This is a genomic window from Psychromarinibacter halotolerans, from assembly GCF_029168315.1.
GTDB lineage: Bacteria > Pseudomonadota > Alphaproteobacteria > Rhodobacterales > Rhodobacteraceae > Psychromarinibacter > Psychromarinibacter halotolerans.
Window position 1 is genome coordinate 53,388 of the sequence record NZ_JARGYD010000005.1, and the last position, 110,743, is coordinate 164,130.

Below are 110,743 nucleotides of genomic sequence, written 5' to 3' on the forward strand. Positions count from 1 at the left end.
CGTGTGCGGACTGGAGTGCCGGTGTCGGTGCGGGTCTGGCCGGCGTGACTCAAACGCACCTGAATTTTGCTCATTCCCTCCGCATGAAGGTTAATAATTAGGCATGGCTATTTGGGCGTACATTCCAGGCCGGGATTGCTGGACGCCGCAACGCGGTTCGAAAAATCTGCCTCGGGACGATTCACAGAGAGGAGAGAAGCTCTTGTTTCACCGTACCATCCTGACCGCCGCCGCGACCGTCGTCGCGCTGACCGGCGGAGCCATGGCGCAGACCAGCATGCCCTTCGCGCTTGATTGGAAGTTCGAAGGCCCGGCTGCCCCGTATTTCACCGCCATCGACGAAGGTTACTTCGCCGACGCGGGTCTTGAGGTCGAGATCACGGCGGGTTCCGGCTCGTTGGACGCGATCCCGAAGGTCGCCACGGGCGCCTTCCCGGTGGGCTTCGCCGACATCAACTCGCTGATCCGGTTCCTTGACCAGAACCCCGGCGCACCGGTCACCGCTGTCATGATGATCTACGACGCGCCGCCCTTCGCCATCGTCGGCCGCAAGTCGCTGGGCGTCGAAGAGCCGAAGGACCTTGAAGGCAAGGTGCTGGGTGCCCCGCCGCCCGACGGTGCATGGGCGCAGTTCCCGATCTTCGCCGCCGAGAACGATCTGGACGTCGACGCCATCACCGTCGAGCCGGTCGGCTTCCCGACCCGCGAACCGATGCTGGCCGAGGGCAACGTGGCCGCCGTTACCGGCTACAACTTCTCGTCCTTCCTGAACACCAAGCGTCTTGGCGTCGACGAGGAAGACATCAGCGTCATCATGTACAGCGACTATGGTGTCGACCTGTACGGCAACGCGATCATCGTCAACACGGACTTCGCCGCGGAAAACCCCGAACTGGTCACCGCCTTCCTTGAAGCCGTGGGCAAGGGCTGGGCCGATGCCGTGGCCGATCCGGCTGCCGTCATTCCGAGCCTGATGGAGCGGAACCCCGCAGCCGACGCCGAGCTTGAGACCGAACGCCTTGCGCTGACGATCGACGGCAACGTGCTGACCGACTGGGTGCTGGAGAACGGCCTTGGCGGCATCGACCCGGCGCGTCTGGAAAGCGCGGTCGAGCAGATCGGCACCGTCTACGAGTTCCAGAACGAGCCCGACGTTTCGGCCTATTTCACCGACGCCTACCTGCCGGAAGAGCCGGTGATGCTGAAGTGACGCGGGCGGGGGCGTGCTGACGCCCCCGGCCAAACTTATCTGCGCGCGGCGCCGCCCCCCCCTTTCCTGACCCTCCCCCGCGCCGGGGGAGGGGACACGGGGGGAGAGCGGGCGCGCCGCCGGAGACCCGGGCGCGTGGGGATGCGCGCCCGGGGACCTCGTCGGGACGGACATGACATGACATCGATGATCGAGATTACGGGCGTACGGCACGCCTATAAAACGGCCGACGGCCCGCTGCCGGTGCTGAACGGGCTGGAACTGTCCGTGGACGAGGGCGGCTTCGTCGCCGTGGTCGGGCCGTCGGGCTGTGGCAAGTCCACCCTGACACGGCTGGTCGCCGGCCTGATGAAACCCGACGAGGGCGTCGTAAAGCTGCACGGCCAGCCGGTGAAGGGGCCGCGCGCCACCGTGGGCATGGCGTTCCAGAACCCGGTGCTGCTGGAATGGCGAACGATCCTGCAGAACGTGATGCTGCCCTTGGAAATCGTGCCGACCAAGACCACCCGGAAACAGCAGGAAGACCGCGCGCGCTATCTTCTGGCGCTGGTGGGTCTGGAGGGCTTCGAGGACAAGCGCCCGTCCGAGCTGTCGGGCGGGATGCGGCAGCGGGCCAGCCTGTGCCGCGCGCTGGTGCATCAGCCCGAGGTGCTGATCCTTGACGAGCCCTTCGGCGCTTTGGATGCCTTCACCCGCGAGGACCTGTGGCAGACGATGCATCAGGTGAAGGCGAAAGAGCCGTTCACCGGCGTTCTGATCACCCACGATCTGCGCGAATCCATTTTCCTTGCCGATCAGGTCGTCGTGCTGTCGGGCCGTCCGGCCCGCACGCAGTACGTGCTGGATGTGCCGAACACCGGCCACCGCGACCTTGATCACCTGTATACGCCCGAGGCGGCTGAGATGCTGGCGATCCTGCGTCACCAGATCGAGATCGCGCAGGGCCGCGCCCCCGCCGAGGAGACCCCGGCATGAACCTGATGCGCCAGATCCTTGTGCCTGTCGTCGCCGTTATCGTCTTCCTTGGCCTGTGGGAGTTGCTGGTCTGGGCGAACGGCTGGCCGAACTACAAGATGGCCTCGCCGTCCGACCTGCCGCCGGCGTTTGCGCGGTACTGGGAATTGTTCTTAGTGATGGGCTGGCAGACGTTGTGGCGGACCGTGGTGGGGCTGCTGCTGGCCATCGTGGTTGGCGTCCTGCTGGGCATGGTCATGGGCTTTTCGCGCACCATGCGCGAGGCGTTGTATCCCCTGCTGGTCGGGTTCAACGCGATTCCGAAGGCGACCGTCGTGCCGATCGTGGCGCTGATCTTCGTGGGCAAGCACGACTTCAATACGGTGCTCATCGCCTTCATGATCTCGTTCTTCCCGATTGCCGTGTCGATCTCGATCGGGCTGTCGACGCTGGAACCGGAATACCGCGACATTCTGCGGGCGCTGGGCGCGTCGCAGGCGACGATTTTCTGGAAGATCGCGCTGCCGAAAACGCTGCCGGAGTTCTTCGGCGCGCTGAAGGTGGCGGTGACGCTGGCCTTCATCGGCACGAACCTGATGGAGATCGTGTCGCCGCACGGGCGAGGATTGGGGGCGTTGTTCGACAGCGGCAAGACGAATTCGGACTACCCGCTGATGTTCGCGGTCCTGATCGCGTTGGCCGCGCTGGGGATCCTTTTGTACTATATCGTGGTGGCGCTGGAGCGTGTTTTCGCCGGATGGGCAGAGCGGGCTCCGGGCTAGGACGGCGCGTGGTTCGGGGCGGTGCGGGGGCTCTGCCCCCCGCGCGCCTTGCGCGCGTCCCCCGGGATATTTTCAGACAGAAGAAGAGGCTTGCCGCCAGTCGGCGATGTAGGTCGCCGCGTTCTGAAGTGGCGTGACCGGCTGGCCTTGCGGCGGCGGCACGTCCTGCGGCCGGAACAGGCATGCGGCGCCCGCGCTGGTGCCGGTGGCGGATGGGATGGCCCATACCTCGTGGCCGCAGGCGGCGAGCATGGCGCACCACGCCGTGTTGCGGGCGAATGCGCCCTCAACAAACACGGGACCGGCATGGCCGAGGCTGGCGAGCGTGTCCGCCGTACGGATGGCGAGGGCGAAGCTGGCGGCGGCGGTTCGGTGGGGGCTGTTCGCGGTGGGTTCGGACGGGTGCCAGGTCGCGTCCGGCAGCGGCATGATCCCGTGGTCCAGCGTCTCTGACAAAGCGGTCGCATCCGGGACCTGGCCGGCGGTTTCCGCGTAGATGCGCCCGCCGGGGAACATCGCCGCCGGCAGCGGTCGGCCAAGCGCGTCGGTGTTGAGTTGCGTGCCGGACGGCGCGGTGGCGCCCGGGGCCATGACGACGATCCATGTCCCGGTAGAGACCACGGCGAAGGGCGCTGGGCGGGTCATCAGGTAGGGAAACAGCGACGCGTCGGAATCGTGGATGCCGCACAGCACCGGCGTATTCGGCGCGAGGCCGGTCCGGGATGCGATGTCCGGCAGGACCGGGCCGAGGACCTCATGGCAGGCGCGGACCGGCGGCAGGGTCAGGCCGAGGCGCGCGGCCAGCGGCGATGGCTGGTTCGTGTGGCTGTTCCACAGATCGGTGTGGGCGCCCAGGCTTGTGACTTCGCTGGCGGCCGTGCCGGTCAGGCGGAAGGCCCAGTATTGCGGCCAACACAGGAGGTGGGCCGCCCGCGCGGCAAGCGTCGGATCGCGCGACAGTTGCCAGTGAAGCTGTGCGCCAAGGTTCAGACCAACGTCCAGCCGGGGGCTGCCAGTGTCAGCTTGCGGTGGACGGATCGTGTCGTAGGCGGCAGCGACATCCGGCGGGATCGGATCGTCATAGACCATGACCGGCGCGGCCAGCGAACCGTCACCGTCCACCAGCGCGCCGCAAGCGCCGTGAGCGACGGGGACGATCCCGTGGAGCCCGTGTTCGGCCTGCATCTGGGCAAGGCCATCCAGCAGGAAGTGCCACAGGGCATCGACGTCGAAGTGCGGCCACGGAGGCCCCGAAACCACCGTGTTCGGGCGGCTGAGGACCGCGATCTCGGCCAGCGTGGACAGGTCGACCAGCACGAGTTTCGCGTTGGTCCGGCCGATGTCGAACACGGCGATGTTGCGGGGCTCCTCCATGCGCGGCAGCGTGGCGGGCAGCGGGGGGCGCGTCAACGGCTCTGGTGCGGGGTCGGTGGCTGGCCTAGGACGGACGGGGCAAGGGAGGATCGCATGACGGACATCGGGCTGAACCATATCGCGGGCCAGTGGGTCGAGGGGGGCGGCGGCACCATCGCGGTGACCGACCCGGCGACGGGCGAGGTCGTGGCGCAGCAGGCGCTTGCGGATGCGGCGGATGTCGACCGCGCGGTGGCCGCCGCGCGCGCCTGCCACGGCAGCGGGGTCCTGACCGACATGCGGCCGCTGGACCGGGGGCGGCTGGTGCAGCGGATGGCGGATGTGTTCCGCGCCAACGCCGACGAGATCGCGACCCTGCTGACGCGCGAACAGGGCAAACCGCTGTGGGAAGCGCGCGGCGAGGTTGAGAACGCGGCCAAGTATTTCGAGTACTTCGGCAATCAGGCCAGCACCGTCGAGGGCAAGTCGATCCCGCTGGGTGCGGGATACCTCGATTTCACGCTGATGGAGCCCTACGGCGTGTCGGCGCAGATCATCCCGTGGAATTTCCCGCTTGAGATCGCGGCGCGCTCGATCGCCTGCGGGATCGCGACGGGCAACGCCTGCGTGGTGAAAAGCTCGGAGATGACGCCGCTGTCGTCCTCGTGGTTCGCGAAGGCGGGCGAAGCGGTGGGGCTGCCGGTGGGCGCGCTGAACGTGCTGTCCGGATACGGGCACGAGGCCGGGGCGGCGCTGGCGGGCCACGATGATGTCGACATGATCGTGTTCACCGGGTCCGTGGCCACGGGGCGGACCATCGCCACGGCGGCGGCGCAGTCGATCATCCCGTGCGTTTTGGAACTGGGCGGCAAGTCGGCGGCGGTGGTGCATCCGGATGCCGATCTGGACGCGTTTCTGGCCAGCGTGCGCAAGGGGATCTTCACGAACGCGGGGCAGGTGTGTTCGGCGATGTCGCGGGTGATCGTGCATGAGGATGTGCACGACGACGTGGCGGACCGCATCGTCGCGCTTGCCCGGTCGATCTCTGTCGGGCCCGGGCTGGAGCGAACCGCCTTCGGGCCGAACATGGGGCCGATGGTCAGCGAGGTACAGCGCGACCGGGCGGTGCGCATGGTCGCCGAGGCCGAGGCGGCGGGCGCGACGGTGGCCAGCGGTGGGCGGCCGCTGAACCGGCCCGGCGCGTTCATGGAGCCGACGGTGCTGACCGGTGTGACGCCGGATATGGAAATTGCGCGGGAAGAGGTGTTCGGACCGGTGGTGTCCGTCATGCGGTGGCGCGACGAGGACGAGGCGATCCGGATCGCCAACGGCACGGGATACGGGCTGGTGGCGGGTGTCTTCACCCGCGATCTGGATCGCGCGGCACGGGCGGCGGGACGCCTGCGGGCGGGGCAGGTGTTCGTGAACGAGTGGTTTGCGGGCGGTGTCGAAACGCCGTTCGGCGGCTATGGCAAGTCCGGCTATGGCCGCGAGAAGGGGCGCGAGGCGCTGTGGAACTACGTGCAGACCAAGAACGTCGCGATCCGCGTGTCCTGAAACGCGCGGGCCGCCCCGTCAGATGTCGATAGAGGTCGTCAGAAGTCGACTTCGACCCCCGGCAGGCGCAATTCGGTGATCAGATCGCGCAGCTCTTGCCGGGCCGCGACCATCGAGATGTTGAATTGCTTCACCCCGATGTCTTTCAGGTCCAGCAGGGTCAGGCCGCGCGGGAACAGTTCGCGGAAGGTCACGCGCTCGGTGAAGCCGGGGGCGATGCGGAAGCCCAGCCGCTTCGACAGTTTTTTCAGCGCGGCGACCATCATTTCCTTGTTCACCATCCGCTGCGGTCCGACGCGGTTGCGCACCACGACCCAGTCGATCGGGCTTAGCCCCGCCTGCGCCCGCAGTTGCCGGGCGGACCAGACCATTTCGGAATAGACCGAGGGGCCCTGAATCTCGCGGGTTTCGCCGTCCATCTTCGCCAGCAGGTCGAAGTCGAGGAAGCTGTCGTTCAGCGGGGTGATCAGCGTATCGGCCAGCGAGTGGGCGACTTGGCTGAGACGGGTGTGCGAGCCGGGGCAGTCGATCAGGATGAAGTCGCAGATCGGCTCCAGACCGGCGACGGCCATCGACAGGCGGCGGTCGTAGATGTTCTCGCCTTCCGCCAGTTCGCTTTTCTCGACGTCGGGCAGGTCGCGGAATTCCGGCACAGCAAGATCGATGTCATGCTTCTGCATGTAGGTCAGCCGGTTTTCGAGATAGCGCGTCAGCGTCTTCTGGCGCAGGTCAAGGTCGATGACGCCGATGCTGTGGCCCATGCGGGCGACCGAAGTCGCGACATGCATCGATACGGTGGACTTGCCAGCACCACCCTTTTCGTTCCCGACGACGATGATATGCGCCACGCCCTGTCCCCTTGTCCGGCCCGTTTCGGGGCCCTCCGCACGTTTCCCGACACTATATGTGGTGTGCTGCAGGTTGAAAAGCGCCGGGGGTGCCGATTGAGTGGAAATGCAGTGGATAACCCGGCAAATTGTGCAAGGGGCCGTGGATATCCTTCGGATGGCTATCCGTCGGGGAAGGCGCCGGCCTTTTCGAACGCGGCCAGCATCATCTCTAGATCCTTCTGACGCGCATAGGGATAGGTGGCAAGCACGTAGGCGCGGTCAAAGCCGGGCTGGATTTCGCGCAGGCGCGCCAGCGACCTTTGCGCCAGTTCGGGTTCGTCGAACCAGCCGAAGGTTGCCACGCACCGCTGTATCCCGCGCGCATAGTCGCGGGCCATCGCGAAAAGCTGCCGCGCGGCATCGACCGACGTCTCGCGGTTGCCAAGGAACATCTCACAGGTTGTGATATCTCCAAGCACGGCGGCGCGGCCGGTGTAGCTGGGATTGAGGCGGAAGATCAGGTGCAGGTGGTCCAGCGCCTCTTCCGGAAGCCCAAGCCATTCCGACGCGCACCCGGCCGCGTGGCGCGCGAGTGCAGCAGAGGGGTTCAGCCGCACGGCTTCAAGGCTGTGGTGCCGTCCTGGGGCATAATTCTGGTAGCCAAAAATATGGGTCAGGCCGACATAGCAATGCGCCTCCCACACGTCGGGATCGAGTCGGATCGCCTGTTCACTAAGCGCCAGCGCCTTTTCGAACGCGGTGGCGCGGTCGTCGACCCAGTCGAGCAGGCCAGCGCGGAACCAGTACCGCGCGATGCGGACCAGCGCGGGCACGAAGTCGGGCTCGATTTCAAGCGCCTGCTCCATCAGCCGGGTTTGTTCCAAGTTGGCCTCGGGGCTGCCATAGCCTTCGCCGCCAAGCCGGTTCACCTCATCCGCCTGCGCCAAAAGCTGCCACGGTCCGATTGCTGCGGGCCGGTTGCGCGCGATCCGCATCGCCTCGGCGTGCGAGATCTGGGGTTCCAGCTGGGCGACGATGGCGCGGCTGACGTCCTCTTGGAACGCGAAGATGTCTTGAAGCGTGCCGCTGAATTGCCGGGACCAACGGGATCGCCCTGTCTCGACCTCTGTCAGCGACACGGAAATGCGGACTTGGCCGCCGGCACAACGCAGCGTTCCGGTCACCGCATAGGCCGCGTTGACGGAGCCGGCGGTCGTTCGAAGGTCCACGTCCTTCACCGATTTCCAGCCGATCGCCTCTGGGCCGATGACGGGGAACCAGCGCCAGCAGCATAACGCGTCGCGCAGATCCTCGGTCAGTCCGGCGGCGATCATCGCGTCGTCGGGGCCGGTGGACAGCGCATCGAACGGGAACAGCAGGACGGCGGGGCGAAGGAACGGGTCGGGGGCGGGCGCCGGGTCCGGCGGGTTGGCGACGGGATCGAACGACGCGCGGGCCTCGCGCAGCCAGTCCTCGAACCCCTCGGACGGCAGGTCGAAGCCTTCAAGGAACGCGCCTTGGCCGCTTGCGTCGCAGCCCACGGCAGAGGGCGTCAGCCAGACCTGCTGGCGGTTCGCGTCCAGAACGCCATCGGGCAGGGCGCGCCGTAGCGCCGTCAGTTCCTGTCGCAGCGATCCGCGCGCTTGTTCCTCGTTCCGGTCGCTCCAGAGAAGGTCGGCAAGGAAAGCCCGTTCCGCCCGCATGTCGCGCCGCTGGGACAGGACGGCCAGCAGGGCAAGCCCGCGACGCGACAGCCCGCCAATATCCCGGCCCCCGGCATCGGTCGCGCGCAGGGCGCCGGCGAGATGCAGGACGAGCTTGGGCTGGGTACGGACTTCGTTCATCGCGGACACCGTCTGGATGCGGTGGCCCGATCCTAAGCCCGGCGCGGCGCTTGACGCAAAGGAAAGCGGTGCTGCCGGGGCGATGGCTATGGCCGAAACGAAAAACGCCGCCCCAAGGGGCGGCGTTCTGTACGCGAAAGCCTTCGAAGCTTAGAAGCCGAGGCCGGCGTACTTGTTCTTGAACTTCGACACGCGGCCGCCGGTGTCCATCAGGCGGGTGCCGCCACCGGTCCAAGCCGGGTGAACCGAGGGATCGACGTCAAGCGAGATGGTGTCGCCTTCAGCGCCCCAAGTGCTTTTCATCTGGACCACGGTGCCATCGACCAGTTTGACGTCGATGATGTGGTATTCGGGATGGGTATCTTTTTTCATCGTCCGGTTTCCTTACGCCTCGGCGCCCTTGGGGGCCTTGTAGTTGGTGACTTCGGCGATACGGGCCGATTTGCCGCGACGCGAGCGCAGGTAGTACAGCTTCGCACGACGGACCTTGCCGCGGCGGACCACGGTGATCGAGTCGATGTTGGTCGCGTACAGCGGGAACACACGTTCCACGCCTTCGCCGAAGGAAATCTTGCGGACGGTGAACGAGCCCGCGATGCCCGAGCCGTTCTTGCGGCTGATGCAGACGCCTTCGTAGTTCTGCACCCGGGTGCGGGTGCCTTCGGTCACTTTGTAACCGACGCGGATGGTGTCACCGGCTTTGAAGTCCGGGATATCCTTGCCGAGCTCAGCGATCTGCTCGGCTTCCAGTTGCGCGATCAGGTCCATCTGATCCACTCCTATTTTGCCCCCGGTTTTCCCGGGAAGGTTAATGCCGCCTCAGAGCTCTCGGTCTTCTGTCGGGTCCACCGTGGTGCCCGCCGGAGATACAGGTCGTCGTTCCTTGGTCTGCCGTTCTCCGGGGCCGGGAAGGCGGGGTGAAGAAGCCCCTTGTCCGGTTCCGTTTGGGAACAGCAGCGAACCTGAATCGGGTCTCCCCGTCAGGTCCGGCGTCTTCTAGGCATTGCAGGGTGGCTTGGCAAGGGAAAAGGCGGCCCGCTGACGGGCGTGAAAGCTAACGCTTCTTGGGTTTATCCGACGTGTTCCGCGCCTCGTAGGCGTCCCACAGGTCGGGACGCCGGTCGCGGGTGATCGCCTCGGACTGTTGGCGGCGCCATTTCGCGATTTCACCGTGATGACCCGACAGCAGGACAGGGGGGATCGCGTGGCCCTTCCATTCGGCGGGTTTGGTGTATTGTGGATGTTCAAGAAGGCCGTCGGAAAAGCTTTCCTCTTCCGTGGAGGCTTCGTTGCCCAGCACGTCGGGCAGCAGCCGGACGGTGGCGTCCAGCATGGCTTGTGCCGCGATTTCTCCGCCGGTCAGGACGAAGTCGCCAAGGCTGACTTCTTCCATTCCGTAGTGGTCGATGACGCGCTGGTCGAGGCCCTCGAACCGGCCGCAGACCATCGTGACGCCACGGGCCTTCGACAGGCGCCGCGCCATCGACTGATCGAACCGGCGGCCACGCGGCGACAGGTAGATCAACGGCCAGTTTTCAGCAGATGCTGTCCCCCGCCGCGCGGCAAAGTCCAGCGCGCGGCCCATGATGTCGGCCCGAAGAACCATCCCGGCGCCGCCGCCAGCGGGGGTGTCGTCGACATTGCGGTGCCGGCCCTCGCCGAAGATGCGCAGATCGATGGGATCAAGCTGCCACAGGCCGCGATCCAGCGCGCGTCCGGTCAACGAGTGGCCCAGCACGCCCGGAAACGCCTCGGGGAACAGGGTAATGACCCGCGCCGTCCACGCCCCGGCAAGGTCGGGGCGGTCCGTCATCAGGTCACGGGGCTGGGCGCTTGCGCCGATGGCGAGGCGGCCATGAGATTTCGAGGGTTTGTCGTCCTGGCTCATGGCCGCTCAATAGCGGAATTCGTGGCGAATGCCAGCGGTCACGCGATGGCTATGATCCCGAACAGGACCAGCAGGAACAACACCAGCACCACAAGAATCAGCAGCTTCGCACCCGATAGCGCAAGGCCCGAAAGCTTGCCAAAGCCAAGAAGACCGGCGACGGCGGCGACGGCCAGAAGTATGAGAATCCATTCGAGCATTTCAGAGATGTCCTTCAACCTTGTCCGCGCGGAAATGCGGGACCTTTGAAGCGACAACGCCTGAAACCGGGTGGCTGTTCCGATTGTCCCGACGGGACTGGGCTGCGTCAGATCGAAAGCTTCTTGAAAATCGGCTCTGGGACGGACCGGATGATCAGCATGATATAGCGCCAGAAGAAGGGCGTGTAGATCACGTTCCGCTTCTTGCGCACGGCTTTCAGGATGTCTGCGGCCACCTTATCGGGCGATGCGACAAGGAACATGCCCTCGATGCCCCACGTCATGCCGGTGTCCACGAAGCCCGGCTTCACCGTCACCACGTGACAGCCCGCGCGGGTCAGCCGGTTGCGAAGCCCCGACAGATAGGTCGCGAACCCGGCCTTGGCGGCGCCGTAGACATAGTTGCCAACCCGGCCCCGGTCACCGGCGACCGATCCGACGCCGACGACGGTGCCCTTGCCGCGCGTTTCCATCACGGGGGCCAGCATGGTCAGCAGCCGGGCAGGGCCGGTGAAGCTGTCGGTGACGGTGCCGTCGATCAGCGAGGGGTCGGCGTCGATCTGCGCCTGCTCGGGCATCGACCCGACGAAGACGGCGGCGTTGATCGTGCCTTCCAGTGTCTCGGCCCGCGCGATGATCGGCGCGAAGGTTTCGGGGTCGCGGGCGTCGAAAACCGCCGTCTCTGCCAGCCGTGCTCCGCGCAGGCGGGCATCGTCGGCCATCGCCTGCAATTCGTCGGCATCGCGGCCCGCAAGGATGACACCGTCGCCGCGTTCCGCCAGCGCCCGCGCCATCGCGCGTGCCATCGACGAGGTTGCGCCAAGAAGGATCCACGTCTCGGTCATGCCGCCCCCCGCAATTTCAGCCGACGCACAAGGTCGGTCTTCAGCACGCCGTCGGGATCGGCCTTCGCCACCTCTGCGCGCCACGCTTCAAGTTCAGGATACATCTGCGGAATCCGGTCTGCCGAACACAGGGCGTCCTTCGCGAAATAGATCCGTCCCCCGGCATCGGCGGTCTGCGCCTCTAGCCGGTGGATCAGCTTCTCCGCCTCGGGCCGGGCCCGCAGATCACAGGCGAGGGTGTAACCTTCCATCGGGAAGCTCAGATGCCCCGCGCGGCCCGGCCCGGTGCGCTTGAGCACCGCCAGCGGGGACGCAAGACCGGACACCGCGACGCGGCCCAGCATATCGCGGATCACCTCGGCAGCGGCCAGCGGCACGACGCACTGGAACTGGTGGAACCCGTGCTTGCCGTACAGGCGGTTCCAGTCGTGCAGCTTGTCGAGCGGGAAGAAGAAGTTGTCCAGCGGCTTGACCACCGTGCGCCCGCGCTTGGGGACGCGGCCGTAATACATCCGGTTGAACAGTCGCACCACCGGCGGCGACAACGCGATTCCGGGCGCGTCGAACGGCACCGACTTCGAGGGTTTCTTCGGCGGCACCAGCCCGGCGATCGTTTCACCTTCTTCAAGGATGCCGCGGCCAAGCCGGGCGCCCGTGGCGGTGGTGTCGATCCAGCCCACGGTATAGCTGGCTTGGCTTTCATCCAGCAGGGCGCGGAACGTATCGAAATCGGGCGCGCGGCGTTCCGTGACGGTCATCACGTCGCCCTTGATCCGGCGCAGCCGAAGGGTTGCGGTGGCGATCACGCCGGTCTGCCCCAGCCCGCCCGCGGTGGCGCGGAACAGGTCGGTGTCGGGCAGAACGGTCTGCGCGGTTCCGTCGGGGGCGATCAGGGTCAGTTCGGTCACATGCTGGCAGAAGCTGCCGTCAAGGTGGTGGTTCTTGCCGTGCACATCGTTGGCGATGGCGCCGCCCACCGTGGCAAAACCGGTGCCGGGCAGCACGGCCGGAATCCAGCCCCTAGGCCCAAGCGTGTCGACGATCTCGCCCAGCGTGACGCCAGCCTCTACGGTCAACAGGTCCGTGTCGGTGTCGAAGGCAAGAAACTTGTCCAGACGGGTCATGTCGATGGCGCGGCCGCCATCGTTCAGGCAGGCGTCCCCATAGGATCGGCGCATGCCGATGGCCGGAGAGGGCTCTTGCTGCATCAACAGGTCAAGGGCGGCGCGACGTTCCGGGCGCGCCAGTTGCCCCTCGGCCCGCAGGGCGCGGCCCCAGCCTTCGTATTCAGCGGTTTTCCAGCGCATGTCTTTCCTTCGTGCGGCACCCTTCAGGCGGGGCTCTGCTTCATCGCTCGTGCCCCGGGATCTAGATACAAACTTGGGCGAAACTATGGACCTGTTTCTGCAATGGGAACACTGGTTCGTTCCGGGTGGCCTTACGACCGTCTGCCGCGTGGCCCGCCGACATTCGTTACAAACATTAATGCAGGTTAAGTGTGCATGGCTGCACGGAGGTAACGCGCCGGTGTTCTCAATGTGCGTTGAACTTGGGCGGCCAGCCACCATTTCGGGCTGACCGACGGCAAGGTGCCGCCGCAACAACCGTCTAGGAGACACGAAATGAAGACCTTCCTCGCAGCCGTGGTGGCGCTGACCGCCGCATCGCCGGTTCTTGCCAACGACCAACTGGCGGAAAGCCTTGGCGTCGAGCCCGGCCAGTACACGCTGGAACAGCTCGTCGCGCTTAAGGGCGCCCAGGACGAGTCCGGTAACGAAGCCCGGGTGAACCTGAACAACATCGCCGAGCAGTCGACCCGCTCTGTCCAGAACCCGATCGTCATCAAGTAACCCTGCCCGCGTTTCGGGGCCCTGCAACGTCGGGCCCGGCAATGCACGACACCTGATGGCAACCCGCAAATTTATGGCGACTGTTCATACCGTCCATGTTGAGTGTGCATCAGTAAACAGTGAGTGATTGAAAAACTCAAAACCGTGCATTGAAGAACGAAACGAGCAGGCCTAAATGCAGTCTCACAGCGGGAACGACCCGCACCGAAACAAACTCGAAAGAAGGAACTACGTTATGAAAACCATCATCGCTGCCGCACTCGCCCTGACCGCCGCTTCGCCGGTTCTGGCCAACGACCAACTGGCCCGCAGCCTGGGTGTCGAGCCCGGCGAATACACGCTGGAAGAGCTGGTCGTGCTGAAAGGCGCCGCTTCCGAAACCGGCAACGAAGCTCGTGTCTACCTCGGCAACCTGGAAGATGCGTCGCGTTCGACCCAGAACCCGGTTGCTCTGAACGCGTTCATCGCTGCTGACGAAGCCGAGTGATCGCGATCTTTCAGGCCGGTTGGCGGGCCTCCTCCCTGACCTTCCCGCCGGCCTGAAATTTCCGTCCGTGCAACCTGACACATAGCAATGTGCGAAAATGCACTAATGCATGTATTACGTGAAGTAAGTGTGCATTGATGGTCAGGGTGACATGGATATATGACCCCACGGCGGCTGAGGTCGCCAGACGAAAACGCGGCGGCCGAAGCCGCCAAAAACAAGGAAGAACATCATGAAAACCGCATTTGCAGCCGCTCTGGCACTCGCCGTCGCTGGTCCCGCTCTCGCTGACGACGCTCAGCTGGCCAAAAGCCTTGGCGTTCAGCCCGGCGAATTCACTGCCGCTGAACTGACGATCCTGAAAGGCGCTCAGGGCCAAAGCGGCAACGAAGGCCGTGTCTACCTCGGCAACATGGAAACCAACCATGCCGCCCCGGTGAACCAGCGTGCCGTTCGCGAATTCCTCGCGATCGAAGCTGCCGACTAAGGCAATCGGTTCCGGCCAAGGCCGAACCAACAAAAAAGGGGGCCATCCGGCCCCCTTTAAATGTCTCGACCAAAGGCCGCGTCAGACGATCGCGGCCTTTGTCTTTTCCCGGATCTCGTCTTCGGTGACACCCGGCGCTAGCTCGACGATTTTCAGCCCGCCGTCGACCACGTCCAGCACGCCAAGGTTGGTGATGATCCGATCCACGACACCTGTGCCCGTCAACGGCAGGGTGCATTCTTTCAGAACCTTCGATTCGCCGGCCTTGTTGGTGTGATCCATCACGACCACGACCCGCTTCACGCCGGCGACCAGATCCATCGCCCCGCCCATGCCTTTGACCAGCTTGCCGGGGATCATCCAATTCGCAAGGTCGCCGTTCTCGGCGACTTCCATCGCGCCAAGGATCGCCATCGCGATCTTGCCGCCACGGATCATGCCGAAGCTGGTCGAGCTGTCGAAATAGCTGGTGCGTTCCAGCTCGGTCACCGTTTGCTTACCCGCGTTGATCAGGTCGGCATCCACCGCATCCTCGGTGGGGAAGGGACCGATGCCCAGCATTCCGTTTTCGGATTGCAGCGTCACGTCCACGCCTTCGGGGATGTAGTTCGCCACGAGCGTCGGAATCCCGATCCCAAGGTTCACGTACATGCCGTCTTCAAGCTCTTGCGCGGCGCGCTCGGCCATCTGGTTCCTGTCCCAGGCCATCCCTGCTGTCTCCTCGGTCCTATTGGGTCTCGATCGGAATCTTCAGGCGGATTGTCGTGCCTTTGTCGCCGGATGTCACGTCCCGTTCGGCGCCCAATTCCATCATTAGCCCAAGCACGACCCGGCCACCGACGGACTTGGTCTTCGGCCACTCGACACCCTCGGCGAAACCGATGCCGTTGTCGGCGATGGTCACTTCGATCGCGGTGGCCCCCAGTGGAATCATAGAAACGTTCAGCACGCCCTCGGCCCGGCCCTCGAACGCGTGTTGCAGCGCATTCGTCATGATCTCGGACAGCAGAAGGCCGATCTTCGCGGCGACCTCCGATCCGCAGGTCGCATCCTCGATCTGCGAATTCACGCGAATCCCGGCCCGACCGTCCAGATGCGCGGTCGTGCTGACCAGCCGGGACAGGTACGACCCAAGCGACACGTTGCCCGTGCGATGAGACACCGTGGGTTCGCTGAGTTCTTCGTACAGCAGCAGCAGCGATTCCACCCGGCGCGCCAAGGATTGCGTGGGCGCGGGATCGGGTGACGAGCGGCCCTGCAACCGGATCAGGCTGACGATCATCGCCAGATGGTTCTTCACCCGATGCTTCAGTTCGCGCAGCGCCTTCTGAGTCACGTTGGCCGAATTGCTGGCCTCGGCGTCGGACAGCGCCTTCTGGATGCCCAGGAAATGGGTCAGATTGCCCTCGGTGTCGTACACCGGGCTTAGAAGCAGGCGGTTAAGGAACTGCACGCCGTCGGCGCGATAGTTCACGATGTCGATCGTCGTCTCGGTTTCAGCCTTCAAAGCGTCGCGGATGCGCTGAAGGTCATCCTCGTCGGTTTTCTCACCTTGAAGAAAACGACAGTTGCGCCCGATTGCCGAACTCGGGCCATAGCCCGTCACCCGCTCGAACGCGCGGTTGACGTAGACAATGGGATTGTCCGGCAGGGTCGGGTCCGTGAGGACCATCGAAATCGGGGAGTCGGCGAGTATGCGAAACGCCTCGCTATCCGGAAGCGTGTTTAAATTGGTTTCCTTGTCCATCGGCACTGCGGTGTCATGTTCCTGTCCAAAGTGAAATCGCCCGTCAGCCATTTCCGCTTTCACAGCCCTGTTTTCAAGGCTGTCTCAGGGGGGACATCGTCAGTGTTTCAAAAATGTGAATGGACGTAACATTTGCCGTGCCTCTCGTGAGACGCAGGCTTCGCCTTCGGCAAAAGATTGCCGCCCAAGGGGCGGCAATCCGCCGGTATCAGGCTGCGCGGGTGGTCCGCTGTTCGATACGTTTTTCGAACTCGCCCTGCACGATGCGGTGCACGTAGACGCCGGGCAGGTGGATCGAATCCGGGTCCAGCGATCCACGCGGCACGATTTCCTCGACCTCGGCGATGCAGACCTTGCCGCACATCGCCGCCGGCGGGTTGAAGTTGCGCGCCGTCTTGCGGAACACAAGGTTGCCGGTGTCGTCGGCTTTCCACGCCTTCACGATGGACAGGTCAGCGACAATGGCCTTCTCAAGGATGTAGGTCTCGCCGTCGAAGTCCTTGTGCTCTTTGCCCTCGGCGATCTGGGTGCCGACGCCGGTCTTGGTGTAGAAACCGGGAATGCCGACGCCGCCAGCGCGCATCCGTTCGGCCAGCGTGCCCTGCGGATTGAACTCCAGCTCAAGCTCGCCCGACAGGTACTGGCGCATGAACTCGGCGTTCTCGCCAACGTAGGACGACATCATCTTCTTGATCTGCTTGGTCTGAAGCATCAGCCCCAGCCCGAAATCGTCAACACCGCAGTTGTTCGACGCGACGGTCAGGTCCTTGACCCCGCTGTCACGGATCGCCGCGATCAGGTTCTCGGGGATGCCGCACAGGCCGAAGCCGCCCGCGGCGATCACCATGCCATCCGTCAGAAGCCCCTCAAGCGCCTCTGCAGCCGACCCATACACCTTCTTCATGAATTCTCCCCTCCGCACGGTGGTCGCCTTGGTTGTGGCGTGACCGACGGCCGGAGTCAACGAAGGCGGCCCGTTGCCGGGGCCGCCTTCGGAATTCTGCCTTCAAGACAGCCGGTTGCGATCAGATAAGGCGCACCTGCGTGCCGACTTCGGCCTTGCCGAACAGGTCCACGATCATCTCGTTGTAAAGGCCGATGCACCCGTCAGACGACGGCCGCCCGATCTTGCGCGTGTCGTGCGTGCCGTGGATCAGGTAGGCGGGCCAGCTGAGGTACAGCGCGTGCGACCCCAGCGGGTTGTCCGGCGCACCGCCCGCGACGGGCTTCCAGTCGGGAAAGCGTTCCATCTGGCTTGCCGTGGGCGTCCAGCTGGGACCGACCTTCTTGCGCACGATCTCGGTATAGCCGCGCTTGGTCAGTTCGTCCGTCTTCGGGACCGAGGTCGGGTAGACGTTGTACGTTTCGCCGTCGCCGGACCAGTAGTGCAGGGTGCGGTTCACCGTGTCGCACACGATGCAACCCTTGCCGAGCTCGTCGAAATGGTCGCGCCAGTCCTGCGCCTGCCAGCTCGAGGCGTTGCGGGTCGCGGTCAGTGCGTCCTGCGCGCGGGCGATGGCCGGCAGCATCAGCGCGGCCGCGGCGCCGGCGATGACTTGCCGGCGGTTCATACGAAAGTTCTGCATGGGTGGTCCTGCGGGTTGTCGTCGGTTCGATCCATACCTGCGTCCGGCAGACATGGTTTTCGAGTCACGAATGCTTGATCTTGAATATCAGGTCGCGAAAGCAACACTCGATGACGCCGGTGGCAAAAATCTGCCAGCCGGCGTCCCGAGGATCAGTCTTCGTCGGCCTCTGCGGCCTTCGTCTTGGCGGCCGGTTTTTTCGCGGCCGTCTTCTTGGTTGCGGTCTTTTTGGTCGTCGTTTTCTTCGCAGCGGCCTTTTTCTTGGCCGGAGCCTTCTTGCCAGCCTTCGCGGCGCGTTCGGCGATCAGTTCAACCGCCTGCTCCATGCTCAGCTGCTCGGGCTCGATGGTGTCGGGGATCGTCGCGTTGATCTTGTCCCACTTCACATAGGGCCCGTACTTGCCCTTGTAGATCGCCACCGGGCCGCCCGCCTCCGGGTGTTCCCCAAGCTCGCGTACCGGCGCCGCCGCCCGGCCGCGCCCGCCGCGCGAGGCGACCTTTTCGGCCAGAAGCTGCACCGCGCGATTCATGCCAACGGTCCAGACCTCTTCGATCTCGTCGAGGTTGGCGTTGGTGCCGCCCCGGTCCGAGGTCGATTCCGCGTGTTTGATGTAGGGCCCATAGCGTCCGATGTTGGACCAGACGTTCACGCCATCCTCGGGGTGCTGCCCGATCAGGCGCGGCAGCACCAGCAGGCGCACCGCCTGTTCCAGCGTCAACTCTTCCGGGGGCCATTGTTTCGGCACCGACTGGCGCGGCGGCTTCGGCTGTTCCTTGGTCGCGGGACCGCGCTGCACATAGGGGCCGAACCGGCCTTTGAACACACGGATCTCATCGCCCTCGTCCTCGCCCAGCAGCTTGCCTTCGGGCGGGATCGCGCTGGCCTCGGCCTCGGCATCCGGCGGGCCGAACGGGCGGGTGTAGCGGCAGTCGGGATAGTTCGAGCAGCCGATGAACGCGCCACCCGAGCGCGCGGTGCGCATCGATAGCCGGCCGTTTCCGCAGTTCGGGCAGACCCGCGGATCGGACCCGTCCTCGGTCGGCGGATACAGATGCGGCGCCAGAACCTCGTCGATCTTGTCCAGCACCTCGCTGATCCGCAGCTCGGCGGTCTCGTCGATATGCGCTTTGAAGTCGCGCCAGAACTTGTCCAGCACGTCCTTCCATTCGCGATCACCGCTGGTGATGTCGTCCAGCTCGCCTTCCAGCTCGGCGGTAAAGTCATAGCCGACGTATTTGCGGAAGTAGTTGATCAGGAAGATCGTCACCAGCCGCCCCTTGTCCTCGGGGATCAGCCGGTTCTTGTCCTTCCGGACATAGCCGCGGTCCTGAATCGTCGTGACGATCGAGGCATAGGTCGACGGACGCCCGATGCCCAGCTCTTCCATCTTCTTGACCAGCGTCGCTTCGGTATAGCGCGGCGGCGGTTGGGTGAAGTGCTGCTCGGGGGTGATCGTCTTCTTGTCAGCCTTCTCGCCCTGCGTGATCTGCGGCAGACGCTTGTCGTCGTCATCCGTGGTGGCGTCGTCGCGGCCTTCTTCGTAGATCTTCAGGAAACCGTCGAACAACACGACCTGCCCGGTCGCGCGCAGTTCGACCTGTCCGTCAGCGCTGCTGACGTCGACGGTGGTGCGTTCCATCCGCGCGGCTTCCATCTGGCTCGCAAGGGTGCGCTTCCAGATCAGATCGTACAGCTTGCGCTGGTCGGCGTCGGACACTTTCAGTTCGTCGGGCGCCAGCGTCATCTCGGTCGGGCGAATACATTCGTGCGCTTCCTGCGCGTTCTTCGCCTTGTTCTTGTACATCCGCGGGCTCGACGGCACGTACTCGGCGCCATAGCGATCCTTGATCGCGTCGCGCGCGGCGTGCACCGCCTCGGGGGCCATGTCGATGCCGTCCGTCCGCATGTAGGTGATGTAACCGGCTTCATACAGGCGCTGCGCCGTGCTCATCGTCTGGCGGGCGCCCATGCCGAACTTGCGGCTGGCTTCCTGCTGCAGGGTCGAAGTCATGAACGGCGCCGACGGGTTGCGGCTGGCGGGCTTCGCCTCGACCGACTTGACCGACAGGTCGCGGCTGGTGATCGCCTGCACGGCCATCTCGGCCTGCGTGGAATTCTCGATGTCGTAGCGGTCCAGTTTCTTGCCGGCCAGCGTGGTCAGCCGCGCCTCGTACTCCTGCCCGCGGGGCGTCGACAGCAGCGCCTTCACCGACCAGTACTCGCGGGCGCGGAACGCCTCGATCTCCATCTCGCGCTCGACGATCAGCCGCAGGCAGACCGACTGTACCCGACCGGCGGATTTCGCGCCGGGCAGCTTGCGCCACAGAACGGGGCTCAGGTTGAAACCGACCAGATAGTCCAGCGCGCGGCGGGCAAGGTAGGCCTCGACCAGATCCTCATCGACCTTGCGCGGGTTCTTCATCGCCTCGGTGACGGCGGACTTGGTGATCGCGTTGAACACCACGCGGCTCACCTCGGTACCCGCCTTGATCGCCTTGCGTTTGCGCAGGGTCTCTTCAAGGTGCCAGCTGATCGCCTCTCCCTCGCGGTCGGGGTCGGTCGCAAGGATCAGCGTCTGGTCGTCCTTCAGCGCGTCGGCAATCGCCTTCACATGCTTCTTCGAGTCGCTCGCGACCTCCCACAGCATCTCGAACCCGTGATCCGGATCGACCGAACCATCCTTCGGAGGCAGGTCGCGGACGTGTCCGTAAGAGGCGAGAACGGTGAAGTCGTTGCCCAGATACTTGTTGATCGTCTTGGCCTTGGCCGGAGATTCGACAACGACGACTGGCATGGAAACCTCTTTGATTCAGCAATGACTGCTCATGGCGGCGGACCATGTGGCTTCTGCGCAGGGAATGTCAATGTGATGTTCCCGCCGCCGACCGGCCCGCAATTGGCGACTTTGCGGCCGCTGTTCAACCCCCGCCGCGACGTCGGCCCGCACCGGGACCCCGGACATGTGGCCCGAACCGCCAATCGGTTGAACCCCGCCGCCGCGCTCGCGCCACGGGTGTCCGCCCCCGGTTGGCGGGGGCCGGACGCGCCATCTTCTTCTCTTTCCAAGTACCTCGGGGGAGTCGCGCATCGCGCGACGGGGGCAGCGCCCCCGGACCGCCGTCACGTCCGGGCCAGAAGGCCCCCGGGACGGCGCTCGATCCGGCCTTCCAGTTCCAGCGTCACCAGTTCCGCGCCGACGGCCCCGGCGGGGGCGTTCAGATCGCGGATCAACTGGTCCTCGGCAACCGGGCTGGGCCCCAGCCGGTCCAGGATCTGTCCGTGCAACGCCGCCACTTCGGCCAGCGGTCGCCGGGGTGGGTCGCGGCGCGGCGCGGGGGGGCTGCCATCGGGCCGCGCCGCAATGGCGGTATCGGCCGTGTCGGCGGTCCGGGCCTGTCGCAGGAGCATCGGCGCCGCCGTCAGCGCCTCAACCACGTCGGCTGGTCCGCGCACCAGCGTGGCGCCGTCGCGGATCAGCATGTTGCACCCGGCGGCGCGTCCGTCGAACGGGTGGCCGGGCACCGACATCACCTCGCGCCCTTGGTCCAGCGCGCTGCGGGCGGTGATCAGGCTGCCGGACTTCGCCGCCGCCTCGACCACCACGACGGCCTGCACGAGGCCCGAGATGATGCGGTTGCGCGCCGGGAAATGCCGCGCCTGCGGCTGCATCCCCATCGGCTGTTCCGACAGGCGCAGGCCGCGTTCGGCGATTTCCTGCGCCAGTACCGCGTTCTCCGCCGGGTAGATCACGTCGACGCCGCCCGCCTGCACCGCGATGGTGCCGCCCTCCAGCGCAGCAAGGTGCGCGGCGGTGTCGACCCCGCGCGCCAGCCCCGACACGACGGCAAAGCCCGCGGCGGTCAGCCCCTCTGCCAGGCTTTTCGCCATGCGGGTGCCAAGGCTGGAGGCATTGCGCGCGCCGACCAGCGCGACAAGCCGCCGGTCCAGCAGCGCCGGGTCGCCAAGGCACCACAGAACCGGGGGCGCGTCAGACAATTCGGACAGGAGGGCAGGGTAGGCCGGGTCGCCGATGGCCAGCGGCACCGCGCCAGCCAGCCGGCCCTGACGCAGTTCCTCTTGCGCGACCTCGATCGGGCAGGGGGCGTAGCGTTCGACGCCTGCGGCGCGGGCCACGTCGGGCAGCGCGGCCAGCGCGTCAGCCGCCGTGCCGTGTTCAGAAATCAGTCTGTGGAAAGTGGTGGGCCCGACACGTCGAGAGCGCAAGAGGCGGAACCAGGTGACCCAATCATCCTCGCTTCGGGGTGGGGTGAGGGGGTGGGGTGAAGGGAGTAATTCCTCGGCCATTCCAGTTCCGCCAACTTGCAGGACCAGTTATGTCGCCAGAGTGGTTAAAGAGTCGTGAATAGAAACACTGTTGATGCAAAATTTCGCCAAGACCTTGGCTTGATTGACATAAAAACTCTCAAGGTCTGTCGCGCGCGCCGGGCCGGGGCCCGGCGCCATCGCATCACGCGGCAGAGCCGCCCACGGTCAGCCCGCCGATCATCAGGGTCGGCTGGCCGACGCCCACCGGCACCCACTGGCCCGCCTTGCCGCAGTTCCCGATGCCGGGGTCCAGCGCCATGTCGTTGCCGATGGCGCGGATCTTCTGCAAAGAGGTCGGCCCGTCACCGATCAGGGTCGCGCCCTTGACCGGCGCACCGATCTTGCCGTCCTTCACCCGATACGCCTCGGTGCAGGAGAAAACGAACTTGCCGTTCGTGATGTCGACCTGCCCGCCGCCGAAGCCGACGGCGTAGATGCCGTCCTTCAGATCGGCCACGATGTCCTTCGGATCAGCGTCGCCGCCCAGCATGTAGGTGTTGGTCATCCGGGGCATCGGGATGTGCGCATAGCTTTCGCGCCGCCCGTTGCCGGTGGGCTTCACGTCCATCAGCCGCGCGTTCTGGCGGTCCTGCATGTAGCCGACAAGGATACCGTCCTCGATCAGGACGTTCTTGCCGGACGGCGTGCCCTCGTCATCCACGGTCAGCGATCCGCGACGGTCGGGAATGGTGCCGTCGTCCAGAACCGTGACGCCGGGCGCGGCGACGCGCTGGCCCATCAGTCCGGCGAAGGCCGAGGTTTTCTTGCGGTTGAAGTCGCCTTCCAGCCCGTGGCCGACGGCCTCGTGCAGCAGCACGCCGGGCCAGCCGGCGCCCAGCACCACGTCCATCACCCCGGCGGGGGCGGGCTCGGCCGACAGGTTCACCAGCGCCACCCGCAGCGCCTCGCGCGCGGCGGCTTCCCAGTTCTCGCGGTCCACCAGCCCGGTCAGCCCGATCCGGCCGCCGCCGCCGTGGCTGCCGGATTCGCGGCGGCCGTTCTCTTCGACGATGACGGACACGTTCAGCCGCGCCATCGGGCGCACGTCGCGGACCAGCGTGCCCTCGGGGCGCAGGATCTCGACCTCCTGCAACGAAGCGGCCAGCGCGGCGGTCACCTGCACCACGCGCTTGTCCAGCGCGCGGGCGAAGGCGTCGATCTCGCGCAGGGTGTCGATCTTCACCGGGAAGGCGAAATCCTCCATCGGGTTGCGGTCGCCGTACAGCTTCACGTTCGTGTGCTGCGGCGCCTCGGCCAGAGTGCCGCCGCCGTCGCCCACCGCAAGCCGCGCCGTTTCCACCGCGCGTTTCAGCGCCTTTTCGGAAATTTCGCTGGAATGGGCATAGCCCGCCGTCTCGCCACGGACTGCCCGCAGGCCGAAGCCTTCGGTCGCGTCGTAGCTGGCAGAGCGCACCCGGCCGTCGTCGAACACGATCGATTCCGACCGCCGCCGTTCAAGGAAAAGCTCGCCGTCATCCGCTCCGGATACCGCCGCGCGCAGGTGCGACAGGGCGTTTTCCTCGTCCAAAGCGGTCTCGAACGGGCGGAACGGAACGTCGGTCATTAGCCAGAATCCTCGGGTTAGGAATTGATCCATGTCAAAAAGCGGCCTAATGCCGCAACACGGATGCTTGAGAGCGTCCCCCTAATATGGTTTCAAACCGCCAGGACACAACGGGGATTCCCTGCGCGCGCGCAGGACCCGTCAGCCGCGGCGGCAAGAGCCGCCCAGCCGTATGGGAGAGCACATGCGTTTGAACACGATCTTTGCGGGCGCCGGATCCGCACTCGCTGCCATCCTCGCCACCGGGACCGCCTGGGCGCAGGACGGCCTTGATGGACTGGAGACGATCGGCAAGCCGATCCCGAACGGCACCGGCTTTCAGCCCGCCGCGACGGAACTGGCCAGCGACCTGCAATGGCTGGACGGCATGATCCTTGCGATCATCACGGCCATCGTGATCTTCGTCATGCTGCTGATGCTGATCATCGCCGTGCGGTTCAACCGCAAGGCCAACAAAGAGCCGGCGACCTTCACCCACAACTCGCCGCTCGAAGTGACGTGGACGATCGTGCCGATCCTGATCCTTGTCTTCATCGGTGCCTTCTCGCTGCCGACGCTCTTCAAGCAGCAGGAAATCCCGGAAGCCGACCTTGTGATCAAGGTCACCGGCCACCAGTGGTACTGGAGCTACGAGTACATCAACGAGGAAATCGCCTTCGACAGCTTCATGCTGGGCGAGGACGAACTGGCCGACTACGGCTATGTCCCGGACGAATGGAAGCTGGCCACCGACACCGCCGTGGTGATCCCGACCGGCACGACCGTCGTGATGCAGGTGACCGCCGCCGACGTGATCCACTCGTGGACCATCCCCGCCTTCGGCGTGAAGCAGGACGCCGTTCCCGGTCGTCTGGCTGAACTGTGGTTCAACGTCGAGCCGGGCATGGAAGGCGTCTACTTTGGCCAGTGCTCGGAACTGTGCGGCAAGGACCACGCCTACATGCCGATCACGGTCAAGGCGGTCACGCCCGAGGAATACGCCACCTGGCTGGAAGGCCCCGCGCAGGACTACGCCGAGAACCCGGCGCCCCGCGCTGTCGAGGTGGCCGCAGCCGAGTGATCGCCGCCTGAAATCTCGCGGGGTGCGTGAACGGCGCTCCCCGCGTTCGGGTTTGTTGGGTGCGGTTGGTCCGCACCTTTCGTCAAAGGGAAGCGCATGAGCGATACCCATGTCAGTGACTTCGACCACGAGGCGGGCTTCGGCGACTACTTCGCCCTGTTGAAGCCCCGCGTGATGTCGCTTGTTATCTTCACCGCGCTGGTGGGGCTCGTGGCCGCGCCGGTTTCCGTGCATCCGGTCGTCGCCCTGTCGTCGATCCTGTTCATCGCCATCGGCGCAGGTGCCTCGGGCGCGCTGAACATGTGGTGGGATGCCGACATCGACGCGGTGATGAAGCGCACCGTGAAACGCCCGGTGCCGTCGGGCCGCGTGACCGCGGACGAGGCGCTGGCGATCGGCGTCGCGCTGTCCGGCCTGTCGGTCGTGATGCTGGCGCTGGCGGCGAACATCCTTGCCGGGGCGCTGCTGGCCTTCACCATCTTCTTCTACGCCGTGATCTACACGATGATCCTGAAACGGTGGACGCCGCAGAACATCGTGATCGGCGGCGCCGCGGGCGCCTTCCCCCCGATGATCGGCTGGGCCGTCGCGACCGGATCGGTTTCAGTGGAATCGGTTCTGATGTTCGCGCTGACGTTCATGTGGACGCCGCCCCATTTCTGGGCGCTGGCCCTGTTCATGAACAGCGATTACGACAAGGCCAACGTGCCGATGCTGACCGTGACCCACGGCCGTCGCGTGACCCGCAACCACATTCTTGGCTACACGCTGGCGCTGGTTCCGGTTGCGATGGGCATCGGGTTCACCTCGATCGGCGGCTACGCCTATCTTGCGATCGCCACCGTCCTGAACGTCATGTTCCTGAAGGGCGCGTACGACGTCTGGCAGCGCGACGACGTCACCGCCGAGGCTGACGGCTATCGCACCGAAAAGCGCCTGTTCCGCCTGTCGCTGTCCTATCTCTTCCTGCATTTCGCGGCGATCCTCGTCGAGGCGACGATGCGGTCCTTCGGTATCGGAGGCTGGTAGTATGGCGATCAACGCGGAGCACGAGATCCACAAGCGGCGATTTTCGCGCAACCTCGGCGTCGGCCTTGCGCTGGCCGGGTTCGTCGGGCTGGTGTTCGCGCTGAGCGTGGTCAAGGTTCAGACCGGCGGGCTGCTGGAAGGCTACGACCACCAGCCGCGGGTTTCGATGACGCCTGTAACGGAAGACGGCGCGACTGAAACGACAGCGACAGAGGAGGCCGGCGAATGAAGATGCAGGGAACTCACAAGACGCTGGCACTGACCGTCGGCACCGTGGTGCTGATGGGCGGCCTCGCATGGGCTTCGGTCCCGTTCTACGACTGGTTCTGCCGGGTCACGGGCTTTGGTGGCACCACCGGCGTGGCGAGCGCGGGTGCTGACCACATCCTGGACGAGACCATCAAGATCCGGTTCGACGGGTCGCTCGACAAGGACATGCCCTGGACCTTCAAGCCGGTCGAGCGCGAGGTCGAGCTGAAGATCGGCGAGACCGGGCTGGCCTTCTACGAGGCGTACAACCCGACCGATCGCCCCGTTGCGGGTCAGGCAAGCTATAACGTGACGCCTTACGAGGCGGGCGGCTTCTTCACCAAGATCGACTGCTTCTGCTTCACCGAACAGGTGCTGCAGCCGGGCGAGCGGGTGCAGATGCCGGTGACCTTCTACGTCGACCCGGAAATGGTCGAGGACCGCGACGCGAAATACGTTCACACGATTACGCTGTCCTACACCTTCTACGAAATCGACCTCCCCGAGACCCACGCCGCTCTGGCGACCGAGGGTGACTCGGTCTACAACGAATAAAGTCGCGCAAGACGAGGGAACGCTGCAATGGCGCACGAAAAGAACCACGACTATCACATTCTCCCCCCGTCGATCTGGCCCTTCGCCGGGTCGGTCTCGGCCTTCGTCATGCTGTACGGCGCGGTCCGGTACTTCCACGACGCCGGCCCCTGGGTGATGCTCATCGGCTTTGTCGGTGTGCTTTACACGATGTTCGCCTGGTGGTCCGAGGTCGTCTCGGAAAGCAGGGCGGGCGACCACACCCCGGTCGTCGCCATCGGCCTGCGCTATGGCTTCATCATGTTCATCATGTCCGAGGTCATGTTCTTCGCGGCGTGGTTCTGGTCGTTCTTCAAGCACGCCATGTACCCCGGCGGCCCGGAAACCCCGGTCGAGTATCAGGTCTGGCCCCCCGCCAACATCGAGACGTTCGACCCCTGGCACCTGCCGCTGATCAACACGCTGATCCTGCTGTGCTCGGGCGCCGCCTGCACCTGGGCCCACCACGCGCTGGCGCATGAGAACAACCGCAAGGACCTTGTGAACGGCCTGATCCTGTCCGTTGCGCTGGGTATCCTGTTCACGTTCTTCCAGATCTACGAATACAGCCACGCGGCCTTCGGCTTCTCCGGCAACATCTACGGCGCCAACTTCTTCATGGCGACGGGCTTCCACGGCTTCCACGTCGTGATCGGCACGATCTTCCTGTTCGTCTGCCTGATGCGTGCGCTGGCCGGGCACTTCACCCCCGAAAAGCACGTCGGTTTCGAAGCCGCCGCTTGGTACTGGCACTTCGTCGACGTGGTCTGGCTGTTCCTGTTCATGTCCATCTACATCTGGGGAAGCTGACCGTTTCGCACCGGCCGCCGCGGCGCGCCGGGCGACATCGTCGCACAGTTTCGAAAGGGCGCAGGTCGAACCTGCGCCCTTTTCCTTTCGGTGGTGCCCGTACGGCGGTTTTGCGTCGCACCGTCTGGCGCCCCCCGGCGCAAGGGACTAGGACAACTGGCATGAAAAGATACCTCGCCCCCCTTCTGATCGGCTGTATCGGTTGCGCCATCCTTCTGTCGCTTGGCGTCTGGCAAGTGCAGCGGCTGGCGTGGAAAGAGGCGATGCTGTCCCGGATCGAGTCGCAGATCGCCGGCGATCCGGTGCCGCTGTTCGCCGGCCCGCTGGAGGAATACCAAGCGGTCGAGGCGACCGGCACGATCACCGACGAAGAAGCGCACGTTATGACTCCGGTGAAGAACATCGGCGCGGTGTTCCGCATCGTGTCCGTGTTCGAAACCGACGGCCGCCGCATCCTGCTGGACCGCGGCTTCGTCCCCGCGACGGACAAGACGGCGGATCGCCCGCCGGTCGAGGATGTCCGCATCGTCGGAAACTTCCGCACCGTTGAGGAAAGCGACAGCTTCACCCCTGAACCGGACCTCGACACCAACTATTGGTTCGCCCGTGACGTGCCCCGTCTGGCCGAGGCGCTGGGCACCGAGCCGATCCTTGTGGTCCTGCGCGAAAGCGACGAAGCTTCCGCTCCGGTGACGCCGTGGCCGGTCGGCACCGAGGGCATCCCGAACAACCACCTGAACTACGCGATCACGTGGTTTCTGCTGGCTGCGGTCTGGGCGGGGATGACAGCCCTGTGGCTGTGGCGTATCAACCGGCGGACCGACTGAATCAAAGGGGCAGCAATGCGTTACATCTCTACCCGCGGACAGGCACCCGTGCTGTCCTTCGAAGAGGCGATGCTGACCGGCCTTGCGCGCGACGGCGGGCTTTACCTGCCCGAGACGATCCCGCAGATGACGCAGGAAGAGATCGCCGCGCTGGCCGGGCTGTCCTATGAAGAAATCGCGTTCCGGGTGATGAAGCCGTTCATCGGCGACTGCTTCACCGACGACGAGTTCAAGGGCATCATCGAACGTGCCTACGCGGGCTTCGGCCACGACGCCCGCGCACCTTTGGTGCAGATGGGGCCGAACCACTTCCTGCTGGAACTGTTCCACGGCCCGACGCTGGCCTTCAAGGACTTCGCGATGCAGCTGATCGGCCAGCTGTTTCAGGCCGCGCTTGGCCGTCGCGGCGACCGCGTGACCATCGTCGGCGCAACCTCCGGCGACACCGGGTCAGCCGCGATCGAGGCGTTCCGCGGGCTCGACAATGTCGACGTCTTCATCCTGTTCCCCGAGGGCCGCGTGTCCGAGGTGCAGCGCCGCCAGATGACCACCCCGTCCGAGGCGAACGTGCACGCGCTGGCGGTGAAGGGCGATTTCGACGACTGCCAGGCCGCGCTGAAGGACATGTTCAACGACTTCGACTTTCGCGACGAGGTCAAGCTGGCGGGCGTCAACTCGATCAACTGGGCCCGGGTGCTGGCACAGGTCGTGTATTACTTCTCGTCCGCCGTATCGCTGGGCGCACCGCATCGCAAGGTCAGCTTCACCGTGCCCACCGGCAACTTCGGCGACATTTTCGCGGGCTACGTGGCCAAGCGCATGGGCCTGCCGATCGAGCATCTGGTGATCGCGACCAACCAGAACGACATCCTGCACCGCACGATGGTGTCCGGCGCCCATGTGAAAGAGGGCGTCAGCCCCTCGATCAGCCCTTCGATGGACATTCAGGTCTCGTCCAACTTCGAGCGTGCGCTGTATTACGCCTACGGTCAGGACGGCTCGGCCGTGGCGCACGAGATGGAGGCGCTGAAGACCGAAGGCGGCTTCACCGTCAGCCAGGGCGCGCTGGAATTCCTGCGCGAAACCTTCCTGTCCGGCCGCGCGAGCGAAGAAGAAACATCCGCCACGATCCGCGCAGCCTTTGCCGCGACCGGGGAAACGCTGTGCCCGCACAGCGCCGTGGGCGTGAAGGTGGCCGAGGAAAACCTTGGCACGACGCCGATGATCACGCTGGCCACCGCGCACCCGGCCAAGTTCCCCGACGCGGTCGAGGCCGCGACCGGCGAAAGGCCGCCCCTTCCCAATCGGATGGCGGACCTATATGACCGTTCGGAACGGTTCAGCGCCATCGACAACGATCTGGGCGCAATCGAGAACCTCATAAGGGAGCGCATCGCCACGTGACCGTGAAAATCCATACCCTGTCCAACGGCTTCCGGGTCGTGACCGAACGGATGCCCTCGATGAAATCCGTGTCGCTGGGGATATGGGTTATGGCGGGTGGCCGGCACGAACGGCCCGAGCAGAACGGGATCGCGCATTTCCTCGAACATATGGCGTTCAAGGGGACGAAAACCCGCAGTGCGCTGCAGCTCGCCGAGGAAATCGAAGACGTCGGCGGCTACATCAACGCCTATACCAGCCGCGAGATGACCGCCTATTACGCCCGCGTGCTCGAGAACGACGTGCGTCTCGCGCTCGACGTGATCTCGGACATCGTGCTGAACCCGATCTTCGAAGACAACGAGATCGAGGTCGAACGCGGTGTGATCCTGCAAGAGATCGGGCAGGTTCTCGACACGCCGGACGACGTGATCTTCGACTGGCTGCAGGAAGTCGCCTATCCCGACCAGCCGCTTGGCCGCACCATCCTTGGCCCGACCGAGCGGGTGCGCGGGTTCTCCCGCAGCGACCTGAAATCCTTCGTCGCCGAACACTACGGCCCCGAAAAGATGATCCTCGCCGCCGCCGGCGCGGTGGACCACGACGAGATCGCGGCCGAGGCCGAGAAACTGTTCGGGCACCTGCCGCGGACCGAGCCCGACCGGATGGAGCCGGGCCGCTTCCTTGGCGGCGAACGGCTGGAAGTCCGGCCGCTGGAGCAGGTCCATTTCGCGCTGGCCTTCGAGACGCCCGGTTACCGCGATGACGAGATCTACACGGCGCAGATCTATTCCACCGCGCTGGGTGGCGGCATGTCCTCGCGCCTGTTCCAAGAGGCCCGAGAACGGCGCGGGCTGTGCTACACCATCTTTGCGCAGACCGGGGCCTACGCCGACACGGGTCTGACGACGATCTACGCGGGCACCGCCGCCGACCAGATCGGTGATCTTGCCGGCCTGACCATCGACGAATTGAAACGCGCCGCCGACGACATGTCCGACGCCGAGATCGCCCGCGCCCGCGCGCAGATGAAGGCAGGGCTTCTGATGGGGCTGGAAAGCCCGTCGGCCCGCGCCGAGCGACTGGCGCGGCTGGTGTCGATCTGGGGCCGCGTGCCCAGCCTTGACGAGGTGGTCGAGAAGATCGACGCGGTGGGCACCGACCGCGTGACGGCCTTCGCCGAGAAGGTGGCAGGCGATGCACGCGCGGCGCTGACCATGTACGGCCCCGTCGACCACGCGCCCCGCATCGCGGACCTGCGGGAGCGTCTCGCGGCCTGATGCTGAACAGACGTCGCAAGCTGCGCCTTGTCACGGACCGGATGTTCCTGCGCGCGCCGCAGCATGCGGACTTCCGCGCCTGGACGGCGCTGCGACAGTCGTCGGCGGATTTCCTGACCCCGTGGGAACCGACGTGGTCGCCGGACCACCTGACCCGCAAGGCCTTCACCAACCGCGTGTACTGGGCGCAAAGGTCGATCGTCGGCGGCACCGCGATCCCGCTGTTCCTGTTCCGCCGCGAAGGCGAGGTGCTGCTGGGCGCGATCACCCTCGACAACATCCGGCGCGGCCCGGCGCAATCCGGTACGCTGGGTTACTGGATCGGCGAACCCTATGCGCGTCAGGGCTACATGGGCGAGGCGATCGAAGCGATGGTGCACCACGGGTTCAACGAACTCGACCTCAGCCGGATCGAGGCTGCCTGCCTCCCCGAGAACGCGGCTTCGCGCGGCGTGCTCGAGAAATCTGGCTTCAAGTACGAAGGCGTCGCGCAAAGCTACCTGCAAATCAACGGCCGCTGGCGCAATCACGTCCTGTATTCGAACCTGCGCCGCGACCGGCGCGGCAAGACCGACGTCGGCTAGCGGGCAACCCGCCCCCTGCTTCTTCTGTCCGCAAATATCCCGGGGAGCGCGAGGGGCAGAGCCCCTCGTTCCAGCACCGTCGGAAAGCGCGTCAGTCGCGCAGCGGCAGGACTGCGCCGGGGTTCATGATCCCCAACGGGTCCAGCGCGTCCTTGATCGCCCGCATCGCCGCCAGCTTGGCGGGGTCGCCGTAGCGCTGCAGGTCCTCGGCCTTCAGCCGTCCGATCCCGTGTTCTGCGCTGATCGATCCGTCGAAGCTGTCGACAAGATCGTGCACCGCGCGCTGTACATCGCCCTTCTCGGCGATGCGCGAGTCGCGGCTCTGACCTTTCGGCGGATACACGTTGTAATGCAGGTTCCCGTCGCCAAGGTGCCCGAAACAGTTGATCCGATAGTCGCCAAGCTTCTCCAGCACACCGGGCGCGGTGCGGATGAACTCGGGGATGCGCGAGATCGGCAACGAGATATCGTGCGACGAGATCGCGCCGATCAGCTTGTTCGCCTCGGGGATCGCCTCGCGCATGCGCCAGAACTCGGCGCGCTGCTGCTCTGACTGGGCGATCAGGCCGTCTGATACCAACTCGCGTTCGTGCGCCGCCATGAACAGCGTCTCCAGCGTTTCGGCGGGGTCGCGTCCGGCATCCAGTCCAAGGTCGATCAGCACCATCCACTCGGGCGGGTCGGGGAAGGGCAGGCGCACGTCGGGGATCGTTTCCGACAGGAAGGTGGGCCCCATGCCCGAGATCAGCTCGAACGCATTGATGCCGGACCCGGCGATGTCGCCCGCCAGCGCCAGTAGGTCCAGCGCCGCGTCGGGGTCGCGCACCACCATCACGGCGGTGCCGGTTTCGGCAGGGCGCGGGAACAGGCGCAGCGCGGCGGCGGTGATGACCCCCAGCGTGCCCTCGGCCCCGATCAGCAGGTTACGCAGGTCGTACCCGGTGTTGTCCTTCCGCAGCCGTTTCAGCCCGTGCCAGACCGACCCGTCGGGCAGGACGGCTTCCAGCCCAAGACACAGGTCCCGCGCATTGCCATAGCGCAGCACGTTGACGCCGCCGGCGTTGGTGCCCAGCAGCCCGCCCATCCGGGCCGATCCTTCGGACCCCAGCGACAACGGGAACAGCCGGTCTGCGGCTTCCGCCGCGGCCTGCACGTCGACAAGGATCGCGCCCGCCTCTGCGACCAGCACGTTCTCGGCCGCGTAGGTGGCGCGGATCTTCGTCATGCGCTCCAGCGACAGCACCAGCGGCACGGGACCGTCGGGCATCACCTGCCCGGTCACCAGCCCCGTTCCGCCGCCGTAGGGGATCACCGGCACGCGGGCCTCGGCTGCGGCGCGGATCGTCTCGGCCACCTCCTCGGTCGAGCCTGGGGCGACGACAAGGCCGATCTGGCCCGGTTTGCCGCCGCGCGGGGTCTCGGCATATTGGGCGGTGTCGTCCTTGAACGCCGCCTGCGGCAGGCGGCTGCGAAGGGTCTCGGCGAAGGCGTCGGTTACGGAATTATGCATGGCTTCGATGAACCATGACGCCGGGTCGGGCGCAAGCCCGGGTGCTATTCCTCGAACACCGGCAGGAACTGCGGCTCCAGCACCATCACGGTTGGGCGCGACGGCAGGTCCCGCAGCGACACCACGTATTCCGACCCGCCCGCGTACTGGATGTCGAAGGCTTCGGACATGCGGGCAAGGAAGGCGTCCAAGGCCCCGCGCCCGAACCAGTGCATCGGGATCACCACAGAGCTTCTCAGCCGCTCCATGATGCGCACCGCGACGTCCACGGGGATGGTCAGGCCGCCATCCACCGCAATCATCACCACGTCCAGCCGGCCGATCGCGGCATACTGTTCTTCGGACGGTTCATGATGCAGGTGACCCATGTGACCGATGCACAGGCCTTCCACCTCGAAAATGAAGATAGAGTTGCCGTCGTCTTCCCGCCCCGTAAATCCCGAGCGGATGTCGGTCGAGACATTGCGGATCAGCACGTCGTCCAGCACAAGGTGGTGGTTCACCGGGCCGGTCCCGTCCTCGTTCCAGCCGGGCAAGACGTTCGGAATGCGCTCGTCCGGGCGGCCGGTCCAGTGCGAGGAATGGGCGTGGTTCATCGTCACCACATCGGGCACGAAGTCCTGACTTCCGGTATAGCCATTGTAATCGGTGATCCCGCTGAAGCCGCCCGGCGTCTGGATCAGGAACATCGAGTGATCGATATAGCTGATCCGGACCGAAAAGTCGGGGATCGGATCGGCGTAGGCGGCCTTCTGGATGTATTCGAGCCCCGGTGCCGCGTCCGCGATGGCGATGCAGTGCGACATCCGCCGCTCCTGCGCCTCGGCGCCGGTCGCGGCGACAAGCATCAGGCTGGCAAGGGCATAGCTGGCCAGGGCATGGACGGAAGGGGCGAAACGGATCATGGCGGGCTCCCCGGTGTTTACCCAACGATAGCCCGACCTCGCGCGTTTCCCCTAGCGTCCGTCGCCCTGCGGCCGATCACACCCGCGTCAGATGCCACCTTTCCGGGCAACCGGTGCACAGCTCGTGTGCGGCGCGGCGCAGCCGGCCCCCTGTCGGTCGCGCCTAGGGTGCCCTAGGTAAGTTGCAACGCAAAGGAGACGGAAATGGAAGTCGGGCTTTACACCTTCGGCGATGTCGGCACGGACCCGGTCACCGGAAAGCGCATCGACGCCCCCGAGCGGCTGCGCAATCTTGTCGAGGAAATCGAACTGGCCGATCAGGTCGGGCTGGATGTCTTCGGGCTGGGCGAACACCACCGTCCGAACTACGCCGTGTCGTCCCCGGCCGTGGCGCTGGCCGGTGCCGCGCGCACGACGAAATCGATCCGCCTCAGCTCGGCCGTCTCGGTTCTCAGCTCCGACGATCCGGTGCGCGTCTACCAGCAATTCGCAACGCTCGACGGTCTGTCGAACGGGCGGGCCGAACTGATGGTCGGCCGTGGGTCGTTCATCGAAAGCTTCCCGCTGTTCGGCTACGAACTGGACGACTACAACGCCCTGTTCGACGAGAAGCTGGCGATGCTGCTTCAGATCGACCGCGACCCGACGCTGAAATGGCCCGGAACGGAATTCACGCAGGCCGTCGGCGGGGCCGGGGTCTATCCGCGCCCGCAGAACGGCAACCTGCCGATGTGGATCGCTGCGGGCGGCACGCCGCAGTCGATGGTGCGCGCCGGTGCGCTGGGCCTGCCGCTTGCGCTGGCGATCATCGGCGGCGAGCCACGCCGGTTCAAGCCGCTGGCCGATCTCTATCGCCGTGCGGCGGCCGAGGCGGGCCATGTCGACAAGGCGCGCGTCTCGCTTAACGTCCACGGCTATGTGGGCGAGGACGGCAAGGCGGCGGCCGACCTGTTCTTCCCGGCGCAGAAACAGGTGATGGACCAGATCGGCCGCGAACGCGGCTGGGGCCCGCAGTCGCGCGCCCAGTTCGACGCCTCTATGAGCCCCGAGGGCGCGATGTTCGTCGGCGATCCCAATCAGGTGGCGGACAAGATTCTTGGCCTGAAGGACGACCTTGGGTTCGACCGGGTGTCGATCCAGATGGCGATCGGCGTGATCGACCACGCCGAAATGCTGAAGGCGATCGAGGTTCTTGGGACCAAAGTCGCCCCGCTGCTGCGCGCAGGCTAGGCAAGCGCGACGCGTCAGGGCGCTTCGGCGCGCTGGCGCGTCAGAGCCCTTCGAATTCGCAAAGCGCGTGAACCTCCATTCCCATCTGGGTCAGCTTTTCGCGGCCGCCCAGTTCGGGAAGGTCGATGATGAAGGCGCAGCCAACGATGGTGGCGCCCAGCCGCTCCAGCAGCTTGATCCCGGCCTCGGCCGTGCCGCCGGTGGCCAGAAGGTCGTCGATCACCAGAACGGTCTCTCCGGGCGTGATCGCGTCGTCGTGGATCTCGACGATCGCCTCGCCGTATTCCAGCGTGTACTCTTGGCTGATCGTGGTGCCGGGCAGCTTGCCCTTCTTGCGGATCGGCACGAACCCGGTCCCAAGCTGGTGCGCGATGGCGCCGCCAATGATGAAGCCGCGCGCTTCCAGCCCCACCACCTTGTCGATGCGCTGACCCGCGTAGGGGTGCAGCATCTGGTCGATCGCCATGCGGAACCCGCGCGGGTCGGCGAACAGGGTGGTCACATCGCGGAACATGATCCCCTCGTGGGGAAAATCGACGATGGTGCGGATATAGTCTTTAACGGTCTTCGTAGCGATCATGGGGCGGCCCCTTTGGCTGGCGTCGGGGCCGATTATGTCACGCATCGCCAGTTGCGTTGCAAGCGACCAACCGGCGGAAGGATTGCCCAAGACAGGGCCAAGTGACGTTTTTACCGTTCCTTTTCCCGGGGCGCGGGGCTAGGATATGTAAAGCGGTTGTATGTCGGTTGTATATACGCCAAACGGATGCGACGAAGTGGAGCGACAGCGCGTGAGCAAGAAGGCCGACAAGAAGTCCGGCAAGAAGGACAGCCAGCTTATCCTGCGGCTCGACAAGGAAGAGCGCGACGCGTTCGTGAAGCTGTGCAAGGAACAGGACACCAGCGCCGCGCGCGAAATCCGCCGGTTCATCCGCGACTATCTCGGCGAACACGCGGAAAGCTGACCCCGTTGGCGTCCCTCCCCAGCAGGGTCAGGGAGGGGCCTCACCACAGCGCCGGTTTCGCCACCATCAGCCAGTACACGCCAACCAGCGCCCCGAACGCGGGCCAGCCCAGTGCGAACCACAGCCGGTACATCCGGCGCGCTTGGTCCGGCAGTGGCGCGCCCTCGGCCAGCGCCTGACCGGCTAGGTCCCGAATGCGGATCTGAAGCCGCACCACCGGCGCCCAGCACGCGAAGGCAAGGGCATAGGCCGCATAGGTCGCGACCAGCCACGATGCGTCCCAGCCCCAGCCGCCCATGTGCACCAGCGCCAGCCCGGTAAGCGGCTGCACGATCCCGGCGGGCGTGGTGAAGATCCAGTCCGCGACCACCACCCCGGACGCGACCGAGTGAACCGTCTCGACCCGCCCGGTGCGCATCGCCCAGACCATCTGGAACGCGGTGCCGATCCCGGTGCCGAACAGCACGGTCGAGGACAGGATGTGCAGCCATTTCAGGACCAGATACCAGTCCATCAGCGTTCCTCTTCCAGAACCCGGTGGACAAGGATCAGCAACAGGATCGGCAGGTTCTTCAGCAGCGCGCCGAACGGGTCCAGCCACAGCGACGGGTCCAGCACCGACAGCCCAAGCGTATAGCCCACGACGACCGTTAGCTGCACCCATGCCAGCAGGCGCAGACGCCACGCCGCCAACAACCCGATCGCGATGCCAACGTCCACCAGCCCGCCAAGCCGCCCCAGAACCAGCGCGGCCATGTCCGGAAGCGCCGTGTCGACCGAACCCAGCACCGTGGCGGTTGGCAGGAACAGCCCCAAGACGCCCGACATCAGCCACATCAGCGCCAGCACCAGCCGCACGCCGGGTTTCAGCAGGAACAACCTGGCGTGCCACAGATCCTGCGTCCCCGCAGGGCGGGCCGCAAGGAACTCGGACGCGCCGCGCGTGCGGCCTTCGGGCGGCGGACGGCTTTCGATCCCGTGCGCCAACTGGTCTACGGCGACCGCAGAGATCGGCCCCAGCGTCAGCAGCGACCCGATCCGCCCGACGCCGCGCGCCAGCGGAAGCGGCATCCGCAGGACCGGCACCGGCGGCTGGCCCATCCAGCCGCGCAGGCGGGCGGTCAGGTCGGCCAGCGACAGGCTTTCCGAGCCGCCGACCTCTAGCAGGCCGTCCGGCGGGCCTTGCAGCGCGCGCACGACCAGTGCGGCAAGATCGGCGGCGTGCATCGGGTTCACCCTTTGCGTCCCGTCGCCGACCACCGGCGTGGCCAGCGGCATCGCCGCCATTGCACGCAGCAAGGACGTACCGCCGTAAGAGGTTTCGCCCATCACCAGCCCGGGGCGCAGGATGGTGGACGGGCAGGGCGCCTTGTCCAACAGCGCCTCGGACGCGCGGCGCCAGCGGCCGAAGGGTGTGTCGGCCTCGATCCCGATGGCCGAGATCAGCACGATCTGCGCGTCCTTGGTCAGGCCGTCATAGATCGCACGCGGCGCAAGGACATGCACCGCCTCGAATGCGGCCTCGGACGCATCCAGAAGACCGGCGGCGTTCACCACGCCTTCGGCTTCGGAAAGGTAGGGTCGCCAGAACCCCATTTCATGCGTGGCCGGGTCGGTCATGTCGGCACGCAGAACCTCGAACCCCTGCGCCGCCAGCGCCGAGGTGCGGCGGGCGACGCAAAGCGGAAAGAAGCCCGCGTCGCGCAGGGCGGCTGCGATATGGCGGCCGATGAACCCATCGGCGCCCAAAAGCAGGATGCGGCCCCCCATGCCGGGCTCAGAGAACCCGGCCAGCCACCGCGTCGAGCTTCGACAGAAGCGCGGGGTCGCGCTTGTCCGGCGCGGTCATCAGCGCGAATTCCAGCGCACGGTCGCAGCCATGCGGGCAGGGCTCGCGTTCGGCGCCCAGCAGTCCGGGCAGCTTCGCGACAAGGTTCCGCGCCTTCTCGGCGTTGCCGGTCAGGGTGGCGATGATGTCGGTGATGTCGACGGCGCCGTGATCCGGGTGCCAGCTGTCGTAATCGGTGATCATCGCGACCGAGGCATAGCAAAGCTCTGCCTCGCGGGCGAGCTTGGCCTCGGGCATGTTGGTCATGCCGATCACGTCGCAGCCCCACGCCTCGCGGTACATCTTCGATTCCGCCATCGACGAGAATTGCGGTCCTTCCATCGCAAGGTAGGTGCCGCCGTCGTGCACGGTGATGCCAAGATCCTTCGCCGCCGCGACGCAGGCCGCCGACAGGCGCGGACAGGTGGGATGCGCGACGCTGACATGAGCGACGCAGCCGGTGCCGAAGAACGACTTTTCACGCGCGAAGGTGCGGTCGACGAACTGGTCCACCACCACGAAGTCACCCGGCGCCATTTCTTCACGGAACGACCCGCAGGCCGAGACGCTGATCACATCAGTGACGCCCAGTCGCTTCAGCGCGTCGATGTTCGCGCGATAGGGAACGGTGGTCGGCGAATGGACGTGACCGCGACCGTGCCGCGGCAGGAATGCCATGCGGACCCCGTCCAGCGTGCCGGTCAGGATCTCGTCCGAGGGATCGCCCCACAGGCTGTCCACCGTCTGCCATGCCGCGCCTTCCAGCCCGGCGATCTCGTAGACCCCCGACCCGCCGATGATCCCGATGACCGTGTCCGCCATTCCGCTGCTCCTGTTGCTGACATCCGATTGATACGCACGCTATGCCGCGGTTGCAAAGGCGGACTGATCTGTTGCCGCAAGGTGCCGCATTGCGGCTTTCGACGCCCTAGGCGGGTGGGTCTGCCCTTGGCACAGGGACCCACGTGTTCTAGGAGGGCCGCGAATTGCCCGCACGGCACCCTTCGTGTCGCATCGGGCCCTCCGCGTGTGACCCGGACACTCAACGGGTCTTGCGACGACGCGGAAATCCACAGGGCCGGGTGTTCTCCCGGCTGGTTTGCATTGAAGGAGACGGGATGAGCAGAGCCCTGCAAAGCATCCTCGGGCTGACCGGGCGCGTGTCGTCCGGGTCCGGTACGAAGCTTGACGCCGCCCAGATGAAAACAGAGGTCCTGTCGGGCCTCACGGTGGCCCTTGCGCTGGTGCCCGAAGCGGTGGCGTTCGCTTTCGTGGCCGGGGTGCACCCGCTGGTCGGCCTGTACGCCGCGTTCATCGTCGGCCTGATCACCGCCTGTTTCGGCGGGCGTCCGGGCATGATCTCGGGCGCGACGGGGGCTTTGGCGGTCGTGATGGTCTCGCTCGTGGCGCAGCACGGTGTGGAATACCTGTTCGCCACCGTGGTGCTGATGGGCATCCTGCAGCTGATCGCGGGCGTCATGCGGTGGGGCAAGTTCATCCGGCTGGTGCCGACCCCGGTGATGCTGGGCTTCGTCAACGGTCTGGCGATCGTGATCTTCCTTGCCCAGCTGACCCAGTTTCAGGTTCCCGGCACCGCCGAGGTTTCGGGCCACGGCATGTCCGGCGGCGAATGGCTGTCCGGTTTCCAGCTGTACCTGATGCTGGCGCTTGTGGCGCTGACGATGGCGGTGATCTGGCTGCTGCCGAAGGTGACCAGCATCGTGCCGGCACCGCTGGCGGGCATCGCGATCACGGCTGGCATCGTCATCATCTTCGGGCTTGATAGCCCGCGGGTCGGCGACATGGCCTCGATCGAGGGCAGCCTGCCGCCGTTCCACATCCCGATGGTGCCGCTCAACTGGGAGACCTTCGAGATCATCGTGCCCTACGCGGTCATCCTTGCCGCCATCGGCCTGATCGAAAGCCTGCTGACGCTGAACCTCGTGTCCGAGATGACGGGCGAGCGCGGTGGCGCCAGCCAGGAATGCCTTGCGCAGGGCGCGGCCAACGTCGTCACCGGCTTCTTCGGCGGTATGGGCGGTTGCGCCATGATCGGTCAGTCGATGATCAACGTGAAGTCCGGCGGACGCACCCGGGTGTCCGGCATCACGGCTGCCCTGTTCCTGCTGTGCTTCATCCTGTTCGCCGCCCCGCTGATCGAGCAGATCCCGCTCGCGGCGCTGGTCGGCGTGATGTTCATGGTCGTGATCGGCACCTTCGCGTGGAACTCGCTGAAGGTGCTGTGGAAGGTGCCCTTCGTCGACGCCTTCGTCATCGTGCTGGTGACCGGCGTCACCGTGGCCTACGACCTTGCGACCGCCGTGGTCGTCGGGGTGATCGTGTCGGCGCTGGCCTATTCGTGGAAGAACGCCACCCGCATTCACGCCGTGGCCTACACCACGCCGGAGGGCGCCAAGGTCTATCAGGTGCAGGGACCGCTGTTCTTCGGTTCTGCCGCCGGGTTCGCCGAGATGTTCAACGTCGAGGAAGACCCGTCCCGCGTGGTCGTCGACTTCCAGAACAGCCGCGTCGCCGACCAGTCCGCGCTGACCGCAATCGAGTCGCTGGCGGTGAAGTACGAGGCCGCCGGAAAGCGGCTGGAACTGCGCCACCTCAGCCGTGACTGCCACAAGCTGCTGACCCGCGCGGGCCAGCTGATGATCGACAGCGACGACGACCCTGACTACGGCATAGCCGTGGACTATGGCGTGCGCACCGGTCAGCTGGGCGCGGGCCACTAGGTACGGGAAAACAAAGCGACGCGGGGCGTGTGTCCCCGCGTCGCGCCGTGCGTTGCGTGCCGGTCGGGTCGCGGGTGGCGCGAAAACAGTCTGGCGCAGGGCCAGGAAGATTGACACGAATGCCGTTTGCCGCGTTCGTAAGTCATGCCCGACCAAAGACCGAATTCCTCTGATTTGCCAACAAGCCGTCAGCGCAGCCGCGAGTTGGTCGAGACGACCCTGCCGATTCTCGCCCTGATGCTGCTGCTGTTATTGGGCTTCACCACGGTCCAGCCGTTCCTGCCCGCCATCCTGTGGGGGATCTTCCTTAGCGTGTCGTTGCGCCCGGTGCACGATCGCCTGACCCGGGCGCTGCGGGGCAAGCGGGGCAGGGCAAGTGTCTTACTGGGTGTGATCTTGGTCGTTCTGCTGGTGTTGCCGATCCTTGGCCTGTCACGGTCGCTGATCGCCTTCATCCCGGACGCTTTGGTCTGGTTCTCGGAACAGGGCACCGACCTTATCGGCGCCGAAGTCGGCGAGATCGATGTCGAGCGCAATCCGATCACCGGCGAGATCACCTCGATCTGGGACACGGTCATTCGTGACCTGCAGTTTATCCGCAATCATTTCGGCGAAGAGCTGAAGCCGGTCGCCTTCTGGCTAATCCGGGAAGGGCGTTTTGTCGGCGTCTTCGTCATGGAGTTCGCGGTCGGCGTTCTGCTGGCCGTCATCCTGCTGCACCGCGCGGATGGCCTGTCACGCGCCGCGGCCGCACTTCTGCAACGGGTCGGCGGGGCGTTCGCGCTGGAACTTGCGGATCAGGCGGTGGTCACGATCCGCTCCACGGTGTTGGGGGTTCTGGGCTCTGCCGCCGCGCAGGCGTCGGTGGCGTCGGTTGCCTATTTCATCGTCGGCGTGCCGCATTGGCCGATCCTTGCGCTGCTGACCCTGATGCTGGGTCTGGTGCAGGTCGGTCCGATCCTTGTCTGGCTGCCCGTCGCCTTCTGGCTCTGGTCCAACGAGGCGGTCGGCATGGCCGTCTTCATGTGCATCTGGGGCATGTTGGTGGTCGGTCTGACCGACAACGTGGTGAAGTCCTTCGTCGTATCGCGGGGCGCCCACCTTCCGGCAATCCTTGCCCTGTTCGGCGCCATCGGGGGGCTGCTGGCATGGGGCGTGGTCGGCATCTTCCTTGGGCCGGTGATCCTTGCCGTGTGCTACCAGCTGGTCCTCCGGTGGATGGAAAGCGAAGAGGACGCACCCGCCGAAGCCGGTGCCGAACCGCTGGACTAAGGGCGGCTTAGGCGACGTCGATCTCTTCCGGCATCGGGTTCCAGTCGAACCGGGCCCGCACAAGCCCGTGGTCGCTGGCGCCTTCGCTGTGCTCGAAATCCTCGCGGTTCAGGTGGTCGTTGTAGTTCTCCATGTCCCGGAACGACCAGCGGCGCTTGCGGGAATGGTCGTAGAACTCCTCGCTGACAAGGATGTGGTCGAGGCTCTCGCGTTTGTCCTTGTAGACGTGGGTGTAATAGACATGCCGCAAGGATCGGTACTGCTGAAGCCGCTCGACAGAATACAGCCCCTTGTCGGCGCTGTGTCCGGCCCGCGACTTCTCGACCAGCCGATAGGTTGGCTGGGCCGAGATCAGTTCGGTCGACACCGACAGCGAGTCGTCGTTCAGGTCGCCCAGCACCACGGTGGGCGAGATCTGGTCCTCGTCCTCTGCTTTCATCACGCCGTCCAGCATGGCCCGCAGCGCGCCTGCCTCGACGATGCGGCGCACATGGGCCAGCGCCGCCCGGGCGATGCCGGGAAAGGCCTGCAGGATCTGCGGCTGAGGCTGGGCGAAGGACACCCGCGCCGGCCCTTTCGATTTCAGATGGGCGACGAACACGGTGACCGGCGGCGGCTTGGGCGACGTGCCTTCGGACTGGATCACGGCTGTCAGCACCGGGCGCGAGAACCGGTTGATGGTAAGCGTGATCTCTTCCGAGGCGCCATCCGTTTCCCGCACCCCGTCGTAAACGTAGGCTTCGGGGAATTCGGCGATCCAATCCGCACCGGGAAGCAACTGCGCGTTGCCGTGCCGGTCCTTCCGAACCGCCAGCGCGACCTGCGGCTGCCCGATGCCGGGCGCGTCACGCGCGACGATGTCATAGTCGCCGTCCAGCCCCGCTGCCGCGAACGCTTCAGTCAGGGCGGCGGCGGACCAGAGTTCCTGAAACGCGATCACCTCGGCGTCCAGCCGAGCGATCTGCGCACCGGTCCACGCGATCTTGCGGGCATAGGCGGCGCGCCCCTCGGCGTCGTCGGGAAAGGGCGGGCTGTTGGTCGAATAGGTCAGCCCGCCGGGAACCTGAAGGTTCAGCAGGTTGAACGTCGCAAAGCTGAGATCCCGCATATTGCGCGCCATCGGAAAGGCTCCCTGAACGTGGCTGTCCCCGTCAGGGTAGCACGCCCCGGTTGCCCCGCTTATGCGGGAATACCGGTATGGCGGTGCGGTGGAATCGCCTTGCGCGCGTTCAGTCGTCCGGGCGCTTCAGGCTGAACAGATCCGAGATCTTCGCATAGTCGCGATAGCCAAGACGGGTCAGCGGCTGATAGCGTGTGATGTCGAAGGTCCCGTCGACTAGGCAGTCGTCGCGCATGTGGACGCCCGTGACCTCGCCCAATACCAACCAGTTCGTTTCGCCCTCCAGCCGGACGATCTGCGTCATCCGGCATTCAAGGCTGGCGGGGGCGGCGGCGACGCGCGGACAGTCGATCGTCTCGCACTGCACCTTTTCCAGCCCGGCGGCGGTGAATTCGTCCTCGCCCGCTGGCAGACCGGCCGAGGTGACATTCATCGCGTCCCGCATCGCGTATTCCACGATGTTCACGCAGAACACGCCCGTCTCGCGGATCTGCGCGACGCTGTCCTTGGTGTCCTCGCGGTCCGACTTGGCCGAGGTCGAGGCGAACATAACCTGCGGCGGCACGTAGGCCACCGCGTTGAAGAAAGAATAGGGGGCAAGGTTGTCGCCCGCCGTGCCGCGGGTCGAGATCCAGCCGATGGGGCGCGGGGTGATGATGGCGTTGAACGGATTGTGGGGCAGCCCGTGGCCGTCCTCTGGGCGGTAGAACATGGTTGGCTCCGCTTGCGTCTGCGTTGCTGCGTTGCCCCCCCTTAGCCCGCGTGCTACGCCGCAGGCCAGTCGAAAACAGGCGGGCCGCAGCCGCGGGCTGCCCGGAACCACCAAGGACAGGGGCGCTTGTACCGAACCGCTCAGGAACAGCCCAACGACTGGTGGGAGGTCGAGGAACTCTTCAACCTGTGTTTCGCGCCCGGGCGCGAGATGTTGTCGTCGTACCGCCTGCGCGACGAGGTGCCCCCGGTGGCCGCCCTGTGCCGCGTGGCGCGTGACGACTACGACGCGGTGGCCGCCGCAATCCGCTATTGGCCGGTGCGCGTCGGCGGGGCCGAGACCCTGTTGCTGGGCCCGGTGGCGACGCACCCGATCCACCAGGGCGAGGGGTTGGCCGCACTGATCATTCAGGAAAGCCTTGCGCTGGCCCGGGACGCGGGCTGGGACCGGGTGCTGCTGGTCGGCGACGCGCCGTACTACGGCCGGTTCGGTTTTACGCGGAAAGACGGTGTCGAGATGCCGCCACCGACCAACCCGGCCCGGATTTTGGGGCTGTCGCTTGCCTCGGAGGACGCTTGGGACGGGGTTTCCGGGCCCGTAACGCGCTGGACCGACGGCTGATTTCACTTTTTTCCGAGCTGTTCCAAGCCGCCGGGCGCAGATCGCGCCGGACGCTTAACCTGTAAAATAAGGCGGTTCAGGCCCGCTAGCGCGCAGCATGAATTGATCCACCTGACGCCGGTCACAATTGTTTTAACAGATTCCGGTGACCTTTTTCCGGGGGCGCTGCGTTGGTGGTCCAGAAGGCGACGCAACACTGTCGTCAGTTTGAAAAAACACGAAAGGAGCGCTTGAAATGAAACGCTTTCTTATGACTTCCGCCCTCGTCCTGACCACCGCCACCGGTGCGGCCTTCGCCCAGTCGGCCGACTCGTCGTCGCAGCTGCGCACGCAGGTCGCCAACTGGATCGGTGGTTCGAGCTACAACGTCGACGTCGACAGCCTGACCGACGACCAGATCGCCGCCATGTACGGTGCGATCACCAGCTCGGAAGACCAGAGCGAACAAGACGCCGCCATCCGTTCGGTCATCAACGCCGAAAACGTCGAGATGGAAGAGCGCCCGAACTACGTGATCGTCGCCGACGAGCAGATGGACCGCAGCCAGCTGCATGAATCGGTCTCGATGGCTCTGGTGGGCACCGAGTACGAAGGCATGGCCTACACGCTGACCGACGAAGAACTGGCCGCCGTCTATGGCGCCGTGACCGGTACGGACAGCAAAAGCGAGCTGAACCTTCAGCTGAGCCAGTACTTCGAGAACTGATAGGTCTTTTTTAGATCTAAAGAGGGGTCGCCGTTTGGCGGCCCCTTTTTCGTGTGCGTCAGGCGTTGCCGTTGCGCCCCTGCGTCGCCAGCCAGTCCATGACCGACTGGCGAACCGACTGCACACCGCTTTCCCGCGCAGAGGAGATCACCTCGCGCGCCTCGGCAAGATCGACCCGACGCAACAGGCTTTTCACCGGGCCGATCGACGCGGGGCGCATCGACAGTTTCTTCAGTCCCATCGCGGCAAAGCACAACGCTTCGACCGGGCGTCCGGCGTCCTCGCCGCAGAAGCTGACGTCGGTGCCCGCCTCGTCGCAGCGTTCCACGATCCGCTCGATCAGCGATAGGAAACTGCTGTTCAGCGTGTCATAGCGCCGCCGCACCCGTTCGTTCTCGCGGTCGGCCGCGAAAAAGAACTGCTTCAGGTCGTTGCCGCCGATGGAGATGAAATCGGCCATTTCGTAGAACTGCCGCGGTGCATAGGCGAGGCTTGGCGTTTCCAGCATGGTGCCGATCTCGACCCGCTCGGGCATGATGTGGCCAAGGGCGTATTCGCGTTCCAGCTCGCGGAAGACATGCTCGCGACCGGCGCGGAATTCGTCGAACTGCGCGACCATCGGGAACATGATCGTCAAAGGCCGGCCCTTCGCGGCGCGGATCAGGGCCTGAAGCTGCATCCGCATCACGCCGGGCTTGTCCAGACCGACGCGGATCGCGCGCCACCCCAGCGCGGGGTTCGGTTCGTCCGACGCTTTCATGTAGGGCAGGACCTTGTCCGACCCGATGTCCAGCGTGCGGAACTGCACCCGCCGCCCGTTCGCCGCGTCCAGCACGCGGGCGTAGATATCGACCAGCTCGCCCCGCTTGGGCATCCGGTTGCGGATCAGGAACTGCAACTCGGTGCGGAACAGCCCGACCCCCTCGGCGCCAGAGCTTTCCATCGACGGCAGATCGGCCATCAGGCCCGCGTTCATGTACAGCTCGATGCGTTGGCCGTCCTTGGTCACGGCAGGCAGGTCCCGCAACGAAACATAGCGTTCCTGCGCCTCGGCCATCATGGCCATCTTGTCGCGGAACGCGCTGACCACGGTTTCCTCGGGACGCAGGTGCACGACGCCCTGATCGCCGTCCACCATGATCGGATCGCCGTTCAGCGCCTCGGCCGTGATGTTCTTGGCGTGGATCACCAACGGGATCGCCCACGCCCGCGCGACGACGGCCGCATGGCTTCCGACGGATCCGTCTTCCAGCACAACGCCTTTCAGGCTGCGCCCGTATTCCAACAGCTCGGCAGGGCCGATGTTGCGCGCCACAAGGACCGGGTCGACAGGCATCTCGGCGCCGGTTTCCGAGCCCTGCCCCGACAGAATGCGCAGCAGCCGGTTCGACAGGTCGTCAAGATCGTGCAGACGCTCGCGCAGATACGCGTCGGGCACCTGTTCCATCCGGGTGCGCGCCTGCGATTGTTCCTTCTCGACGGCGGCCTCGGCCGACAGGCCCCGGTCGATGTCAGCCTCGATCCGGCGCATCCAAGACCGCGAGTTCGCGAACATCTTGTAGGCTTCCAGCACCTCGCGCTGGTCCTTGTCGCCCGGTTCCAGCCGGTCAAGCATCTCATCCACCGACAGGCGCAGCGTGTCGATTGCGACCTGCAGGCGCGACTTCTCCATGTCGGGATCGTCCGCGACCGGGTTGGCGACCACGACGCGCGGCTCGTGCAGCCAGACGTGGCCCTCAGCGGTTCCTTCCTGCCCGGTGGCGCCTTGGTACATGACGGCCTGCTGGTGCAGCGCGCGAAGCGCCGCGCCCTCGCCGACGAAGGCGCCCAGTTCCGCCATCTCGGCCAGAACCATCGCGACCACTTCCAGCGCATAGACCTCGTCGTCGGAATAGCGGCGGGCCTCTTTCGACTGCACGACCAGCACGCCCAGCGTTTCGCCCAGCCGCTGAACGGGCAGGCCAAGGAAGCTGGAAAACACCTCTTCGCCCGTTTCCGGCATGTAGCGGAAGCCGCGCGTCGCCGGGGCGTTTTCCGTGTTCATCGGCCGTCCGGTGCCTGCGACGCGGCCCACCAGACCCTCGCCGATCCGCATCCGGGTCTTGTGAACGGCTTCGGGCTTCAGGCCCTGCGTCGCACACAGCTCCAGCGTCTCGGAGTCGCGGAACAGATAGATCGAGCACACATCGGTCCGCATGCTGTCCGCGATCAGGTGGGTGATCTTGTCCAGCCGGGCCTGACCCGCGCCTTCTTCGGCAAGCGTGTCGCGCAGCCGGCCAAGCAGTTTCCGGCTTTCAGATTCGGTTCCGTCGGCCATGCCGTTGATTCTGTCCCGCCAATTCCGCGCGTGTCTCCGCCCGGCCACCCTAAACGCAGAATTGCGCCAGCGAAACGATCATTCTCCGTGCAGCGCCCCTTGGCTGCACCTGCGCGCACCGTTCGCACAGTTGTTTCGCGGCTGGCATGTCCTTAAACCTGTTGGAAAAAGTTTAGGCTTCAAAAAAGCCGGAAACAGGGACGGGAGACGGCAGTCATGCCGCGACGACTGATACTGATACTGGGCCTCGTCGGTCTGCAGGCGCTTGCGCTGGTGGTGGTGCTGGGCATCACCTACTGGGCGTCGCAGGGCGTTCTGCTGCGGTTCGCCGAGGGCCTGACCGCACGCATTGCCCGCGACACGACCGCCTATACCGAGAACTTTCTGGACCCCGCCGAAGACGCCGCGCAACTGTCGCAGCGCCTGCTAGAGGCGGGCGTTGTTCCGCATGACGACACCGAGGCGCTGGGCCGCTACCTGTTCGACGTGCTGCAGACGCGGGACAGCTTCGACGGCGCATACTTCGGGGCGGCAAGCGGCGATTTCGTCTATGTCAGCCGTGACACGACCGAGCCTCGGGCGAATTTCCGGGTCAAAACGATTGAGACCGGGCCGGACCGCGAGGTCGTGCTGTCGTGGCGGTCCGAGCGGTTCCGGGAAGTCGCCGCGCAGGACGAGCCGGACGACGACTATGACCCTCGCAACCGCCCGTGGTATCGCGCCGCGCTGGACGCCAACGCGGTTTCTTGGACGTCGCCCTATATCTTCTTCTCGTCGCAGCGTCCGGGCGTCACGGTGTCGATGCCGGTGGCCGATCCGCTGTCGGGCGGCGTGCTAGGCGCCGTTGGCGTCGACATCGGCATCGAGTCGCTGTCCACCTTTCTCGGCGGGCTGGAAATCAGCGCCAACGGGTCCGCCGCCATCGTGGCCGAGACGGGCGATATCGTCGCCCATTCGGAAGAGGATTTCGTGGCCGAGGCCGACCCGGACGGGACCGTCCGGTTCAACACGGTCGACGGTGCGGTCGACCCGCTTCTGATGCAGGCCGCTGCGTCGATCTCTGGCGGGCTGGGGGATCTGTTCCCCGGCGAAATCCGCGTGTCGCACTTCCGGGCGGACGGGCAGGCGTGGCTGGCTGCCGTCCAGCGGCTTCGGCTAGAGGCCACTCCGTGGACGGTCGTGACGTGGCTTCCGGAAAGCGATATCCTTGAACCGCTGCATCAGGTCCGCACCATCGCCGTCTGGGTCACGCTGGCGGCCCTTGCCGCCACGGCGCTGCTTGGGTTCTTTTACGGTCGCATTCTCATGCGCCCGGACCAAGGGCAGGGCGCGGACACGCGCCAGAAATGAAAAACGCCCCGGGCCGGGGCGCTTTCTTGGTCTGCGGTCGGGCGTCAGGCCGGTCGGCTCAGGACGCTTTTTCCAGCTCGAACACGTCGTGCAGGGCCTGCACCGCAAGTTCCATGTACTTGCGGTCGATCAGGACAGAGATCTTGATCTCAGAGGTCGTGATGACCTTGATGTTGATCCCTTCGTCCTTCAGCGCGTTGAACATCTTCGCCGCGACGCCTGCGTGCGACCGCATCCCGATGCCCACGACCGACACCTTGGCCACGTTGGTATCCGCCACGAGATCGTGAAAGTTGATGTCCCCGGCTTCTTTGGCCTTGTTCATCGCCGCCTCGGCCCGCGCCACCTGATTGGTGGGGCACGAGAAGGTCATGTCGGTGCGGCCTTCCTCGGCGATGTTCTGGACGATCATGTCCACGTTCACGCCCGCGTCCGCCAGCGGTCCGAAGATCGCGGCGGCGATGCCGGGGCGGTCCGCCACCGAGATCAGGGTCATCTTCGCTTCGTCGCGGCTATAGGCGACACCGGCAACAACATTGCTTTCCACGATATCCTCCTCGTCGCACACGAGAGTCCCGGCGCTTTCGTCCATCTCGCCGAAGCTGGACAGCACCCTGAGTTTCACCTTGTAGCGCATCGCCAGCTCGACCGAGCGGGTTTGCAGCACCTTCGCGCCGAGGCTGGCAAGTTCCAGCATCTCTTCGAAAGCGATCTTGTCGAGCTTGCGCGCCTTGTCCGAAATCCGCGGGTCGGTGGTATAGACCCCGTCCACGTCGGTGTAGATGTCGCAGCGTTCCGCACCGAACGCCGCGGCGAAGGCCACGGCTGTCGTGTCGCTGCCGCCCCGGCCCAGCGTGGTGATCCGGCCTTCGGGGCTGATGCCCTGAAAGCCCGCAACCACCGCGACCTTCATGCCTTCGCCGAACTTCGCCAGGATGTTCTCGGGCGGGATCTCTTCGATCCGGGCGGCGGAATGGGCGCTGGTCGTCTTCAGCGGAACCTGCCAGCCCTGCCAGCTGCGTGCGGGGATTTCCATCTCCTGCAGCGTCAGCGCCATAAGGCCGGCGGTCACGTTCTCGCCCGACGACACGACAGCGTCGTATTCGCGCGCGTCGAACATGGGCGAGGTCTCTTCGACGAAGCCGACCAGCTTGTTCGTTTCGCCGGACATCGCCGAGACGATGACGATCACGTCATAGCCGTTGGCGACCTCGACACCGACGCGTTTGGCGGCGCGGCTGATGCGGTCCAGCGTGGCGACAGAGGTGCCGCCGAATTTCATCACCAGGATCGGCATGAATGGCCATTTCCCATTTGCAAGTCGGGGGTTTCTTAGTCGTGGCGCGGTGGACAGGCAAGGGCTCCGCCAAGCCGCAAGAGCGATATTCCGAAACGCCGTCTTCGGACTGGTCATCCTGCAGGCTTTGCGCTTGTCTGCGGGGCAGAAGGGGAGACCGGACATGCAGTTGAGCGAAGACGACCTGAAGCGCGCGGCCGATCTTGTCTATACCTCGATGCCGGCCACCCCGCAGTATGCCTGGCCGCAGCTAAAGGCCCGTCTGGGCTGCGAGGTCTGGGTCAAGCACGAGAACCACACGCCCACCGGCGCGTTCAAGGTGCGCGGCGGGATCACGTTCATCGACTGGCTGCGCCGCACTCATCCCGATGTCGCGGGGATCTGTACCGCGACCCGCGGCAACCACGGCCAAAGTCAGGCCCGTGCGGCGACGGCGGCAGGGCTGCGGGCGCTGGTCTACGTGCCGCACGGAAACTCGGTCGAAAAGAACGCGTCCATGCGGGCCTTCGGCGCCGAACTGGTCGAGCATGGTCAGGACTTCGACACCGCGCGGGTCGAGGCGTTCCGCGTGGCCGAAGAGCAGGGCCTTGCCATCGTGCCGCCGTTTCACAAGGAGCTGGTGCGCGGCGTGGCCACCTACGCCTACGAGCTGTTCACCGCCGCCCCGGATCTTGATGCCGTCTACGTGCCCATCGGCTGCGGATCGGGCATCTGCGGCACCATCCTTGCCCGCGACGCGCTGGGCCTGAAGACCGAGGTGATCGCGGTGGTGGCCGAAGGCGCACCGTGCGCGCGGCTGTCGGTCGAGGCGGGCCGACTGGTCGAGACGAACACGGCCGACACCTTCGCCGACGGCATGGCGGTGCGGGTGCCGGTGCAGGCGGCGTTCGACATCTACGCGAAAGGCGCGTCCCGGTTCGTGACCGTCTCGGACGCCGAGATCGCGCAGGCGATGCGCGTGCTGTACGAAGACACCCACAACCTTGCCGAGGGGTCCGGCGCTGCGGCCTTGGCGGCTTTGATGCAGGAAAAGGACGCGATGGCGGGCCGCAAGGCGGGCGTTATCCTGTCGGGCGGCAACGTGGACGCGGGGGTGTTCGCGGACGTGTTGGCGGGCGGTATCTGACGCGCGCCCGTCAAGCGGTCAGTACGGGTGTTCGCGCCCGTCCCACGTCAGGAAGCATCCGGTGCTGTCCATCGACAGGTCGTCGAACCGCGCACGCAGGCCAGCGGCGCTTTGGTCTTCCGTGATGTCGGCACCTGCACCGCCCATATCGGTGCGGACCCAGCCGGGGTGATAGATGCCGACCGCGATGCCCTCGGGCCTCAGCTCCGTCGACAGATTGCGGCCTAGGTTCAGCGCCGCCGCCTTGGACGCGCGATAGATCAGCGAGCCGCCGGGAGCACGGGTGTGGCTGGCCATCTGGCTGGAGATGATCGCGATCTTGCCCGCCTGTGCCAGCCGCAGCGACGGCAACAGCGCCTGCACGGTCAGGAACACGCCGGTCACGTTCGTCGCGAACGTGTCTGCCCACATCGCCGCCGGGTATCCGGCATTCAAGGACTGGCCTTTGTCCAGGTTCACGCCTGCGTTGCAAACCAGCAGGTCCAGCGGCTTGCCCTGCATCCGCTCGGCCACCACCCGGTGCGCGGCGGGGTCGGTGACGTCCAGCGTCAGCCAGTTGCCCTCGGGCGGCGTGGCGCCGCGGTTCGTGCCGATAACGTCGATGCCATCGGACAGATAGCTGTCGAACAGCGCGCGGCCGATGCCTCGGGTCGCGCCAGTGATAAGGATTGTCATGGCCGCGACCCTAGCGGGGTGCCGGGCGGGTGCAAGGGATCAGTTGGATTTGCGCGTCGGGCGAAAGGGCAGGGGGGCGACGGGCACGCCATCCTCGATCAGGCGCTTCGCCTCTTCGGGCTTGGCCTCGCCATAGATCGACCGTTGGGGGATCTCGCCCTCGTGCATCTTGCGCGCCTCGGACGCGAAGCCCATCCCGACATAGTCAGAGGTCGTCTCGACATGCTTGCGCAGGGCTGCAAGCTTCGTCTCCATCTCCGACGCGGGGGCGGCAAGGCTTTCGTCTTTCGGCTCTGCCGGTTTCTTGCGGGCGGTCTGGACCCCCGGCGCCATCAGAACCTTGCGCACCTCGGTCGCGCCACACTCGGGGCAGGCGACCATGCCGGCGGCGGCCAGCTTGTCAAAGGCTTCGGCGCTGGCGAACCAGCTTTCGAACCCGTGGTCGTTTGTGCACTTGAGCGCGTAGCGGATCATGTCCGGTCCCGAGGCAAAGGTGATCAGGGTTAGATATTCGACCCCCGAAGGAATGCAAGCACGGGCGCTTCAAAAACGGGTGGGCTCGAACGCCGCCAGTATCTGCCGCAGTTCCGGCTCGGTCACCCGCTGGGCCGCCTTGGCGGTCGAAAACCACTTGCGCCGTCGTTGCTTGGCCTCGGGGTACTTGTCCTCCAGCCGCTTCACTTTCACCGGAAACACAGTCACCGAGTGGGGGTGGTCGTCTTCGGCGCGGTCCTTGACGTATGTGAAGGCGCCCAACGCGCTGCCGGACAGGGTGCCGACGACGCCGGCCTCTTCCCAGCATTCCTGCAACGCCGAGGCCCCGGCCGTTTCCCCGGCAAGCGGCCAGCCTTTGGGGATGATCCAGCGCCCGGCGCCGCGCGTCGTGACCAACAGGATTTCAGCCCGCTCGTTGCGCACACGGTAACACAACCCGCCGACCTGTGAGCGGATCATCCGTCTTTGCTCGGGCGCCAACTGAAGCGGGCGGATCTTGGCTCTTGCCATTGTGAATTGTCTGCCGATGTCTTTCCGGGCGCCGTGGCGCGCGAAACGCCTGTGCGCCCGGTGATGCCTGATGTCAGATTAGACTACGGCAAGGCGCGTTCAATGTTAAACGGGTCGGCACCCACCCTTATGGCCAACGGACATGGACCTGCACAAAGTTGTGCCCTTGAACCGGGCGACGATGAAGCGACATGACGTGAGATGACAACGCAGCCCGTTCAATTCCCCCGCTTTATCGGGGCAGAGATCTATCGCGGGTCCAGCTATGGCGGCTGGCACCCGCTGCGTGTGCCCCGGGTATCGACGGTCATGGACCTGTCGCGCGCGCTGGGCTGGCTGCCGCGCGACCGTTTCGTCGTCAGCCCCCGCGCGAAACCTGCCGCGTTGGCGGCATGGCACAGCCCGGCCTATCTGCAGGCGTTGGTGCAAGCCGAGGCCGACCAGCGCGTGACCGACGAGACCCGCGACCGGCACGGGCTTGGCACCACCTCGAACCCGGTGTTCCCCGAGATGTACCGCCGTCCGGCGACGGCGGCGGGCGGGTCGATCCTTGCCGGAGAAATGCTGGCGGACGGCGGTGTCGTCTACAGCCCGGCTGGCGGCACCCACCACGGGATGCCCGACCGGGCGAACGGGTTCTGCTATCTGAACGACCCGGTGCTTGCCATCCTGTCGCTGCGCGCGCGCGGCCTGCGGCGGGTCGCCTATGTCGACATCGACGCGCACCACCCCGACGGGGTCGAAGCCGCCTTCGCCCGCGATCCCGATGTCCTGATGATCTCGGTCCACGAGGAACGCCGCTGGCCCTTCACCGGCGCGCTGGCCGATGCGGGCGGGGGGCAGGTGTTCAACCTGCCTGTACCGCGCGGCTTCAACGACAGCGAGATGCGCGCCGCGTTGCAGTCGGTGATCCTGCCCGCCGTCGCGGCCTTCCGCCCCGAAGCGGTGGTGCTGCAATGCGGATCGGACGCGCTGGAAGAAGACCCGCTGTCGCGCCTTGCCCTGTCCAACAACGCCCATTGGGACGCGGTCGCGGCGCTGCGGCCGCTGTCGCCCCGCTATCTCGTGCTGGGTGGCGGCGGCTATAACCCGTGGTCGGTGGGCCGCTGCTGGACCGGGGTCTGGGGCACGCTGACGGGGCAGGAGATCCCCGACCGCCTGCCGCAGGATGCGGAAGAGACGCTGCGCGCGATCGCTTGGACCGGCAACAGCCGCGCCCGCAACCCGTCGCCGCTGTTGTTCGAGACCCTGCGCGATGCGCCACGCGAAGGTGCCGTCGGGGCCGAACTGCGCGCGCGGATCGAGGTGCTGGAGGCTCGGGTGCGGGCGATGGCGCGGGTCTGGGTCTGACCTTTCGGCCCGGCGATGGTTGCGCTACCGTCCGCGCAGATCTTTCAAGGGAGTGATGAGATGGCCGATCCGATCCGCTGGGGCGTTATGGGCGCCGCGAACTTCGCGAAGAACCAGATGGCGCCGGCCATCCATGCCGCAAGCGGCGCAAAACTCGCGGCGCTGGCGACCTCGTCCCCCGAGAAGGCCGACGGCTTCCGGGCCTTCTGCCCGGACCTGAAGGTCCACGACAGCTATGACGCGCTGCTGGCCGATCCCGAGATCGACGCCGTCTACATCCCGCTTCCGAACCACCTGCACGTCGAGTGGACGGTCAAGGCGCTGGAGGCGGGCAAACACGTCCTGACCGAAAAACCGATCGCGATGTCCGAGGCAGAGTTCGACACGCTGATCGCCGCGCGCGACAAGGCAGGGCTGCTGGCGGCCGAGGCCTATATGATCGTGCACCACCCCCAGTGGCAGCGCGCCAAAGAACTGTATGAAAGCGGCGCCATCGGCAAGCTGGTGTTGGTGGACGGCGTGTTTTCCTATGACAACCGCTCGGACCCCGGCAACATCCGCAACAAGCCCGAAACCGGCGGCGGATCCTTGCCCGACATCGGCGTCTACACCTTCGGCTCGGCCCGGTTCGTGACCGGCGAAGAACCCGACACGGTGCAGTCGACCATCCGGCGCGAGAACGGGGTGGACGTCTTCGCCCACGTCACCGCCGACTTCCCGTCGTTCCGCTATTCCTCGATCACGTCGATGCGGATGTTCCCGCGGCAGGAAATGACGTTCCACGGTGAAGAGGGCGTTCTGAAGGTGACGTGCCCCTTCAACGCGAACGTTTTCGGCATGGCGCAGATCACACTGGAACGCGACGGCATGTCGGTGACCACCGAACGCTGGCCCGGCGTGAACCACTACGTGCTGCAGGTCGAGAATTTCGGCCGCGCCGTGCGGGGCGAGGCGGCCTATCCCTGTCCGCTGGAATTCAGCCGGGGCACGCAGCGCATGATCGACATGGTGCTGGCGGCGGAATAGCTCCGCCGCCGGTCCGTGTGACGATTACTCGATTCCGCTGCGGCGGGCGTCCCACAGCGTGATCGCGAACAGGACAAGGCCGACCGCGCTAAGCCCGGCGCCGACATAGCCGGACGAGGGGAAGCCGTGCCCGGCTTCGACTGCGCGGGCGGCAAGGAACGGTCCCAGCGCGTTCGCGGTGTTGAACGCCGCGTGGTGCAGCGACGCGGCAAGCTGCTGCGCGTCTCCGGCCACGTTCATCAGCCGTGTCTGCATCACCGTCGACACGCCGCCCAGAACACCCATGAACAACAGCACAAGGCCCATCGCCCAGAACCCGTAGCCGACCACCAGCGGGAACAGGGCCAGCACGATAATGCCGCCGCCAAAGGCAAGGTAGGCGGTCGCGTTCATCGCCCGGTCGGCAAGCTGACCCATCACGAGGTTGAAGATCATCATCCCCAGCCCCGCGATCATCAGCATCAGCGCCACCTCGGTCTCGGACCCGCCCAGCGTCGTTTTCACGGTCGAGGCGATGTAGGTGTAGACCGCGAAGAAGCCGCCAAAGCCGATCGCGCCGGTCAGCAGCGTCAGCAGGACCTGCCGGTTCTTCAGCGCGCCCAGTTCCTTCAGCGGGTCGGCGTTGGGGTCCGCAGGGGTGCGCGGCGCCTTGAGGTGCACGGCAACCGCCGTGGCAAGCGACAGCGCGCCCACCAACACGAAGCCCGCGCGCCAGCCGATGTACTGGCTTAGCCAGCTTGCCGCGGGCACACCCACGGTGGTGGCGATGGTCAGGCCGACGAAGACCTTCGACACTGCCGACGCCCGCTTGTTGCGTGGCACGACCGATGCCGCGACCAGCGCGGCGACGCCGAAGTAAGCCCCATGCGGCAGCCCCGACAGAAAGCGCGAGGCGGTGAACAAGCCGAAGCTGGGCGCCATCGCGGACAGGGTGTTGAACACGGCGAAGGCCAGCATCAGCCAGATCAGCAGCATCCGCTTGCGCATACGGGCGCCCGCCACGGCAAGCACCGGCGCGCCGACCACGACTCCCAGCGCATAGGCGCTGATCGCGTCTGCGGCGCGCGCTTCGGACACGCCAAGGTCGGCGGCGAAGTTCGGCAACAGCGCCATCGCGGCGAATTCGGTGGTCCCGATCGCGAAACCGCCCATCGACAGGGCGAAAAGAACGGCGCGGGCCGAAACGACCCGCTCACCGCTCGCCAGATGGGTGTCGGCGACGGCGACTGTCTGATCGGTCATGCGAAGTTGCTTTCCAAGCTTGGGGGATCGGAAGGATCCCGTGTTTCCGATCCTCCCTGCGCAAACAGCTATCTGCGGCTCAGGTTTGGGGCAAGCGCACGGGCGGCGGGAAGCCAGTATGGCCGCCATGCGCGCGCTGCATGGCGAGGGGGGAGTTCGTCGGGCTCAGAGCTTGCGGAACACCATGACCAGCCCCCGGTCGTCCCTGTGGGGATGGTCGGCGCCCTCGTAGATCGCGATCTCGCGGAAGGCGACGGGGGTGATCTTCGCGGCCGCCACCAGGGCGGCCAGCGCCGACCCGAACCCCATGCCGTCCAGCACGGCGGGGATGGTGCCGCAGGCGAACAAGGCCCCCGGCCGGGTGATCCGCAGCAGTTCGGGCAGGCAGACCGGCCCGACGTGGCCGTGGGTGAAGGTGCCGCAGGACACGACGCCGCCATAGACCCCGTCCGGTATGTGCAGCGGCTGGGTCAGGTCGCCAAGGATGCGGCGGCGGTACAGACCCTTCGCCTCGGCCCGGGCCAGCATCTCGGGGGCGATGTCGATGCCGTCCACCGTCACGTCGCGCAGGTGCTCGGCCACCAGCCCGGTGCCGGCGCCGATGTCCAGCACGGGCTGGTTCTCTCGCATCTCGGATAGGAAGATGTTCGCGATCTCGCGCGGCGCGACATAGCCCCAGCCCGCCCCGAAACTGTCGTCGTAGCTGGCCGCCCAGTTGCCATACAGGCGCCGGGCGTCCTCCGGTCCGTCGATTGTATAGGCGTGGTCTAGGTCGTAATCGCTGGACATCACGGCTGTCTCCTGTGGCTTCACATCGGCTTAGCTGCGCAATGTGAAGCTCCTGCGACGGTGCCGTCTCGCGCGGCGCGATCTTGCGTCCGTCCGCCACCCGCCTAACATGACGCCCGAATCCGAAAGCTCCGGGAGGCCCCGCGATGAGCGAAGAGCATGACAAGTTTCAAGGTCGCATGACCGGCCCCCAGTTCGAGCCGCGCCAGAAGGATGGCCTGTTCATCCGGCTGGTTTTTATGGTGCTGATCTGGGTGATGCTGTCGCTGGCCAGCACGGTGCTGGGCGTGGCGACGGTGATCCAGTTCGTCGTCATGGTGATCAACAAGGGCGAGCCGAACCCCCGTCTGGCCGAATTCGGCGAGTCGCTGGGCATCTGGATCGCCAAGGCCGCCCGCTATCAGACCGCGGCAAGTGACGTGAAGCCGTGGCCGTGGACGGAACTGGACTGACGGCGATGGCCGACACGCTGATCTGTGCCCGCGTAAGCGGCAAGGTCCAGGGCGTCTGGTTCCGCGCCTGGACCCGGGAACAGGCCGTGGCGCTGGGCCTGCGGGGCTGGGTGCGAAACGAGGCGGACGGTTCCGTCAGCGCGTTGCTGGTCGGCCCCGAGGACGCGGTGACGCGGATGGTGGACCTGCTGCACGAGGGGCCGAACCGCGCGCGCGTCGACGCGGTCGAGACGCGCAGCGCAACCATCGCCGCCGACGAGGATTTCGCCGGCGGGTTCGAGATACGGCGTTAGTTCCGCTTTTTCGAGCCGCCGTTCTTCACTTGCCCGTCCACGGCGAACGGATCTTCAAGCGGTCCGTCTTCCAAGCGAGGCGCCACGCGGATTTGTTCGCGCTGGCAGTTCTCGACCTCATCCCACGCCAGACGCGAGCCGGTCAGCTTGAGGCTGTCGATCTCGGCGCCGTTGTAGGAAATCGACATCGTCAGGGCGGCTTGGAATTCGTTGATGAAGTTCATCTTGGTCGACTGTGCGTGCAGATAGACCGTTTCGCCGGGATTGAACTGAAGCCCCGTGGCCGAGACGTTCCAGACGGGCCGGCTGTCGAACCGGATCTCTAGGTCATAGGACTGATCGTCCCGAAGCGAGGTCCACTTGTCGTTCCCGATCAGAAAATAGAAATTGTCCCGCTCGGGATTGCGGCCGATCCGCAGAACGGTGCCGCCGTTCCACGACGCCAACGCATAGCAGCCGTTGCCGATGGTCGCGTCGACCGAGATGTCCCAGTCGCCGACAGTCTTCCACAGGGTGCCTTCCTGCGCCTGTGCAGGCGCGGCGAAAGCGGCAAGGGTCAGGCCAAGGGCGAGGGTCAAGTCTTTGACGAACATGAATGAAGCCTCCGAAATAACACTTGTGACGATTTTCGCATGAGCCCCGGCGGTCAGGCAAGTCGGGTTGTCCGCTATTTTGTCGCCAGCAGACACCGGGTCGGGGCAATCGCGCCGGATCAATGAGGCCGGGGCGATACGTTATGAGGCGCGATTGATTTGGGTCAATGAAACATTCTTTTCCATGAATGCATCTCGGCGCAAAGCACTTGACCGAAGGATGGAGGCCGGAATGTTCAGGCTGGCGATGACCTTGTTCTCGATGATCGCAACGACCCTGATGGGCACCTTCGTGGTGATCGCGCTTGTGGCGGGCTACGATACGCTGGTGCCGCTGGTCGCCGCGGCAGGGCTGGGACTGGCGGTGTCCGTCCCGGCCGCGTGGATGATCGCCCGGGCGCTGTCGTCGTGATCCGGCCCCAAGCCTAGCCCGTGACGTCGAACCACGCGTGCAGCGAGGCCGCGAACTCGCGCGGCTTGTCAGCGTGCAGCCAGTGGCTCGCGCCGGGGATCTTGGCGAACCGCGCGTTGGGGAAGTAGCCCTTTATCCGGTCCCGATGCTCGGGCAGGACATAGTCGCTTTCGGCGCCGGACAGGAACAGCGCGGGCGTGTCCGTCTGCCCTTCGATTTCCGGCCAGCCGGTGATCTTGTCCATCTCGGCGTCCAGAACGTCCAGGTTCAGCCGCCACTGCTTTTCCTTCACGTCGAGCGATTGCAGCAGGAAGGCGCGGGTGCCCCGGTCTGTCACCTTGGCTTGCAGGGCGCGGTCCGCGTCGCTGCGCGTGCCGATGGCCGACAGGTCGATGCTGCGCATCGCTTTGATCAGGTGGCGTTGCGTGTGCGAATAGGTCACGGGCGCGATGTCCGCGACCAGCAGCCGGTGCACCAGTTCGGGGCGGGTCAGGGTCAGCACCATCGCCGTTTTGCCGCCCATCGAGTGACCGACAAGATCGACCTTGCCGCCGTGCGACTCGATGACCTCGGCAATATCGCCAGCCATGTCGGGATAGCTTTGGCTGTCCGCGCGCGGGCTGTGGCCGTGATTGCGCATGTCCACGGTGATGACCTGCCGCGATTCGGACATCCGCTTGGAAATCGCGCCCCAGTTCCGCGCCGACCCGAACAGGCCATGCACGATCAGAAGCGGCGGGTGTTGCGTCGGTGCGCCAGTGAGAACCGTGTTCAGCATGGCCGATGCATAGCGTTGGCGGGCAGGGGTGGAAAGGGGGCGCGGGGCAGGGGTAATCTGGCGCCTGCTGCAAACCGGGGGGTTGGGCAATGAACTTGGCCGATGGGCTGAACGCGCGGTCCGCCGCGTTGGCGACGCTGTTCGAGAAGAAACTGAAAATCCGCGGCGACGGGCTAGAGGCGAAGCTGCGCCACGGCAAGCGCCGACTGCCGCGCTGGGTGCGGGTCGAGGCTGGCAAGCTGGTGGAGGCACAGCGTCTGGCCGCTCATCCCAAGCTGATGTCGCAGGTGGATGCCGACGGCCTGGACGCGGCGGCGACGCGCTGCGAACGCTGGGTGCGCGGCGTCGACCTTCCGCAACAGCGCCGGGACGCGGCGCTGCGGATGGCGGCGGGGGTCGCGCTGAACCTGCTGATCGTGGCGGGCGCGTTCGTTACCTGGATGGCGCTGTCCGGCAACCTTTGACGGGCGGCGGGGCGCCAAAGCCCCGCCTGCGCGGTCATGCCCGGTCTTAGGCCATTTCGCCGTCGTATTCCGCGTCGGTGACGTGCCGTTCCCAGTCGATGTGCTTGCCATTCAAAGCTTCGTGAATCGCAAGATGGCACATTGCCGTGTCCGGTCCCGCGCCGTGCCAGTGACGTTCTCCGGGCGGAATCCAGATCGTGTCGCCGGGGCGGATCACGCGGATCTTCTCACCCTCGGTCTGGAACAGTCCCTGTCCCGAGATGACGTGAAGCGTCTGGCCCAGCGGGTGCGTGTGCCATGCGGTGCGGGCACGGGGTTCGAATGTGACGAAAGCGGCGCGGACGCGGGCCGGTTGCGGCGCGTCGACGATCGGGTCCTGCCGCACGCGGCCGGTGAAATGTTCCGCCGGAGGCGTGATCGAGGCGCGGGCGCCGGTCGGGGTAAGATCCATGAAAGTCTCCTCTGCTGATGCAGAGGAGACCATGTCATGATGTCATTTGCCAAGTGGCAGGTTGAGTCGTCAGGCTGCCTTGCGACGGCGACGAAGCCCAAGTGCGCCGGCGCCAAGCAGCGCGCTGCCCAGAAGCGGCAGAGCTGCGGGCAGCGGAACTTCCGATGCCGACGGCGGCGTGGACGGCGACGGCGTGCCGGTGCGGTACCAGATCTCGGCGTGCGAGATGTCACCGATCGACTTGCCGGGGCCGCTGACAGACCAATCACCGGACAGCGGGAAGCCGCTGGCCAGATCCAGCAGGAAGTGGCCATGATGTCTGGCCTGCTTGATGCCGATGACGACCTCGATGACGTTGCTCAACGTCGTGCCGATCGACCATTTGCCGTCATCAGAGTCCTTGATGAAGTTCGAGAAGAAGACTTTGCCATCGCCGCCGGTGACGGTGCCGTTGTCTTCGCTGTGCTGGCCCAGCGTGAAAGTCTCGCCGAACAGCGTCATGGTTGCGTTATGGCCATGCGGACCGTCGCACGCGGACTGCGTGGACCCGGTCACGTCAAAGATCACGTTGCCGCAGGTAAGTGCCGATGCAGGTGCTGCAGCCAGGCCCGAGAAAAGCAGGGCGGCCGCAAGTGCAGTCGGTTTAAGATTAAAACAGCTCATTCATAACTCCCGGTACGACCGCCGCGTAATGAGGGCGGTTACTGGGCGGGAATATGTCGGAATCTGGGCGCGAATGCAATGTGTTAAGCGTGTCACGGCCCAAGGGCGATTTCTCTGCCTTAGCGAGAAATCTTAACTACCAGAGGGTGAAAACCGTGCGTGTCCGGGGTCAATCTGAACGGCTCTGACGGAACTGTGCGAGGTTCGAGAACTGTGACTGGCCGACCCGTTCAGGGCCGGCCAGAAAGGTCAGCGACTCAGAGAGTCGGATAGATCGGAAATTTGCGGCAAAGCGCGGTGACTTCGGCTTTCACCTTCTCCTCGACCTCGGTGTTGCCGTCCTCGCCGTTCGCGGCCAGCCCGTCGATCACTTCGACGATCCAGTCGGCGATCTGCCGGAATTCGGGCTCGCCAAAGCCGCGGGTGGTGCCGGCGGGCGTGCCAAGCCGGACACCCGAGGTCACGAAGGGCTTTTCCGGGTCGAACGGGACGCCGTTCTTGTTGCAGGTGATGTGCGCGCGGCCCAGCGCGGCCTCGGCGGCCTTGCCGGTCACGCCCTTGGGCCGCAGGTCGGCCAGCATCAGGTGGTTGTCGGTGCCGCCGGACACGATGTCGACGCCGCCCTTCATCAGCTGGTCGGCCATGGCGCGCGCGTTGGCCTTCACCTGCGCGGCATAGTCCTTGAACTCGGGGCGCAGCGCCTCGCCGAAGGCGACGGCCTTGCCGGCGATGGCGTGCATCAGCGGACCGCCCTGCAGACCCGGGAACACGGCCGAGTTGATCTTCTTCGCGATCGCTTCGTCGTTGGTCAGGATCAGACCGCCGCGCGGGCCGCGCAGCGATTTATGGGTGGTCGAGGTGACGACATGGGCGTGCGGCACCGGAGAGGCGTGGACGCCGCCCGCAACCAGACCCGCGATATGCGCCATGTCGACGTGCAGGTAGGCCCCGATCTCGTCCGCGATGGCACGGAACGCGGCCCAGTCCCATTCGCGCGAATAGGCGGTGCCGCCCGCGAGGATCAGCTTGGGCTTGTGCTCCAGCGCCTTGGCGCGGATCTCGTCCATGTCCAGAAGGTTGTCCTGCTGGCGCACGCCGTAGGACACGACGTTGAACCACTTGCCGGACATGTTGACCGGCGAGCCGTGGGTCAGGTGGCCGCCCGAGTTCAGGTCAAGCCCCATGAAGGTGTCGCCCGGTTGCAGCAGCGCCAGGAACACGGCCTGGTTCATCTGCGAGCCCGAGTTCGGCTGCACGTTGGCAAAGCCCGCGCCGAACAGTTCCTTGGCACGCTCGATGGCCAGCGTCTCGGCCACGTCGACGTACTGGCAGCCGCCGTAGTAGCGTTTGCCGGGATAGCCCTCGGCATACTTGTTGGTCATGATCGAACCCTGCGCCTGCAGGACGGCCAGCGAGACGATGTTCTCAGAGGCGATCAGTTCGATCTCGTCCTGCTGACGACCCAGTTCGTTCTGGATCGAGCCGAACAGCTCGGGGTCGCGGTCAGCGAGGTTTTCGGTGAAGAAGCCGGAATCGCGGTGTGGCGCGTTCATGGGTACTTTCCCTTCGGGCAGCCTTGGATTTGCCCGGCCTCATACCGCACCGCGGGCGCGGGATGAAGCCCCCTAAACGACGCGCCGTGTCGCATGCGCGGCATCGGGTGGTTTTCCTTGTGTTTTCTTCCTTCACTTGCAATCTGGCCCAAGGAGCGCGCCGATGCAGAAGATCGCCTTCGTGGCAAACGATACCGAGGTCGCCCGGACGGCCCTGACCGAACTTGCGGGGCGGTACGGCTCGACGAGTCCGGAAGAGGCCGACGTGATCGTCGCGCTGGGCGGCGACGGGTTCATGCTTCAGACCCTTCACGGCACCATGCACCTTGATGTTCCGGTCTACGGCATGAACCGGGGGACGGTCGGGTTCCTGATGAATGGCTATACCGACGACAAGCTGATCGAACGGCTGGAAGAGGCCGAGGAAACCGTCATCCACCCCCTGCACATGAAGGCGGAAACGCCCGAGGGCCGGATTCACGAGGCACTGGCGATCAACGAGGTTTCGCTGCTGCGCGCGGGTCCGCAGGCGGCAAAGCTGCGCATCACGGTCGATACGCGCGTCCGGATGGAGGAACTGGTCTGCGACGGTGCGCTGGTGTCGACGCCGGCGGGATCGACGGCCTACAACTACTCGGCGCACGGGCCCATCCTGCCGATCGGCTCTGACGTGCTGGCGCTGACGGCCATCGCACCGTTCCGGCCCCGCCGGTGGCGCGGCGCCTTGCTTCCGATGAACGCCTCGGTGCGGTTCGACGTGCTGGAGCCCGAGAAAAGGCCAGTCATGGCCGACGCGGACAGTCGCGCCGTCGAACGGGTGACGTCTGTCGAGATCCGGGCGGATCGGTCGGTGCGACACCGCCTGTTGTTCGATCCGGGTCACGGACTGGAAGAGCGACTAATCAGCGAACAGTTCGTCTGACTTATTGCGCCGTCATGCTGTGATGGCGTCAGTGATGTGCGACAGTCCTTGTCATGCGAAGTTAACGTACCGCTTTCACACTCGGTGGCGCGATGAACATATGACTTCCTATGCGTCAATTTTGTAAGATGGATTTAATGTTCTGAGCGTGTTTCTGAATATTTAATTGAGTTAGGCGCTATTATTTAAGTTTCGAATTTTCGTAAATCTTATTAATTTAACCAGTTCTGCGGTTTTCGACGTTACTGGTAAATATTTTTGGTCTCTTGTGGGTTCTGGACGCATTATTTATCTACGTTAGGTTGTTTTTGGGTCGCGTTGTAAGCGAATGATCAACCATCAAGTGTGTGTTTCACGATTTTTATTTGCCGTTTTGTTGTCTTGATGGCGCATCGTTGCGCCAAGTTTCTGCCATCGGCTGACGGTAACTTGCCTTTGCCGGCGCGCCGGACCTAAGGTAGTCCCAGCAAGGAGTGGCTCATGTTGGAAACACCGGAAAGCCGTACGGTAATGATGCTGTACGAACTTCAGCGTGAAATTCGCGAGATGCGGAGAGAGATGAAATCACGCTTGGACGAGATTGAAGACCGCCTTGCGCGTGCCGAAGACCGACTCGCCGGGCTGGCCGGTGACGTCGCCGAGCCTTTCCGGGCCGTGGTTGCAAAAGAACACTGATCGCACTGGCGCCCTCCGGTCGAACCGGAAGGCGCAGTAAAACCGGCTTCTCCAGCCTCTGTTACTCCGCAACAGCCAGCGGATACCCCAGCTCTTCAACGGCAGAGCGGATCTCATCCAGAATCGCGGGATCGTCGATGGTGGCAGGCATTTTGAACTCCTGTCCATCCGCGATCTTCACCATCGTTGCCCTGAGGATCTTGCCGGATCGCGTTTTCGGCAGCCTGTCGACGACCGAAACCAGCTTGAACGCCGCGACCGGACCGATCTTTTCACGCACCAGCGCGACGCATTCCTTCCCGATCTCGGCAGGGTCCCGGTTCACGCCCTTCGTCAGGCAGACGAACCCCATCGGAAGCTGACCCTTCAGCGCGTCCGACACGCCGATCACGGCGCATTCCGCGACATCCGGGTGCGAGGCTAGGACCTCTTCCATGCCGCCGGTCGACAGACGGTGCCCCGCGACGTTGATCACGTCGTCGGTGCGCGCCATGATCCACAGATAGCCGTCCTCGTCCTTCATGCCCGCGTCGCCCGTCTCGTAGTAGCCGGGGAAGTGCGACAGGTAGGATTTCTTGAACCGCTCCGGCGCGTTCCAAAGGGTGGGCAACGTGCCCGGCGGCAGCGGCAGCTTCACGGCGATGGCCCCCAGCGTGCCCGGCGGAACCTCGTGCCCCTCGTCGTCGAGAATGCGGATGTCATAGCCCGGCATCGCCACGGTCGGAGAACCGATCTTGACCGGCAGCGGCTCGATCCCCGCCGGGTTGCCCGCGATGGTCCAACCCGTCTCGGTCTGCCACCAGTGGTCGTAGACCGGCTTGCCCGTCATCTTCTGCGTCCACTCGATGGTGTCCGGATCCGCGCGTTCACCGGCAAGGTAGATCGCGCGCAGGTTCGACAGATCGTATTTCTTGATGAACTCGCCGTTGGGGTCCTCGCGCTTCACCGCGCGGAATGCCGTCGGGGCGGTGAAGAAGCTGCGGACCTTGTGCTCGGATATAACACGCCAGAACGTACCGGCGTCGGGGGTGCCGACGGGCTTGCCCTCGAACACGATGGTGGTGTTGCCGTGCACCAGCGGGCCATAGCAAATATAGCTGTGCCCCACGACCCAGCCGACGTCGGACGCGGCCCAGAACACCTCTCCGGGCTCGACGTTGTAGATGTTCTTCATCGTCCAGTTCAGCGCGACCAGATGGCCGGCAGTGGGGCGCACCACGCCTTTGGGCTGCCCGGTCGTGCCCGAGGTGTAAAGGATATAGGCGGGGTGGTTCCCTTCGACCGGGACACACTCGGCCGGTTCCACGCCGAACTGGAACCCGTGCCAGTTCACGTCGCGCCCTTCCTCAAGATGGGCGACCTCTTGTTCCCGCTGGAAGATCACGCAGAAGTCCGGCTGGTGCTCTGCCACGTCCAGCGCGCCGTCCAGCAGCGGTTTGTAATGCACGATCCGGCCCGGTTCGATCCCGCACGAGGCGGCGATGATGCACTTGGGTTTGCAGTCGTCGATTCGCACCGCAAGCTCGTTCGCCGCGAAGCCGCCGAACACGACCGAATGCACCGCACCCAGCCGGGCGCAGGCCAGCATCGCCTCTAGTGCCTCGGGGATCATCGGCATGTAGATGATCACGCGGTCGCCTTTTTCGACGCCCTTGGCCCGCAGCGCACCCGCAAGCTGCGCCACGCGGTTGCGCAGGTTCACATAGGTGATGCGGCGGGTGACACCGGACACGGGGCTGTCGTGAATGATCGCGACCTGATCGCCGCGTCCGGCCTCGACATGGCGGTCGACGGCGTTCCAGCAGGCGTTAACCTTCGCATCCGCGAACCACTCGTAAACATCGTCCCCCCGGTCGAACAGCGCCTGTTTCGGCGGCTCGATCCAGTCGATGGCCTCGGCCTGTTTCAGCCAGTAACCCTCGGGGTCGTCCTGCCAGGACTTGTAGACGTCCGCGTATGCCATCGTATGCACCTCCTCGCTCCTGCGCGGGACGTTACTTTGGGGAAAGGGAGTCGGGCAAGCGGCACAGGTGCGCTATCCGGTCACTGTTCGCGATAACGGAGCCGTGATCGGCAAGGATGCGCGTGGCGCGGGTGGATCAGACCGGCCTTGGCGGACCTGTTCAGGGCATCAGCGGCCAGATCAGCGGGATCAGGGCCGAGGCCAGAAGCCCGATGCTCAGGTTCAGCGGGATGCCCACTTTCAGGAAGTCCGTGAAACGATAGCCGCCGGGGCCGTAGACCATCATGTTGGTCTGATACCCGATGGGCGTCGCAAAGCTGGCCGACGCCGCGACCATGACCGCCACGACCAGCGCTCGTGCGTCGAAGCCCATCGCATCCGCAAGCGCGATAGCGATGGGTGTGAGGACGACGGCAACGGCGTTGTTGGACACCAATTCGGTCAGCACCGAGGTCAGCAGGTACACCGCCCAGATCACGAAGAACGGGGGCAATTGGGTCAGAGCAGGGGCGATGCCGCGCACGATCAGTTCGACCGCGCCCGTCGATTCCAAGGCCGCGCCGATGGCCAGCATCGAGAAGATCAAGGCCAGCAGACGGCCGTCCACGAAGCCGAACGCCTCGTCGGCGTCGATACAACCGGTGATCAGCACCACGGCAACGGCGATGACCGCCAGCATCAGGATCGGCGCGATCCCGAAGGCCGCCAGCGCGACAAGCGCCAGCAGCGCGACGATCGCGATGGGGGCGTGGCTGCGGCGGAAGCCGCGGGCGGCGGGGCGGGTGACATCGACAAGGTCCATGTCCTGCGCCAGACGCTGAATGTCCTCGTCCGCGCCTTCCAGCAGCAGCGTGTCCCCGACGTGAACGACCAGATCGTCCAGCTGGCGGCCGATGTTCTGGTTCCGGCGGTGCACCGCCAGCGGATAAACGCCATAGCGCCGACGCAGGCGCAGGTCGCCCAGCCGACGCCCCACCATCCGGCAGCCCGGCGTGATCAGAACCTCGACCGTTTGCGTCTCGACCGCCGAGATCTGGTCCACCCGTTTCAGCGACTTGTTGCTTTGCAGGCTGAGAAGCTCGGTCATCTGGGTGCGCAGCACGACGCGGTCGCCGACCTGCAACTCGACCCCGTCCAGGTTGCGGCGCAGCGAGTCGTCGCCCCGGATCACGTCGATCAGGCGCACGCCCTCGCGCTTGAACAGCTGAACCCCCAGCACTTCGCGCCCGATCAGGTTGCTGTCGGGGGGGATCACCGCCTCCGTAAAGAACTTCATGCGCGACCGCCCGGTGGACAGCATGTCGGCCATGCTGTCGCGGGCAGGCAGCAAGCGCGGCGCGATGAAGCGCAGGTACAGCGCGCCCCACGCGACCAGCGCAAGGCCCAGGGGCGTGACCTCGAAAATGGTGAAAGGGGTCAGCCCGTAGCTGCGGGCGACACCGTCGACCAGCAGGTTGGTCGAGGTGCCGATCAGCGTCAGCGTACCGCCAAGGATCGCGCCATAGCTGAGAGGGATCAGCAGCTTGGACGCGGGCATGTTCAGCTTCTGGGCCAACTGGACGAACACCGGGATCATCACGACCACGACCGGCGTGTTGTTCACCACCGCCGAGGCCGCGATCACGAAGGCCATCAGCATCGCGATGGTGGTCTTCGGATTGGTGGCGACCTTTCGCTGGGCCGATTGCGTGAAGGCTTCCAGTGCGCCGGTCCTGACCAACGCCCCCATCACGATGAACATTGCCGCGATGGTCCACGGGGCGGGGTTCGACAGCACCTCCAGCCCGCGATCGTAGGGCAGAAGCCCGAGGATCAGCATCAGCGCCACGCCAGCGATGGCGACGACCTCGGTCGGATAGATCTCGCGCACGAACAACACGAACATCAATACCACGACGCCAAGAGTCACGAAGGCTTCTGCGCCGGGCGATAGGAACGACTGAATCATTCGACGGGTGTCCGTGTCGGGGCTGTCCGTTGCAAACCGGACCGCATCCTTACGTGTTGACGCGCCACGCACAAGCGGTCCGCCCGCGATTGCGGCGGCCACTGTGGCGCTGTCGCCGTGTGTGGCACCACATCGGGCGCTTTAACGGGCGCCGGGTCGTGCAGGTGCTCAGGCGTCGCGCTTGTCCGGACCCGAGGCGGCCAGCCGACCGCCCTGACGTACCATCTCGACCCGCGTCGCCTTGCCGGTCAGGTCGTCGGTTTCGACGTAAAGCCCCGACAGCGTGCCTTCGCCCTCGGACGGTGTGAACCGTCCGCCCGGCATCCCGGTGATGAACCGGCGCATGGGTTCGGATTTCTCCATCCCGATCACCGAATTGTAGTCGCCGCACATGCCGGCGTCGGTCTGGAACGCGGTGCCGCCCGGCAGGATCATCCCGTCGCCGGTGGGCACGTGGGTGTGGGTCCCGACCACGACGGATGCACGGCCGTCGCACCAGTGGCCTATCGCCATCTTCTCGGACGTCGCCTCGCAGTGGATATCGACAAGGATCGCCTGCGCCTGACCGCCCAGCGGGTGCGCCTTGAGCGTGCGCTCCAGCGCCGAGAAAGGGTCGTCGAACGGGCGTTTCATGAACACCTGTCCCAGCGCCTGCGTCACCAGCACCTTGCGGCCTCGGGTCGCCTCGAACAGGCGGGCGCCCTGACCGGGTGCGGACTTGGCATAGTTCAACGGCCGGACGATGCGGGGTTCGGTTTCGATGAACTGCAGCATGTCGCGCTGGTCGAAAGCGTGATCGCCAAGGGTCAGGCAGTCTGCCCCGGCCTCGAGCAACAGCTTGGCATGGGCGCCGGACAAGCCGACGCCGTTCGTTGCGTTCTCGCCGTTGACGACGACGAAATCGAGAGACCATTCGCTGCGAAGGCGGGGCAGATGGGTGGTGATTGCCTGCCGGCCGGACCGGCCCACCACGTCGCCGAGAAAGAGGATGCGCATGGCCGCAAGGGGTAGGCCGTGCGGGGGGGCGAGGGCAAGCGGAAAAGCCCTGTGGTTTCGCACTGCGGCTGGGGCTGGTCAGGGGGGCGCTGCCCCCGTCGCGCTGGCGCGCGCCTCCCCCGGGATATTTCTGGACAGAAGAAGCGGGGGGCGGTCAGGCGAAGTTTAGCGTTTCGGCCTCAGTCACGATGGCGTCCAGCGGCTGATCGGTGGGTTCCAGCGGCAGGCTGTCGGTTTCCTGCGCGGCCCAAGCGAAGCCCACGGCCAGCACCGGCCCGGCGGCGCGCAGACGTTCCAGCGTGCGGTCGTAGAAGCCGCCGCCGTAGCCGATGCGCGCCCCCGCGCGGGTGAAGGCCACGAGCGGCACGATCAAGATGCCGGGCGTCATCGGCTGGCCGTCCGCCGGAACGCGGGCCCCGAACGGGCCGTCCTGCATCGCGGCATCCGGCGTCCAGAGGTGGAACAGCAGCGGTTGACCGGCGGACTCGATCACCGGGACGCCGACGGGGGCAGAGGCCGCATGCGCCGCCATCGCGGGCAATGGGTCGATCTCGGTCCGCATCGGCATGTAGCCCGCCAGCGGGCGGCCCGCATGAGGGGCCAGAAACGCCGACAGCCGCGCCGCCCCGGCGGTGCGGTCGCCGGTCTCGAACGCCTGCTTGCGGCGGGCGAAGGCGGCCTCGCGCGCGGCGGCCTTGGCGGCCGAGAGATCGGTCACAGCAGGACCACGGCGGCAAGGCCGAGGAAGGCGAAGAAGCCCACCACGTCGGTCACCGTGGTCACGAAGGTGCCGGATGCCAGCGCCGGGTCGACCTTCAGCCGGTCCAGCACCACAGGGATCACCGTGCCCGCCAGCCCGGCGACGACAAGGTTGATGATCATCGCCGCCGCGATCACGGCGCCCAGCATCGGCGCGCCGAACCAGACCCAGCCGACCAGCCCCATCACCACCGCGAAGATCACGCCGTTGACCGTGCCCACCAGCACCTCGCGTCGGATGACGCGCAGCACGTTGGACCCGGTAAGGTCCTTGGTGGCGATGGCGCGTACCGCCACCGTCAGCGACTGCGTGCCCGCGTTGCCGCCCATCGACGCCACGATCGGCATCAGCACCGCCAGCGCCACGTATTGCGCGATCGTGTCCTCGAACAGCGAGATCACCAGCGACGCGATGATCGCCGTCGCAAGGTTCACCGCCAGCCACGGCGCGCGGCGGCGGGTGGTGGCGACGACCTTGTCCGACAGGCTGGATTCATCGCCAACACCGGCAAGGCGCAGGATGTCTTCCTCGGCCTCTTCTTCCAGCACGATCATCGCGTCGTCGATAGTGATCACGCCGACCAGCTTTCCGTCCTCGTCCACCACGGGCGCCGAGATCAGGTGGTACTGGTTGAAGGCATAGGCGACGTCGGCCTCTTTCTCGGTCGCCTCGATGGTGCGGAACGAGTCTTCGGCGATGTCTTTCAGCTTCACGTCGCGGCGGTGGCCAAGGATCTTGCCCAGCGTGACGTTGCCCACCGGATGATAGCGCGGGTCGACAAGGGTGACGTGGTAGAAATCGTCCGGCAGATCCTCGCGAGAGCGGAGCCAGTCGATCGCCTCGCCCACGGTCCAGTGCTCGGGGCCCGCGACGACCTCGCGCTGCATCAGGCGGCCGGCGGAGTATTCCGGGTAGGACAGCGCCTGCTGGACGGCTAGACGGTCGTTGTCTTCCAGCGCGTCAAGGATCGCCTTCTGCTGGTCGTCTTCGAGGTCCTCGATGATGTCGACGACGTCGTCCGATTCCAGCTCGCGCACCGCGTCCGACAGCACGCCGGGCGACAGCAGGTCGAACACCTCTTCGCGGATCGATTCGTCGAGTTCGGACAGTGTCTCGCCGTCGATCTCGTGGACCTTCAGGATCGCGGCGCGTTCAGAGCTGTCGACCTGTTCCAGAAGGTCGGCGATGTCAGCCGGGTGCAGCGGCTCCATCAGCTCGTTGACGGTCGCGGCGTCCTGCGCCTCGGCAGCTTCGAGAATCGCCAGAACGCGTTCCCGGCCAAGGCCGTAGCGGTCGTCTTCGCGGGCGTCTTCGGTCGTGGTTTCTTCCGCCATGGCCTGCCTCTTCTAACCGTTTGGGCCGTAATACATATGGACGGGGGCGGAAAACAGGGGGCAGTTCGCGATTTACGCCGCAGCGCGTCATGCCTATCGTCGGCTGCGGCGTCGACAGAAGGCACGACATGACCAAACGGCTGATCCTTGGGCAGACTTTGTCCTTCGCAGACGATCCCTTCCGGGTGCCGGTGGACGCGGCCGTGCGGCATGAACGCCGGGGCGCGGTGCTGGTCGAGGACGGGCGCATCGCCGCGCTGGGGGCGGCGGATACGCTGCGCACGGATCATCCCGACGCCGAGCTGACCGACCACGGCGACGCGCTGATTACAGCGGGCTTCGTCGATGCGCACGCGCACTACCCCCAGACCGCGATGATCGCCAGCTGGGGCAAGCGGCTGATCGACTGGCTGAACAGCTATACCTTCCCCGAAGAGATGCGGTTCGGCGACCCGGACTACGCAACCGAAATCGCGTCGCGCTATTTCGACCTGACGCTGTCGAACGGCACCACCACCGCCTGCAGCTATGCCACGATCCATCCTGAAAGCGTCGACGCCTATTTCGAACAGGCGCAGCGGCGCGGGCTGCGGGCGCTGGCGGGCAAGACCTGCATGGACCGCAACGCGCCAAAGGGGCTGCAAGACACGCCCGCAAGCGCCTATGACGACAGCAAGGCACTGCTGAAGAAATGGCACGGGACCGGCCGGATGGGCTATGTGATCACCCCGCGGTTCTCGCCCACCTCGACGCCCGCACAGCTAGAGGCGCTGGGCGCGCTGTGGGCCGAGCACCCGGACTGCCTGATGCAGACCCACCTGAGCGAGCAGACGGACGAGATCGCGTGGGTGAAATCGCTGTTCCCCGAGGCGCGCGATTACCTCGACACCTACGAAGCCTTTGGCCTGCTGGGGGCGAATGGGCTGTACGGGCACGCCATCCACCTTGAGCCGCGCGAGCGCGACCGGCTGCGCGAGGTCGATGCCGCCCTGATCCACTGCCCGACGTCGAACACCTTTATCGGCTCTGGCGTGTTCGACATGGCCGGGCTGACGGCGGCGGGGCATCGCGTGGGGCTGGCGACCGACACGGGGGGCGGATCGTCGTTCTCGATGCTGCGGACGATGGCGGCGGCCTACGAGCTGGGGCAGCTGAACGGCAGCGCGCTGCACCCGGCGCAGCTGTATTGGCTTGCGACGCAAGGCTCGGCGCGGGCACTGCGGCTGGACGACCAGATCGGCAACCTCGGCATAGGGATGGAGGCCGACCTTGTCGTGCTTGACCTTGCCTCGACCCCGGCCATCGCGCAGCGCGCCGCGCGGGCGGACGACCTGTGGGAGGCGCTGTTCCCAACCATCATGATGGGGGACGACCGGGCGGTGCAGTCGGTTTACGTCGCGGGCGACCCGGTGCGCATGGCCTGACGAAAGCGCCGCATGGCCGGGTTGCGTGGCGAACCGAGCGGCCGGCGCTAGGTCCGCGTTCGGAAACGGAACCGAAGACGGACAAGACAGACATGGCACGCATTTTCCTGATTGGCGCGACCGGCGGCGTAGGCCACCGGCTTGCGCCGATGCTCATTCACGCGGGGCACGACGTCAGTGGCCTGCATCGCAAGGCCGAACAGGCCGAAGACCTGCGCGCCGCGGGCGTGACCCCCGTGCAGGGTGACCTGATGGACATGGATGCAAAGGCGCTGGGCTACGCCGTCGCGGGGCACGACGCCATCGTGTTCTCCGCCGGAGCAGCGGGCAGCGGGCCCGAGCGCACGGCAGAGATCGACGGACACGGGCCCGTCAAGATGATCGAGGCGGCCCGCGCCGCAGGGATTCGGCGGCTGTACCTTGTGTCGGCGATGCCCGAGGCGGGGCGGGGCACCGAGGTGAAGCACGGCTTCGAACTGTACATGCGGACCAAGAAAGAGGCCGACGCGGCGCTGTCGATCAGCGGGCTCGACTGGGTCATCCTGCGGCCCGGCACCCTTCTGGACGAGGATGGCGACGGCATGGTCGCGCTGTCGCGCGCGGTGACCTATGGCACCGTCAAGCGCGGGAACGTGGCGCAGACGCTGGCTGCGCTGATCGACCGGCCCGAGATCCGGCAGGAAATTCTGGAATTGACGGACGGCAACGCGCCGCTGGCCGACGCGGTGGATGCGCTGGTGCGCCGCTAGCGTCGCGCCAAAGGGAAAGGGCGACCCGCGCGGGCCGCCCTTTCACCGTTCCAGTGACCCCGGCGCACGGCGCGCCGGTCCGGTCGATCCGGGCTTAGCCGAAAGCCGCGCCATCGGCGCGCCAGACCGACACCACCGACGAGCGCGGCTTGCCTTCGCCGTCCGGCCATGCGCCGCCCGGGTGCTGCACGCCGACGAAGGCGACGGTGCGGTCCGGCGACCACGTCAGGCCCGTCACCTCGGCGCCGTTCGGCACGGTCATGAAGCGCGCGATCTCGCCCGTTTCGGGGTTGCCGACCAGCATCTGGTTGTTGCCCATCCCGGCAAAGTCGCCTTCGTTGCTGTCGTCGCCGTCGGTCTGGATCCACAGCAGGCCGTCGGACGAGAAGGCCATGCCGTCGGGCGAGTTGAACATGTTGCCCGCCGTGACGTTGTCGGACCCGCCATAGGCGTTGTCGTAGACCTCGGGGTTGCCGGCCATCACGTACAGGTCCCAGCTAAAGCCGGTGGCGCCGTGATCCTCGCCCTCGGGGCGCCAGCGCACGATCTGGCCATAGTCGTTGGTCTCGCGCGGGTTGGCGGCGTTGACGGGCATGCCCTCGTTGCCGCGGCGCGAGTTGTTGGTCAGCGCGCAGTAGGCCTCGACCCGCAGCGGATTGGCGGCGATCCATTCCGGGCGGTCCATCGTGGTGGCGCCGACCGCCGAACCGGCCATCCGCGAGAAGACAAGGATGTCCTCAGCGCTCATGCCGGTGGTCTCGGGCGTCAGGGCCAGCCATTCGCCGGTCTGGTCGTCGTTGAACTTGGCGACGTACAGCGTGCCGTCCGACAGAAGGCCATCGGTCGGCTGACCTTCGGACCATGTGCCGTTCGAGACATACTTGTACATGAACTCGCCGCGTTCGTCGTCGCCCATGTAGACCACGATGCGGCCATCGGCGGCCTGCACCATCTCGGCGTTCTCGTGCTTGAAGCGGCCAAGGGCGGTGTGCTTGACCGGCGTGCTTTCCGGGTCGGTCGGGTCGATCTCGGTGATCCAGCCGTGCCGGTGGGGTTCGTTCGGCTCGGCGCTCAGGTCATAGCGGGTGTCGAACTTTTCATAGGCATAGCGGCCTTCGCCGCCGATGCCATAGCGCGCCAGCCCGTCGGTTTCCTCGTACGCGCCGGTGGCGCCGAAGTAGCCGTTGAAGTTTTCTTCGCAGGTCAGGTAGGTGCCCCAAAGCGTCTTGCCCGAGCCGCAGTTGTTCATCGTGCCCTTGGGCGACATGCCCTCGGGGTCGGCATTGGTCTGCATCAGCGCGGATCCGGCGGCGGGGCCGTCCATCGTCATCTGCGTCTCGTGGGTGATCCGGCGGTTGTAGGGGCTGTCGATGACGACGTCCCAGCCGTTGGCGCCGTTCGCGATCTCCATGACGGTGACGCCCTGCATGTTCTTTAGCAGGGTCACTTCGTCGGCGTTCTTCGGCATGCCCTCAGAGTCGGCGGGCAGGTTGATGCGCGGGTTCACGTATTCCGAGTTGATCGCCAGCAGGACGTGGCCGTCATGCTCGAACGTCTCCATGCCGTCGGTGTTCTCGCCGAACACGCGGTCCGACGCGGCCAGCGGCACGCCGGTTTCGGCGGAATAGGTGCCCTCGGCGTCCGAGAACAGGGCGTCGCCCCAGCGGACGAGCGGGCGCCATTCGTAGCCTTCGGGGACGTGAATGTCGAAATCGGTGTGGATGCCGATCGGGGTAAAGCCGAACCCGGCGGCCTGCGCACGGGCCGACGTGGCCGATCCCAGAACGCCCGAACCGAACACGGCAGCGGCCGAGCCGAAGGTCAGGGCGCCGCCCAGAAACCCGCGGCGCGAGATGGCGCGCTCGACGACGGCGTCGAAGTCATTGGTGGCAGGGCGGGGGTCGCGGACTTCGTCGAATTCGTCCCAGGACAGGTCAACGGTTTTCCGGGTATCCATGTCGTTTCATCCTCTGGCAACAGGCTGGATTGGCGCGGCCTAGGGGCCATGCGCCGCGGCTGGTTTTCATGCGTCCGTCACAGCCGGGTGACAGTAATGCGACAGCCGGGTGAAGTTGCCAAAGCCCTTACGAAAGCGTGATCTCGAACCGAAAAAAGCCGCCCTTCCCGACCCTGCGAAGACCGACTGCGCCGGGCCGGATCAGCCCCCGGCCAGCGCCCGTGCAAGCCCGTTCTGCTTTTCGACAAGCGTCGGCAGGTCGATGGTGGTCAGGTGTCCGTCGCGCACGATCTGGCGGCCCTCGACGAACAGGTCGCGCACGCGCGTCGGCCCCGCCAGAAGCAGCGCCGCCGGATCCCACGACCCCGCGCTTTCAAGCCCCGTGGCGTCCCATACGGCTATGTCCGCGCGATAGCCCTTGCGGATTTGCCCGCACGCGTCGCCGCGTCCCAGAACCTCGGCCCCGCCGCGCGTCGCGATCTCCAGCGTCTCGCGCGGGCTCATGGCATCCGCGCCGTTGGCCACCCGCTGCAACAGCATCGCCGTGCGCGCCTCGGCGGCGATGTTGCCGCTGTCGTTCGACGCCGACCCGTCGACACCCAGCCCGACCTTGACGCCCGCGTCTCGCATCGCCCGCACCGGCGCGATGCCGGACCCAAGGCGGCAGTTCGAACAAGGGCAGTGCGCCACGCCTGTGCCGCTGCGGGCGAACAGGTCGATCTCGCGCCCGTCCAGCTTGACGCAGTGAGCGTGCCAGACATCCGGCCCGGTCCAGCCAAGATCCTCGGCATACTGTCCGGGGCGGCAGCCGAACTTCTCTTCGCTATAGGCGATGTCCTCGGCGTTCTCGGCAAGGTGGGTGTGCAGCATCACCCTCTTTTCGCGCGCTAGGATCGCGGTATCGCGCATCAGCTCGCGGCTGACCGAGAACGGCGAACACGGCGCCAGCCCGACGCGCACCATCGCGCCCGGCGACGGATCGTGGAAGGTGTCCACCACCCGCACCATGTCGGCAAGGATGTTGGGTTCCGCTTCGACAAGGTCGTCGGGCGGCAGGCCGCCAAGGCTGTGCCCGATCGACATCGCGCCACGGGTCGGGTGGAACCGCATCCCGATCTCGCGCGCGGCGGCGATGCTGTCGTCCAGCCGCGATCCGTTCGGGAACAGGTACATATGGTCGGAGCTCAGGGTGCAGCCCGACAGCGCAAGTTCGGCCAGCCCGGTCAGGGCGGACACCCGCATCTCTTCAGGGCCGAACCGCGACCAGATCGGATACAGCGCCTGCAGCCAGCCGAACAACAGTGCGTCCTGCCCGGCGGGCACCGCGCGGGTCAGGGTCTGGAACAGGTGGTGGTGCGTGTTCACAAGGCCGGGGGTCACGATGCAGCCCGCCGCCTGCACCAGTTCGCCATCCGACTGCAGGCCGCTGCCGATCTCTGCGATCGCGCCATCGACGATCCGGATATCGCAATCCGCCAACTCGCGGCGCTTGTCGTCCATCGTCAGGACGGTACGGGCATTCTTAAGCAGGACTTCCGGCATCTGGCACCTCTGGCATGTATGCCAAGGATGCTAGACCGTCGGGCGCGCTACTCAACCCCGCGCAGGTATTCCAGCGCCTCGGCATGGATCTCGCGGTTCGCGGCGGCAAGCACCCGGCCGCCCTGTGGGCAGGGATTGCCTTCCCAGTCGGTCACCACACCGCCGGCGGCCTCGATCACCGCGATGGGGGCCTGCACGTCGTAGGCGTACAGACCGGCCTCTGCGACCACGTCGATCTGGCCCGCCGCGATCAGGGCGTAAGCGTAGCAGTCCATGCCATAGCGGGTCAGACGTGCCGCCTTGCTTAGCCGCTGGAAGGCCGCGCCCTCGGCAGGTGTGCCGACTTCGGGGAATGTGGTGAAGACGATGGCCTCGGACAGGCTGCGCGCCGGACGGGTCCGCAGCGAGCGCCGTCCCAACGGGCCGGTCATCCACGCTTCGCCCAGTCCCCCGACGAACCGTTCGCCGGTGTAGGGTTGGTCGATCACGCCCAAGATCGGGCCGGTGTCCGGTCCGACAGCGACAAGCACGCCCCACGTCGGGGTGCCGGACAGGAAGCCCCGCGTGCCGTCGATCGGGTCCAACACCCATGTCAGGCCGGTCGAGCCTTCGACGGTGCCGTATTCCTCGCCCAGAATCCCGTCATCGGGACGCCGGCTGGCAAGCACGGCGCGCATCGCCTCTTCGGCGGCGCGGTCGGCGACGGTCACGGGGTCGAAGCCCGTGTCGTCCTTGTTGTCGGCACCCAGCCCTTCTGCACGGAAATGCGGAAGGATCGCCGCGCGGGCGGCATCGGCAAGCGCCTCTGCGGTGGCCAGAAGGTCGTCGCGCAAAGCCTTGTCGGTCTTGGTGTCGGGGGCCGTCATGTTCTGGATTACCTCGCCGGGGGGATCCCCCGGCGCGGTAATCGGAATCGAGGCGGGCCGTCAAGCCCGGCTCAGGGCACGTGGCACCTGAAGGTCAGGCGACGTCGCTCATGACGCGGGCCAGCTCGAAAAGCCGGCGTCGCTGGTTTTCGGGCATGGCATAGTAAGAGCGCACCAGTTCCAGTGCTTCCTTGTCGGCCAGGATATCACCCGGCACGCCTGCCTTCTCTTCGCTGGGTGCGTCGACGCTTTCGTCGATGCCGTCGAAGAAGAAGCGGACGTCCACGTCCAGAGCCTCGGCGATGTCCCACAGGCGCGATGCGCTGATGCGGTTCATACCGGTCTCGTACTTCTGAATTTGCTGGAATTTGATTCCAACCTTGCTAGCCAGCTGTTGCTGGGTCATGCCGACCATCCAGCGGCGGTGCCGCACGCGCTTGCCGACATGAACATCCACGGGATGCTTCATCGTAGTCTTCCTTACAACTCACAACAGTAAACATCAAAATCACGTCGCGCGGGAATCGTACAACCTGCCTTTTTGGGTAGTTTGGTCGCAAACGATTAGGAAAGCGAGTGAATCGTCTGGAAACACGAGTGAACCGCACGCCAAGTTTCAAAACTGTTACGCAATGTGAAGTTGAAGAGATTGCCTGTGGATAACCGTGGTAGGTCAGCTTGAGGTTGTGTCAGGCAGGCCAAAGTGCGACAGGCTGCCGCAGGGTAAGGGCGCTAACAGTCGTTAACGTAGTTAATTGTGTCTGATTTTTAAGCAAATGGTCAAAATTTACCAGCTAGACGCGTATGGCGGTGTTCCCGCCTTCGCAGAACGCGAGTCACCTCAACCGCAGGCCGGTGAGGTGCTGATCCGAATCGCCGCGTGCGGTCTGAATTTCGCCGATCTGCTGACGATCGAGGGGACGTATCAGGACCGGCCCACGCCTCCGGTCGTCCTTGGCAAGGAATTCTCGGGCACGGTCGAGGTGGCAGGACAGGGCACCACCCTGCGCCCCGGAACCCGTGTCGCGGTCTACGCGGGGCAGGGCGGGCTGGCCGAGGTGGCCTGCATCCCCGAGGCGCGGTGTCTGCCGATCCCAGACGCCATGCCCTTCGATGTCGCCGCCGGCTTCCAGGTCGCCTATGGTACCAGCCACGTTGCGCTGGACCGCGCGGCCCTCAAGCCCGGGGAAACGCTGCTGGTGCTGGGCGCCGCCGGGGGTGTCGGGCTGACGGCGGTCGAAGTCGGGCGCGCGATGGGCGCCACCGTGATCGCCTGTGCCCGTGGCGCGGACCGGCTGGACGCCGCGCGCGCGGCGGGGGCGCATCACCTCGTCGATACCGATACGCAGGACATCCGCGATGCGGTGATCGCACTTGGCCGGGCGGATGTCGTTTATGATCCGGTCGGCGGCGACCAGTTTCGGTCGGCATTCCGGGCGGTCAACCCGGGCGCACGGATGCTGGCCATCGGTTTTGCCAGCGGAGACGTGCCGCAAATCCCGGCGAACCACCTGATGGTCAAGAACGTCTCGGTCATCGGGGTGAACTGGGGGGCTTACCTGACCTTCGACCCCGATACGCTGACCGACAGCCTGCGCACGCTTGTTCGCTGGTACGAAGACGGGCGCCTGACGCCGCACATCGGCCACCGCCTTCCGTTCGACCGCACTCCAGAGGCGCTGCAGCTGCTGCGCGATCGAAAGGCCGTGGGCAAGATCGTGGTCGAGATCGGCTGACGCCTTACAGCGTGCGATAGCCCTGCCGGATCATCTCCATCAGGTCGCCGACGAACCCGCCGTTGGCCGCACCGCCGCCGTACATGTTGATCCGCTGCACCCCCAGTTCTGGCAACTGGGCGCAGGGGGCCAGCTGTTCCAACTGCTGCGGCTGCGTGCCTTCCAGCATCACCGTCACGGCAAGGTCGGCGGCGACGGTCGCCTCGACCGTGCGGTCGGAATCCGACTCGACGGCCTGTATCCAGTCGACCTCGGCCGCGTTCAGCCGGTCCTGCGTGTCGATACGGAACGAACAGTTGCGGCAGTTCGCCAGCGGCAAAGGCGAATGCTTCCACGCCGACCCGCCCGGTGCGCCCATCCAGCGCAGCGGCAGCTCCTTCAGGGTCTCTCCGCCGCTGTCGATGTCCGGTTCGGTCGTCAGGATCACGTCGCATTCGCCGCGCGCGAACATCCGCTTCAGCCCGACGGTATACAGCGACAGCAGCCGCACCTTCACGCGCGGGTATTCCGTGGCGAACCGTTGCAGCACCTGTGGGACGATGGGATGCACGATGTCATGCGGCACGCCCAGCGTGACCTCGCCTTCGAATGCGTGGTCGGTCAGGCGCGAGAACAGCTCGTCGTTCAGGTCGACCATGCGCCGGGCATAGGCCAAAAGCTGTTCGCCCGCCGCCGTCAGCGACACCTTGCGATTCGAGCGGTCCAGAAGTTCCAGCCCCATCAGCTCTTCCAGACGCTTCAGCTGCATCGACACGGCGGACTGCGTCAGGTTCAGAAACCCGGCGGCACGCGTGACGCCCCCGGTTTGGGCGACAGCGACGAACGAGCGAAGCACGGATACGTCGAGGTTACGCATCATCACGATCCTTGATGGTATGGTTCAAATACATTCGTTTCACTATTGCTTACCTGCGGGCATATATCAAGCTCATGAATGAAAGCCGCCCTTGGCGTCACAAATTGTAAAGGAAGCCGTCATGACCCAGCATGTCCAGACCCACGCTCCCCTTCATGGGGCCACCCGCTTCGCCGGCACGCGCCGCCGGTCCGTCCTGCAGGCCATTTTCCAGCTGTCCGCGCTGCGTCGTCAGCGTCTGCACCTTGCTCAGATGGACGCCCGGATGCTCGACGACATCGGCGTCAGCCGCGACGAAGCGATGTCCGAGGCAAGCCGCCCTGTCTGGGATGCGCCCGGTCATTGGACAAGCTAGGGCAACATTCCTGTGAAGACCCTGTTCCTGCACCGGAAAAGCTTGAAAACCTGCGCCGCCTTCCCGATATTCCTCTGGAAAGGCGGCCAACAGGGTCGCTTGCTGTATCCATCTAGGAGGATTTGATGGCTGATTTCCGGACGGCGCGTGGGGTTGCAGGCGCTCGCACCGCCCAGATCGACGAGGGACTTCGCGCCCACATGAACAAGGTCTACGGCACGATGTCCGTTGGCCTGCTTGTCACGGCGGGCGTTGCCTGGGCCGTGGGGTCGAGCGACGCGTTGCTGTCGATCTTCCGTGATCCGGCGACGCTTCAGCCCAACATTCTGGGTTGGGTGGCGATGTTCCTGCCGCTGATCATGGTTTTCGCCTTCGGTGCGATGATCAACCGCCTCTCGGCTGCTGGCGCGCAATTGTTCTTCTACGTGTTCGCTGCGGCGATGGGCCTGTCGATCTCGTGGATCTTCGCGGCCTTCACCGGCATCTCGATCGCGCAGACTTTCCTTGTGACCTCGATCTCGTTCGCGGGTCTGTCCCTGTGGGGCTACACCACGAAGAAAGACATCTCGGGCTGGGGATCGTTCCTGATCATGGGCGTGATCGGCCTGGTCGTGGCGTCGATCGTGAACATCTTCCTCGGCTCGCCGGCGATCCACTTTGCGATCTCGGTGCTTGGCGTTCTGATCTTCGCGGCGCTGACCGCGTATGACACGCAGAAGATCAAGAACGACTACATCCAGCACGCACATGCGATGGATCAGGAATGGCTTGGCAAGGCGGCGATCATGGGGGCCCTGAACCTCTATCTCGACTTCATCAACCTGTTCATGTTCCTGCTGCAGTTCCTCGGCAATCGCGAGTAACACGCGGAACATTCCAGATCGAAGGGCCGGCCATTGCGCCGGCCCTTTTTCGTTGCGGCACAGCGCACACGGGCTTGGTATGGAACGGGCGCAATGATCAGACGGTGGGATGGGTGGCGCGGAACACCGGAAGGCGCCCGGCTTGGGACCGGCCTTGTGCCAGCGGACAGACATTCTGACAAAAGGGCCCGCCTAAAGCGGGCGCCGCATCTCGATCGCGGGGAAGGTGATGCCGGGGCGCAGTTCCAGTAGGTACTCGCGATCCCCTGTGAACCCCAAAGCACGGTAGAAGGGCGCGGCCGTCCGCGTGGCGGCGCAATCCAGCTGCGCCAGACCGGCGTCGCGCGCGGTGGCGATCGTCCGCTCCAGAATCGCCCGCCCGATGCCGCGCCGCGTGTGGCGCTCGCTGGTGACGACGTGGCGGACGTCACCGCTGTGGCGATACCGTTTGCGGGTCCAGCCCCCGGCGCCCACGATCACGCCTTCTGCGTCCTCGGCCACGAAATAGGTGCCGCAGTACAGAAGCTCGGGGTTCGCGCGCGAGATCAGGGGCAGGGCGGTGACCATGACAGAGGGCGGGTAGTCACGCGCCAGCAGGCGCGGATAGGCGCGCGCCAGCAGCGCGTCCAGCGCGCCAAGGTCGCCGGGATGAGCCGGCCTTACCGTCAGGGTCAGGTCCATGGGGTCAACATGGACCCATTCTGGCAAAAGAAAAAGCCGCGCTTGTGGCGCGGCCCTGATCTGTCGTCGATCAAAGACAAGATTACTTGATCTTGCCTTCCTTGTATTCGACGTGGGTGCGCGCAACCGGATCGTACTTACGCACGGTCATCTTCTCGGTCATGGTACGCGCGTTTTTCTTGGTCACGTAGAAGTGGCCGGTGCCGGCGGTCGAGTTCAGCCGGATCTTGATCGTGGTGGGCTTCGCCATATCGTCTTGCTCCGTCGCACGGGCGGTGCATCGCCCGGAGAAAATCTTGAAGCCCGCCTTTTACAGTTCAATCGCCCCGAGTCAACCGGTTTCCCCCAAAGGAAACGGGCCGACCCGTCACAGCGGCGGGTCTGTATGCGCGGACGGCCTGTAAGCCGGATTCTGTCGTCGGCAGGCGGACCTGCCGGAGATGACCATTCATCTGGAACGCGCGTCGCCGCGCGCCTTCAGCTGCCTACCCGGATTCCTGGGGCAAGGCGCCCTGTCCCCGTTGCCGGGGCGCGGAATCCCTATTCGGCATTGCTCCCGGTGGGGCTTGCCGTGCCGGTCCGGTTGCCCGTCCCGCGGTGGGCTCTTACCCCACCGTTTCACCCTGGCCGCCGGCACGCCGGCGGTGGTCTGTTTTCTGTGGCGCTTTCCCTCGGGTTGCCCCGGCCGGGCGTTACCCGGCACCGTCGCCTTGTGGAGTCCGGACTTTCCTCCCCGACGGGATACCCCGCCGAAGCGGCCATCCGGCCATCCGCGCGGATCGGCACCTAAGCGGCGCAGGGGCCGCCGTCAACAGGGAAGCGGCGGGCAAGATCGGCCATTGCGCTGGCGTCTTCGGGGGCCAGCGGCCCACTGGCCCAAGGCCGGAACCGCAAACGGAACGCGGCAAGCCGCATCTCGGGGGGCAGGTCGGGTGCATAGCCGAACCGCGTGGCGGCCTCTGCAAAGTCAGCCTCGGCCGCGCTGGCCGCATTGTGCGAGGGCCAGACCGACAGCCCGCCCAAGGCCAGCCGCCGCCAGTCGAATCGCGGGCCGGGGTCGGACTTGCGCGCGAGCGCCATGTCGGAATGCCCGATGACGCGTTCCGGCGGGATGCTCCAGCGGCCAAGGATGCCCCGCAAAAGCGTTTCCAGCGCCTGCATCTGCGGCTCAGAGAAAGGATGCGCCCCGGTGTTGTCCAACTCGATCCCGATCGAGCGCGAGTTGACGTCGGTCACGTCGCCCCAGCGCCCGGCTCCGGCGTGCCACGCGCGCTGCGCCTCGTCGACCAGTCGCAGGACGGTGCCGTCGTTGCCGATCAGGTAATGGGCAGAGACCTCGAATTCCGGGTCGCACAGCCGGTCACGCGCGGCGTCGCAGCTGGTCATGGCGGTGAAGTGAATCACCACCATGTCGGGCGTGGCGCCCCCGCGACGGGGACCGAAATTCGGGGAAGGGTGGTCGATCACCCCGCGATGCGGCGGAACACCGAAGGATCCCAGCCGCAGGCGTACCCGTCACCGTCGGGATCAAGGCCCAACCTGTCCTTCTCGGGGCCGCCGTTTGCAAGGAAATCGCGCTGGGCGATATCGGCCGAGTTATAGCCGGCGCAGGCGTTTTCCTTCCGCCCCGCGAACAGGCTGGTGCGGCGGTACATCTCGGTTCCGACCGGATGCGACGTCGACAGGGCGTAGGCCACGACGTTCGGCCCCTCGGTCCCGGTGCGGGTGGGCACCGCGGTGGGGCGGGCGGCTTCGTATTCCGACGCCATCGCGGCCATGCGCGCGGCGTCGTTCTCGATGCTGACGCGTTCCGATACAGCGGCGAAGTTCTGTTCGTCCGAGATTCCGCCGGGGGTGGGCCCAGAGGTCGGGCCGGTGGTGGGTGAGGCGGGCAGTTCGGACGGGTCGATGACCACCGTGCTGTTGCGCGGCGGAGACGACGGCGTGGTCGCAGCCGGAGGCGACGCCGGAGCGCCGTCAGGCGTCCGCGAATACGTGTTGTAATCGCTATAGTCGCCGAAGCCGACGCCGCGCGGGGTATCTGGGTTCGAATCCGGTACGTCCGCACAAGCCCCGACAAGGGCCAGCGCCGCCACCGCCAAAAGCGTCTTCTGCATGTCCGTTAGTCCTGCCCGGATCTGTTTGGGCAGGGTTCTACCACCATTTGCCGGGCTTGGAAACATAGCCTGCGGCGCTTTCCAGCGCGTAGGCCGTGTTCAGCAGATCGGCTTCCTCCCACGGGCGTCCGATCAGCTGAAGGCCCAGCGGAAGGCCCTGCTTGTCCAGACCGGCAGGCACAGAGATACCCGGCAGGCCAGCAAGGTTGACCGTGACCGTGAACACGTCGTTCAGGTACATCTGCACCGGATCGGCCTCCGACATCTCGCCCAGACCGAAGGCGGCGGACGGGGTGGCGGGGGTCAGGATCGCGTCCACGCCGTTTGCGAAAACGTCGTCGAAGTCCTTCTTGATCAGGCTGCGGACCTTGCGGGCGCGGTTGTAATAGGCGTCGTAGAAGCCCGCCGACAACACGTAGGTGCCGACCATCACGCGGCGCTGCACCTCGTGGCCGAATCCTTCGGCGCGGGTCTTCTCGTACATCTCGGTCACGCCGTCGCCCTGCGCCAGCTTGGCGCGGCGACCGAAACGGACGCCGTCATAGCGGGCAAGGTTCGACGACGCTTCCGCCGGGGCGATGACATAGTAGGCGGGCAGCGCGTACTTGGTGTGCGGCAGCGAGATATCGACGATCTCGGCGCCCGCGTCCTTCATCATGGCGGTGCCGTCGGCCCACAGCTTCTCGATCTCGGCGGGCATGCCGTCCATGCGGTACTCGCGCGGGATGCCGATCTTCTTGCCCCGGATGTCGCCGGTCAGCGCGGCCTCGAAGTCCGGCACGGCAAGGTCGGCCGAGGTCGAATCCTTCGGGTCGTGGCCGCACATCGCCTGCAGCATGATCGCGGCGTCACGGACGTCCTTGGTCATCGGGCCCGCCTGATCCAGCGACGAGGCGAAGGCGACGATGCCCCAGCGCGAGCAACGGCCATAGGTCGGCTTGATGCCGGTGATGCCGGTGAAGGCGGCGGGCTGGCGGATGGACCCGCCGGTGTCGGTGCCGGTGGCGGCAAGGCACAGATCGGCGGCCACGGCGGCGGCGGACCCGCCCGAGGACCCGCCGGGGGTCAGCGCGGTGTCGTCATTGCCCCGGCGCCACGGGTTCACCGCGTTGCCGTAGACCGACGTTTCGTTCGACGAGCCCATCGCGAACTCGTCCATGTTCAGCTTGCCCAGCATCACCGAGCCCGCGTCGAACAGCTTTTGCGACACGGTGGATTCGTATTCCGGGCGGAAGCCTTCAAGGATGCGGCTGGCGGCCTGACTGGGAACGCCGCGCGTGCAGAACAGGTCCTTGATGCCCAGCGGGATGCCGCACATGTCCGGCGCGTCGCCACCGGCGATGCGGGCGTCGGCCCGGCGGGCCTGTTCCATCGCGATCTCGGGCGTCTTGTGCACGAAGGCGTTCAGGGCATCGGCGCCCTCGATCGCGGTCAGGCAGGCCTCGGTCAGCTCGGCCGAGGTGACTTCGCCTGCGCGCAGCTTGTCGCGGGCGCCCGCGATGGTGAGTTTCGTCAGATCGGACATGGCGTTACTCCACCACCTTCGGCACGGCAAAGAAGCCCTCGCGCGCGTCGGGGGCGTTGGCCAGAACCTCTTTCTGGATATTCCCGTCGGTCACCGCGTCCTCGCGGCGCTTCAGCCGCATTGGCGTGACCGAGACCATTGGCTCGACGCCGTCGACGTCCACTTCGTTCAGCTGCTCGATGAAGCCGAGGATCGTGTTGAACTCTTCGGCCAGCGCGGGAAGGGCGTCGTCTTCCACCTTGATGCGGGCGAGCTTCGCCACGTGGGCCGCCGTTGCCTTGTCGATGGACATGGATCTCTCCGGGATGTGCGTTCGAGACACGCGTTTAGCGTCCGCGCGGGCAGGCTGCAAGGGAAGGGCGCGCGATACACGGGCGGGACGGGCGCCGCCGGCTTTGGCTGTCGCTCTCTGCGGCGCGGCACTGGTCCCTTTCCGTGTCCTGGCCTAGGGTCCGGGGCGGCGGCTGTCCGTGCCGCCAATGCCATCCCCGGAGCCTTGCATGTCCCTTGCCCTGACCATCCTTCCGATCGCCCTTGCCATCGCGCTGGGCTGGGCGGCGCGGGCGTCGGGGCTGATCAAGGCGGATCTCTGGCCGGGGATCGAGGCGCTGAGCTTCAAGCTTCTGATCCCGGCGATCCTGATCCATTCCATCGCCACCACCGACCTGTCGCCGTCGCGGATCGGCGGTTTCGCAGCCGCTTTGCTGCTGACCATCCTGATCGGCGGTCTGGTGGTGCTGGTGGGCGGGCGACTGCTGCGCGTGCCGGGGCCGACGCGGTCGACCTATTTCCAAGGCACGATCCGCTACAACGGGTTCATCGGCCTTGCGGCGGCGGACCTGTTGATCGGACCGGCGGGCCTGTCGCTGATCGCGGTGTCGATGGCGGTGCTGATCCCGGTCATCAACGTCGTGACGATTATCGTGATGGCGGTTCTGTGCGGCGGCTCGACCGGACCGCGCCGGCTGTTGCGGTCGGTCGCGACCAACCCTTTGGTGATCGGATCCTGCGGGGGCGTCGCGGTCAACCTGCTGTTCGGCGGCTTGCCCGTCTGGCTGGACGAGGCGACACAGATCGTCGGCCGCGCCGCGCTGGGCGTCGGGCTTCTGGCGGTGGGGGCGGGGGTCAGCCTGAAGCGGATGCTGCACGTCTCGCCACGGGTCGTGGCGGCCTGTGCCATGCGCCCGTTCATGATCACGGCGATTTTCCTTGGCTTGGCCATGCTGCTTGGCCTGTCCGAGACCGAGATGCTGGGCGGCATCCTTGTCTTCGCGGTTCCGGCGGCGACGAACGGGTTCATCGTGGCCCGGATGATGGGCGGCGACGCCGCGACCTATGCCGACATGCTGGCGTGGCAGACGCTGCTGTGCCTGATCGCGATCCCGTTCTACGCCGCGCTGGTGACGTGACGGCGGTAGGTCTCGATCATCCAGCCCAGCATCGCGGCATTCAGCAGGTGCCACATGAAATGCGTTCCGTGCGGCCACGCGGTGCAGACCGCGTCGTCGAGGCTGCGGAACGTGATTGACACCACCAGCACGCCCGCGCCGATGGCCAGCCTGCGGGCGGTGGCGGGGCTGCGGCGTGCGAGCGCCAGCGCGTAACCGGCGATCAGCAGGGCGACGGGCCAGTACATGGCCGACCCGCGGAACGCCGGCACCTGCGCGAAGATCCAAGTTGCGGCGGCGGCGAAGGGCAGGAACAGCGCGGTTCCCAGAAGCGCGGTGAAGGTGCCCAAGCCCCAGAAGGCGCGGTTGGCCGCGAACAGGTAGATCAGCACGAAGACCGCGATGGACAGGCTGTCGGCAAGGCCGGTCCACGACATCGCAAGGACATGCCACAGGCTGGACGAGACCCCGATCACCGCCAGCACCAGAACCAGCAGCCGCGCGATCGGCAGGCGGTCACGCCCCAGCCGCGCCCACATGATCGCGGCGGCCAGCAGGAAGGCTAGGTTCGTGACGGCGTTCAGCGGTTCCGACCACAGGCCGAAATCGGAGCGTTCGCAGTAGGCGATGATGCGGTCTGTCCAGTTCATGGTGTCGACGCCGTGCCGGGGCACGACTTAAGCTCGCCTTTGCGGTGTTCGTCGGCACTACAGTGTGTTTCGCGCGCGAAACATTCAATGGCAGCCATCGCCTCTCGCGTCCGATGCACTATCGTGGTCCGATGACCCGCGTCGTCCGCGCGATGGACACCAAGAACTGGAGACGAAGATGAAGATTACATGGCTCGGCCATTCTGGCTTTCGCATCGAGATCGGCAGACAGATCCTGCTGATCGACCCGTGGTTCGACGGCAACCCCGCCTTTCCCGAGGACAAGCGCGAAGAGGCGGTCGTCGGCGCAACCCACATCCTGCTGAGCCACGGGCACGGCGACCATTCGGCCAACGCGGTCGGGCTGGCGTCGGACATGGGCATCCCCGTGGTCGGCATGTTCGACCTGATGAGCTTTTGGGAGGCGCGGCACGGCATCCAGACCATCGGGTTCAACAAGGGCGGCACCGTCGATCTGGGCGATGTTAAGGTGACGATGGTCAACGCCGTCCACTCGTCGTCGATCGCGTCCGACAACGGGCCGATCTACACCGGGTCCGAAGCCGGCTTCATGATCGAGGGCGAAGGCCGCGTGATCTATTTCTCGGGCGATACCGACGTGATGGCGGACATGAAGGTGTTTCACGACCTGCACAAGCCTGACATCGGCATCCTGTCCTGCGGCGGTCATTTCACGATGGACATGCGCCGCGCCGCCTATGCCGCGCGCGAGTTCTTCGACTTCAAGGTGGTGATCCCCTGCCACTACAAGACCTTCCCGCTTCTGGCGCAGTCCGCCGATCCGCTGGTCGAGGCGCTGCCGGACGTCGACGTCAAGGTGCCCGAGGTCATGGAATCGATCACGCTTTGACGCGCGGCCGGCGTATGGCGGGGCAAGGCGGGCGCCCCCGGTTCCGCACCGGGCGGGGCTCGCCGCATCCCAGGGGGCTTGAATGCAAGGCCCTGCAGCGATAGAAGCCAGCGCCAGACCCCGGGACATTATCAAGAGGCATACATGGCCGGCCATTCCAAATGGGCGAACATCCAGCACCGCAAGGGCCGTCAGGACGCCTTGCGGTCGAAGCTGTTTTCCAAGCTCTCGAAAGAGATCACCGTCGCCGCCAAGATGGGCGACCCCGACCCCGAAAAGAACCCGCGCCTGCGTCTTGCCGTGAAGCAGGCGAAGTCGCAGTCGATGCCGAACGACAACATCGACCGCGCGATCAAGAAGGCCGTCGCCGGCGAAGGCGAGGGTTTCGAGGAAATCCGGTACGAGGGCTACGGCCCCGGCGGCGTGGCCGTCATCGTCGAGGCGATGACCGACAACCGCAACCGCACCGCGTCGACCGTTCGGTCGACCTTCGGCAAGAACGGCGGCAACCTTGGCGAGACCGGGTCTGTCGGCTTCATGTTCGAGCGGAAGGGCGAGGTCACCTATCCCGCGTCCGTGGGCGATGCGGATACCGTGATGATGGCCGCGATCGAGGCGGGCGCCGAGGATGTGGAAAGCTCGGAAGAGGGCCACATCATCTATTGCGCCGACACCGACCTGAACGACGTCGCCACCGCGCTGGAGGCCGAGCTTGGGGAATCGGACGAGACCAAGCTGATCTGGAAGCCCACCACGACCACCGAGCTGGATCTGGACCAGATGCAAAAGCTGATGCGTCTGATCGATGCGCTGGAGGACGACGACGACGTCCAGCGCGTCACCGCGAACTTCGAAGTGTCCGACGAGATCATGGCGCAGCTGGACGCCTGACGCGCGGACATTCGAACAGACCTTAGGGGCGGGCCGGTCGGTCCGCCCTTTTTCTTTGCGCGGCTTCAAGCGGTTGGCCGGGGAGGGGGCTCTGCCCCCGCCGCTGCGCGGCCCCCCGAGGTATTTCGCAAAGAGAAGAAGCAGGCGGCGCTTTGACCCTGCGCGAATAATTCAAAGCACCGGTTTTTCAGCAGTCCCGGTAGCGCGGCGCGGATTCTGCCCGGGGCGCGCAGAAAGTCTTTGACAGAATCGTGACGCCGCGCTCTCAATTAATTCAAATCAAATGAACGGTCATGTCGTCTGACTTAATGGGCCGGTTCGACGGGGATATTTCGCGCGCATGGCGCTTTCGGGAACAAATCAGGAGCAGGCGCGTCTGCTGAACCGGCGGACGGTGCTGGAGGCGATCCGCCAGCACGGGCCGATCAGCCGGGCCGATATCGCGCGCGCCGTGGGGCTGACGACGCAGACCGTGTCGACGATCACCGGCGAACTGCACGAGCGCGGGTTCCTGACCCTGACCCCCGGCAAACCCAAGGGGCGGGGTTTCCCCGCGCCGTCGTTCGAGATCGCGCCGGATGGCGGCTTTGCCATCGGGGTGTCGATTTCTCCGCGCGGGTTGGAGGCGGGGTTGATGAACCTTGCCGGCGACCTTGTGACCCGGCGCACCGTCGATGCCCCGCGCCTGACCGCGGCAGAGGCATTCGGACGGATTTCCGAGCTGGTGGCGGGGATCGCCGAGGGGCGGGACGAGGACAAGATCCTTGGCGTCGGCATGTCGATGCCGGGACCGTTCGGCGTGGACGGCATGAGCTTTGTCGGGTCCACCACGATGGAAGGATGGACCGAGACCGACATCCGCGACGGACTGCGCGAATGCGTGCCGTTCCCGGCCTTCGTCGACGGCGACATGTCGGCGGCGGCGCATGGCGAGCGGTTGTACGGGCGCGGCACCGAGTTCCGCGATTTCTTTTATCTGTACATGGGGGTCGGGCTTGGCGGCGCGATGATCTTCAACAACCAGGTGATGCGCGGCGCGCATGGCAACGCGTCGGAGATCGGGCATATCCCGCTGGTCCCGGACGGCGCGCCCTGTTTCTGCGGGAACCGCGGGTGCCTTGAACGCTATTTCTCGATGGAAGCCTACGACCGTCGCGCCGCCGAGATCGGCGAGGAGGCGTGGCTGGCAGAGGTCGCGCCGATCTTCCGCGCCGCCATCGTCACCATCGAGAACCTTTACGACCCCCAGACCATCGTGCTGGGCGGGCAGGCCCCTGCCACGCTGCAGGCCCGGATCCTGGCGCTGGCAGAGGATCTTCCGGGCTCGCTTGGTGCGCGGTCGGACCGGACCGCACCGCGCATCGTCGCCTCGCGCGCCGGGTCCGACGCGGTGATCCGCGGCGCGGCCTCGCTGGCGGTCAGCCGCGTATTCGCGCCTTCGGGCGACATCCCCACGCCGGCGGGCGGGCAGCCCGCCCCCGACCTTTTCGCCCGCCGACTGGAGAAAGTGACCCCATGACCGAGCCGCTGCTGAAACTGACGGACATCACCCGCAACTTCGGTGCGATCCAGGCGCTGCGCGGGATCGATATGGAGGTCCGGCCGGGCGAGGTCGTGGCGCTGTTGGGCGACAATGGCGCGGGCAAGTCGACGCTGGTCAAGATCATCTCGGGCGGGCTGAAGCCGTCCTCGGGCACCGTGTTCTTCGACGGGCAGGAGCGGCACTTCGCGTCGCCGTCCGAGGCGAAGGCGGCGGGCATCGAAACGGTGTACCAAGACCTGTCGCTGTGCGTGAACGCCGACGTCGTCGCAAATTTCTTCATGGGTCGCGAGATCACGAAGAAAGTCCTTGGCATCCCGGTCCTTCAGGAACGCGAGATGGAGGAGATCACCGCCAAGGCGATCAAGGAGGCGGGCACCAAGATTCCGTCGCTGCGCACCAATGTCGAACATCTGTCCGGCGGCCAGCGGCAGGCCATCGAACTGAACCGCTTCGTCCACTTCGGCGGCAAGCTGGTGCTGCTGGACGAGCCCTTTGCGGCGCTGGGCGTGGAACAGACCGCCAAGGGGCTGGAGATGATCCGCAAGGTTGCCGAACGCGGCGTCGGCGTGATCGTCATCACCCACATCATGGCGCAGGCCTTTCAGGTCGCCGACCGCATCGTCGTCATCCGCCAGGGCAAGGTGGCCGGCGACATCGAGACTGAAAAAACCACCCCGGACCAGGCTGTCGAGCTGATTACCGGGGGCACCCTGTCCATCGCCGGAATGGGCAGGGGTCACGCATCGACCGATCCGGTTCAACAGGGAAAAGGAAACTGACCAATGAAACTGACACGTCGTCTGTTCCTTGGCGCGACGACCGCCATGGCACTCGCCTCGGCCGCTCACGCGCAGGACAAGGGCACCATCTACTACATGGTTCCGACGCTTCTGGACGAATTCCAGACCACCTCGGTCGACGCGATCGAGAAATTCATGGCCGAGGTCGGCTATGAGGTCGTCACGCTGAACGCCGACAACAAGACCGACCTGCAGCAAAGCCAGATGGCCGACACGATCCTGCTGGATCCCGAGGCCATCGTGATCGCGCCGGTCGACTTCAACGCGCTGGTCCCGGCCATCGACGAGGCCCGCGCCGCCGGTGTTCCGGTGATGATCTTCGACCGCCAGATCACCGAGACCGAGCTGGACTTCACCTCGGTGGCCGGCACGATCGAAATCGGCGAGGTCGCGGCGGGCGAGATCAAGCGCCTGCTGACCGAGAAGAACGGGTCGGTCACCGGCACGATCCTTCAGGTGCTGGGCGATCCGGGCGATCCCTATACGCTGGATATCCAGAAGGGCTTCGAGGACATGATGGCCGGCGAAGACGTCGAGATCATCACCCATCCCGCGATGCAGTGGGAAGCGTCGAACGCGGGCACCATCGTGGCCGACGAACTGCTGGCGACGCCGGACATCGACCTGATCTTCGTGCACGCCGCGCACCTTTCGGTGGCTGCCGTCGCTTCGCTGGAAGCCGCGGGCAAGGCACCGGGCGACGTGATGCTGGTGTCGTCGAACGGCGCGCCGGTGGGGCTGGACCTGATCCGTCAGGGCTGGCAGCAGGTCGAGGTCGAACAGCCGCTGTTCGCGCAGGCTGCCGCGCTGGCGATGTTCGCTGACAAGGTCGTCGCCGGCGAGGAAATCGAGGCGGGCACCTACGACGTGCTGGGTCTGGAATCCACGGTGACGATCGAGGACTGGGGTCCGAACATCAAGATCCCGGGCGCCGCGATCACGCCGGAAAACGTGGACGATCCGACCTTCTGGGGCAACCTGCAGGCCCCGGACGATCCGATCACGCCGGTCGAGTGATACCGGCCTGATCCTATCCGCCCGATGGCATTTGCCTGACGGCACTGGCGCCGGGCCGCGGCCCCTTCCGGGGTCCGGCGCCTTCCTTCCTGCACGCTTCCTGACCCGAAAGGCCGCACGCGATGACACCCGCGCGACGTCGCACGCTCGAGTTCCTGCTCGACAACCTCGTCTGGCTGATGCTGATCGCCGTTCTGGTGATCTTCTCGCTGACAGTTCCCCGCTATTTCCAGTTCGGGATATTCGCCAACATCCTTGAACAGTCGACCTATGTCGGCGTGATGGCCATCGGCCTTGCCATCGTGATCATCTCCGGCAACCTCGACCTGTCGGTGGAATCCACCGCCGCGCTGGCCGCGATGATCACCGGCCTGCTGTTCGCCTCGTCCGGCATCGGGATGGGCCTGACCGTGGGCCCGTCGATCATCGCGATCCCGGTGTCGATGCTGATCGCCGTGGCGGTCGGCGTGGTGATCGGGTTCATAAACGGATTTTTCGTGATCAAGGTCGGCATGTCGGCCTTCATCGTCACTCTTGCCTCGTTCATCTGGGTGCGCGGCCTTGTCGTCGCGATCTCGGGCGGTCGGTCGGCGCAGTCGCTGGCTCCGGAGATCCGGGTGCTGGGCATCGAGCGCCTGCTTGGGGTGCCGCTGTTGGCGTGGTTCGCGGTGCTGTGCTTCGTGATCTTCGCGCTGGTGATGGCGAAGACGCCGTTCGGGCGGTACATCACGCTGGTCGGCGGCAACGAGGTCGCGACCTATCGTGCCGGTATTCCGGCGAACAAGATCCTGTGGATGTCCTTCGTGATCGCGGGCGCGCTTGCCGGACTGGCTGGCTGGCTGCTGGCGATCCGGACGTCCGGCGCCACGGCGAACCTTGGCACGGGGATGCTGTTCAACGCCTTCGCGGCGGTGGTCATCGGGGGCGTGTCTCTGAAGGGAGGCATCGGCAAGCTGCCGGGGGTCTATGCCGGGGTTTTGTTGATCTACTCGATCCACACCGCGATCAACCTGATGCGGCTGCCAGCGCACTGGACGCAGGTGATCCTTGGCCTTCTGGTGCTGGCCGCCGTATTGCTGGACACGCTGAAACTGCGACTGAGGGAGAAGCTGCTATGACGGGCAGGTTGGAGGGACGCGCCGCGCTTGTGATCGGCGGCGCACGCGGGATCGGTGGCGGCATCGCCACGCGGTTCGCGGCCGAGGGGGCGCAGGTGGCGATCGCCGACCTTGAGGATGCCGAGGGCAAGGCGCTGGCCGCCGAACTGGGCGGCTTCTACCGCCGCACCGACGTGTCCGACGGCGCCGAGGCCGACGCCGCCGTGGCCGAGGTCGTGGACCGGTTCGGCAAGATCGACATCCTGGTGCAGAACGCGGGGATCTACCCGTGGACCCTGATCGAGGACACCAGCGCCGAGGAATGGCACAAGGTGCTTGGCGTGAACCTTGGCGGTTGCTTTCTGGCGACGAAGGCGGCGGTGAAGCACATGAAAACGCAAGGCTACGGGCGGATCGTGCTGACCTCGTCCATCACCGGGCCGCGCGTGACTTCGCCGGGGCACGGGCACTATTCGGCGTCGAAGGCGGGGATCAACGGCTTCATCCGGTCCGCCGCGATCGAGTTCGCGGGCTACGGCGTGACCGTGAACGGGATCGAGCCGGGCAACATCCTGACAGAGGGGATGAAGGCGCACCGCTCGGCCGAGTTCATCAAGGACATGGAAAGCGCCATCCCCGTGGGCCGGATGGGCACCCCGGCCGACATCGCGGCGGCGGCTCTGTTCCTTGCCTCGGAAGAAGCGGAATTCATCACCGGCACGACCATCGTGGTCGACGGCGGGCAGATCCTGCCCGAGGGCAACGATTTCCGGATGCCGGTGGGATGACCCTTCCCGGCCATATCATCAACGCCGCTGGCACGCTGACCCGCCTGTCAGGTGCGCCCTTCGCGCCTGGTGTGGCGGATGCGATGGCGGCGGCCGATGCGGTGTCGGTCGATATGGTCGCGTTCCACGCCTATGCGGGTGCGAAGATCGCGGCGGCGACGGGGGCGGACAGCGGGCTGGCCACGGCGGGCGCGTCCGCCGGGTTGCTGCTGGCCGCTGCCGCCTGCCTTGCGCGCGACGACGTCGCCCGGATGAACGCATTGCCCGGAGGGCGGGGGCCCACCGAGATCGTGGTCGCCCGGTCGCATCGCAACAGTTACGACCATGCCGCGCGCGTGGCCGGGGCGACTTTGGTCGAGGTCGGTCTGCCCGACCCCACCGCCGAGGCGGGGCGCCGTGATGTCGAACCGTGGGAGGTCGCGGCGGCGCTGGGGCCGGAGACGGCCGCCGTCTATTTCACCGCCACCCGCGCGACCTATGACCTGCTGCCCGCCGTGGTGGACGTGGCGCATGCGCAGGGGGTTCCTGTGATCGTCGACGCTGCGGCAGAACTGCCCCCCGCCGCCAACCTGCGCCGCTTCATCTCGGACGGCGCGGACCTTGTAGCTTTCTCGGGCGGCAAGGTTCTGGGCGGTCCGGCGGGAACCGGGCTTTTGGCCGGACGGCGCGACCTGATCGCCTCGGCGGCGTTGCAATGTCTTGATCTTGACGTGCACCCGGCCGACTTCGCGCCGCCCGCTGGGTTTATCGACATGGCCCGCTATGCCGGGCTGCCGCGCCACGGGGTGGGGCGGTCGGCCAAGCTGGGCAAGCACGAAATCGCGGGGCTTCTGGCGGCGCTGGACTGCTTTCTGTCGGAAACGGATGCGGACCGCCACGCGCGGTGGCTGGCCGTGTGCGAACGGGTGGCGGAGGCGCTGGACGGGGCCACCATCGCCCATGCCGGGGATACGGACCGCATCCCGGTCGTGGAAATGGCTTTCCCGGATGCGGCGTCGGCGCGGGCCCGTGACGCGGACCTAAGGGCGCGTCCGCTGCCGGTGCACCTTGGAACCGATCCGTTCCGCCCCGACGTCCTGTCGATCAACCCGGTCTGCCTGCGCGAGGCGGATATCGGGTCGTTGCTGGCGGCCCTGAGCGACTGATCGCACCTCAGCCGTAGGCCGCCAGCATCTCTTTCAGGTCGTCGAGCGTGTTCGCCTCGTTCACCGGCTTGTCCTCGCGCCAGCGCGACATGCGCGGAAAGCGCAGGGCGACGCCGGATTTGTGGCGTGGGCTTTCCTGTATGCCTTCGAAATGGATCTCAAAGACGTGGTGCGGTTTGACCGCGCGCACCGGTCCATAGCGTTCCAGCGTGTTCTTGCGGACCCACGCGGTGATGCGGCGGAACTCGGCATCGGTCAGCCCGGAATAGGCCTTGGTGAAGGGCACCAACTGGTTGCCGTCCCAGACCGCGAAGGTGAAATCGGTGAACAGGTTGGCGCGGCGACCGTGGCCCTGCTGCGCGTAGATCATCACCGCGTCGATCGACAGCGGATCGACCTTCCATTTCCACCAGTCGCCCTTTTTGCGCCCGACCTGATAGGCCGAAGACAGGCGTTTCAGCATCAGCCCCTCGGCGCCGATCTCGCGCGAGCCTTCGCGGGTCGCGGCCATCGCCTGCCAGTCGGGCACGTCGATGCGGGGCGACAGCCGGATCGGGGCGTCGGCGGGAAGGTCCTGAACAAGGGTTTCCAACAGGGCGCGCCTGTCGGCCAGCGAACGCGCGCGGATATCTTCGCCCTGCCATTCCAGCAGGTCATATGCCTTCAGGATCACTGGTGCCTCGGCCAGCAGCTTCTTTGGCACGGTCTTGCGACCGATGCGCTTTTGCAGCCGCGCGAAGGGCAGGGGGGCGTCGTCCTGCCACGCAAGGATCTCGCCGTCGATCACGGTGCCCTCGGGCACGAAGTCGCGCGCGGCGGCAAGCTCGGGAAAGCGGTCGGTCATCAGTTCCTCGCCGCGCGACCAGACGTGATGCTGTCCCCCCCGCAGCACAAGCTGACCCCGGATGCCGTCCCACTTGTGCTCGGCCAGCCAGTCGGTGACCGGGCCAAGCTCTGCTGGCGCGTCCTCAAGCTGGTAGGCAAGGAAGAACGGATAGGGGCGGGACAGATCCTCGTCAGGGTCGGGTTCCAGCACAAGGCGGCGGTACGTGGTGCTGTCCGGCGTCCAGTCGCCCATCAACCTCAGCGCGAGGTCGGGTTCGTCGATGCCGGTGGCCTTCGACAGCGCGCGGGTCATCAGCTTGGCCGACACGCCGACGCGGAAGCCGCCGGTCAGCAGCTTGTTGAACAAGAACCGCTCGGTCGCGTCCAGCCGGTCCCACGCATCGCGCACAAGGGCTTTGCGCTCGGGTTCTTCCAGTGTAGGAAGGCGGCGGATCTCGGTGATCCAGTGGGTCAGGGAATGGTCCGACTGGTGCCGGTTGGGCGGCAGGACAAGGGCAATCGTCTCGGCCAGGTCGCCCACGATCGGATAGGACTCTTCGAACAACCAGAGCGGGATTTTTGCGGACTCCGCCGCCCATTCTCGCAGTATTGTGACATTCACCGCGCGCTTGGGACGTCGCCCCGACAGCAGCGCGACGGTCCACAACCGGTCGTCTTCGGGGGCCTCCGAGAAGTAATCCGCCAGCGCGTCGACCTTCGCGGTGGTGCGCGTCGTCTGGTCGAGCCGGGTGAAGAGGGCGGCGAAGCGTTTCATGGGCGGGATGCCACGCAGAGACGAGGGGCGCGCCGGGCGGGCGTTTCGATGATCAGTACGGTCTTCACGCCTCTTCCTCCTCGGCGCGGTCCAGGCTTTCCCCCTCGAACTCTGTCTCGACCACCGCCGCGTCGTACCCCTGTTCCTCCAGCCAGCGGCGGAACACCGACGTGTAACCGTGGGTGACGAACACCCGCTCGGCGCCCGTCTCGCGGATGGCGGCGTTCAGCCCGTCCCAGTCGGCATGGTCCGACATCACGAAGCCCCGATCCGCCGCCCGCCGCCGGCGCACGCCGCGCAGCCGCATCCAGCCCGAGGCGAACGCCGTCGACACTGTGCCGAACCGGCGCAGCCACGGCGTGCCCAGCCCCGAGGGCGTGGACAGCACCAGCGCGCCGGGGTGGTCCTTGGGGGTCATGTCCGGCGTCACGCGGATCGTGTCGGGCAGGGACAGGCCTTGGGCTCGCAACACCTCGTTTACGTTTTCCACCGCGCCGTGGGTCAGGATCGGCCCGATCGAGGTATCGAGCCCGGCAAGGATGCGCTGTGCTTTTCCCAGCGCATAGGCCGCCAGCACCGGCGTGCGTCCATCGGCGACGGTCGCGGCCCACCAGCGGTTGATCTCGTCTTCCGTCTCGGCCTGCGGCGCCCAAGTGAAGACGGGCAGCCCGAAGGTGCATTCGGTGATGAAGGCGTGGCACCGGACCGGCTCGAACGGTTCGCACAGGCCGTCGGGTTCGGTCTTGTAGTCGCCTGAGACGACCCAGACCTCGCCATCCACCTCGATGCGGATCTGCGCCGAGCCCGGAACATGTCCCGCAGGATGAAAGGACACGGTGGCGTCGCCGATGGTCCGCGTCTCGGCGTACCGGATCGTGTCCAGCGTGATGTCGCCCAGCCGGTGGCGGATGACGGGCGCCGCCGCCTCTGTCGACAGATAGCGGGCGTGGCCGGGGCGGGCGTGGTCCGAATGGCCGTGCGTGATCAGCGCCCGGTCCACGGGGCGCCACGGATCGACATAGAAGTCGCCAGCGGGGCAGTAGATCCCGCTTGGGGTAAAGGTCAGCACGGCCATGAAGCGATGATAGCGCGGGCCGTCGCCACGGCGAGTGCCGGGAAAACGGGACACCCGTAAACCAAAAACCGCTTCGCAGCAGCCGGTTGCGGCTTTCCTGTGGACAGTTCGCCGGGGGACGGTATGTCAGAAAGAAAGGGGACAGGCTGCGCTTTTCCGAAGATCCCGCCGGACAGGACGATCAGCGCGGCCGCAACCACGGCCACGACGCGCCCCCTTGCGCATCGTGCGAGGGATTGGGAAGGTAAAGCCATGAGCAAGGCCGCTGAACCACGCTATTTCAATGAGATGGAAACCGGGGGCGCCGTTCGCGGCCCCTATGCCGGTATCCAAGACTGGGTCAACGAGATGCCGGCCGAGCTTCGGTCGCTTAAACAGCACGAAGCGGAAAGCCTGTTTCGGCGCATCGGCATCACGTTCGCTGTTTACGGCGAAGGCGGCGATCCGGATCGTCTGATCCCGTTCGACATGTTTCCGCGCGTCTTTTCCGCCGACGAGTGGCGCAAGCTGGAACGCGGCATCAAACAGCGGGCGCGGGCGCTGAACGCCTTTCTCGCCGATGTCTATGGCCGGGGCGAGATCGTGCGGGCGGGCAAGATCCCGGCGCGGCTGGTCTATACCAACGAGGCCTACGAGAAGGCCGTTGTCGGCATCGTGCCGCCCAAGGGCGTGTACAGCCACATCGTCGGCATCGACCTTGTCCGGGTGGGCCCGGACGAGTTCTACGTGCTGGAAGACAACTGCCGGACGCCGTCGGGCGTGTCCTACATGCTGGAAAACCGCGAGATCATGATGCGCATGTTCCCGCAGCTGTTTCAGCAGAACCGCATCGCACCGGTCGATGGGTATGGCCGCGCGCTGAAGCGCACGCTGGCCAGCGTCGCGCCGAAGAAATGCGACGGCGAGCCGCGCTGCGTGATCCTGACGCCGGGCCATTTCAACAGCGCCTATTACGAACACACCTTCCTTGCCGACACGATGGGGATGGAACTGGTCGAGGGGCAGGACCTGTTCGTCGATGGCGATTTCGTCTGGATGAAGACCACCGAAGGCCCGCAGAAGGTGGACGTGATCTATCGCCGGATCGACGACGCCTTCCTTGATCCGCTGTGTTTCCGACCGGATTCGATGCTGGGCATCCCCGGCCTGATGAACGTGTACCGGTCGGGCGGCGTGTCGATCTGCTCGGCGCCCGGGGCCGGTGTGGCGGACGACAAGGCGATCTATACCTTCGTGCCGGAAATGGTGCGGTTCTACCTTGGCGAAGAGCCGATCCTGCAAAACGTGCCCACGTGGCAGTGCGGCAAGGCGGACGAGTGCAAGTACGTGCTGGAAAACCTCAAGGAACTGGTGGTCAAGGAAGTGCACGGGTCCGGCGGTTACGGGATGCTGGTGGGGCCGAAATCGACCGAGGCGCAGATCGAGGCGTTCCGCGCCAAGATCGAGGCCGACCCCGACAACTATATCGCGCAGCCGACGCTGGCGCTGTCGACCTGCCCGACCTTCGTGGAAGAAGGTGTCGCACCCCGCCACGTCGACCTGCGGCCCTATTGCCTTGTCGGCGAGGACATCGAACTGGTGCCGGGCGGCCTGACGCGCGTGGCGCTGACCGAGGGGTCGCTTGTCGTGAACTCCAGCCAAGGTGGCGGGGTGAAGGACACGTGGGTGCTGGCGGAATGATGCGGGCTGCGACCTCCTTCGTGGTTCTCCCCCCCTCCCTAGCCCTCCCCCCGGAAGGGGGAGGGGAGCGTGTTGCGCTTTGGGGCGCGCGTGTTCTTCTTGACCTGATGACGACCAATTCGGAGCCCTTCCCATGCTAAGCCGGACGGCGGAAAACCTTTTCTGGATCGGGCGTTACATGGAGCGTGCCGAGGCATCGGCGCGGCTTCTGGACGTGGGTGCGCGCAACGCGCTGCTTCCCAATATCGGCGGCGGATACCGCAACGAATGGGAATCGATCCTTGAAGCCAGCGGCACCTTGCCGGCCTTCAAGGAAAAGTACGGCGACCCGGTCCAGCGCAACGTCGAAAGCCACATGTTCTTCGACAAGGACAACCCGTCCTCGATCCTGTCCTGCATCACTGCCGCGCGCGAAAACGGCCGGATCGTGCGGACCGCGATCACCGGGCAGGTGTGGGACGCGCTGAACACCGCGTTTCAGGAAATCCGCGAGATGCAGCGGACCGAGCGCAGCCAACTGCCTTTGGCCGACCTGACCGAGTGGACGATGCGCACGGCCGCGCTAGTGCGGGGCGCCGCCTCTGTCTCCATGCTGCGCAACGATGGCTTTCACTTCATGAAAACCGGCTACGCGCTGGAACGGGCCGACAACACGGCGCGGTTCCTGGATGTGAAGTACTATGTGCTGCTGCCCGAGGTAAGCTATGTCGGCACCGGGATCGACAACTATCAGTGGTCGACGCTGCTGCGTGCGCTGAGTTCGTACCGTGCCTTCGGCTTTGCCTATGGTGGTGACGTCACGGCCCACAAAATCGCGGACTTCCTGATCCTGAACATGCAGTGCGCCCGCTCGCTTCTGTCCTGTGTGTCCGAGATCAACGACAGCCTCGACTTTCTGGCGCGCGCCTATCACCGCGCAACTGACGCGCAGCAGGTGGCGCGCGGCATGATGGGAGAACTGGCAGAGGCGCGGGTCGACGACGTGTTCCAAGAGGGCCTGCACGAGTTCCTCACCCGGATCATCGAAGAGATCAACGGGCTGGCTGGCGCGATCCATGCAAGCTATCTGACGGGGAGGGTGGCATGAGGCTGACCGTTTCGCACCGGACGCATTATACGTTCGCCGAACCGATCCGGGGCGTTGTGCAAAGTCACCGCCTGTTTCCTGCCGACTGCGAGAACCAGCGCGTCCTGAACTGGGCGGTGACGGTCGAGGATGCCGAGACCGGCGCCGGGTTCCGGGACGGGGCCGGGGACTGGATTCAGACTGTGACGCTCCGGCGCGCGGTGGCTGGCGTGACGATCCTTGTCGAGGGTCTGGTCGAGACGCAGGACCTGAACGGGGTGCTGACCGGCCATGCCGAGAAGGTGCATCCGTCGGTCTATCTGCGCGACACCCGCGCCACCATGCCCAGCAAGGCGATCCGCCGCATGGCCGAGGGCGTGGCCGAGGCCGAGAAGACGCCGCTGGATCTTGCGCACGGTCTGTCGCGCGAAGTGTCCAAGATGATCGAATATCGTCCGGGCGAGACCGACGCCAGCACATCCGCGACCGAGGCGCTGGAGCTGGGCTATGGCGTATGCCAGGACCACGCGCATGTCCTGATCGCGGCTGCGATTTCGGTCGGGATTCCGGCGCGCTATGTTGCGGGCTATCTTTATTCCGAGGCCGGAGACGAGATGGCCGAGGCCAGCCACGCATGGGCAGAGCTGTACCTTAAAGGGCTTGGCTGGGTCGGCTTCGACGCCGCGAACGAATGCTGTCCGGATGCCCGTTACATCCGTCTTGGGTCCGGGTTCGACGCGCTGGACGCGGCGCCGATCCGTGGCGTGGCGCATGGTGAGACGACAGAGCATCTTGACGTCGAAGTGAGCGTCGGCCAAGTGCAGCAATAGGGTGCGGTTGCAGATGCGCGGTCGCAGCGGGGATGTGGAAATCGGGCGTCTGTCATGACCTATTGCGTAGGGCTGCTTCTGGATGCCGGCATGGTGCTGCTGTCTGACACGCGCACCAATGCCGGACTGGACAATATTTCGACCTACCGGAAGATGTTCACCTTCGAAGAGCCGGACGAACGGGTCGTCGTGATCCTGACCGCCGGGTCCCTGAGCGTTACGCAAACCACGCTCGCGCGGCTTGAAGAAGCGGCGCAGGACCGGTCCCCGGACGCGCCGCCGTCGATCATGACGGCCGAGACGATCCTGCAGGTCGCGTCCATCGTGGGCGATACGCTGGCCGAGGTCAGCAAGGACATTTCGTCCCGCATGACCCAGCACGCCGATGGCGCAAAGGCCAGTATGCTGGTCGCCGGTCAGCGCAAGGGCGGCGAGATGCGCCTGTTCCTGATCTATCCCGAAGGCAACTTCATCGAGGCGACGGCGGACACCCCGTTCCTGCAAATCGGCGAGCACAAGTATGGCAAGCCGATCCTTGACCGGGTCGTGCGGCCTGAAACCACGCTGGGCGACGCGCAGAAGGCCGTGCTACTAAGCATGGACTCGACGCTTCGGTCGAACCTGTCGGTGGGGATGCCGCTGGATCTTGCGGTGATCGAAAAGGACGCCTGCAAGGTCAGCACGTACCGCCGGATCGAAGCGCAGGACGAGGGATTTCTTGCGATGTCGAACGCCTGGAGCCAGGCGCTGCGCGACAGCTTCCAGCGGATCGAGATCTGACAGGGTCGGACCACAGGAGGCGGGGCGCGGTCAGGATGCCGCGCCGCCGCGTGTGTTTCGGGCCGCGCGGGCCCCGTGGGTCAGGGGCCCGAAATTTCGAACACGATGGTCACGCTTGCGGTCGTGTCGACCTCTCCCGCCGCGATCGGTACGGCAGAGGCGATGGCGGCCTCGCGCATCATGATCGGTCCGCCACCACCACCCGATTCGGTCAGTTCCAGCACGTCGCCCAGAACAAGGCCCGCCGCATCGGCGTATGTCTCGGCCCGTGCGCGGGCGTCGGCCACGGCAAGCCGCCGGGCTTCGTCCAGCGCGGGGGCGGGGTTTTGCAGCGCAAAGCGCAGTTCGCGGAACTCGTTGGCACCGGCGTTGATGGCGGCGTCCAGTACCTCTCCCATGCCGTCAAGGTCGCGGATTCGGACGGTGACGGTGTTCGAGGCCCGGAAACCGGTAATCTCGTCGCCGCCTCCCGACACGCTGTTGCGGTTCGACCAGACCGGCGACAGCGACAGGTCCGAGGTCTGCATGTCGGTGTCCGCGACACCCGTTTCGGCCAGCAGGGCAAGGACATCGGCGGTGGCGACGCTGGTCGCGTCCATCGCCTGCGCGGCGGTGTCGCCACGGCTTGTCACGCCAAGGGTCAGCACGGCCAGATCGGGAATCCCGGATACCATGCCGGTGCCGGTCACGGTCAGGCGATTGGCGGCGGCCTCTTGCGCGGCCGTGGGCGCGGCCAGCGGCAGCGCGAGGCACAGGGCGGCCACGGCAAGCAACGGTGCGGCAGAGAAGGTTCGCATTGTGGAAGTACTCCCGTCAAATTGATCGGGAAACTGCGCTTTGCATCGCCTGCGGACAAGGCCCAGCCCGGGTGTTTTACTTCCACTCGGCGGTTTGTTGCTATACATAACCCCCCGAAAGGGAGCGCGACTCCCATGCGCTCCCCCGACATATTATAGACTGAAGCATGAAACCCAGTTTCGCCCTGAACCTTACCCATGACGGCATCAGCCTACTCCACCGCGCACAGGCAGGATGGCTGAATGTTGGGGACGTGTCGCTGGACGCGCCCGATCTGGTTGACGAACTGGTCGTGCTGCGGCGTACGGCGACCGACCTCGAGGCTGCCGGTCTTAGCACCAAGCTTGTTATTCCGAATTCACAGGTCCTGTATCTGGAAGTCGATGCGCCGGGTCCGACCAAGGCGGACCGCCAGTCGCAGATCCGCGAAGCTTTGGTCGGGGTGACGCCGTATGACGTGCGCGACCTGAACTTCGACTGGCGTATGAAGAAGGGCAAGGCGCAGGTCGCCGTGGTCGCCCGGGAAACGCTGCTGGAGGCAGAGACCTTCGCGACGCAGTACCGGTTCAACCCGATGTCCTTCGTCGCAATGCCCAGCCCCTCGGAATTCGACGGCGAGCCGTTCTTCGGCCCGACCCGCCACGCCGAGCGCGTTCTGAACGGCGGCGAGTCGGTCGAGCCGGACAAGAAGCGAATTCATGTGCTTGGCCGTCTGGGCGAGGTACCGGAAACGCCTGCCGAACCGGCGCCCGAAGCAAAGCCCGCCGCGAAGTCTGTGGCAGAGTCCGAAGAGCCCAAAGCGGCGGACACCACGCCCGAGCCGTCGGCTGTCGCGCCCAAGGACACCGCCGCCGAGGTGACGCCGCAGACCGATGACGACGACGCGGCGCCGCAGCAGACGCTGCCCGCATCGGACGACCGGCTTCTCGATCACGTCGCGGAACTGTTCGGCAGCCTTCCCGAAGGCGGCAAGGCCGACTCTTCCGAAGAAACCCCGTCGCCTCGCAGAAGACCGGAAGAACAGTCGGCAGGCGATCTTGCCGCCGCGCTGTTGTCGCTGCCGGACGGTGATGGCGACGAACCGAATACCTCGCCGTTTTCTTTCACGTCTCGCCGCGCGCGCCCGACCGCGCGGGTGAACGGCGAGGCGCTGCCGCCCGTCGCACCCCAACCCGAGGCGGAAGCGGACGCGGCGCCGGTCGCGAAAGGGCCGGTCATCGACGATCTGCCGCCGCTGCCAAGCGCGCGCAGCGCGCCGGTGCATTCGCCCGCCAACCCGGCGGTGACGCGCCCGACGACGGCGCTGCAGGACGATGCGACCACGAAGGGTGACGGCGCGACCGCCGATGCGTGGGATACGGTGCTTCCGACGTCGTCTGGCGGCGGTACGGCGAAGGGCGACACCGCCGCGGAACGCTCGGCAAACGTCGACCCCACCGCGCCAGAGCTTGCCCCGAAGACCGACCCCGTTCTGGCTGCCGCGCTGGCGCCCGGAGCGGCGGCGACCGACGATGCGAAGAAGCCGCGCGGAAGCAAGCTGGCCGAGACGCTGATGCGCATGGGGCGGCCGAAAGAGCAAAAGAAGGCCGAGGTCGAGGATATGGCCGCCGCGTTGCGCCAGCCTCTGCCGACCAGTGCGCCTCTGAAACGCGGCCCGTCCGCGCTTCCGAAGCCGCTGCCGTCCGGTATGCCGCCGGCCAAGCCCTCGGCACGCGGGCCGGTCCCGGTGCCTCCGACGCCGCCGCGTTCGGGCCGGTCGAGCGAGGCCGACGCGATGACCGTGTTCGGCGCACGGGGCCAGACGCCGCCGCGCGCGCGTCCGAAGTTCCTTGGCGCGGCGATCGCGGTTGCCCTGCTGGTGGTGCTTGGCGTGGTCGTGCTGTGGTCGACCTATGTGATGAACGACGTGGCCTCTGGCTGGTTCGGTCTGGGCGGCGACCCCGAGATTGCCGAGGTCGAAGAACCCGCACCGGTCATCCTTCCCGAGGCGCTGACCACCACGCCGCCGGCAGAATCCGACGCCATCGTCGATGCCGCCCCGGAAACAACCCCCGAACCAGAAGTAAGGCCGACGCCCGAGGCGGCGGAACCGTCCGTGCCGCTGCCCGGAATCGAGGTCACCGACCTTCAGCCCGAGCCCGAGCAGGCCGCGCCCGTTGCCCCCTCGGTGCCGGATGGGTCCGAAGAGATCGCGGCACTGTCGACCGACGCGCAGCCCGCGCCGGACGATGCGCCGGCCTCGGCCGAGACGTCGGGCGAAACGCCCGAGCTGGTCGAAGAACCGGGCCCCGTCGTGGACACACCCGACATCGACATGGCCGCCGTGGCCCCGCCGCCTGCGCTAAGCGACATGCCGCGCGGCCCGGAGCTTGACGACGGTCCGGCGCCCGACATCGCGACCATCGCCCCGTCGCAGCCAGACGGGTCGGCGGAACCCGCCGACGACAGCGCCGCGCCCGCCAGCGGCGGCGATGCCCCCGGCACGCTGGAAATCGTGCGCCTCGAGGAACCGCCCGTCGCCGAAGACGCGCCGCAGGCCGAAGTCTCGGCCCCTGCGCCCGGTCGCGTGCCGGCACCCTCGCAGGCCGAGGCCGATGCGATCTATGAACGGACCGGCATTTCCGTTCTGGCTCCGCCGGCCATCGAAAGCCCCGGCATCGACCGGCTGGACGGGACGGTGCTGTCGTCCTCTGATGTCGCGCTGGCCGACCCGTCGCCGCGCGCGCTGCCAACCGAAGAGGACCTGACCGGATCCGATACGGCGCCGGTCGTCGGCCTGCCGCCCTTCCCGCTGGTGACCGAGTTCGACCTTGACGAACGCGGCCTTGTGCGCGCCACCGAAGAGGGGGCGATCTCGCCGCAAGGCACGCTGGTGATCCGTGGCACGCCGCCGGTGGTGCCGCCGGTGCGCCCGGGCACCGAGCCGCCGGAAGAGGAGACGCTGCTGGACGAGCCTGCCGCCGACGCGCAGGACGCCGAGCTTGAAGCCGAGATTGCGGCGCTTGCCCCGGACGAGGACGACGCCCTTGCGGGGCTGCTGTCCGAAGACGATCTGGCCGAGGTCGACGAACGCGCGCAATTCGGCGGGCTGACCCGTGAAGAACTGGCCGAGGTTCGTCCGTCGCTGCGTCCGGACGATGCCCCCGTATCTGAAGAGGTCGCGTCTGAAGAGACCGCCGCCGAAGTGGCGGCCGCGGAAGAGGTGGCAGAGGCCGCGGAAGAGGTCGTTCTGGACCTCGAGACAGCCGCCGATGAGGGGCCGGCCCCGTCCGATGACCCCGCCGCGGACGAAGCGGCCCCCGACCCGCTGATCGACTTCGCCGATGTCATTCCGCCGTTGCGGCCCGGTACCGAAGTCGCGTCGGCCGACACCACGCCGGACGGCGAGGCCACTGACAACGTGCAAAGTCCGTCGCTTGCTGCCGCTCTGCTTGAAGCCCCGGATGCCGAGGCCGAGCCGGACGCCGAGACCGCCGCGGTCGAGACCACGTTCGACGGGGCGACCGAACTTGCGGTGGACGCCTCGTTGACCCCGTCGACCCGGCCCGCCGGTTTCGCGTCGATCGTTCAGGCGGCCTTGGAAGAAGCCGCCAACGCTCCGCCGCCTCCGGCCGCTGAGACGGCGCAGCCCGATCCCACCCCTGTCGTCAACGCCCCGGTGCGGGCGCCCGAGATCCCGACCAGCGCAAGCGTCGCCGCCACGGCGACCGACGAGAACGCGCTGCGCCTGAACCGGGTGAACCTGATCGGCGTCTACGGCTCTGCCAGCAACCGCCGTGCCCTCGTTCGGCTGTCGTCGGGTCGCTATGTGAAGGTGCAGGTCGGCGATACGGTCGACGGCGGCCGCGTCGCCGCGATCGGGGATGGCCAGCTTGTCTATACCAAGGGTGGCCGGACGATCACGCTGGACATGCCCAGCGGTTAAACCCGGATAGGCCGCCCCGGATACGGTTCGGGGGCGGCCCTTTCGGAACCGCCCCCGCTCTCCTTACCGGAGCTCTCTCCCTGCCGGACTGGCCGGCTTATTCAGCGGCGGTGTTCAACTCGCCGCTGTCGATCTGTTCTTGTTCGATCGACTCGAACAGGGCCTTGAAGTTCCCCTCGCCAAAGCCGTCGTCGCCCTTGCGCTGGATGAACTCGAAGAAGATCGGCCCAATCACCGTTTTCGAGAAAATCTGAAGCAGGATCTTCGTTTCGCCGCCGTCGACCACGCCTTCGCCGTCGATCAGGATGCCGTGCTTCTTCATCCGGTCGATGGGCTCGTCATGGCCTGCGACACGGTCCTTCGACATATCGTAATAGGCGTCCGGCGGCCCCGGCATGAACTTCACGCCCTTCTCGGCGATGGCATCGGTCGAGGCATAGATATCGTCGCTGCCCACGGCGATGTGCTGAATGCCCTCGCCGTTGTACTTTTTCAGGTACGACACGATCTGCCCGGTCTCGCCTCGGTCCTCGTTGATCGGGATGCGGATGCGGCCGCAGGGCGAGGTCAGCGCGCGGCTGAACAGGCCAGTGTACTTGCCCTGAATGTCGAAGAACCGGATCTCGCGGAAATTGAACAGGTCGCCGTAAAAGCGAAACCACGTGTCCATGTTGCCCTTGAACACGTTGTGCGTCAGGTGATCGAGGTAGAAGAACCCGACCCCCTTAGGCTTCGACTGGGCGATCCAATCGAATTCGCCGTTGTAGGGCGAGGATTCGTAGTAGTCCTCGATGAAATAGATCAGCGACCCGCCAATGCCTTTGATCGCAGGCACGTCCATCGTCTTGCCCTCGCCCTCGTAGGGTGTGGCGCCCTTGGCGACCGCGTGGTCGAAGGCGTGCTGCGCGTCGACCACCCGCCACGCCATCGACGGGGCGCAGGGGCCATGTTCCTCGACGAAGTCGCGGGCGTGGCTGCCCGGTTCATCGTTCAGCACATAGGTGATGTCGCCCTGCTGCCAAAGCTCGATCGCCTTGGTCTTGTGGGTCGCAACGTGGGCATAGCCCATGCGGGCGAACAGCTCTCGCAGCTGCTCGGGCTCGGGGTGCGCGAATTCCACGAATTCGAAGCCGTCGGTCCCGGCAGGGTTTTCCGGCGTGATTTCGGATTTCGGGGCGTCATGCGGGAAGGGTCCCATCGGTGGTCTCCTTGGTTTTCCGTTTGAACGCAGTGTGACACCGAACACGCGGGGTGTTTGCGCGAAGTGGGGGGGTCTTATCGAGGTTGGTGCGGGAAATTGACGAAAGATACGGAGTTGATGCATGATTTCCGCATGGATATCGACGACACGGACAAGCGCCTGCTGGCGGCGCTGCAAAAGGACGCGACGCTGACGGCCGAGGCGCTGGGCGCGCAGTTGAACCTGTCGGCCAGTCAGGCGGGGCGGCGACGGCAACGGCTGGAGCAGGCGGGCTTCATCGAACGTTATTCGGCGCGGCTGGACGCGGCGCGGCTGGGGCTGGCGGTGCAGGCCTTCGTGCAGGTTCAGATGGCCACGCACGAGCCCGAGAAGGTCAAAGGCTTCACCCGAATCGTCGGCAATCGGCCGGAAATCGTCAGCGCGTGGACCCTCACGGGCGAGGCGGATTACCTGCTGCGCGTCTACTGCGCCGATCTTGCGGGGCTTAACGTCCTGATCCATCAGGTTCTTCTGCCGCATCCAGCGGTGGCGCGGGTGCAAAGCCAGATCGTGATGGACCAGTTCAAGGCGGATGCGCCGCTGCCGACGTGACGGGTTAAGGCAAACGAAAGGACTGCAGGGGTATGGAGGCTTAGACCCCCGCGGCCAATGCCCGCCCATGTCCGGAGCGCACTTTATGAGCCTTGATGACACGCAAGACGACGATCTGCTGGAAGCCGGCCACGACGCTGCGGATGCGGAACCGTCAAGTTTCGTCGAGCGACGCCGAGAGGCGCGACCATCCAGTGGCGAGGCTCCGTTCCACCTGAACGAGGTGTTCTTTTCCCGAACCGACTCGCGCGGGGTGATCCAGGCCGGCAACTACGTGTTCCGACGCGTGGCCGATTACGACTGGTCGGACATGCTGGGCGCCCCGCACAAGATGATCCGCCACCCGGATTCCCCGAAGGGCCTGTTCTGGCTGTTCTGGGACACCCTTAAACGCGGCGAGACGATTGGCGCCTACGTCAAGAACCGCGCGCGCGATGGGCTGCATTACTGGGTGTTCGCCGTGGCGATGCCCTGCGCCGGCGGCTATCTGTCGGCCCGGATCAAGCCGACCAGCCCGATGCTGGAAACCATCGAAAAGCTGTACGCCGAAGCCCGGCTGATGGAGCAGAAAGACGGGCTAAGCCCCGAGGACAGCGCGAAGTGGATGGTAGAGAAAATCGTGGCTATGGGGTTCGAGGATTATCCGTCCTTTGCCGCCCATGCGCTGAGCGAGGAACTGCTGGCGCGCGACGCCGGTCTGGACATGCCGGTTGACGAACACATCGCGGGCTTCAGGAAGATGCGCAAGGCAGCCGCCGGTCTCAAGGAAGAGACCGAGAAGCTTGTGCGCGAGTTCGAGATGACCGAGATCATTCCCCACAACATGCGCGTCATCGCCTCGCGGCTGGAACCCAACGGCGGCCCCATCTCGACCCTGTCGACGAACTACGGCGGCATGTCGCGCGAGATGTCCAGCTGGTTCGAAACCCACGTCGTGGGTGAAAACAGCAACTTCGCAAAGATCGGCGGCACGGTCGGCCAGAGCA

General features: G+C 65.8%; 110 protein-coding genes and 1 other RNA gene (1 of these 111 running past the window's edge). 53 read left to right on the forward strand and 58 right to left on the reverse strand.

Annotated elements, in window-relative coordinates; genetic code table 11:
- Positions 1-202: 202 nt before the first annotated feature.
- The 3 genes from P1K30_RS13950 to P1K30_RS13960 all read left to right on the forward strand — a co-directional run bounded on the left by P1K30_RS13950 (position 203) and on the right by P1K30_RS13960 (position 2,946).
- Complete coding sequence (locus P1K30_RS13950) at positions 203-1,210, forward strand: ABC transporter substrate-binding protein (protein WP_275633365.1); 1,008 nt, start codon at positions 203-205, stop codon at positions 1,208-1,210.
- A 177-nt stretch (positions 1,211-1,387) separates the two neighbouring features.
- Entirely contained in the window at positions 1,388-2,185 is a 798-nt protein-coding gene (locus P1K30_RS13955) for an ABC transporter ATP-binding protein (RefSeq protein WP_275633366.1), read from the forward strand.
- A complete protein-coding gene (locus P1K30_RS13960; protein ID WP_275633367.1) occupies positions 2,182-2,946 on the forward strand; it encodes an ABC transporter permease in 765 nt (254 codons plus the stop codon). Before P1K30_RS13955 ends, P1K30_RS13960 begins: the two co-directional genes overlap by 4 nt.
- Before the next feature lie 72 nt (positions 2,947-3,018).
- On the opposite strand, the gene P1K30_RS13965 is transcribed toward P1K30_RS13960, so the two are convergent.
- The gene (locus tag P1K30_RS13965; protein ID WP_275633368.1) at positions 3,019-4,320 is read right to left on the reverse strand and encodes an FGGY family carbohydrate kinase; all 1,302 of its coding nucleotides are present in this window, start codon (positions 4,318-4,320) and stop codon (positions 3,019-3,021) included.
- 93 nt (positions 4,321-4,413) lie between these two features.
- Between P1K30_RS13965 and P1K30_RS13970 the strand changes: the two genes are divergently transcribed.
- The gene (locus P1K30_RS13970; protein WP_275633369.1) at positions 4,414-5,856 is read left to right on the forward strand and encodes an aldehyde dehydrogenase family protein; all 1,443 of its coding nucleotides are present in this window, start codon (positions 4,414-4,416) and stop codon (positions 5,854-5,856) included.
- A 38-nt stretch (positions 5,857-5,894) separates the two neighbouring features.
- Here P1K30_RS13970 and P1K30_RS13975 read toward each other — a convergent pair whose 3' ends face one another.
- The 8 genes from P1K30_RS13975 to P1K30_RS14010 all read right to left on the reverse strand — a co-directional run bounded on the left by P1K30_RS13975 (position 5,895) and on the right by P1K30_RS14010 (position 12,770).
- Positions 5,895-6,704, reverse strand: a complete 810-nt coding sequence (locus P1K30_RS13975; protein ID WP_275633370.1) for a division plane positioning ATPase MipZ — start codon at positions 6,702-6,704, stop codon at positions 5,895-5,897.
- A gap of 161 nt (positions 6,705-6,865) precedes the next feature.
- Positions 6,866-8,530: a hypothetical protein gene (locus P1K30_RS13980; RefSeq protein ID WP_275633371.1), complete on the reverse strand. Its 1,665-nt coding sequence runs from the start codon at positions 8,528-8,530 to the stop codon at positions 6,866-6,868.
- 150 nt (positions 8,531-8,680) lie between these two features.
- Positions 8,681-8,902, reverse strand: coding sequence for a 50S ribosomal protein L31 (gene rpmE / locus P1K30_RS13985; protein WP_275633372.1), 222 nt, complete (start codon positions 8,900-8,902; stop codon positions 8,681-8,683).
- 12 nt (positions 8,903-8,914) lie between these two features.
- Complete coding sequence (gene rplS / locus P1K30_RS13990) at positions 8,915-9,298, reverse strand: 50S ribosomal protein L19 (RefSeq protein ID WP_275633373.1); 384 nt, start codon at positions 9,296-9,298, stop codon at positions 8,915-8,917.
- Between the two features lie 286 nt (positions 9,299-9,584).
- Positions 9,585-10,418, reverse strand: coding sequence for a tRNA (guanosine(37)-N1)-methyltransferase TrmD (trmD, locus tag P1K30_RS13995; protein ID WP_275633374.1), 834 nt, complete (start codon positions 10,416-10,418; stop codon positions 9,585-9,587).
- Between the two features lie 38 nt (positions 10,419-10,456).
- Positions 10,457-10,618: a DUF1328 family protein gene (locus P1K30_RS14000; protein ID WP_275633375.1), complete on the reverse strand. Its 162-nt coding sequence runs from the start codon at positions 10,616-10,618 to the stop codon at positions 10,457-10,459.
- Positions 10,619-10,725: 107 nt separating this feature from the next.
- Positions 10,726-11,463, reverse strand: a complete 738-nt coding sequence (locus P1K30_RS14005; protein WP_275633376.1) for an SDR family oxidoreductase — start codon at positions 11,461-11,463, stop codon at positions 10,726-10,728.
- Positions 11,460-12,770: an FAD-binding protein gene (locus P1K30_RS14010; RefSeq protein WP_275633377.1), complete on the reverse strand. Its 1,311-nt coding sequence runs from the start codon at positions 12,768-12,770 to the stop codon at positions 11,460-11,462. The genes P1K30_RS14005 and P1K30_RS14010 overlap by 4 nt, the downstream gene beginning before the upstream one ends.
- Before the next feature lie 315 nt (positions 12,771-13,085).
- Between P1K30_RS14010 and P1K30_RS14015 the strand changes: the two genes are divergently transcribed.
- The 3 genes from P1K30_RS14015 (at position 13,086) to P1K30_RS14025 (ending at position 14,287) form a co-directional block, all read left to right on the forward strand.
- Positions 13,086-13,313 carry a hypothetical protein gene (locus tag P1K30_RS14015; RefSeq protein ID WP_275633378.1) on the forward strand — a complete coding sequence of 76 codons (228 nt, stop codon included), beginning with the start codon at positions 13,086-13,088 and terminating at the stop codon, positions 13,311-13,313.
- Positions 13,314-13,548: 235 nt separating this feature from the next.
- On the forward strand, positions 13,549-13,800 hold the full coding sequence (locus P1K30_RS14020; RefSeq protein ID WP_275633379.1) for a hypothetical protein: 252 nt from the start codon (positions 13,549-13,551) through the stop codon (positions 13,798-13,800).
- 232 nt (positions 13,801-14,032) lie between these two features.
- Entirely contained in the window at positions 14,033-14,287 is a 255-nt protein-coding gene (locus P1K30_RS14025) for a hypothetical protein (RefSeq protein ID WP_275633380.1), read from the forward strand.
- 81 nt (positions 14,288-14,368) lie between these two features.
- On the opposite strand, the gene P1K30_RS14030 is transcribed toward P1K30_RS14025, so the two are convergent.
- From P1K30_RS14030 to tldD, 7 genes are all read right to left on the reverse strand, one after another.
- Complete coding sequence (locus P1K30_RS14030) at positions 14,369-14,995, reverse strand: 3-oxoacid CoA-transferase subunit B (protein ID WP_275633381.1); 627 nt, start codon at positions 14,993-14,995, stop codon at positions 14,369-14,371.
- Positions 14,996-15,014: 19 nt separating this feature from the next.
- Positions 15,015-16,085, reverse strand: coding sequence for a PAS domain-containing protein (locus P1K30_RS14035; protein WP_338052369.1), 1,071 nt, complete (start codon positions 16,083-16,085; stop codon positions 15,015-15,017).
- Between the two features lie 157 nt (positions 16,086-16,242).
- Entirely contained in the window at positions 16,243-16,938 is a 696-nt protein-coding gene (locus tag P1K30_RS14040) for a CoA transferase subunit A (protein WP_275633383.1), read from the reverse strand.
- A 121-nt stretch (positions 16,939-17,059) separates the two neighbouring features.
- Entirely contained in the window at positions 17,060-17,620 is a 561-nt protein-coding gene (locus P1K30_RS14045; RefSeq protein WP_275633384.1) for a L,D-transpeptidase, read from the reverse strand.
- Between the two features lie 152 nt (positions 17,621-17,772).
- Complete coding sequence (gene topA, locus P1K30_RS14050; RefSeq protein ID WP_275633385.1) at positions 17,773-20,415, reverse strand: type I DNA topoisomerase; 2,643 nt, start codon at positions 20,413-20,415, stop codon at positions 17,773-17,775.
- Between the two features lie 326 nt (positions 20,416-20,741).
- On the reverse strand, positions 20,742-21,926 hold the full coding sequence (dprA, locus tag P1K30_RS14055; RefSeq protein ID WP_275633386.1) for a DNA-processing protein DprA: 1,185 nt from the start codon (positions 21,924-21,926) through the stop codon (positions 20,742-20,744).
- A gap of 163 nt (positions 21,927-22,089) precedes the next feature.
- Positions 22,090-23,511, reverse strand: a complete 1,422-nt coding sequence (tldD, locus tag P1K30_RS14060; RefSeq protein ID WP_275633387.1) for a metalloprotease TldD — start codon at positions 23,509-23,511, stop codon at positions 22,090-22,092.
- 184 nt (positions 23,512-23,695) lie between these two features.
- Here tldD and coxB point away from each other — a divergent pair, with 184 nt between their 5' ends.
- The 9 genes from coxB (at position 23,696) to P1K30_RS14105 (ending at position 31,306) form a co-directional block, all read left to right on the forward strand.
- Positions 23,696-24,571, forward strand: coding sequence for a cytochrome c oxidase subunit II (gene coxB / locus P1K30_RS14065; protein WP_275633388.1), 876 nt, complete (start codon positions 23,696-23,698; stop codon positions 24,569-24,571).
- 96 nt (positions 24,572-24,667) lie between these two features.
- Positions 24,668-25,600, forward strand: coding sequence for a heme o synthase (gene cyoE / locus P1K30_RS14070; RefSeq protein ID WP_275633389.1), 933 nt, complete (start codon positions 24,668-24,670; stop codon positions 25,598-25,600).
- A 1-nt stretch (position 25,601) separates the two neighbouring features.
- Positions 25,602-25,829 (forward strand): hypothetical protein, encoded by a 228-nt coding sequence (locus P1K30_RS14075; RefSeq protein ID WP_275633390.1) that lies wholly within the window; start codon positions 25,602-25,604, stop codon positions 25,827-25,829.
- A complete protein-coding gene (locus P1K30_RS14080) occupies positions 25,826-26,404 on the forward strand; it encodes a cytochrome c oxidase assembly protein (RefSeq protein WP_275633391.1) in 579 nt (192 codons plus the stop codon). Before P1K30_RS14075 ends, P1K30_RS14080 begins: the two co-directional genes overlap by 4 nt.
- A 27-nt stretch (positions 26,405-26,431) precedes the next feature.
- Positions 26,432-27,232 carry a cytochrome c oxidase subunit 3 gene (locus P1K30_RS14085; RefSeq protein ID WP_275633392.1) on the forward strand — a complete coding sequence of 267 codons (801 nt, stop codon included), beginning with the start codon at positions 26,432-26,434 and terminating at the stop codon, positions 27,230-27,232.
- Positions 27,233-27,393: 161 nt separating this feature from the next.
- Positions 27,394-28,059, forward strand: a complete 666-nt coding sequence (locus P1K30_RS14090) for an SURF1 family protein (protein WP_275633393.1) — start codon at positions 27,394-27,396, stop codon at positions 28,057-28,059.
- Between the two features lie 15 nt (positions 28,060-28,074).
- Complete coding sequence (thrC, locus tag P1K30_RS14095; protein ID WP_275633394.1) at positions 28,075-29,463, forward strand: threonine synthase; 1,389 nt, start codon at positions 28,075-28,077, stop codon at positions 29,461-29,463.
- Positions 29,460-30,722, forward strand: coding sequence for a M16 family metallopeptidase (locus P1K30_RS14100; protein WP_275633395.1), 1,263 nt, complete (start codon positions 29,460-29,462; stop codon positions 30,720-30,722). Before thrC ends, P1K30_RS14100 begins: the two co-directional genes overlap by 4 nt.
- Positions 30,722-31,306: a GNAT family N-acetyltransferase gene (locus tag P1K30_RS14105; protein WP_275633396.1), complete on the forward strand. Its 585-nt coding sequence runs from the start codon at positions 30,722-30,724 to the stop codon at positions 31,304-31,306. The genes P1K30_RS14100 and P1K30_RS14105 overlap by 1 nt, the downstream gene beginning before the upstream one ends.
- A 91-nt stretch (positions 31,307-31,397) precedes the next feature.
- Here the strand turns inward: P1K30_RS14105 and P1K30_RS14110 are convergent, their stop codons facing one another.
- The gene (locus P1K30_RS14110; RefSeq protein WP_275633397.1) at positions 31,398-32,816 is read right to left on the reverse strand and encodes an FAD-binding oxidoreductase; all 1,419 of its coding nucleotides are present in this window, start codon (positions 32,814-32,816) and stop codon (positions 31,398-31,400) included.
- 44 nt (positions 32,817-32,860) lie between these two features.
- Positions 32,861-33,721, reverse strand: coding sequence for an MBL fold metallo-hydrolase (locus P1K30_RS14115; RefSeq protein WP_275633398.1), 861 nt, complete (start codon positions 33,719-33,721; stop codon positions 32,861-32,863).
- 204 nt (positions 33,722-33,925) lie between these two features.
- On the opposite strand from P1K30_RS14115, the gene P1K30_RS14120 reads away from it, so the two are divergent.
- Entirely contained in the window at positions 33,926-34,951 is a 1,026-nt protein-coding gene (locus P1K30_RS14120; RefSeq protein WP_275633399.1) for an Atu2307/SP_0267 family LLM class monooxygenase, read from the forward strand.
- A 40-nt stretch (positions 34,952-34,991) separates the two neighbouring features.
- On the opposite strand, the gene P1K30_RS14125 is transcribed toward P1K30_RS14120, so the two are convergent.
- The gene (locus tag P1K30_RS14125; protein ID WP_275633400.1) at positions 34,992-35,531 is read right to left on the reverse strand and encodes an adenine phosphoribosyltransferase; all 540 of its coding nucleotides are present in this window, start codon (positions 35,529-35,531) and stop codon (positions 34,992-34,994) included.
- A gap of 211 nt (positions 35,532-35,742) precedes the next feature.
- Between P1K30_RS14125 and P1K30_RS14130 the strand changes: the two genes are divergently transcribed.
- On the forward strand, positions 35,743-35,916 hold the full coding sequence (locus P1K30_RS14130; RefSeq protein WP_275633401.1) for a hypothetical protein: 174 nt from the start codon (positions 35,743-35,745) through the stop codon (positions 35,914-35,916).
- Between the two features lie 40 nt (positions 35,917-35,956).
- Here the strand turns inward: P1K30_RS14130 and P1K30_RS14135 are convergent, their stop codons facing one another.
- Genes P1K30_RS14135 through P1K30_RS14145 form a run of 3 tightly spaced genes read right to left on the reverse strand, consistent with a single transcriptional unit; the run spans position 35,957 to position 38,566 of the window.
- Complete coding sequence (locus P1K30_RS14135) at positions 35,957-36,430, reverse strand: DUF2269 family protein (RefSeq protein WP_275633402.1); 474 nt, start codon at positions 36,428-36,430, stop codon at positions 35,957-35,959.
- Positions 36,430-37,686: a DoxX-like family protein gene (locus tag P1K30_RS14140; RefSeq protein ID WP_275633403.1), complete on the reverse strand. Its 1,257-nt coding sequence runs from the start codon at positions 37,684-37,686 to the stop codon at positions 36,430-36,432. The genes P1K30_RS14135 and P1K30_RS14140 overlap by 1 nt, the downstream gene beginning before the upstream one ends.
- A 7-nt stretch (positions 37,687-37,693) precedes the next feature.
- Entirely contained in the window at positions 37,694-38,566 is an 873-nt protein-coding gene (locus tag P1K30_RS14145; protein WP_275633404.1) for an S-methyl-5'-thioadenosine phosphorylase, read from the reverse strand.
- A gap of 377 nt (positions 38,567-38,943) precedes the next feature.
- Here P1K30_RS14145 and P1K30_RS14150 point away from each other — a divergent pair, with 377 nt between their 5' ends.
- Positions 38,944-40,485 (forward strand): SulP family inorganic anion transporter, encoded by a 1,542-nt coding sequence (locus tag P1K30_RS14150; protein WP_275633609.1) that lies wholly within the window; start codon positions 38,944-38,946, stop codon positions 40,483-40,485.
- Positions 40,486-40,629: 144 nt separating this feature from the next.
- Complete coding sequence (locus tag P1K30_RS14155) at positions 40,630-41,757, forward strand: AI-2E family transporter (RefSeq protein WP_275633405.1); 1,128 nt, start codon at positions 40,630-40,632, stop codon at positions 41,755-41,757.
- Positions 41,758-41,764: 7 nt separating this feature from the next.
- Here P1K30_RS14155 and P1K30_RS14160 read toward each other — a convergent pair whose 3' ends face one another.
- Both P1K30_RS14160 and P1K30_RS14165 read right to left on the reverse strand, forming a co-directional pair.
- The gene (locus P1K30_RS14160; RefSeq protein WP_275633406.1) at positions 41,765-42,877 is read right to left on the reverse strand and encodes an endonuclease/exonuclease/phosphatase family protein; all 1,113 of its coding nucleotides are present in this window, start codon (positions 42,875-42,877) and stop codon (positions 41,765-41,767) included.
- A gap of 109 nt (positions 42,878-42,986) precedes the next feature.
- Positions 42,987-43,589, reverse strand: coding sequence for a flavin reductase family protein (locus tag P1K30_RS14165; RefSeq protein ID WP_275633407.1), 603 nt, complete (start codon positions 43,587-43,589; stop codon positions 42,987-42,989).
- A gap of 126 nt (positions 43,590-43,715) precedes the next feature.
- On the opposite strand from P1K30_RS14165, the gene P1K30_RS14170 reads away from it, so the two are divergent.
- Positions 43,716-44,210 carry a GNAT family N-acetyltransferase gene (locus P1K30_RS14170; protein WP_275633408.1) on the forward strand — a complete coding sequence of 165 codons (495 nt, stop codon included), beginning with the start codon at positions 43,716-43,718 and terminating at the stop codon, positions 44,208-44,210.
- Positions 44,211-44,445: 235 nt separating this feature from the next.
- Positions 44,446-44,916 (forward strand): hypothetical protein, encoded by a 471-nt coding sequence (locus P1K30_RS14175; protein WP_275633409.1) that lies wholly within the window; start codon positions 44,446-44,448, stop codon positions 44,914-44,916.
- 58 nt (positions 44,917-44,974) lie between these two features.
- Here P1K30_RS14175 and ptsP read toward each other — a convergent pair whose 3' ends face one another.
- Positions 44,975-47,233 (reverse strand): phosphoenolpyruvate--protein phosphotransferase, encoded by a 2,259-nt coding sequence (gene ptsP, locus P1K30_RS14180; RefSeq protein ID WP_275633410.1) that lies wholly within the window; start codon positions 47,231-47,233, stop codon positions 44,975-44,977.
- 216 nt (positions 47,234-47,449) lie between these two features.
- Here ptsP and P1K30_RS14185 point away from each other — a divergent pair, with 216 nt between their 5' ends.
- Positions 47,450-48,583 carry a cache domain-containing protein gene (locus P1K30_RS14185; protein ID WP_275633411.1) on the forward strand — a complete coding sequence of 378 codons (1,134 nt, stop codon included), beginning with the start codon at positions 47,450-47,452 and terminating at the stop codon, positions 48,581-48,583.
- A gap of 58 nt (positions 48,584-48,641) precedes the next feature.
- On the opposite strand, the gene P1K30_RS14190 is transcribed toward P1K30_RS14185, so the two are convergent.
- Complete coding sequence (locus P1K30_RS14190) at positions 48,642-49,880, reverse strand: aspartate kinase (RefSeq protein ID WP_275633412.1); 1,239 nt, start codon at positions 49,878-49,880, stop codon at positions 48,642-48,644.
- Between the two features lie 163 nt (positions 49,881-50,043).
- Between P1K30_RS14190 and P1K30_RS14195 the strand changes: the two genes are divergently transcribed.
- Positions 50,044-51,006 (forward strand): threonine dehydratase, encoded by a 963-nt coding sequence (locus P1K30_RS14195; RefSeq protein ID WP_275633413.1) that lies wholly within the window; start codon positions 50,044-50,046, stop codon positions 51,004-51,006.
- 18 nt (positions 51,007-51,024) lie between these two features.
- Here the strand turns inward: P1K30_RS14195 and P1K30_RS14200 are convergent, their stop codons facing one another.
- From P1K30_RS14200 to P1K30_RS14210, 3 genes are all read right to left on the reverse strand, one after another.
- Positions 51,025-51,681: an SDR family NAD(P)-dependent oxidoreductase gene (locus P1K30_RS14200; RefSeq protein WP_275633414.1), complete on the reverse strand. Its 657-nt coding sequence runs from the start codon at positions 51,679-51,681 to the stop codon at positions 51,025-51,027.
- 39 nt (positions 51,682-51,720) lie between these two features.
- Positions 51,721-52,155 carry a DUF1178 family protein gene (locus P1K30_RS14205; protein WP_275633415.1) on the reverse strand — a complete coding sequence of 145 codons (435 nt, stop codon included), beginning with the start codon at positions 52,153-52,155 and terminating at the stop codon, positions 51,721-51,723.
- Between the two features lie 69 nt (positions 52,156-52,224).
- A complete protein-coding gene (locus P1K30_RS14210; RefSeq protein ID WP_275633416.1) occupies positions 52,225-52,686 on the reverse strand; it encodes an NUDIX hydrolase in 462 nt (153 codons plus the stop codon).
- A 201-nt stretch (positions 52,687-52,887) separates the two neighbouring features.
- Between P1K30_RS14210 and P1K30_RS14215 the strand changes: the two genes are divergently transcribed.
- Positions 52,888-54,036 carry an acetoin utilization protein AcuC gene (locus P1K30_RS14215; protein ID WP_275633417.1) on the forward strand — a complete coding sequence of 383 codons (1,149 nt, stop codon included), beginning with the start codon at positions 52,888-52,890 and terminating at the stop codon, positions 54,034-54,036.
- Between the two features lie 60 nt (positions 54,037-54,096).
- The gene (locus P1K30_RS14220) at positions 54,097-55,062 is read left to right on the forward strand and encodes a Gfo/Idh/MocA family protein (protein ID WP_275633418.1); all 966 of its coding nucleotides are present in this window, start codon (positions 54,097-54,099) and stop codon (positions 55,060-55,062) included.
- 24 nt (positions 55,063-55,086) lie between these two features.
- Here the strand turns inward: P1K30_RS14220 and P1K30_RS14225 are convergent, their stop codons facing one another.
- Positions 55,087-56,304 (reverse strand): MFS transporter, encoded by a 1,218-nt coding sequence (locus tag P1K30_RS14225; RefSeq protein ID WP_275633419.1) that lies wholly within the window; start codon positions 56,302-56,304, stop codon positions 55,087-55,089.
- 165 nt (positions 56,305-56,469) lie between these two features.
- Positions 56,470-57,093 carry a class I SAM-dependent DNA methyltransferase gene (locus P1K30_RS14230; protein ID WP_275633420.1) on the reverse strand — a complete coding sequence of 208 codons (624 nt, stop codon included), beginning with the start codon at positions 57,091-57,093 and terminating at the stop codon, positions 56,470-56,472.
- A 146-nt stretch (positions 57,094-57,239) separates the two neighbouring features.
- Here P1K30_RS14230 and P1K30_RS14235 point away from each other — a divergent pair, with 146 nt between their 5' ends.
- Together P1K30_RS14235 and P1K30_RS14240 are read left to right on the forward strand one after the other, a co-directional pair.
- Entirely contained in the window at positions 57,240-57,545 is a 306-nt protein-coding gene (locus P1K30_RS14235) for a DUF4389 domain-containing protein (protein WP_275633421.1), read from the forward strand.
- Positions 57,527-57,838, forward strand: a complete 312-nt coding sequence (locus tag P1K30_RS14240; RefSeq protein ID WP_275633422.1) for an acylphosphatase — start codon at positions 57,527-57,529, stop codon at positions 57,836-57,838. Before P1K30_RS14235 ends, P1K30_RS14240 begins: the two co-directional genes overlap by 19 nt.
- Here the strand turns inward: P1K30_RS14240 and P1K30_RS14245 are convergent.
- The gene (locus tag P1K30_RS14245) at positions 57,835-58,431 is read right to left on the reverse strand and encodes a hypothetical protein (RefSeq protein ID WP_275633423.1); all 597 of its coding nucleotides are present in this window, start codon (positions 58,429-58,431) and stop codon (positions 57,835-57,837) included. The genes P1K30_RS14240 and P1K30_RS14245 overlap by 4 nt on opposite strands.
- 232 nt (positions 58,432-58,663) lie before the next feature.
- Between P1K30_RS14245 and P1K30_RS14250 the strand changes: the two genes are divergently transcribed.
- Positions 58,664-58,843: a CTP synthetase gene (locus P1K30_RS14250; RefSeq protein WP_275633424.1), complete on the forward strand. Its 180-nt coding sequence runs from the start codon at positions 58,664-58,666 to the stop codon at positions 58,841-58,843.
- 13 nt (positions 58,844-58,856) lie between these two features.
- Here the strand turns inward: P1K30_RS14250 and P1K30_RS14255 are convergent, their stop codons facing one another.
- Positions 58,857-59,621 carry an alpha/beta fold hydrolase gene (locus P1K30_RS14255; protein ID WP_275633425.1) on the reverse strand — a complete coding sequence of 255 codons (765 nt, stop codon included), beginning with the start codon at positions 59,619-59,621 and terminating at the stop codon, positions 58,857-58,859.
- 89 nt (positions 59,622-59,710) lie between these two features.
- Here P1K30_RS14255 and P1K30_RS14260 point away from each other — a divergent pair, with 89 nt between their 5' ends.
- Positions 59,711-60,085, forward strand: coding sequence for a hypothetical protein (locus P1K30_RS14260; protein ID WP_275633426.1), 375 nt, complete (start codon positions 59,711-59,713; stop codon positions 60,083-60,085).
- Between the two features lie 46 nt (positions 60,086-60,131).
- Here P1K30_RS14260 and P1K30_RS14265 read toward each other — a convergent pair whose 3' ends face one another.
- The 3 genes from P1K30_RS14265 to glyA all read right to left on the reverse strand — a co-directional run bounded on the left by P1K30_RS14265 (position 60,132) and on the right by glyA (position 62,752).
- Complete coding sequence (locus P1K30_RS14265; protein WP_275633427.1) at positions 60,132-60,536, reverse strand: (R)-mandelonitrile lyase; 405 nt, start codon at positions 60,534-60,536, stop codon at positions 60,132-60,134.
- A gap of 69 nt (positions 60,537-60,605) precedes the next feature.
- Positions 60,606-61,199: a hypothetical protein gene (locus P1K30_RS14270; protein WP_275633428.1), complete on the reverse strand. Its 594-nt coding sequence runs from the start codon at positions 61,197-61,199 to the stop codon at positions 60,606-60,608.
- 257 nt (positions 61,200-61,456) lie between these two features.
- Positions 61,457-62,752, reverse strand: coding sequence for a serine hydroxymethyltransferase (glyA, locus tag P1K30_RS14275; RefSeq protein WP_275633429.1), 1,296 nt, complete (start codon positions 62,750-62,752; stop codon positions 61,457-61,459).
- A 163-nt stretch (positions 62,753-62,915) separates the two neighbouring features.
- Here glyA and P1K30_RS14280 point away from each other — a divergent pair, with 163 nt between their 5' ends.
- Positions 62,916-63,674, forward strand: a complete 759-nt coding sequence (locus P1K30_RS14280; protein WP_275633430.1) for an NAD kinase — start codon at positions 62,916-62,918, stop codon at positions 63,672-63,674.
- Positions 63,675-64,154: 480 nt separating this feature from the next.
- On the forward strand, positions 64,155-64,349 hold the full coding sequence (locus P1K30_RS14285) for a hypothetical protein (protein ID WP_275633431.1): 195 nt from the start codon (positions 64,155-64,157) through the stop codon (positions 64,347-64,349).
- 61 nt (positions 64,350-64,410) lie between these two features.
- Here the strand turns inward: P1K30_RS14285 and prpE are convergent, their stop codons facing one another.
- The 5 genes from prpE to mgtE form a co-directional block, all read right to left on the reverse strand.
- A complete protein-coding gene (gene prpE / locus P1K30_RS14290; protein ID WP_275633432.1) occupies positions 64,411-66,312 on the reverse strand; it encodes a propionate-CoA ligase PrpE in 1,902 nt (633 codons plus the stop codon).
- Between the two features lie 160 nt (positions 66,313-66,472).
- A complete protein-coding gene (locus P1K30_RS14295; protein WP_275633433.1) occupies positions 66,473-68,260 on the reverse strand; it encodes an SLC13 family permease in 1,788 nt (595 codons plus the stop codon).
- Positions 68,261-68,428: 168 nt separating this feature from the next.
- Positions 68,429-69,256 (reverse strand): TIGR00282 family metallophosphoesterase, encoded by an 828-nt coding sequence (locus tag P1K30_RS14300; RefSeq protein ID WP_275633434.1) that lies wholly within the window; start codon positions 69,254-69,256, stop codon positions 68,429-68,431.
- Positions 69,257-69,410: 154 nt separating this feature from the next.
- On the reverse strand, positions 69,411-69,974 hold the full coding sequence (locus P1K30_RS14305) for a 5-formyltetrahydrofolate cyclo-ligase (RefSeq protein ID WP_275633435.1): 564 nt from the start codon (positions 69,972-69,974) through the stop codon (positions 69,411-69,413).
- The gene (gene mgtE / locus P1K30_RS14310; RefSeq protein ID WP_275633436.1) at positions 69,971-71,350 is read right to left on the reverse strand and encodes a magnesium transporter; all 1,380 of its coding nucleotides are present in this window, start codon (positions 71,348-71,350) and stop codon (positions 69,971-69,973) included. The genes P1K30_RS14305 and mgtE overlap by 4 nt, the downstream gene beginning before the upstream one ends.
- A 128-nt stretch (positions 71,351-71,478) precedes the next feature.
- Here mgtE and guaD point away from each other — a divergent pair, with 128 nt between their 5' ends.
- Positions 71,479-72,774, forward strand: a complete 1,296-nt coding sequence (guaD, locus tag P1K30_RS14315) for a guanine deaminase (protein ID WP_275633437.1) — start codon at positions 71,479-71,481, stop codon at positions 72,772-72,774.
- Positions 72,775-72,866: 92 nt separating this feature from the next.
- Positions 72,867-73,523 (forward strand): SDR family oxidoreductase, encoded by a 657-nt coding sequence (locus P1K30_RS14320; RefSeq protein WP_275633438.1) that lies wholly within the window; start codon positions 72,867-72,869, stop codon positions 73,521-73,523.
- 94 nt (positions 73,524-73,617) lie between these two features.
- Here P1K30_RS14320 and P1K30_RS14325 read toward each other — a convergent pair whose 3' ends face one another.
- The 4 genes from P1K30_RS14325 to P1K30_RS14340 all read right to left on the reverse strand — a co-directional run bounded on the left by P1K30_RS14325 (position 73,618) and on the right by P1K30_RS14340 (position 78,357).
- Positions 73,618-75,480: a PhoX family protein gene (locus tag P1K30_RS14325; RefSeq protein ID WP_275633439.1), complete on the reverse strand. Its 1,863-nt coding sequence runs from the start codon at positions 75,478-75,480 to the stop codon at positions 73,618-73,620.
- Between the two features lie 201 nt (positions 75,481-75,681).
- Positions 75,682-77,022, reverse strand: a complete 1,341-nt coding sequence (locus P1K30_RS14330) for an 8-oxoguanine deaminase (RefSeq protein WP_275633440.1) — start codon at positions 77,020-77,022, stop codon at positions 75,682-75,684.
- Between the two features lie 47 nt (positions 77,023-77,069).
- Positions 77,070-77,888 (reverse strand): histidinol-phosphatase, encoded by an 819-nt coding sequence (gene hisN / locus P1K30_RS14335; RefSeq protein ID WP_275633441.1) that lies wholly within the window; start codon positions 77,886-77,888, stop codon positions 77,070-77,072.
- A 94-nt stretch (positions 77,889-77,982) separates the two neighbouring features.
- Positions 77,983-78,357, reverse strand: a complete 375-nt coding sequence (locus tag P1K30_RS14340) for a helix-turn-helix domain-containing protein (RefSeq protein ID WP_275633442.1) — start codon at positions 78,355-78,357, stop codon at positions 77,983-77,985.
- A 307-nt stretch (positions 78,358-78,664) separates the two neighbouring features.
- On the opposite strand from P1K30_RS14340, the gene P1K30_RS14345 reads away from it, so the two are divergent.
- Positions 78,665-79,624, forward strand: coding sequence for an NADPH:quinone oxidoreductase family protein (locus P1K30_RS14345; protein WP_275633443.1), 960 nt, complete (start codon positions 78,665-78,667; stop codon positions 79,622-79,624).
- A 4-nt stretch (positions 79,625-79,628) separates the two neighbouring features.
- Here P1K30_RS14345 and P1K30_RS14350 read toward each other — a convergent pair whose 3' ends face one another.
- A complete protein-coding gene (locus P1K30_RS14350) occupies positions 79,629-80,483 on the reverse strand; it encodes a LysR family transcriptional regulator (protein ID WP_275633444.1) in 855 nt (284 codons plus the stop codon).
- A gap of 118 nt (positions 80,484-80,601) precedes the next feature.
- Between P1K30_RS14350 and P1K30_RS14355 the strand changes: the two genes are divergently transcribed.
- Together P1K30_RS14355 and P1K30_RS14360 are read left to right on the forward strand one after the other, a co-directional pair.
- Complete coding sequence (locus tag P1K30_RS14355) at positions 80,602-80,835, forward strand: DUF1127 domain-containing protein (RefSeq protein WP_275633445.1); 234 nt, start codon at positions 80,602-80,604, stop codon at positions 80,833-80,835.
- Positions 80,836-80,960: 125 nt separating this feature from the next.
- Positions 80,961-81,698, forward strand: coding sequence for a Bax inhibitor-1/YccA family protein (locus P1K30_RS14360; protein WP_275633446.1), 738 nt, complete (start codon positions 80,961-80,963; stop codon positions 81,696-81,698).
- 192 nt (positions 81,699-81,890) lie between these two features.
- Here the strand turns inward: P1K30_RS14360 and P1K30_RS14365 are convergent, their stop codons facing one another.
- The 7 genes from P1K30_RS14365 to gatC form a co-directional block, all read right to left on the reverse strand.
- A complete protein-coding gene (locus tag P1K30_RS14365) occupies positions 81,891-82,379 on the reverse strand; it encodes a GNAT family N-acetyltransferase (RefSeq protein WP_275633447.1) in 489 nt (162 codons plus the stop codon).
- An 82-nt stretch (positions 82,380-82,461) separates the two neighbouring features.
- On the reverse strand, positions 82,462-82,629 hold the full coding sequence (gene rpmG / locus P1K30_RS14370; RefSeq protein WP_275633448.1) for a 50S ribosomal protein L33: 168 nt from the start codon (positions 82,627-82,629) through the stop codon (positions 82,462-82,464).
- A 135-nt stretch (positions 82,630-82,764) separates the two neighbouring features.
- An RNA gene (rnpB, locus tag P1K30_RS14375) (RNase P RNA component class A) lies at positions 82,765-83,153 on the reverse strand.
- A gap of 12 nt (positions 83,154-83,165) precedes the next feature.
- Complete coding sequence (locus P1K30_RS14380; RefSeq protein WP_275633449.1) at positions 83,166-83,789, reverse strand: N-acetylmuramoyl-L-alanine amidase; 624 nt, start codon at positions 83,787-83,789, stop codon at positions 83,166-83,168.
- 53 nt (positions 83,790-83,842) lie between these two features.
- Positions 83,843-84,496: a hypothetical protein gene (locus tag P1K30_RS14385; RefSeq protein WP_275633450.1), complete on the reverse strand. Its 654-nt coding sequence runs from the start codon at positions 84,494-84,496 to the stop codon at positions 83,843-83,845.
- Between the two features lie 37 nt (positions 84,497-84,533).
- Positions 84,534-86,021, reverse strand: a complete 1,488-nt coding sequence (gatA, locus tag P1K30_RS14390) for an Asp-tRNA(Asn)/Glu-tRNA(Gln) amidotransferase subunit GatA (protein ID WP_275633451.1) — start codon at positions 86,019-86,021, stop codon at positions 84,534-84,536.
- A gap of 4 nt (positions 86,022-86,025) precedes the next feature.
- On the reverse strand, positions 86,026-86,313 hold the full coding sequence (gene gatC / locus P1K30_RS14395; protein WP_275633452.1) for an Asp-tRNA(Asn)/Glu-tRNA(Gln) amidotransferase subunit GatC: 288 nt from the start codon (positions 86,311-86,313) through the stop codon (positions 86,026-86,028).
- A gap of 208 nt (positions 86,314-86,521) precedes the next feature.
- Here gatC and P1K30_RS14400 point away from each other — a divergent pair, with 208 nt between their 5' ends.
- A complete protein-coding gene (locus P1K30_RS14400) occupies positions 86,522-87,430 on the forward strand; it encodes an AEC family transporter (protein WP_275633453.1) in 909 nt (302 codons plus the stop codon).
- Here the strand turns inward: P1K30_RS14400 and P1K30_RS14405 are convergent.
- Positions 87,409-88,059, reverse strand: a complete 651-nt coding sequence (locus tag P1K30_RS14405) for a ceramidase domain-containing protein (RefSeq protein ID WP_275633454.1) — start codon at positions 88,057-88,059, stop codon at positions 87,409-87,411. The two genes, P1K30_RS14400 and P1K30_RS14405, sit on opposite strands and share 22 nt — an antisense overlap.
- A gap of 178 nt (positions 88,060-88,237) precedes the next feature.
- Here P1K30_RS14405 and P1K30_RS14410 point away from each other — a divergent pair, with 178 nt between their 5' ends.
- The 8 genes from P1K30_RS14410 (at position 88,238) to P1K30_RS14445 (ending at position 96,211) form a co-directional block, all read left to right on the forward strand.
- Positions 88,238-88,930, forward strand: a complete 693-nt coding sequence (locus tag P1K30_RS14410) for a metal-dependent hydrolase (protein WP_275633455.1) — start codon at positions 88,238-88,240, stop codon at positions 88,928-88,930.
- Positions 88,931-89,074: 144 nt separating this feature from the next.
- Positions 89,075-89,821, forward strand: a complete 747-nt coding sequence (locus P1K30_RS14415; protein ID WP_275633456.1) for a YebC/PmpR family DNA-binding transcriptional regulator — start codon at positions 89,075-89,077, stop codon at positions 89,819-89,821.
- A 340-nt stretch (positions 89,822-90,161) separates the two neighbouring features.
- Positions 90,162-91,340 (forward strand): ROK family transcriptional regulator, encoded by a 1,179-nt coding sequence (locus P1K30_RS14420; RefSeq protein WP_275633457.1) that lies wholly within the window; start codon positions 90,162-90,164, stop codon positions 91,338-91,340.
- The gene (locus P1K30_RS14425) at positions 91,337-92,143 is read left to right on the forward strand and encodes an ATP-binding cassette domain-containing protein (protein WP_275633458.1); all 807 of its coding nucleotides are present in this window, start codon (positions 91,337-91,339) and stop codon (positions 92,141-92,143) included. The genes P1K30_RS14420 and P1K30_RS14425 overlap by 4 nt, the downstream gene beginning before the upstream one ends.
- 3 nt (positions 92,144-92,146) lie before the next feature.
- Entirely contained in the window at positions 92,147-93,181 is a 1,035-nt protein-coding gene (locus tag P1K30_RS14430) for a sugar ABC transporter substrate-binding protein (RefSeq protein ID WP_275633459.1), read from the forward strand.
- Positions 93,182-93,303: 122 nt separating this feature from the next.
- Complete coding sequence (locus tag P1K30_RS14435) at positions 93,304-94,299, forward strand: ABC transporter permease (protein WP_275633460.1); 996 nt, start codon at positions 93,304-93,306, stop codon at positions 94,297-94,299.
- Positions 94,296-95,066 carry an SDR family oxidoreductase gene (locus tag P1K30_RS14440; protein ID WP_275633461.1) on the forward strand — a complete coding sequence of 257 codons (771 nt, stop codon included), beginning with the start codon at positions 94,296-94,298 and terminating at the stop codon, positions 95,064-95,066. Before P1K30_RS14435 ends, P1K30_RS14440 begins: the two co-directional genes overlap by 4 nt.
- Positions 95,063-96,211 carry an aminotransferase class V-fold PLP-dependent enzyme gene (locus tag P1K30_RS14445; RefSeq protein WP_275633462.1) on the forward strand — a complete coding sequence of 383 codons (1,149 nt, stop codon included), beginning with the start codon at positions 95,063-95,065 and terminating at the stop codon, positions 96,209-96,211. The genes P1K30_RS14440 and P1K30_RS14445 overlap by 4 nt, the downstream gene beginning before the upstream one ends.
- Before the next feature lie 7 nt (positions 96,212-96,218).
- On the opposite strand, the gene P1K30_RS14450 is transcribed toward P1K30_RS14445, so the two are convergent.
- A complete protein-coding gene (locus tag P1K30_RS14450; RefSeq protein ID WP_275633463.1) occupies positions 96,219-97,811 on the reverse strand; it encodes an ATP-dependent DNA ligase in 1,593 nt (530 codons plus the stop codon).
- A 64-nt stretch (positions 97,812-97,875) separates the two neighbouring features.
- Entirely contained in the window at positions 97,876-98,886 is a 1,011-nt protein-coding gene (locus P1K30_RS14455; protein WP_275633464.1) for a ligase-associated DNA damage response exonuclease, read from the reverse strand.
- A gap of 252 nt (positions 98,887-99,138) precedes the next feature.
- Between P1K30_RS14455 and P1K30_RS14460 the strand changes: the two genes are divergently transcribed.
- The 4 genes from P1K30_RS14460 to P1K30_RS14475 all read left to right on the forward strand — a co-directional run bounded on the left by P1K30_RS14460 (position 99,139) and on the right by P1K30_RS14475 (position 103,242).
- A complete protein-coding gene (locus tag P1K30_RS14460; RefSeq protein ID WP_275633465.1) occupies positions 99,139-100,566 on the forward strand; it encodes a circularly permuted type 2 ATP-grasp protein in 1,428 nt (475 codons plus the stop codon).
- A 133-nt stretch (positions 100,567-100,699) separates the two neighbouring features.
- Positions 100,700-101,653, forward strand: coding sequence for an alpha-E domain-containing protein (locus P1K30_RS14465; protein ID WP_275633466.1), 954 nt, complete (start codon positions 100,700-100,702; stop codon positions 101,651-101,653).
- Positions 101,650-102,462 carry a transglutaminase family protein gene (locus P1K30_RS14470; protein ID WP_275633467.1) on the forward strand — a complete coding sequence of 271 codons (813 nt, stop codon included), beginning with the start codon at positions 101,650-101,652 and terminating at the stop codon, positions 102,460-102,462. Before P1K30_RS14465 ends, P1K30_RS14470 begins: the two co-directional genes overlap by 4 nt.
- A 54-nt stretch (positions 102,463-102,516) precedes the next feature.
- Entirely contained in the window at positions 102,517-103,242 is a 726-nt protein-coding gene (locus P1K30_RS14475) for a proteasome-type protease (protein WP_275633468.1), read from the forward strand.
- A gap of 80 nt (positions 103,243-103,322) precedes the next feature.
- Here the strand turns inward: P1K30_RS14475 and P1K30_RS14480 are convergent, their stop codons facing one another.
- Complete coding sequence (locus P1K30_RS14480; protein ID WP_275633469.1) at positions 103,323-104,039, reverse strand: SIMPL domain-containing protein; 717 nt, start codon at positions 104,037-104,039, stop codon at positions 103,323-103,325.
- 167 nt (positions 104,040-104,206) lie between these two features.
- Between P1K30_RS14480 and P1K30_RS14485 the strand changes: the two genes are divergently transcribed.
- A complete protein-coding gene (locus P1K30_RS14485; RefSeq protein ID WP_275633470.1) occupies positions 104,207-107,965 on the forward strand; it encodes a hypothetical protein in 3,759 nt (1,252 codons plus the stop codon).
- Positions 107,966-108,062: 97 nt separating this feature from the next.
- Here the strand turns inward: P1K30_RS14485 and hppD are convergent, their stop codons facing one another.
- The gene (gene hppD, locus P1K30_RS14490) at positions 108,063-109,163 is read right to left on the reverse strand and encodes a 4-hydroxyphenylpyruvate dioxygenase (protein ID WP_275633471.1); all 1,101 of its coding nucleotides are present in this window, start codon (positions 109,161-109,163) and stop codon (positions 108,063-108,065) included.
- A gap of 135 nt (positions 109,164-109,298) precedes the next feature.
- Here hppD and P1K30_RS14495 point away from each other — a divergent pair, with 135 nt between their 5' ends.
- Both P1K30_RS14495 and P1K30_RS14500 read left to right on the forward strand, forming a co-directional pair.
- On the forward strand, positions 109,299-109,757 hold the full coding sequence (locus P1K30_RS14495) for an Lrp/AsnC family transcriptional regulator (protein ID WP_275633472.1): 459 nt from the start codon (positions 109,299-109,301) through the stop codon (positions 109,755-109,757).
- Between the two features lie 85 nt (positions 109,758-109,842).
- On the forward strand, positions 109,843-110,743 hold the 5' portion of the coding sequence (locus tag P1K30_RS14500) for a PAS domain-containing protein (RefSeq protein ID WP_275633473.1). 389 nt of this gene lie beyond the right edge of the window; only the first 901 of its 1,290 coding nucleotides appear in the window; the start codon lies at positions 109,843-109,845; its stop codon lies beyond the right edge, outside the window.

Excerpts from the sequence above, each read along its gene's own strand:
- P1K30_RS13955 (WP_275633366.1), top strand. The coding sequence starts at position 1,388 with ATGACATCGATGATCGAGATTACGGGCGTACGGCACGCCTATAAAACG.
- P1K30_RS13960 (WP_275633367.1), top strand. The coding sequence starts at position 2,182 with ATGAACCTGATGCGCCAGATCCTTGTGCCTGTCGTCGCCGTTATCGTC.
- P1K30_RS13965 (WP_275633368.1), bottom strand. The coding sequence starts at position 4,320 with ATGGAGGAGCCCCGCAACATCGCCGTGTTCGACATCGGCCGGACCAAC.
- P1K30_RS13970 (WP_275633369.1), top strand. The coding sequence starts at position 4,414 with ATGACGGACATCGGGCTGAACCATATCGCGGGCCAGTGGGTCGAGGGG.
- P1K30_RS13980 (WP_275633371.1), bottom strand. The coding sequence starts at position 8,530 with ATGAACGAAGTCCGTACCCAGCCCAAGCTCGTCCTGCATCTCGCCGGC.
- rpmE (WP_275633372.1), bottom strand. The coding sequence starts at position 8,902 with ATGAAAAAAGATACCCATCCCGAATACCACATCATCGACGTCAAACTG.
- rplS (WP_275633373.1), bottom strand. The coding sequence starts at position 9,298 with ATGGACCTGATCGCGCAACTGGAAGCCGAGCAGATCGCTGAGCTCGGC.
- trmD (WP_275633374.1), bottom strand. The coding sequence starts at position 10,418 with ATGAGCCAGGACGACAAACCCTCGAAATCTCATGGCCGCCTCGCCATC.
- P1K30_RS14000 (WP_275633375.1), bottom strand. The coding sequence starts at position 10,618 with ATGCTCGAATGGATTCTCATACTTCTGGCCGTCGCCGCCGTCGCCGGT.
- P1K30_RS14005 (WP_275633376.1), bottom strand. The coding sequence starts at position 11,463 with ATGACCGAGACGTGGATCCTTCTTGGCGCAACCTCGTCGATGGCACGC.
- P1K30_RS14010 (WP_275633377.1), bottom strand. The coding sequence starts at position 12,770 with ATGCGCTGGAAAACCGCTGAATACGAAGGCTGGGGCCGCGCCCTGCGG.
- P1K30_RS14015 (WP_275633378.1), top strand. The coding sequence starts at position 13,086 with ATGAAGACCTTCCTCGCAGCCGTGGTGGCGCTGACCGCCGCATCGCCG.
- P1K30_RS14020 (WP_275633379.1), top strand. The coding sequence starts at position 13,549 with ATGAAAACCATCATCGCTGCCGCACTCGCCCTGACCGCCGCTTCGCCG.
- P1K30_RS14025 (WP_275633380.1), top strand. The coding sequence starts at position 14,033 with ATGAAAACCGCATTTGCAGCCGCTCTGGCACTCGCCGTCGCTGGTCCC.
- P1K30_RS14030 (WP_275633381.1), bottom strand. The coding sequence starts at position 14,995 with ATGGCCTGGGACAGGAACCAGATGGCCGAGCGCGCCGCGCAAGAGCTT.
- P1K30_RS14035 (WP_338052369.1), bottom strand. The coding sequence starts at position 16,085 with ATGGCTGACGGGCGATTTCACTTTGGACAGGAACATGACACCGCAGTG.
- P1K30_RS14040 (WP_275633383.1), bottom strand. The coding sequence starts at position 16,938 with ATGAAGAAGGTGTATGGGTCGGCTGCAGAGGCGCTTGAGGGGCTTCTG.
- P1K30_RS14045 (WP_275633384.1), bottom strand. The coding sequence starts at position 17,620 with ATGCAGAACTTTCGTATGAACCGCCGGCAAGTCATCGCCGGCGCCGCG.
- topA (WP_275633385.1), bottom strand. The coding sequence starts at position 20,415 with ATGCCAGTCGTCGTTGTCGAATCTCCGGCCAAGGCCAAGACGATCAAC.
- dprA (WP_275633386.1), bottom strand. The coding sequence starts at position 21,926 with ATGGCCGAGGAATTACTCCCTTCACCCCACCCCCTCACCCCACCCCGA.
- tldD (WP_275633387.1), bottom strand. The coding sequence starts at position 23,511 with ATGACCGACGTTCCGTTCCGCCCGTTCGAGACCGCTTTGGACGAGGAA.
- coxB (WP_275633388.1), top strand. The coding sequence starts at position 23,696 with ATGCGTTTGAACACGATCTTTGCGGGCGCCGGATCCGCACTCGCTGCC.
- cyoE (WP_275633389.1), top strand. The coding sequence starts at position 24,668 with ATGAGCGATACCCATGTCAGTGACTTCGACCACGAGGCGGGCTTCGGC.
- P1K30_RS14075 (WP_275633390.1), top strand. The coding sequence starts at position 25,602 with ATGGCGATCAACGCGGAGCACGAGATCCACAAGCGGCGATTTTCGCGC.
- P1K30_RS14080 (WP_275633391.1), top strand. The coding sequence starts at position 25,826 with ATGAAGATGCAGGGAACTCACAAGACGCTGGCACTGACCGTCGGCACC.
- P1K30_RS14085 (WP_275633392.1), top strand. The coding sequence starts at position 26,432 with ATGGCGCACGAAAAGAACCACGACTATCACATTCTCCCCCCGTCGATC.
- P1K30_RS14090 (WP_275633393.1), top strand. The coding sequence starts at position 27,394 with ATGAAAAGATACCTCGCCCCCCTTCTGATCGGCTGTATCGGTTGCGCC.
- thrC (WP_275633394.1), top strand. The coding sequence starts at position 28,075 with ATGCGTTACATCTCTACCCGCGGACAGGCACCCGTGCTGTCCTTCGAA.
- P1K30_RS14105 (WP_275633396.1), top strand. The coding sequence starts at position 30,722 with ATGCTGAACAGACGTCGCAAGCTGCGCCTTGTCACGGACCGGATGTTC.
- P1K30_RS14110 (WP_275633397.1), bottom strand. The coding sequence starts at position 32,816 with ATGCATAATTCCGTAACCGACGCCTTCGCCGAGACCCTTCGCAGCCGC.
- P1K30_RS14115 (WP_275633398.1), bottom strand. The coding sequence starts at position 33,721 with ATGATCCGTTTCGCCCCTTCCGTCCATGCCCTGGCCAGCTATGCCCTT.
- P1K30_RS14120 (WP_275633399.1), top strand. The coding sequence starts at position 33,926 with ATGGAAGTCGGGCTTTACACCTTCGGCGATGTCGGCACGGACCCGGTC.
- P1K30_RS14125 (WP_275633400.1), bottom strand. The coding sequence starts at position 35,531 with ATGATCGCTACGAAGACCGTTAAAGACTATATCCGCACCATCGTCGAT.
- P1K30_RS14135 (WP_275633402.1), bottom strand. The coding sequence starts at position 36,430 with ATGGACTGGTATCTGGTCCTGAAATGGCTGCACATCCTGTCCTCGACC.
- P1K30_RS14140 (WP_275633403.1), bottom strand. The coding sequence starts at position 37,686 with ATGGGGGGCCGCATCCTGCTTTTGGGCGCCGATGGGTTCATCGGCCGC.
- P1K30_RS14145 (WP_275633404.1), bottom strand. The coding sequence starts at position 38,566 with ATGGCGGACACGGTCATCGGGATCATCGGCGGGTCGGGGGTCTACGAG.
- P1K30_RS14150 (WP_275633609.1), top strand. The coding sequence starts at position 38,944 with ATGAAAACAGAGGTCCTGTCGGGCCTCACGGTGGCCCTTGCGCTGGTG.
- P1K30_RS14155 (WP_275633405.1), top strand. The coding sequence starts at position 40,630 with ATGCCCGACCAAAGACCGAATTCCTCTGATTTGCCAACAAGCCGTCAG.
- P1K30_RS14160 (WP_275633406.1), bottom strand. The coding sequence starts at position 42,877 with ATGGCGCGCAATATGCGGGATCTCAGCTTTGCGACGTTCAACCTGCTG.
- P1K30_RS14165 (WP_275633407.1), bottom strand. The coding sequence starts at position 43,589 with ATGTTCTACCGCCCAGAGGACGGCCACGGGCTGCCCCACAATCCGTTC.
- P1K30_RS14175 (WP_275633409.1), top strand. The coding sequence starts at position 44,446 with ATGAAACGCTTTCTTATGACTTCCGCCCTCGTCCTGACCACCGCCACC.
- ptsP (WP_275633410.1), bottom strand. The coding sequence starts at position 47,233 with ATGGCCGACGGAACCGAATCTGAAAGCCGGAAACTGCTTGGCCGGCTG.
- P1K30_RS14185 (WP_275633411.1), top strand. The coding sequence starts at position 47,450 with ATGCCGCGACGACTGATACTGATACTGGGCCTCGTCGGTCTGCAGGCG.
- P1K30_RS14190 (WP_275633412.1), bottom strand. The coding sequence starts at position 49,880 with ATGCCGATCCTGGTGATGAAATTCGGCGGCACCTCTGTCGCCACGCTG.
- P1K30_RS14195 (WP_275633413.1), top strand. The coding sequence starts at position 50,044 with ATGCAGTTGAGCGAAGACGACCTGAAGCGCGCGGCCGATCTTGTCTAT.
- P1K30_RS14200 (WP_275633414.1), bottom strand. The coding sequence starts at position 51,681 with ATGACAATCCTTATCACTGGCGCGACCCGAGGCATCGGCCGCGCGCTG.
- P1K30_RS14205 (WP_275633415.1), bottom strand. The coding sequence starts at position 52,155 with ATGATCCGCTACGCGCTCAAGTGCACAAACGACCACGGGTTCGAAAGC.
- P1K30_RS14210 (WP_275633416.1), bottom strand. The coding sequence starts at position 52,686 with ATGGCAAGAGCCAAGATCCGCCCGCTTCAGTTGGCGCCCGAGCAAAGA.
- P1K30_RS14215 (WP_275633417.1), top strand. The coding sequence starts at position 52,888 with ATGACAACGCAGCCCGTTCAATTCCCCCGCTTTATCGGGGCAGAGATC.
- P1K30_RS14220 (WP_275633418.1), top strand. The coding sequence starts at position 54,097 with ATGGCCGATCCGATCCGCTGGGGCGTTATGGGCGCCGCGAACTTCGCG.
- P1K30_RS14225 (WP_275633419.1), bottom strand. The coding sequence starts at position 56,304 with ATGACCGATCAGACAGTCGCCGTCGCCGACACCCATCTGGCGAGCGGT.
- P1K30_RS14230 (WP_275633420.1), bottom strand. The coding sequence starts at position 57,093 with ATGTCCAGCGATTACGACCTAGACCACGCCTATACAATCGACGGACCG.
- P1K30_RS14235 (WP_275633421.1), top strand. The coding sequence starts at position 57,240 with ATGAGCGAAGAGCATGACAAGTTTCAAGGTCGCATGACCGGCCCCCAG.
- P1K30_RS14245 (WP_275633423.1), bottom strand. The coding sequence starts at position 58,431 with ATGTTCGTCAAAGACTTGACCCTCGCCCTTGGCCTGACCCTTGCCGCT.
- P1K30_RS14250 (WP_275633424.1), top strand. The coding sequence starts at position 58,664 with ATGTTCAGGCTGGCGATGACCTTGTTCTCGATGATCGCAACGACCCTG.
- P1K30_RS14255 (WP_275633425.1), bottom strand. The coding sequence starts at position 59,621 with ATGCTGAACACGGTTCTCACTGGCGCACCGACGCAACACCCGCCGCTT.
- P1K30_RS14260 (WP_275633426.1), top strand. The coding sequence starts at position 59,711 with ATGAACTTGGCCGATGGGCTGAACGCGCGGTCCGCCGCGTTGGCGACG.
- P1K30_RS14265 (WP_275633427.1), bottom strand. The coding sequence starts at position 60,536 with ATGGATCTTACCCCGACCGGCGCCCGCGCCTCGATCACGCCTCCGGCG.
- P1K30_RS14270 (WP_275633428.1), bottom strand. The coding sequence starts at position 61,199 with ATGAGCTGTTTTAATCTTAAACCGACTGCACTTGCGGCCGCCCTGCTT.
- glyA (WP_275633429.1), bottom strand. The coding sequence starts at position 62,752 with ATGAACGCGCCACACCGCGATTCCGGCTTCTTCACCGAAAACCTCGCT.
- P1K30_RS14280 (WP_275633430.1), top strand. The coding sequence starts at position 62,916 with ATGCAGAAGATCGCCTTCGTGGCAAACGATACCGAGGTCGCCCGGACG.
- P1K30_RS14285 (WP_275633431.1), top strand. The coding sequence starts at position 64,155 with ATGTTGGAAACACCGGAAAGCCGTACGGTAATGATGCTGTACGAACTT.
- prpE (WP_275633432.1), bottom strand. The coding sequence starts at position 66,312 with ATGGCATACGCGGACGTCTACAAGTCCTGGCAGGACGACCCCGAGGGT.
- P1K30_RS14295 (WP_275633433.1), bottom strand. The coding sequence starts at position 68,260 with ATGATTCAGTCGTTCCTATCGCCCGGCGCAGAAGCCTTCGTGACTCTT.
- P1K30_RS14300 (WP_275633434.1), bottom strand. The coding sequence starts at position 69,256 with ATGCGCATCCTCTTTCTCGGCGACGTGGTGGGCCGGTCCGGCCGGCAG.
- mgtE (WP_275633436.1), bottom strand. The coding sequence starts at position 71,350 with ATGGCGGAAGAAACCACGACCGAAGACGCCCGCGAAGACGACCGCTAC.
- guaD (WP_275633437.1), top strand. The coding sequence starts at position 71,479 with ATGACCAAACGGCTGATCCTTGGGCAGACTTTGTCCTTCGCAGACGAT.
- P1K30_RS14320 (WP_275633438.1), top strand. The coding sequence starts at position 72,867 with ATGGCACGCATTTTCCTGATTGGCGCGACCGGCGGCGTAGGCCACCGG.
- P1K30_RS14325 (WP_275633439.1), bottom strand. The coding sequence starts at position 75,480 with ATGGATACCCGGAAAACCGTTGACCTGTCCTGGGACGAATTCGACGAA.
- P1K30_RS14330 (WP_275633440.1), bottom strand. The coding sequence starts at position 77,022 with ATGCCGGAAGTCCTGCTTAAGAATGCCCGTACCGTCCTGACGATGGAC.
- hisN (WP_275633441.1), bottom strand. The coding sequence starts at position 77,888 with ATGACGGCCCCCGACACCAAGACCGACAAGGCTTTGCGCGACGACCTT.
- P1K30_RS14340 (WP_275633442.1), bottom strand. The coding sequence starts at position 78,357 with ATGAAGCATCCCGTGGATGTTCATGTCGGCAAGCGCGTGCGGCACCGC.
- P1K30_RS14345 (WP_275633443.1), top strand. The coding sequence starts at position 78,665 with ATGGTCAAAATTTACCAGCTAGACGCGTATGGCGGTGTTCCCGCCTTC.
- P1K30_RS14350 (WP_275633444.1), bottom strand. The coding sequence starts at position 80,483 with ATGATGCGTAACCTCGACGTATCCGTGCTTCGCTCGTTCGTCGCTGTC.
- P1K30_RS14355 (WP_275633445.1), top strand. The coding sequence starts at position 80,602 with ATGACCCAGCATGTCCAGACCCACGCTCCCCTTCATGGGGCCACCCGC.
- P1K30_RS14360 (WP_275633446.1), top strand. The coding sequence starts at position 80,961 with ATGGCTGATTTCCGGACGGCGCGTGGGGTTGCAGGCGCTCGCACCGCC.
- P1K30_RS14365 (WP_275633447.1), bottom strand. The coding sequence starts at position 82,379 with ATGGACCTGACCCTGACGGTAAGGCCGGCTCATCCCGGCGACCTTGGC.
- rpmG (WP_275633448.1), bottom strand. The coding sequence starts at position 82,629 with ATGGCGAAGCCCACCACGATCAAGATCCGGCTGAACTCGACCGCCGGC.
- P1K30_RS14380 (WP_275633449.1), bottom strand. The coding sequence starts at position 83,789 with ATGGTGGTGATTCACTTCACCGCCATGACCAGCTGCGACGCCGCGCGT.
- P1K30_RS14385 (WP_275633450.1), bottom strand. The coding sequence starts at position 84,496 with ATGCAGAAGACGCTTTTGGCGGTGGCGGCGCTGGCCCTTGTCGGGGCT.
- gatA (WP_275633451.1), bottom strand. The coding sequence starts at position 86,021 with ATGTCCGATCTGACGAAACTCACCATCGCGGGCGCCCGCGACAAGCTG.
- gatC (WP_275633452.1), bottom strand. The coding sequence starts at position 86,313 with ATGTCCATCGACAAGGCAACGGCGGCCCACGTGGCGAAGCTCGCCCGC.
- P1K30_RS14400 (WP_275633453.1), top strand. The coding sequence starts at position 86,522 with ATGTCCCTTGCCCTGACCATCCTTCCGATCGCCCTTGCCATCGCGCTG.
- P1K30_RS14405 (WP_275633454.1), bottom strand. The coding sequence starts at position 88,059 with ATGAACTGGACAGACCGCATCATCGCCTACTGCGAACGCTCCGATTTC.
- P1K30_RS14410 (WP_275633455.1), top strand. The coding sequence starts at position 88,238 with ATGAAGATTACATGGCTCGGCCATTCTGGCTTTCGCATCGAGATCGGC.
- P1K30_RS14415 (WP_275633456.1), top strand. The coding sequence starts at position 89,075 with ATGGCCGGCCATTCCAAATGGGCGAACATCCAGCACCGCAAGGGCCGT.
- P1K30_RS14420 (WP_275633457.1), top strand. The coding sequence starts at position 90,162 with ATGGCGCTTTCGGGAACAAATCAGGAGCAGGCGCGTCTGCTGAACCGG.
- P1K30_RS14425 (WP_275633458.1), top strand. The coding sequence starts at position 91,337 with ATGACCGAGCCGCTGCTGAAACTGACGGACATCACCCGCAACTTCGGT.
- P1K30_RS14430 (WP_275633459.1), top strand. The coding sequence starts at position 92,147 with ATGAAACTGACACGTCGTCTGTTCCTTGGCGCGACGACCGCCATGGCA.
- P1K30_RS14435 (WP_275633460.1), top strand. The coding sequence starts at position 93,304 with ATGACACCCGCGCGACGTCGCACGCTCGAGTTCCTGCTCGACAACCTC.
- P1K30_RS14440 (WP_275633461.1), top strand. The coding sequence starts at position 94,296 with ATGACGGGCAGGTTGGAGGGACGCGCCGCGCTTGTGATCGGCGGCGCA.
- P1K30_RS14445 (WP_275633462.1), top strand. The coding sequence starts at position 95,063 with ATGACCCTTCCCGGCCATATCATCAACGCCGCTGGCACGCTGACCCGC.
- P1K30_RS14450 (WP_275633463.1), bottom strand. The coding sequence starts at position 97,811 with ATGAAACGCTTCGCCGCCCTCTTCACCCGGCTCGACCAGACGACGCGC.
- P1K30_RS14455 (WP_275633464.1), bottom strand. The coding sequence starts at position 98,886 with ATGGCCGTGCTGACCTTTACCCCAAGCGGGATCTACTGCCCCGCTGGC.
- P1K30_RS14460 (WP_275633465.1), top strand. The coding sequence starts at position 99,139 with ATGAGCAAGGCCGCTGAACCACGCTATTTCAATGAGATGGAAACCGGG.
- P1K30_RS14465 (WP_275633466.1), top strand. The coding sequence starts at position 100,700 with ATGCTAAGCCGGACGGCGGAAAACCTTTTCTGGATCGGGCGTTACATG.
- P1K30_RS14470 (WP_275633467.1), top strand. The coding sequence starts at position 101,650 with ATGAGGCTGACCGTTTCGCACCGGACGCATTATACGTTCGCCGAACCG.
- P1K30_RS14475 (WP_275633468.1), top strand. The coding sequence starts at position 102,517 with ATGACCTATTGCGTAGGGCTGCTTCTGGATGCCGGCATGGTGCTGCTG.
- P1K30_RS14480 (WP_275633469.1), bottom strand. The coding sequence starts at position 104,039 with ATGCGAACCTTCTCTGCCGCACCGTTGCTTGCCGTGGCCGCCCTGTGC.
- P1K30_RS14485 (WP_275633470.1), top strand. The coding sequence starts at position 104,207 with ATGAAACCCAGTTTCGCCCTGAACCTTACCCATGACGGCATCAGCCTA.
- hppD (WP_275633471.1), bottom strand. The coding sequence starts at position 109,163 with ATGGGACCCTTCCCGCATGACGCCCCGAAATCCGAAATCACGCCGGAA.
- P1K30_RS14495 (WP_275633472.1), top strand. The coding sequence starts at position 109,299 with ATGGATATCGACGACACGGACAAGCGCCTGCTGGCGGCGCTGCAAAAG.